This is a genomic window from Amycolatopsis heterodermiae (genome assembly GCF_034929455.1).
Lineage (GTDB): Bacteria > Actinomycetota > Actinomycetes > Mycobacteriales > Pseudonocardiaceae > Amycolatopsis > Amycolatopsis heterodermiae.
The window spans coordinates 1-115,343 of sequence record NZ_JAYFSI010000019.1 but is presented as its reverse complement, the minus strand read 5'-3'; the positions used below and the strand labels follow the sequence as shown (position 1 = coordinate 115,343).

Annotated in this window: 91 protein-coding genes and 1 pseudogene (1 of these 92 running past the window's edge); 40 read left to right on the top strand and 52 right to left on the bottom strand. The window is 72.1% G+C overall.

Annotation, left to right across the window (positions count from 1 at the left end):
• Together VA596_RS46680 and VA596_RS46675 are read right to left on the bottom strand one after the other, a co-directional pair.
• Nucleotides 1-1,138 carry the 5' portion of an FAD-dependent oxidoreductase gene (locus VA596_RS46680; RefSeq protein ID WP_323336791.1) on the bottom strand. Its footprint begins 68 nt before the window's first position, so 1,138 of the gene's 1,206 nt are visible here — the first part of the coding sequence; its start codon is at nt 1,136-1,138; its stop codon lies beyond the left edge, outside the window.
• Nucleotides 1,135-1,578 carry a nitroreductase/quinone reductase family protein gene (locus tag VA596_RS46675; protein ID WP_323336790.1) on the bottom strand — a complete coding sequence of 148 codons (444 nt, stop codon included), beginning with the start codon at nt 1,576-1,578 and terminating at the stop codon, nt 1,135-1,137. The genes VA596_RS46680 and VA596_RS46675 overlap by 4 nt, the downstream gene beginning before the upstream one ends.
• 77 nt (nt 1,579-1,655) lie before the next feature.
• On the opposite strand from VA596_RS46675, the gene VA596_RS46670 reads away from it, so the two are divergent.
• The 3 genes from VA596_RS46670 (at nt 1,656) to VA596_RS46660 (ending at nt 4,828) form a co-directional block, all read left to right on the top strand.
• Nucleotides 1,656-2,123 (top strand): MarR family winged helix-turn-helix transcriptional regulator, encoded by a 468-nt coding sequence (locus VA596_RS46670; protein ID WP_323336788.1) that lies wholly within the window; start codon nt 1,656-1,658, stop codon nt 2,121-2,123.
• Between the two features lie 9 nt (nt 2,124-2,132).
• Complete coding sequence (locus VA596_RS46665) at nt 2,133-3,629, top strand: cryptochrome/photolyase family protein (protein WP_323336786.1); 1,497 nt, start codon at nt 2,133-2,135, stop codon at nt 3,627-3,629.
• A gap of 83 nt (nt 3,630-3,712) precedes the next feature.
• Entirely contained in the window at nt 3,713-4,828 is a 1,116-nt protein-coding gene (locus tag VA596_RS46660) for a DICT sensory domain-containing protein (protein WP_323336784.1), read from the top strand.
• Between the two features lie 67 nt (nt 4,829-4,895).
• Here VA596_RS46660 and VA596_RS46655 read toward each other — a convergent pair whose 3' ends face one another.
• From VA596_RS46655 to VA596_RS46640, 4 genes are read right to left on the bottom strand one after another with little or no spacing between them, the layout of a single operon-like run.
• The gene (locus tag VA596_RS46655; RefSeq protein ID WP_323336782.1) at nt 4,896-6,341 is read right to left on the bottom strand and encodes an MFS transporter; all 1,446 of its coding nucleotides are present in this window, start codon (nt 6,339-6,341) and stop codon (nt 4,896-4,898) included.
• Nucleotides 6,332-11,065, bottom strand: a complete 4,734-nt coding sequence (locus VA596_RS46650) for a polyketide synthase (protein WP_323336780.1) — start codon at nt 11,063-11,065, stop codon at nt 6,332-6,334. Before VA596_RS46650 ends, VA596_RS46655 begins: the two co-directional genes overlap by 10 nt.
• Nucleotides 11,062-12,750 (bottom strand): fatty acyl-AMP ligase, encoded by a 1,689-nt coding sequence (locus tag VA596_RS46645; protein WP_323336778.1) that lies wholly within the window; start codon nt 12,748-12,750, stop codon nt 11,062-11,064. The genes VA596_RS46650 and VA596_RS46645 overlap by 4 nt, the downstream gene beginning before the upstream one ends.
• Nucleotides 12,751-12,764: 14 nt before the next feature.
• Entirely contained in the window at nt 12,765-13,451 is a 687-nt protein-coding gene (locus VA596_RS46640) for a DUF5642 family protein (protein ID WP_323336777.1), read from the bottom strand.
• 451 nt (nt 13,452-13,902) lie between these two features.
• Here VA596_RS46640 and VA596_RS46635 point away from each other — a divergent pair, with 451 nt between their 5' ends.
• Genes VA596_RS46635 through VA596_RS46625 form a run of 3 tightly spaced genes read left to right on the top strand, consistent with a single transcriptional unit; the run spans nt 13,903 to nt 16,951 of the window.
• Nucleotides 13,903-14,910 (top strand): alpha/beta hydrolase, encoded by a 1,008-nt coding sequence (locus VA596_RS46635; protein WP_323336775.1) that lies wholly within the window; start codon nt 13,903-13,905, stop codon nt 14,908-14,910.
• A complete protein-coding gene (locus VA596_RS46630; protein ID WP_323336773.1) occupies nt 14,907-15,740 on the top strand; it encodes an SDR family NAD(P)-dependent oxidoreductase in 834 nt (277 codons plus the stop codon). The genes VA596_RS46635 and VA596_RS46630 overlap by 4 nt, the downstream gene beginning before the upstream one ends.
• Entirely contained in the window at nt 15,737-16,951 is a 1,215-nt protein-coding gene (locus tag VA596_RS46625) for a glycosyltransferase (RefSeq protein ID WP_323336772.1), read from the top strand. The genes VA596_RS46630 and VA596_RS46625 overlap by 4 nt, the downstream gene beginning before the upstream one ends.
• 54 nt (nt 16,952-17,005) lie before the next feature.
• Here the strand turns inward: VA596_RS46625 and VA596_RS46620 are convergent, their stop codons facing one another.
• Together VA596_RS46620 and VA596_RS46615 are read right to left on the bottom strand one after the other, a co-directional pair.
• Entirely contained in the window at nt 17,006-17,329 is a 324-nt protein-coding gene (locus VA596_RS46620; protein ID WP_323336771.1) for a transcriptional regulator, read from the bottom strand.
• The gene (locus tag VA596_RS46615) at nt 17,326-18,108 is read right to left on the bottom strand and encodes a hypothetical protein (protein WP_323336769.1); all 783 of its coding nucleotides are present in this window, start codon (nt 18,106-18,108) and stop codon (nt 17,326-17,328) included. Before VA596_RS46615 ends, VA596_RS46620 begins: the two co-directional genes overlap by 4 nt.
• 69 nt (nt 18,109-18,177) lie before the next feature.
• On the opposite strand from VA596_RS46615, the gene VA596_RS46610 reads away from it, so the two are divergent.
• Nucleotides 18,178-18,591 carry a RidA family protein gene (locus VA596_RS46610; RefSeq protein ID WP_323336766.1) on the top strand — a complete coding sequence of 138 codons (414 nt, stop codon included), beginning with the start codon at nt 18,178-18,180 and terminating at the stop codon, nt 18,589-18,591.
• Nucleotides 18,592-19,081: 490 nt separating this feature from the next.
• On the opposite strand, the gene VA596_RS46605 is transcribed toward VA596_RS46610, so the two are convergent.
• The 3 genes from VA596_RS46605 to VA596_RS46595 all read right to left on the bottom strand — a co-directional run bounded on the left by VA596_RS46605 (nt 19,082) and on the right by VA596_RS46595 (nt 22,134).
• On the bottom strand, nt 19,082-20,074 hold the full coding sequence (locus VA596_RS46605) for a YdcF family protein (protein WP_323336765.1): 993 nt from the start codon (nt 20,072-20,074) through the stop codon (nt 19,082-19,084).
• A 102-nt stretch (nt 20,075-20,176) separates the two neighbouring features.
• Complete coding sequence (locus tag VA596_RS46600) at nt 20,177-21,736, bottom strand: catalase (RefSeq protein WP_323336838.1); 1,560 nt, start codon at nt 21,734-21,736, stop codon at nt 20,177-20,179.
• Nucleotides 21,697-22,134, bottom strand: coding sequence for a Fur family transcriptional regulator (locus VA596_RS46595; protein ID WP_323336764.1), 438 nt, complete (start codon nt 22,132-22,134; stop codon nt 21,697-21,699). The genes VA596_RS46600 and VA596_RS46595 overlap by 40 nt, the downstream gene beginning before the upstream one ends.
• 107 nt (nt 22,135-22,241) lie before the next feature.
• Here VA596_RS46595 and VA596_RS46590 point away from each other — a divergent pair, with 107 nt between their 5' ends.
• The gene (locus tag VA596_RS46590; RefSeq protein WP_323336762.1) at nt 22,242-22,595 is read left to right on the top strand and encodes a DNA polymerase ligase N-terminal domain-containing protein; all 354 of its coding nucleotides are present in this window, start codon (nt 22,242-22,244) and stop codon (nt 22,593-22,595) included.
• On the opposite strand, the gene VA596_RS46585 is transcribed toward VA596_RS46590, so the two are convergent.
• The 8 genes from VA596_RS46585 to VA596_RS46550 form a co-directional block, all read right to left on the bottom strand.
• Nucleotides 22,592-23,200 carry a TetR/AcrR family transcriptional regulator gene (locus tag VA596_RS46585; RefSeq protein ID WP_323336760.1) on the bottom strand — a complete coding sequence of 203 codons (609 nt, stop codon included), beginning with the start codon at nt 23,198-23,200 and terminating at the stop codon, nt 22,592-22,594. The two genes, VA596_RS46590 and VA596_RS46585, sit on opposite strands and share 4 nt — an antisense overlap.
• Before the next feature lie 35 nt (nt 23,201-23,235).
• Nucleotides 23,236-24,645: an MDR family MFS transporter gene (locus VA596_RS46580; protein ID WP_323336758.1), complete on the bottom strand. Its 1,410-nt coding sequence runs from the start codon at nt 24,643-24,645 to the stop codon at nt 23,236-23,238.
• A 68-nt stretch (nt 24,646-24,713) separates the two neighbouring features.
• The gene (locus VA596_RS46575; RefSeq protein ID WP_323336756.1) at nt 24,714-25,418 is read right to left on the bottom strand and encodes a DUF998 domain-containing protein; all 705 of its coding nucleotides are present in this window, start codon (nt 25,416-25,418) and stop codon (nt 24,714-24,716) included.
• A gap of 130 nt (nt 25,419-25,548) precedes the next feature.
• On the bottom strand, nt 25,549-26,415 hold the full coding sequence (locus VA596_RS46570; RefSeq protein ID WP_323336755.1) for an NAD(+)/NADH kinase: 867 nt from the start codon (nt 26,413-26,415) through the stop codon (nt 25,549-25,551).
• Between the two features lie 28 nt (nt 26,416-26,443).
• Nucleotides 26,444-27,919, bottom strand: coding sequence for a flavin-containing monooxygenase (locus VA596_RS46565; RefSeq protein WP_323336754.1), 1,476 nt, complete (start codon nt 27,917-27,919; stop codon nt 26,444-26,446).
• Entirely contained in the window at nt 27,916-28,767 is an 852-nt protein-coding gene (locus VA596_RS46560; RefSeq protein WP_323336753.1) for an SDR family NAD(P)-dependent oxidoreductase, read from the bottom strand. The genes VA596_RS46565 and VA596_RS46560 overlap by 4 nt, the downstream gene beginning before the upstream one ends.
• A complete protein-coding gene (locus tag VA596_RS46555; protein ID WP_323336751.1) occupies nt 28,751-29,641 on the bottom strand; it encodes an alpha/beta fold hydrolase in 891 nt (296 codons plus the stop codon). Before VA596_RS46555 ends, VA596_RS46560 begins: the two co-directional genes overlap by 17 nt.
• Nucleotides 29,638-30,933, bottom strand: a complete 1,296-nt coding sequence (locus VA596_RS46550) for a cytochrome P450 (protein WP_323336749.1) — start codon at nt 30,931-30,933, stop codon at nt 29,638-29,640. The genes VA596_RS46555 and VA596_RS46550 overlap by 4 nt, the downstream gene beginning before the upstream one ends.
• Nucleotides 30,934-31,030: 97 nt before the next feature.
• Here VA596_RS46550 and VA596_RS46545 point away from each other — a divergent pair, with 97 nt between their 5' ends.
• Nucleotides 31,031-31,618 (top strand): TetR/AcrR family transcriptional regulator, encoded by a 588-nt coding sequence (locus VA596_RS46545; RefSeq protein ID WP_323336748.1) that lies wholly within the window; start codon nt 31,031-31,033, stop codon nt 31,616-31,618.
• On the opposite strand, the gene VA596_RS46540 is transcribed toward VA596_RS46545, so the two are convergent.
• Nucleotides 31,596-32,660, bottom strand: a complete 1,065-nt coding sequence (locus VA596_RS46540; RefSeq protein ID WP_323336747.1) for an amidohydrolase family protein — start codon at nt 32,658-32,660, stop codon at nt 31,596-31,598. The two genes, VA596_RS46545 and VA596_RS46540, sit on opposite strands and share 23 nt — an antisense overlap.
• Nucleotides 32,661-32,719: 59 nt before the next feature.
• Between VA596_RS46540 and VA596_RS46535 the strand changes: the two genes are divergently transcribed.
• The 4 genes and pseudogenes from VA596_RS46535 (at nt 32,720) to VA596_RS46520 (ending at nt 35,810) form a co-directional block, all read left to right on the top strand.
• Nucleotides 32,720-33,262 (top strand): TetR-like C-terminal domain-containing protein, encoded by a 543-nt coding sequence (locus VA596_RS46535; RefSeq protein ID WP_323336746.1) that lies wholly within the window; start codon nt 32,720-32,722, stop codon nt 33,260-33,262.
• 36 nt (nt 33,263-33,298) lie between these two features.
• Complete coding sequence (locus VA596_RS46530) at nt 33,299-33,694, top strand: cupin domain-containing protein (RefSeq protein WP_323336745.1); 396 nt, start codon at nt 33,299-33,301, stop codon at nt 33,692-33,694.
• 148 nt (nt 33,695-33,842) lie between these two features.
• Nucleotides 33,843-34,665 (top strand): annotated as a pseudogene (locus tag VA596_RS46525) (acyl-CoA dehydrogenase family protein); the annotation flags it as partial.
• 101 nt (nt 34,666-34,766) lie between these two features.
• Nucleotides 34,767-35,810 carry an alcohol dehydrogenase catalytic domain-containing protein gene (locus VA596_RS46520; protein ID WP_323336837.1) on the top strand — a complete coding sequence of 348 codons (1,044 nt, stop codon included), beginning with the start codon at nt 34,767-34,769 and terminating at the stop codon, nt 35,808-35,810.
• Nucleotides 35,811-35,832: 22 nt separating this feature from the next.
• On the opposite strand, the gene VA596_RS46515 is transcribed toward VA596_RS46520, so the two are convergent.
• On the bottom strand, nt 35,833-36,807 hold the full coding sequence (locus VA596_RS46515) for an SEFIR domain-containing protein (RefSeq protein WP_323336744.1): 975 nt from the start codon (nt 36,805-36,807) through the stop codon (nt 35,833-35,835).
• Nucleotides 36,808-37,027: 220 nt separating this feature from the next.
• On the opposite strand from VA596_RS46515, the gene VA596_RS46510 reads away from it, so the two are divergent.
• Genes VA596_RS46510 through VA596_RS46495 form a run of 4 tightly spaced genes read left to right on the top strand, consistent with a single transcriptional unit; the run spans nt 37,028 to nt 43,052 of the window.
• Complete coding sequence (locus tag VA596_RS46510; RefSeq protein ID WP_323336743.1) at nt 37,028-37,645, top strand: TIR domain-containing protein; 618 nt, start codon at nt 37,028-37,030, stop codon at nt 37,643-37,645.
• A gap of 3 nt (nt 37,646-37,648) precedes the next feature.
• Nucleotides 37,649-39,277, top strand: a complete 1,629-nt coding sequence (locus VA596_RS46505) for a CATRA system-associated protein (RefSeq protein WP_323336741.1) — start codon at nt 37,649-37,651, stop codon at nt 39,275-39,277.
• Complete coding sequence (locus VA596_RS46500) at nt 39,274-39,924, top strand: hypothetical protein (RefSeq protein ID WP_323336740.1); 651 nt, start codon at nt 39,274-39,276, stop codon at nt 39,922-39,924. The genes VA596_RS46505 and VA596_RS46500 overlap by 4 nt, the downstream gene beginning before the upstream one ends.
• Nucleotides 39,924-43,052 (top strand): ATP-binding protein, encoded by a 3,129-nt coding sequence (locus tag VA596_RS46495; RefSeq protein WP_323336739.1) that lies wholly within the window; start codon nt 39,924-39,926, stop codon nt 43,050-43,052. The genes VA596_RS46500 and VA596_RS46495 overlap by 1 nt, the downstream gene beginning before the upstream one ends.
• Nucleotides 43,053-43,214: 162 nt before the next feature.
• Here VA596_RS46495 and VA596_RS46490 read toward each other — a convergent pair whose 3' ends face one another.
• The 6 genes from VA596_RS46490 to VA596_RS46465 form a co-directional block, all read right to left on the bottom strand.
• A complete protein-coding gene (locus tag VA596_RS46490; protein WP_323336737.1) occupies nt 43,215-44,036 on the bottom strand; it encodes an Asp23/Gls24 family envelope stress response protein in 822 nt (273 codons plus the stop codon).
• A 159-nt stretch (nt 44,037-44,195) separates the two neighbouring features.
• On the bottom strand, nt 44,196-45,176 hold the full coding sequence (locus VA596_RS46485; RefSeq protein WP_323336735.1) for a 3-oxoacyl-ACP synthase III family protein: 981 nt from the start codon (nt 45,174-45,176) through the stop codon (nt 44,196-44,198).
• Nucleotides 45,173-47,029 (bottom strand): ThiF family adenylyltransferase, encoded by a 1,857-nt coding sequence (locus tag VA596_RS46480; RefSeq protein ID WP_323336733.1) that lies wholly within the window; start codon nt 47,027-47,029, stop codon nt 45,173-45,175. Before VA596_RS46480 ends, VA596_RS46485 begins: the two co-directional genes overlap by 4 nt.
• Before the next feature lie 340 nt (nt 47,030-47,369).
• Nucleotides 47,370-48,587, bottom strand: coding sequence for an SGNH/GDSL hydrolase family protein (locus tag VA596_RS46475; RefSeq protein ID WP_323336731.1), 1,218 nt, complete (start codon nt 48,585-48,587; stop codon nt 47,370-47,372).
• Nucleotides 48,584-50,917: a beta-xylosidase/alpha-l-arabinosidase gene (locus VA596_RS46470; protein WP_410171992.1), complete on the bottom strand. Its 2,334-nt coding sequence runs from the start codon at nt 50,915-50,917 to the stop codon at nt 48,584-48,586. Before VA596_RS46470 ends, VA596_RS46475 begins: the two co-directional genes overlap by 4 nt.
• A gap of 29 nt (nt 50,918-50,946) precedes the next feature.
• Nucleotides 50,947-51,957, bottom strand: a complete 1,011-nt coding sequence (locus VA596_RS46465; RefSeq protein ID WP_323336729.1) for a LacI family DNA-binding transcriptional regulator — start codon at nt 51,955-51,957, stop codon at nt 50,947-50,949.
• Between the two features lie 133 nt (nt 51,958-52,090).
• Here VA596_RS46465 and VA596_RS46460 point away from each other — a divergent pair, with 133 nt between their 5' ends.
• Genes VA596_RS46460 through VA596_RS46445 form a run of 4 tightly spaced genes read left to right on the top strand, consistent with a single transcriptional unit; the run spans nt 52,091 to nt 58,205 of the window.
• Entirely contained in the window at nt 52,091-53,386 is a 1,296-nt protein-coding gene (locus VA596_RS46460; RefSeq protein ID WP_323336727.1) for an extracellular solute-binding protein, read from the top strand.
• Nucleotides 53,383-54,351 carry a carbohydrate ABC transporter permease gene (locus VA596_RS46455; RefSeq protein ID WP_323336725.1) on the top strand — a complete coding sequence of 323 codons (969 nt, stop codon included), beginning with the start codon at nt 53,383-53,385 and terminating at the stop codon, nt 54,349-54,351. The genes VA596_RS46460 and VA596_RS46455 overlap by 4 nt, the downstream gene beginning before the upstream one ends.
• Entirely contained in the window at nt 54,351-55,175 is an 825-nt protein-coding gene (locus tag VA596_RS46450; RefSeq protein WP_323336723.1) for a carbohydrate ABC transporter permease, read from the top strand. The genes VA596_RS46455 and VA596_RS46450 overlap by 1 nt, the downstream gene beginning before the upstream one ends.
• A gap of 15 nt (nt 55,176-55,190) precedes the next feature.
• Nucleotides 55,191-58,205: a glycosyl hydrolase 115 family protein gene (locus VA596_RS46445; protein ID WP_323336721.1), complete on the top strand. Its 3,015-nt coding sequence runs from the start codon at nt 55,191-55,193 to the stop codon at nt 58,203-58,205.
• A gap of 805 nt (nt 58,206-59,010) precedes the next feature.
• On the opposite strand, the gene VA596_RS46440 is transcribed toward VA596_RS46445, so the two are convergent.
• Nucleotides 59,011-60,069: a LacI family DNA-binding transcriptional regulator gene (locus VA596_RS46440; protein ID WP_323336719.1), complete on the bottom strand. Its 1,059-nt coding sequence runs from the start codon at nt 60,067-60,069 to the stop codon at nt 59,011-59,013.
• Nucleotides 60,070-60,206: 137 nt separating this feature from the next.
• Between VA596_RS46440 and VA596_RS46435 the strand changes: the two genes are divergently transcribed.
• Nucleotides 60,207-61,223, top strand: coding sequence for an endo-1,4-beta-xylanase (locus VA596_RS46435; protein WP_323336717.1), 1,017 nt, complete (start codon nt 60,207-60,209; stop codon nt 61,221-61,223).
• Here the strand turns inward: VA596_RS46435 and VA596_RS46430 are convergent.
• The 5 genes from VA596_RS46430 to VA596_RS46410 form a co-directional block, all read right to left on the bottom strand.
• Nucleotides 61,213-61,758 carry a polysaccharide deacetylase family protein gene (locus VA596_RS46430; protein ID WP_323336715.1) on the bottom strand — a complete coding sequence of 182 codons (546 nt, stop codon included), beginning with the start codon at nt 61,756-61,758 and terminating at the stop codon, nt 61,213-61,215. The two genes, VA596_RS46435 and VA596_RS46430, sit on opposite strands and share 11 nt — an antisense overlap.
• 52 nt (nt 61,759-61,810) lie before the next feature.
• Nucleotides 61,811-62,746, bottom strand: coding sequence for an acyl-CoA desaturase (locus VA596_RS46425; protein WP_323336714.1), 936 nt, complete (start codon nt 62,744-62,746; stop codon nt 61,811-61,813).
• A gap of 505 nt (nt 62,747-63,251) precedes the next feature.
• Entirely contained in the window at nt 63,252-63,455 is a 204-nt protein-coding gene (locus tag VA596_RS46420; RefSeq protein WP_086680104.1) for a cold-shock protein, read from the bottom strand.
• A gap of 99 nt (nt 63,456-63,554) precedes the next feature.
• Entirely contained in the window at nt 63,555-64,820 is a 1,266-nt protein-coding gene (locus VA596_RS46415; RefSeq protein WP_323336711.1) for a cyclopropane-fatty-acyl-phospholipid synthase family protein, read from the bottom strand.
• 20 nt (nt 64,821-64,840) lie between these two features.
• Entirely contained in the window at nt 64,841-66,247 is a 1,407-nt protein-coding gene (locus VA596_RS46410; RefSeq protein ID WP_323336710.1) for an FAD-binding oxidoreductase, read from the bottom strand.
• Nucleotides 66,248-66,411: 164 nt separating this feature from the next.
• Between VA596_RS46410 and VA596_RS46405 the strand changes: the two genes are divergently transcribed.
• Entirely contained in the window at nt 66,412-66,831 is a 420-nt protein-coding gene (locus VA596_RS46405) for a DUF6292 family protein (protein ID WP_323336707.1), read from the top strand.
• Between the two features lie 74 nt (nt 66,832-66,905).
• On the opposite strand, the gene VA596_RS46400 is transcribed toward VA596_RS46405, so the two are convergent.
• Complete coding sequence (locus VA596_RS46400) at nt 66,906-67,346, bottom strand: ATP-binding protein (protein ID WP_323336706.1); 441 nt, start codon at nt 67,344-67,346, stop codon at nt 66,906-66,908.
• Nucleotides 67,347-67,424: 78 nt separating this feature from the next.
• On the opposite strand from VA596_RS46400, the gene VA596_RS46395 reads away from it, so the two are divergent.
• Nucleotides 67,425-69,224, top strand: a complete 1,800-nt coding sequence (locus VA596_RS46395) for a S9 family peptidase (RefSeq protein ID WP_323336704.1) — start codon at nt 67,425-67,427, stop codon at nt 69,222-69,224.
• Here the strand turns inward: VA596_RS46395 and hpaD are convergent.
• From hpaD to VA596_RS46375, 4 genes are read right to left on the bottom strand one after another with little or no spacing between them, the layout of a single operon-like run.
• Complete coding sequence (gene hpaD / locus VA596_RS46390; RefSeq protein WP_323336702.1) at nt 69,202-70,245, bottom strand: 3,4-dihydroxyphenylacetate 2,3-dioxygenase; 1,044 nt, start codon at nt 70,243-70,245, stop codon at nt 69,202-69,204. The two genes, VA596_RS46395 and hpaD, sit on opposite strands and share 23 nt — an antisense overlap.
• On the bottom strand, nt 70,242-71,750 hold the full coding sequence (gene hpaE / locus VA596_RS46385; RefSeq protein ID WP_323336700.1) for a 5-carboxymethyl-2-hydroxymuconate semialdehyde dehydrogenase: 1,509 nt from the start codon (nt 71,748-71,750) through the stop codon (nt 70,242-70,244). Before hpaE ends, hpaD begins: the two co-directional genes overlap by 4 nt.
• On the bottom strand, nt 71,747-72,694 hold the full coding sequence (dapA, locus tag VA596_RS46380) for a 4-hydroxy-tetrahydrodipicolinate synthase (RefSeq protein WP_323336698.1): 948 nt from the start codon (nt 72,692-72,694) through the stop codon (nt 71,747-71,749). Before dapA ends, hpaE begins: the two co-directional genes overlap by 4 nt.
• Before the next feature lie 15 nt (nt 72,695-72,709).
• A complete protein-coding gene (locus VA596_RS46375; protein ID WP_323336697.1) occupies nt 72,710-74,134 on the bottom strand; it encodes a fumarylacetoacetate hydrolase family protein in 1,425 nt (474 codons plus the stop codon).
• A 223-nt stretch (nt 74,135-74,357) separates the two neighbouring features.
• On the opposite strand from VA596_RS46375, the gene VA596_RS46370 reads away from it, so the two are divergent.
• From VA596_RS46370 to VA596_RS46360, 3 genes are all read left to right on the top strand, one after another.
• Nucleotides 74,358-76,592 (top strand): helix-turn-helix domain-containing protein, encoded by a 2,235-nt coding sequence (locus tag VA596_RS46370; RefSeq protein WP_323336695.1) that lies wholly within the window; start codon nt 74,358-74,360, stop codon nt 76,590-76,592.
• A 670-nt stretch (nt 76,593-77,262) separates the two neighbouring features.
• Complete coding sequence (locus tag VA596_RS46365; protein WP_323336833.1) at nt 77,263-81,810, top strand: HAMP domain-containing protein; 4,548 nt, start codon at nt 77,263-77,265, stop codon at nt 81,808-81,810.
• Nucleotides 81,811-81,823: 13 nt separating this feature from the next.
• Complete coding sequence (locus VA596_RS46360; RefSeq protein ID WP_323336694.1) at nt 81,824-84,187, top strand: SpoIIE family protein phosphatase; 2,364 nt, start codon at nt 81,824-81,826, stop codon at nt 84,185-84,187.
• Here VA596_RS46360 and VA596_RS46355 read toward each other — a convergent pair.
• From VA596_RS46355 to VA596_RS46330, 6 genes are all read right to left on the bottom strand, one after another.
• Nucleotides 84,177-85,034, bottom strand: coding sequence for a cobalamin-binding protein (locus tag VA596_RS46355; RefSeq protein ID WP_323336693.1), 858 nt, complete (start codon nt 85,032-85,034; stop codon nt 84,177-84,179). The two genes, VA596_RS46360 and VA596_RS46355, sit on opposite strands and share 11 nt — an antisense overlap.
• Nucleotides 85,034-86,128 (bottom strand): calcium:cation antiporter, encoded by a 1,095-nt coding sequence (locus VA596_RS46350; RefSeq protein ID WP_323336692.1) that lies wholly within the window; start codon nt 86,126-86,128, stop codon nt 85,034-85,036. The genes VA596_RS46355 and VA596_RS46350 overlap by 1 nt, the downstream gene beginning before the upstream one ends.
• Nucleotides 86,129-86,263: 135 nt before the next feature.
• A complete protein-coding gene (locus VA596_RS46345; RefSeq protein WP_323336690.1) occupies nt 86,264-87,376 on the bottom strand; it encodes an NDMA-dependent alcohol dehydrogenase in 1,113 nt (370 codons plus the stop codon).
• Nucleotides 87,377-87,470: 94 nt separating this feature from the next.
• On the bottom strand, nt 87,471-89,063 hold the full coding sequence (locus tag VA596_RS46340; protein ID WP_323336689.1) for a sigma-54-dependent Fis family transcriptional regulator: 1,593 nt from the start codon (nt 89,061-89,063) through the stop codon (nt 87,471-87,473).
• A 104-nt stretch (nt 89,064-89,167) separates the two neighbouring features.
• Nucleotides 89,168-89,650, bottom strand: coding sequence for an NUDIX hydrolase (locus tag VA596_RS46335; protein ID WP_323336687.1), 483 nt, complete (start codon nt 89,648-89,650; stop codon nt 89,168-89,170).
• A gap of 9 nt (nt 89,651-89,659) precedes the next feature.
• Entirely contained in the window at nt 89,660-90,505 is an 846-nt protein-coding gene (locus VA596_RS46330; protein WP_323336685.1) for an urea carboxylase-associated family protein, read from the bottom strand.
• 1,431 nt (nt 90,506-91,936) lie between these two features.
• On the opposite strand from VA596_RS46330, the gene VA596_RS46325 reads away from it, so the two are divergent.
• Both VA596_RS46325 and VA596_RS46320 read left to right on the top strand, forming a co-directional pair.
• Nucleotides 91,937-92,431 carry a hypothetical protein gene (locus tag VA596_RS46325; RefSeq protein WP_323336683.1) on the top strand — a complete coding sequence of 165 codons (495 nt, stop codon included), beginning with the start codon at nt 91,937-91,939 and terminating at the stop codon, nt 92,429-92,431.
• A 92-nt stretch (nt 92,432-92,523) separates the two neighbouring features.
• Nucleotides 92,524-93,207, top strand: a complete 684-nt coding sequence (locus VA596_RS46320) for an HNH endonuclease family protein (RefSeq protein ID WP_323336682.1) — start codon at nt 92,524-92,526, stop codon at nt 93,205-93,207.
• Here the strand turns inward: VA596_RS46320 and VA596_RS46315 are convergent.
• Nucleotides 93,204-93,965, bottom strand: a complete 762-nt coding sequence (locus VA596_RS46315) for a fructosamine kinase family protein (RefSeq protein ID WP_323336681.1) — start codon at nt 93,963-93,965, stop codon at nt 93,204-93,206. The two genes, VA596_RS46320 and VA596_RS46315, sit on opposite strands and share 4 nt — an antisense overlap.
• Nucleotides 93,966-93,999: 34 nt before the next feature.
• Between VA596_RS46315 and VA596_RS46310 the strand changes: the two genes are divergently transcribed.
• Entirely contained in the window at nt 94,000-94,344 is a 345-nt protein-coding gene (locus tag VA596_RS46310; RefSeq protein WP_410171991.1) for an MmcQ/YjbR family DNA-binding protein, read from the top strand.
• Here the strand turns inward: VA596_RS46310 and VA596_RS46305 are convergent.
• From VA596_RS46305 to VA596_RS46285, 5 genes are all read right to left on the bottom strand, one after another.
• Complete coding sequence (locus tag VA596_RS46305; protein ID WP_323336679.1) at nt 94,269-95,126, bottom strand: GNAT family N-acetyltransferase; 858 nt, start codon at nt 95,124-95,126, stop codon at nt 94,269-94,271. The genes VA596_RS46310 and VA596_RS46305 overlap by 76 nt on opposite strands.
• A 41-nt stretch (nt 95,127-95,167) precedes the next feature.
• Nucleotides 95,168-97,243, bottom strand: coding sequence for a putative Ig domain-containing protein (locus VA596_RS46300; RefSeq protein WP_323336831.1), 2,076 nt, complete (start codon nt 97,241-97,243; stop codon nt 95,168-95,170).
• A 107-nt stretch (nt 97,244-97,350) separates the two neighbouring features.
• The gene (locus tag VA596_RS46295; RefSeq protein ID WP_323336678.1) at nt 97,351-97,572 is read right to left on the bottom strand and encodes a hypothetical protein; all 222 of its coding nucleotides are present in this window, start codon (nt 97,570-97,572) and stop codon (nt 97,351-97,353) included.
• 213 nt (nt 97,573-97,785) lie between these two features.
• Complete coding sequence (locus VA596_RS46290; protein ID WP_323336676.1) at nt 97,786-99,360, bottom strand: acyl-CoA synthetase; 1,575 nt, start codon at nt 99,358-99,360, stop codon at nt 97,786-97,788.
• A gap of 43 nt (nt 99,361-99,403) precedes the next feature.
• Complete coding sequence (locus VA596_RS46285; protein WP_323336675.1) at nt 99,404-99,994, bottom strand: hypothetical protein; 591 nt, start codon at nt 99,992-99,994, stop codon at nt 99,404-99,406.
• Between the two features lie 56 nt (nt 99,995-100,050).
• On the opposite strand from VA596_RS46285, the gene VA596_RS46280 reads away from it, so the two are divergent.
• The gene (locus tag VA596_RS46280; protein ID WP_323336672.1) at nt 100,051-100,410 is read left to right on the top strand and encodes a DUF488 domain-containing protein; all 360 of its coding nucleotides are present in this window, start codon (nt 100,051-100,053) and stop codon (nt 100,408-100,410) included.
• A 14-nt stretch (nt 100,411-100,424) separates the two neighbouring features.
• Here VA596_RS46280 and VA596_RS46275 read toward each other — a convergent pair whose 3' ends face one another.
• Complete coding sequence (locus VA596_RS46275; protein WP_323336670.1) at nt 100,425-102,815, bottom strand: glycoside hydrolase family 2 protein; 2,391 nt, start codon at nt 102,813-102,815, stop codon at nt 100,425-100,427.
• Between the two features lie 258 nt (nt 102,816-103,073).
• Nucleotides 103,074-104,111 (bottom strand): LacI family DNA-binding transcriptional regulator, encoded by a 1,038-nt coding sequence (locus VA596_RS46270; protein WP_323336668.1) that lies wholly within the window; start codon nt 104,109-104,111, stop codon nt 103,074-103,076.
• A 170-nt stretch (nt 104,112-104,281) separates the two neighbouring features.
• On the opposite strand from VA596_RS46270, the gene VA596_RS46265 reads away from it, so the two are divergent.
• From VA596_RS46265 to VA596_RS46225, 9 genes are all read left to right on the top strand, one after another.
• Nucleotides 104,282-105,799 (top strand): sugar ABC transporter ATP-binding protein, encoded by a 1,518-nt coding sequence (locus VA596_RS46265; protein WP_323336667.1) that lies wholly within the window; start codon nt 104,282-104,284, stop codon nt 105,797-105,799.
• Nucleotides 105,796-106,833, top strand: a complete 1,038-nt coding sequence (locus VA596_RS46260; RefSeq protein WP_323336665.1) for an ABC transporter permease — start codon at nt 105,796-105,798, stop codon at nt 106,831-106,833. Before VA596_RS46265 ends, VA596_RS46260 begins: the two co-directional genes overlap by 4 nt.
• Entirely contained in the window at nt 106,826-107,833 is a 1,008-nt protein-coding gene (locus VA596_RS46255; protein ID WP_323336663.1) for an ABC transporter permease, read from the top strand. Before VA596_RS46260 ends, VA596_RS46255 begins: the two co-directional genes overlap by 8 nt.
• Before the next feature lie 5 nt (nt 107,834-107,838).
• Nucleotides 107,839-108,900 carry a rhamnose ABC transporter substrate-binding protein gene (rhaS, locus tag VA596_RS46250; RefSeq protein WP_323336662.1) on the top strand — a complete coding sequence of 354 codons (1,062 nt, stop codon included), beginning with the start codon at nt 107,839-107,841 and terminating at the stop codon, nt 108,898-108,900.
• A 65-nt stretch (nt 108,901-108,965) separates the two neighbouring features.
• Complete coding sequence (locus VA596_RS46245) at nt 108,966-109,310, top strand: L-rhamnose mutarotase (RefSeq protein ID WP_323336660.1); 345 nt, start codon at nt 108,966-108,968, stop codon at nt 109,308-109,310.
• 14 nt (nt 109,311-109,324) lie between these two features.
• Nucleotides 109,325-110,482: an L-rhamnose isomerase gene (rhaI, locus tag VA596_RS46240; RefSeq protein ID WP_410171993.1), complete on the top strand. Its 1,158-nt coding sequence runs from the start codon at nt 109,325-109,327 to the stop codon at nt 110,480-110,482.
• On the top strand, nt 110,479-112,512 hold the full coding sequence (locus tag VA596_RS46235) for a bifunctional aldolase/short-chain dehydrogenase (protein WP_410171990.1): 2,034 nt from the start codon (nt 110,479-110,481) through the stop codon (nt 112,510-112,512). The genes rhaI and VA596_RS46235 overlap by 4 nt, the downstream gene beginning before the upstream one ends.
• 8 nt (nt 112,513-112,520) lie before the next feature.
• The gene (locus VA596_RS46230) at nt 112,521-113,942 is read left to right on the top strand and encodes an L-fucose/L-arabinose isomerase family protein (RefSeq protein WP_323336656.1); all 1,422 of its coding nucleotides are present in this window, start codon (nt 112,521-112,523) and stop codon (nt 113,940-113,942) included.
• 44 nt (nt 113,943-113,986) lie between these two features.
• On the top strand, nt 113,987-115,342 hold the full coding sequence (locus VA596_RS46225) for a rhamnulokinase (RefSeq protein WP_323336829.1): 1,356 nt from the start codon (nt 113,987-113,989) through the stop codon (nt 115,340-115,342).
• Nucleotide 115,343 lies beyond the last annotated feature (1 nt).

Sequence of the window (115,343 nt, the reverse complement as noted above, 5' to 3'; positions counted from 1 at the left end):
TCCGCGCGCCGCGGGTCCGCAGCGCCGGGATCGCGAAGAGCGTCCGGAGGAAGCCCGGCGGGGCCGCGCTCCGGCCGCGGGCCCGGGCCGCGGCGGATCGCCGTTCGACGCGGACCTGGTCGGCCTGCACCCGCTCGATCGCCCGGATCCGGTCGCCCTGGATCGCGGCGAGGTCCGGCTCTTCGCCTCGCCGCAGGGCCGGGACCAGGTGATTTGCCGCCGCGACGGCGTCCTGGACCGCCATCAGGATTCCGTTGCCGCCGACCGGGGAGATCACGTGCGCGGCGTCGCCGAGCAGCAGCAGGCCCGGCCGGTGCCACCGCTCGACGCGGGAGATGTCCACCGAGAGCAACGTTGTCTGGCTGAAGTCGGTCAACAAGTGGGCCCGGTCGGCGAGCCACGGCACACGCTCGCGCAGGAACGCGCGGATCGGTTCGACGCCCTGGTCACGGAGAGTGGCGTACGAGCCCTTCTCGATGCTGTACCCGACCTGCCAGTCGTGGACCCCGCCGAGCACGCCGACGTAAGCGTCGCGCCCGAAGTACAGGTCGAGGTCGGCGTCGCCCGGGTCGGCGGGGGAGCGCGGCAGCCGGAACCAGAGCAGGTCCGTGGTGGCGCCGAGCGGCTTCGCCGTCAGCCCGGCCAGGCGGCGGACGGTCGAGAACCGGCCGTCCGCGCCGACGACGAGGGACGCCGTCAGCTCGCCGCCCCGGTACCGGACGCCGGTGACGGTCCCGCCGTCGTCCTCCAGCAGGCCGGTGACCTTGGCGCTCGTGCGCAGGGTGAACGTCGGCAGCGCGCACGCGCGTTCGGCGAGGAAGTCCAGGAACCGGACCTGCGGCATCAGGGCGATGTAGCCGAACGGCGTCGGGAGGCGGTCGTAGTCGGCGCAGCTGTACGTCCCGGACGGGGTGTGGAAGCGGAACGAGCGCGCCTTGAAGTGGTCGAGTTCGAGGAGGTCACCGGCCAGGCCTAGGCGGTCCAGCAGCTCGAGGGTGTAGGGGTGCAGGGAGTCGCCGCGGAAGTCGCGGTCGAAGTCGGCGTGGGACTCCAGCACGGTGACCTCGACGCCGGCGCGGGCGAGCAGGTAGCCGAGCAGCAGCCCGCCGGGACCGCCGCCGGCGATGGCGACGCTCATCGCCCGTCCTTGTCGGTCAACCGGAACACTGCCATGCCCGGCAGGTGCTCGAGGATCTGCGCCGGCGTCGCGTCCTGCGCGACGGGGAATGCCTTGATCGCCCACGGCACCGACATCGCCGCCAGGTAGGTCGCGACGACCTCGGCCGCCTCCGCGCCGCCGACCTCCTCGGCGTGGCAGTCCTGACGTCCGGCCGCCGAGAGCAGCGCGCACTCCGGCGTCCGCACGAGGTTGGCGACCCAGTCGCGGTCGCGGACGGGGGAGACGAGGTAGTGCCGGTCCGAGCGGGCGACCACGGCGAGGGGGACCTGGCGCGGCGAGCCGGTGCTGCGGCCGCGCGTCTCGACCACGCGCAGCGCGTACCCACCTTCGGGTGGCGTCTCGGCGGGGGCGTCACTCAGCTTCGCCGCCATTTCGGCGTTCATCGCACGGATGTCCACGGACCTGCCTCTCGTCGGGGTCGCTAGACAATCTAGCAAAATTAGCTAGATTTTCTAGCGACCTCTAGGATGGCCGGGTGGAAGACAGCTCCGTCGCGCTGCGGGTGAACCTCGCCCTGCGGGAACTCCTGGCGCTCGCGCACGACGTGCAGCAGGCGCTGGCCCGGCGGCTCGGGCTCGGCCCGACCGACGTGCAGGCCCTGCAGCACCTGGCGGGCGGCGGGCCGATGGGCACCGTCGACCTCGCGCACGCGCTGAAGATCCGCTCGGCGTCGGCCACCGTGCTCGTCGACCGGCTCGAAGCGGCCGGGCACGTCCGCCGCGGCGCGCACCCGAGCGACCGGCGCCGGATCACGCTCACCGTCACCGAGCCGGCCCGCGCCGAGGTCCGGGCCGCGCTGGCCCCGCTCGTCGACGCGATCACCCGGCTCACCGAAGGCCTCGAGCCGGACCACGCCGAGAGCGTCGCGCGTTTTCTGGGCGCCACCACGGAAATCCTGCGGAGCTACGCGGCCGGACCTGCGGAACCGGCGGGTCCGCGTTAGGTTCGCCGCATGTCAGGACCAACGGCCCTGTGGCTGTTCGCCGACCAGCTCGGCCCGCACTTCCACGGCACGCCGGAGCACCGCGACCGGGACGTGCTGCTGATCCGCTCGGCCGCGGCGTTCGCCGGGAAGCCGTTCCACCGGCAGAAGCTGCACCTGGTGCAGGCCGCGCTGTACCGGCTGGCCGAGGACCTCGGCGACCGCGTGACCCTGCTCGACGCCCCGGACTACCGGACCGGGTTGCGCCGCTTCGGCCGCCCGGTGGTGGTGCACGAGCCGAACTCCCACGCCGCGGACGCGTTCGTCCGGCGGCTGCGCGAGGAAGGCGTCGTCGAAGAGATCCTGCCGACACCGGGTTTCGTACGGTCCAAAGAGGACTTCGCGGAGTGGGCGTCCGGGCGGACGCGGTTCGTGATGGAGGACTTCTACCGCGACCAGCGCAGCCGGTTCGAGGTCCTCCTGGAACCGGACGGCTCACCCGCGGGCGGGCACTGGAACTACGACCGCGACAACCGCGAACCGCCGCCGAAGACCACCCGCCTCGACGTCCCTGCGCCGTGGCACCCGCGGGAGAACCCGATCGACGAACGCGTCCGCGCCGAGCTGGACCAGGCGGAACGCGACGGCGTGCTCCACCCGGTCGGCGTCGACGGCCCGCGCCGGTTCGCGGTGGGCCGCGACGAGGCCCAGCGGGCGCTGCACCGGTTCCTCGACCACCGCCTGTCCGCGTTCGGGCCGCACCAGGACGCGATGCTGACCCACGACTGGGCGATGGCGCACGCTCTGTTGTCCGTTCCGCTGAACCTCGGGCTCCTGGACCCCCTGGACGTCGTGCGCCAGGCCGAACAGCGATGGCGGGACGGGACGGCCGCGCTCGAGAGCGTCGAAGGTTTCGTCCGGCAGGTGCTCGGCTGGCGTGAGTGGGTGTGGCACCTGTACTGGCACCTGGGCCCGGACTACCTGCGCCGCAACGCGTTGCAGGCGCGGCGGAAGCTGCCGGACTGGTGGTGGGAGCTCGACGCGGACGCCGTCGAAGCCGCCTGCCTGCGGACCGCGCTGGCCGGCGTCCGGGACCGCGGATACGCCCACCACATCGAACGGCTGATGGTGCTGGGCAACCACGCGCTCCAGCGCGGGTACGACCCGGCCGAGCTGAACGCGTGGTTCGCGACGGCGTTCGTCGACGGCTTCCCGTGGGTGATGCCCGCCAACGTGATCGGCATGAGCCAGTACGCCGACGGCGGGATCGTCGGGACCAAGCCGTACGCGGCCGGCGGGGCGTACGTCAACCGGATGAGCGACCACTGCGGCGGCTGCGTCTACGACCCGAAGCGGCGGACCGGCCCGCGCGCGTGCCCGTTCACCGCGGGCTACTGGGCTTTTCTCGACCGCAACGAGGAGCGGCTGCGCGGGAACCACCGGATGCGGCAGCCGCTCCAGGGCCTGCGCCGATTACGGGATCTCGACGAGGTCGTCGCCCAGGAGGCTGACCGGGACCACTTCTGAGTTCACTCCATTGTGTAGCTAGCCCGTCACGGCCGGTTCTTCTACGGTGGTTGTCTCCCTTCCCCCGGCGAGAGCGATCTCCGATGCCCGACGTGTCCTCGGCCCGCGCCGGCGTGCTGTCCAAGCGCGCCCTGGTGACCGCGTCCCACGCGGTGGAGCGCGCCGCGCTCGCCGAAGGCACCGGCGCGGACACGGTGGTGTTCGCGCTTTTCCAGCGGCTGCCCTACTTCGAGCGCGAACGCGAGGTGTACGCGCGGATCGCGCGGACGGCCGCGGTGACCGTGGTCGGCATGGTCGACTCGGGGCGCCCGGACCTGCCGCACGGCGTCACCCCGGTGCTGCTGCGCCCCGACGAGAGCATGGCGCGCGAGTGGTCGGTCGCGGTGCTGTCGCCGACGTTCGGCGCGTCCGTGGTGGCGCAGGACCTCGACGACGTCGACCCGCAGGCCGCGACGGTCGAGTCGGCGCGGCTGTTCCGCGGCCGCTGGGGACTGCGCCGCGACGAGGCGTACGCGGAGGTCGTCCGGCTGCGGGACGCGCTGGGCGACCGGCTGCCGCCCGCGGTGCGGCGCAAGGTCGGCGAGGTGCTGGCGTCGGTGGAGGCGCCGGCCGCGGTCGACGTCGAAAGCCGTGCGGAGGCCGCGCTGCGGCACGTGGCGTCGCGCTTGGAGGCGCTGTCACCGCCTGTCGCGGGGCCGGTCGACCCGGAGACCGGGCTGGCGACGCTGGCGGGCATCACGCCGTGGCTCGGCGACGCGACGGACACGGTGCCGCTCGGGCTGATCCTGGTGACGGTCGACGACCTGACCGCGGTGGAACGCCGTCACGGCAACCGGATCCGGATGCACACCGAGCAGAACATCGCCGACCTCCTGCGCGACGGCCTGCGCCCGCTGGACCGCGCGGTGCGCCTCGGCCCGGGCGAGTTCCTGGTGGCGCAGCCGGTGGTCGGCCCGGACGAGCTGACCGACCGCAGCCTCCGCCTGGAACGCCGGCTGGCGGCGCTGCACGCGACGTACCCGTTCGTCGACCTCCACCCCCGCACCACGACGATGCTGACCCGCCGCCGCCCGCTCCCGCTGCACACGCTGCGAAGCCGCCTGCGTCACGTCCCGGCGTCGACACTGTGGCCCCCAAGCCAGGGATCGCTGCCGCTCGAGCCCCGCACCCCGGCCGCCCGCGGCGGCTGGTTCCGCTGAGGAACCCCAGACCAACCGACGGCGCGGGGTCGTGAGTGGGAAACAGTGTTAGAACACTGTTTCCCACTCACGACCGGTTCCCGCGGCGGAACGTGGCGGCGATCGCGGCGAGTGCGAAGGCGCCGCATGCGACTCCCGCCGAGACCTGCAGCCCGGCCGTGCAGGCTTCGCGGGCCGACGCGAGCAGCGCCGACGCCATCGGCTCCGGTAGTCCCGTCGCCGCTACCTCGGCCTGGGCCGGACCGGCTGAAGCCAGTTGGCGTGCCGCTGGGGGGAGACCGGGTGGCACGGACAGGTGTGCCGCGTACACCACCGCCGCCAGGGAACCGAACAGGGTGGTTCCGATGCCCGCGCCCAGTTCGTAACCCGTTTTCTCCACCGCCGCCGCTCCTCCGGCCTGCGCGGCCGGGGTGGCCGACAGGAGCGTGTCCGTGCTCGACGTCAACGCCAGTGCCATCCCGAAACCCAAGCCCGCCAACGCGAAACCCAGCAGACCGACCGCGTCGAGAGCGGGAACCAGCAGGGACACGGCCGTCACCGCGAAGCCCGCCGTGCGGACGCGGGTGTTGCCGAACCGCTCCAGCAGCGCCGGGGCCACCACGCTGCCCGCCGCCGACGCCCCGAGCACCAGCAGCAGCCGCATCGCCGCCGCCGTCGGGGACAGGCCGAGCACCAGCTGCAGGTACTGCGCGAACAGCAGCCCGAGCCCGACGAGCGTGCTCATCACCAGCAGCACCCCGCCGACCGCGCCCGGCACGCCCGGCCGACGGAACAGCGCCAGGTCCAGCAACGGCGCGTCCGACCGGCGCTGACGCCACACGAACAGTCCGATGAGGACACACCCGGCCAGTACCGCCGGCACGCGGCCGAACGCGATCCCGAAGACCCCGCCTGCCGCGAGCAGCGCGCTGACGCCGTCCCACGGCCGCTGCCCCGGCGGCGTCCGCGGCAGCCACCGCAGCGCGAGCACGACGGCGGCCAGGATCACCGGCGGGTTCACCAGGAACGTCGCGCGCCAGCCCCACGCCTCGACCAGCACCGCGCCGAGGATCGGCCCGAACACCGAACCGGTGCCGGCGATCCCGCTGCACACCGCGATCGCCCTGCGACGGTCCCGTTGCTCCGGGAACAGCTCCCGCAGCAGCGACATCGTCGCCGGCATGATCATCGCCCCGCCGCAGCCGAGCACGGCGCGGGCCGCGAGCAGCGCCGGGACGTTCGGCGCGAACGCGCAGGCCAGCGACGCGACCCCGAACACCGCGTACCCGGTCACGAGCACCCGGCGCCGGCCGTAGCGGTCGCCGAGCGTGCCGAAGGGCAGCAGCAGCGGGGCGGCCGTGAGCGGGTAGATCGCCACGATCCACACCTGCGCCGACGCGCTCGGCCGCAGCTGCCGGACCAGGTCGGGCAGCGCGACGTGCAGGACCGTGGCGTCCACCGCGACCAGGAACAGCCCGGCGCCGAGCACCGCGAGCAGCGGCCACGCGCGGACCCCGTCCCGGGTCAGGGGCACAGCAGGCCGGCCAGGTGCCGCGCAACGACGTCGACGTGCGGCGGGTCGACGACCGACAGGTGGTGCGCCGCCACCGGCACGATCTCGAGGTTCGGCGCCAGCTCCGCCCAGCCCGCCGCGAGGTCGGTGCGAGAGTAGCGCGGCTCCATGGCCAGCCCGGCGGCGTACGGCTCGGTCGCCCGGTAGAGCACGACCCGGCCGTCGTAACGCGGCGGCACCGCGCGTTCCGCGGCGAGCGTGTCCAAAAAGGACTGACGCTGGTGGCGCAGCACGCCGGGGCTGAGCAGCCCGGCTTCGGCGACCCGGCGCATGGTCAGCTCGATCTGTTCCTCCTCGGGCAGCGGCGCGAGCTCGTCGTGGCCGAGGCGGACGGCCCGGCCGTAGGTGCCTTCGACGTACCCGGTGAACCGCACGAACCGCCGCGCCGACGACGCCCGCGGGTCGAGGTCCGGCTCCGGCAGCGGCAGCATGGTGTCGATGAGCGCGACGAGTTCGACATCGAGGCCCTCTTCGGCGAGCTTCGCGGCGACGCCGTAGGCCAGCGCCCCGCCGAACGACCAGCCCGCCAGCCGGTACGGCGGCCGGGTCGCGCGCACCAGCGGCAGCAGCCGTTCGACGCGCTCCTCCACGCTGGCCCCGGGCACGCGTTCGAACCCGAGGCACGGCACCGTCCCGGGCAGCCGGTCGAGCAGCGGCCGGTAGACGGTGCACGTGCTGCCGCCGGGGTGGAACAGCAGCAGCGGCTTGGCGTCTCCTGACTTGAGGACGTGGACCGGCCCGCGTTCCTCCCGGGTGTCGAGCACGGCCCGGGCAACGTCGGCGATGGCGGCCAGGGAGTCGTGCCGCAGCAGGTCGGCCACGCGGACCGGAGTGTCCAGCTCGGCCGTGAGCCCATCGGCGAGGAGCGCGGCCAGTGCTTCGGGCCGGCCGGTGCCGGACAGCCGCACGTGCGTACCGCCCGGCTCGGAGCCGGTGTGCTCGGTCCACAGCCGCAGCACGAGCCGATCGGCGGCATCCCAAGCCCGCCCGCGCGCCGGCCGCGGCGACTCGCCGGCCCGGAGCGCAAGATCCCGGTTGAGATCGGCGAGAGTGGCCCCCCGCAACACGGCCGCGGCATCGGGTTCGGCGCCCAGCTCCCGTCGCACGGTCTCCCGGATCCGGTTGGCCATCAGCGAGTCCAGCCCGAGTTCGACAAGCGGAACGTCGGCATCCAGCCGGTCCGGCCGCAGCCCCATGACGGCGGCGACGATCTCGGTGAGCCGCCCGCCCTCCCCGCTGGGTGCGGGGCTGAGCGGGATCGGCGGCGGATCTGCGGTCGCGTTCGCAGATTCCGCGCGGGGTGCGGGTCCGAGTGGGCCCGGCGTGGCTGCGGATCCCGTGTGGGTCGGAGGCTGGAGAGGGTCTGGTGCCGCGACGGTTGAAGTCTCCGCCTGGGGCGTGGGGCCGAGCGGAACCGGTGGCGAGTCTGCGGTCACGCTCGCAGACTCCGCGCGGGGTGCGGGGCCGAGCGGAACCGGTGGTCGGTCTGCTGTCACGCTCGCGGACCCTGCGCGGGGCATGGGATCGAGCAGGTCTGGCTGTGGTTCGGCGGCCGCGGACCCGGTGCGGGGCACTGGACCAAGCGAGCCGGGTCGCGGGTCACCTGCGGATTCCGTGCGGTGCACGGGATCGAGCGGGCTCGGTGGCAGGCCCGCAGACCCCGCGCGGGGCGTGGGCCCGAGGGGGCCTGGCGGTGGTTCGGCGGCCGCGGACTCTGTGCGCGCCGCAGGACCGGGCGGACCTGGTGCCGCAACGGATGAAGTCTCCTCGCGCGCCACGGCACCGGGTGGAACCAGTGGCGGCACGGCGGCTACTGCTCCGGACCCCGATCCGAAGCCGTGGTTCAGCTCGGCAGGCCCCCCGGCCGTCGAGGTGAACCAGTGCCGCTCGTGCCGCCACCGCATTGTGGGGACGTCCGCCAGCCGCGCCCCGTCGTAGGAGTCTCCTGGGGTGATCCGCGTTCCCGCGCAGTACAGCGCCGCCGCTGCCGCGCCGAATGCCCGCACCTCGTCTTGGCCGCGGCGCAAGGTCCCCGTGACCACCGCGTCGGTGATGCCTGCCGCCGCGAGGGTGCGAGCCACCGAACCCCGCAGGATCGGGTGTGGTGCGATCTCGACGAACGTGCGGTGCCCGTCCTCGGCCGCGGCCGTCACCGCCTGGCGGAACCGGACCGGGCGGCGCAGGTGCGCGGCCCAGTAGCCGGCGTCGAAGTCCGGCAGCTCGCGCGGGTCGGCCAGCACCGTGTCGTACCAGGGCACGGACGGGCGGCGGCCGCCCAGCTCCACCAGGGCCTCCCGCAGCGCGTCCACCACCGGGACGACGGCCGCCGAATGCCCCGCGACCTCCACCGGCAGCCGACGTGCGGTGCGCCCGGCCGACGAAAGCTCCGCGACCAGCCGGTCCAGCACCGCAGCGGACCCCGCCACGGTCAGCTGCCGCGGCGCGGAGTCGACGGCCAGCTCCACCCCGGGGTACGCCGCCAGCTCCTCCGGCGACAGCTCGACCGCCGCCATCCCGCCGGCCGGAACCGCGCCCAGCAACCGAGCCCGCGTCGCCACCAGGTGGACGGCCTCGTCGACGTCCAGCGCCCCGCTCACCACCGCGGCCGCCGCGGACCCGAGCGAGTGCCCGATGACCGCCGCGGGACGGACGCCGAGCGCCTCCCACTGCGCGGCCAGCGCGACCTGCGTGCCGAAGATCGCCGCCTGCGTCTGAGGCAGCGGCAGCGGATCGGACGTCGTCAGCAGCGCCCGCAGCGACTGCCCGGTGTGCTCGGTGAACCGGTCGCCGAGCTTGTCGACCTGCGCGGTGAACGCCGGTTCGACATCCAGCAGTCCCCGGCCCATCCCCGGCCACTGCGAACCGTGGCCGGAGAAGACGAACACGGGGCCGTCGGAGTCCCGCGCGGTCCCGATCGCCGCCCCCGCGGGCAGCGGGTCGGTCTCGACGGCACGCAGCAGCGACGCCAGCTCGGCGGTGTCCCCGGCGACGAACGCGGCCCGGTGCCGAGCGCCGTTGTCGCGCCTGAACAGCGTGTGCGTCACGTCGGCGAGCGAAGCGGACGACGTCTCCAGCCAGCGAGCCAGCTGCTCGGTCCGTTCGGTGAGCCGGTCGCGAGAACGCGCCGACACCAGCGCGATCCGGACGCCGCCACTCGGCGTAGGCGGAACAGGCGCGGCCTCTTCCAGCACCACGTGCGCGTTCGTCCCGCCGAACCCGAACGCCGACACCCCGGCGGTGGCACGCCCGGCGTGCCGCGGCCACGGCGTCGCCTCGGTGACGACCCGCAGCCGCAGCTCGTCGAACGGGATGTGCGGGTTGGGCGCGTCGAAGTGCAGCTGCGGCGGCAGCTCGTCGTGGGTGATCGCCAGCACGACCTTGATCAGCCCGGCGATCCCGGCCGCGGCCTCCGCGTGCGCAATGTTCGTCTTCACCGAGCCGATCAACAAGGGACGCGAAGAAGCTCGGCCCGCACCCAGTACCGCGCCCAAAGAGCGAGCCTCGATCGGGTCGCCGAGCAGGGTGCCGGTCCCGTGCGCCTCGACGTAGTCCACAGTGGACGGATCGAGCCCGGCGGCGCGGTAGGCGTCATGCAGCATCGCCTGCTGGGCCACGGGGTTGGGCGCGGCGAGACCGTTGGACCGGCCGTCCGAGTTGACCGCCGAGGAGCGGATCACCGCCAGCACCCGATCGCCGTCGACCTCGGCGTCGGCCAGCCGCTTGAGCACGACGACACCGCACCCTTCGGCGCGCGCGATGCCGTCGGCGGCGGCCGCGAACGTCTTGCAGCGGCCGTCCCCGGCGAGCAGCCCGGCGGCGGCGAAAGCCGCAGTCGGCCCGGGCAGCAGCATCAGGTTGACGCCGGCGGCCAGCGCCAGGTCGGCCTCCCCGTCGCGCAGCGCGCGCACGGCGTGGTGCACCGCGACCAGCGAGGACGAGCAGGCGGTGTCCACGGCCATGCTCGGCCCGCGCAGGTCGTACACGTAGGACAGCCGGTTGGCCGCGATGCTGCCCGCCGCACCGGTGGCCGTCCACAGGTCGACGCCGTCACCGCCCATGGTGAGGTGCCCGTAGTCGTGGGTGGCGATGCCGGTGAACACGCCCGTGCGGCTGCCGCGCAGCGACGCCGGGGCGATGCCCGCGTGTTCCAGCGCCGCCCAGGTCACCTCCAGGAGCATCCGCTGCTGCGGGTCCATCGTCGCGGCTTCGCGCGGGGTGATGCCGAAGTGCTCGGCGTCGAACCCGGCGACATCGTCGAGGAACCCGCCGACGACCGGCGCGGCGTCGGGACTCCAGCGCCCCGGCGGGGCGGTCCGGACGGCGTCCCGCCCGCTCCACAACAGGTCCCAGTACTCGTCGAGGCCGTCGGCGCCGGGCCAGCGGCAGCCGAGGCCGACGACGGCGATCGGGTCGGTGCGCCGCCGGTCCGTCGAGGGCGCGACGCCGGGCTCGTCACCGCCGGTGAGGGTGCGGACGAGGTGGTCGATGGTCGGGCTTTCCCACAGCAGGGTCGACGGCAGCCGGGTGCCGAGCAGGTCTTCGAGGTCCGCGGCGATGCCGACGGCCTGACGGGACGACAGGCCGTGGTCACCGAGCGGGCGGTCGGCTTCGATCCGGGCGCCGGTGTGCTCGGCGACGGTGTCGAGCAGCCAGCGGCGCAGCGCGTCGGGCGACGGGTTTCTCATCGCGCCAGGGCCTTTCCGTACTCGTGGGCGAGGTAGCGGTCGCGGCAGGCGCTCCGGGCGATCTTTCCGCTGGACGTCCGGGGCACGTGGCCCTGCGGCACGAGGACGACGTCCCGCAGCGCCAGGCCGTGCGCGTCGGCGACGAGCCGGCGGATCGTCGCGGCCAGGTCCCGTTCGGACTGTTCGGTCAGCTGACCGCGGTGCTCGGCGACGACGACCGCGCCCTCGGTGTCGTCGCCGAAGATCGCGAACAGCGCCACGCTGCCCGGGCGGATCCCCTGGTCGACCCCGGCGACGGTCGCCTCGACGTCCTGCGGGTAGTGGTTGCGGCCGTCGACGATGACGAGGTCCTTGATCCGGCCCGCGATGTAGAGCTGACCGTCGTAGCGGACGCCGAGGTCGCCGGTGCGCAGCCACGGCCCGTCCGGCAGCCCGCCGTGGTCGCCGGTGAGCCGGGCGCCGAAGGTTTCCGTGCTGTCGAGGGGTTTCTGCCAGTACCCGTCGCCGACGTTCGGCCCGTGGACCCAGATCTCGCCGACCGACCCGTCCGGGAGGGCGACGGCGGTCTCCGGGTCGACGAGCGCCACGTGCTGGCCCGCCGGCGCACCGCAGGCGACGAGCCGGACGCCGTCACCCGCCTCCCGCGCGAGCCCGTCACCGAGGGCGTCGCGGTCGAACGTCGTGACCTGCGGGGCAGCGTCCGGGACGGTGGTCACGAACACGGTCGCCTCGGCCAGGCCGTAGGACGGGCGGGTCTTTTCCGGCTGGTAGCCGGCCGCGGCGAACGCCGTGTGGAAGCGGTCGAGAACGTCCGGGTTGATCGGCTCGGCGCCGTTGATGATCCCGGCGACGCGGCCGAGGCGCAGGCGGGCGCGGTCGGCGTCGCGCACACGGCTCGCGCAGTAGTGGAACGCGAAGTTCGGCGCCGCGCTCCACGCGCCGGGCCGGTCGCCGAGCAGCTCCAGCCAGCGGACCGGGCGCTCGATGAAGGCCAGCGGGTCCATCAGCACCGAGCGCAGGCCCAGGACCAGCGGGGTGATCAGGCCGAGGACCAGGCCCATGTCGTGGAACAGCGGCAGCCACGAGACCGTCGTGGCCTCCCGCGGGTCGAGGCCGAGCCCCCGCACGGCCTGCCGGACGTTGGCGATCACGTTCGCGTGGGTCAGCACGACACCGGCCGGGGAGCGGGTCGAGCCGGAGGTGTACTGCAAGTACGCGACATCGTCGGGCTTCGCTTCCGGGGCGGGCCACGTCAGGGTCGCGTCGGTGCGGTCGACCGCCACGATCTCGACGCTGCCGCCGAGGAACTCCTCGACGGCGGGACGTGCGGCGGACGTCGTGACGACGGCCGCGGGCGCGCAGTCGGCGAGCACCGCGGTGAGCCGTCCGGCGTGCCCGGGGAGGCCGGGGTCGAACAGGGGGACCGCGATCGCGCCCGCGGTCAGCGCGGCGAGGAACCCGACGACGTAGTCGACGCCCTGCGGGCAGAGCACGGCCACGCGGTCGCCGGGGGAGACCGGCAGCGCGCCCGCGGCGGCGTCGACGCGCTCGGCCAGCTGCTGCCAGGTCAGGGTCTGCCGCCGCCCGTCGCGCTCGGTGCTGTAGTCGGCGAAGGTCAGCGCGGGCTCGTCGGCCTTGACGGTCGCCCAGTGTCGCAGGCACGCGGGCAAAGTGGTCGGGGACATGGGGTTCTCCTTCGCTATCGGCCCAGCCGCGGGGCCGCGTGCTGCCACGCGGCGACGGCCAGGGTGTCGAGGTCGAGGTCGGTGGCTCCGGCGTCGCGGAGCACGACCAGTACGTCGTCGGCGGCGATGGCGACGGTGCGCAGGCGCAGCCCCGGCAGCTCGGCCGGCTGGCCGGGCAGGGTCAGGACCTGTTCGTACGACAGGGTTTCCGCGTCCGGGACGGCAGGTCCCGGCCGCACGGTGATGCTCGAGACGGCGGTGCCCTGCGGGTCGTCGACGGTGATCCGGCCGCACTGGCGGGCCCGCTCCGCCCAGGCCGGGAGGTCGACCGGGCGGACGGTGCGGGCGACCAGCTCGGAGACCTGGCCGCCGGCCGCCGCCGACTGGAAGCCCTGCCCGGCGGCGGCGTCGCCGGGACGTAGCAGCCGTCCGTGGGTGACGTCGGCGCAGCCGGTCCCGTCCTCGGATCGGTCCGCAGTGGACAGTGCGGTGGCGACGTCGAAGGTGTCGCGCGGCGCGTCCGGCACCGCCGGGGGCGGCAGCAGGACGGCGGGGGAAACGGCGAGCGGGAAAGAAACCGGAGGGGACGTTTCCGGTTTTTCCGCCGTGCCGGAAATGGTGACCGCCGCGGCGGCGCTCACCAGAAGGGCGGCGGCGCGCACCGGCGGAAAACGGGACGGTCGGCGAATTCGGGCAGTCATGAACAGGCCCTTTCCGGTGGGGGTCGAACGGTTCGCGGTCCCCGCGGTGGGACGGCTTCGCCGGGGCGGGTGGCGGACGCCGGCCCGGGCGGCACAGGGCGAAGGCTACGGCAGGTAATCGGTTACCGGAAGAGTGTCAAGAAAACGTAAACGACCTTGGTCTACAGGGCGTGAGCTGCGGAATCGTCGGAATAGCACCGGTGAACTGGGGTGTTACTCGCGAGTACGCCCACCATGATCACGATGGGTGACCGGCGGCTCACCCGCGCGGGGGAGGGTGGCGATTTTTTGTTCGTCCGCCATTCACATTGTCCGGTCCGATCGGCGGCGAGACAATTGCCGATCGGGCCCGGGGTCCTCTAGCTTGTGCGCACAACCGGACCGTTTTCCGGGTGATCGCCGTCACTTTTCGGATTCGATCGATCGACCGGTGAAAGGAATACGTATGCGCATGAAACGTTTGGCGCTGCTGACCGCGCTGAGCTGTCTCCTGTCGGGCGTTGTCGCGGCACCGGCCCGGGCGGACGTGCCCGACGCGCGCGCCGACGACGGGTCCCACGTCGTCGCCGAGACCACCGTCGGCGGCGATCCGCGGACGGTGGACCTGACCGTGCGCTCCACCGGCGTCGGCGGCTACGCCATGGTCCGGCTGATCCTGCCGACGGACTGGGCCGCGCACCCGGACCGGACGTGGCCGGCCGTCTACCTGCTGGCGGGGGAGACGCGGCTGCAGGACTACCGCGGCTGGAGCGCCAACACCGACATCCGGCAGCTCTCCGACGACGCCGGTGTGCTGGTCGTCATGCCCGGCGCCGGGCCGGCCGGCTTCTTCAGCGACTGGTGGAACTACGGCAAGGACATCGCCCTCAACCAGTGGGAGACGTTCACCGCGGTCGAGCTGCCGCAGCTGATCGACCGGGGTTACCGCGGGGACGGCCGTCGCGCGGCGGCCGGGCTCTCCCTCGGCGGGTACGGCGCGATCGAACTCGCCGCGCGCCGGCCCGGGCTGTTCCGCTACGCCGCGTCCTACAGCGGGAACCTGAACCCCACCGGTCCCACCGGCGAGCTGCTCACCGACGCCATCGTGACGTCGGCCAAGCTCGACCCCGAGGCGCTGTGGGGCGACCGTCGCCGGGAGTCCGCGCGCTGGGAGGCGCACGACCCGCTGGTGAACGCCGGCCGCCTGCGCGGCACCGAGCTGTACCTCTCGGCGGGCAACGGGCTGCCGGGCCCGCTGGACGGCAAGCTCCCGATCGACGTCCTGCCCGGCGCGATGCTCCTGGAGTTCCTGTGCGGCGGCCAGACCACCGCGATGGCCGGGCGGCTGCGTGCCCTCGGCGTCCCGGCGACGGTCGACCTCTACGGCCCGGGCACGCACCAGTGGGCGTACTGGCAGGAGCAGCTGCACAAGACGTGGCCCCGCATGCTGCAGGTGCTCGCGGCGGGGGTGGTGTCGTGACCCGGCCGTCCTACGTGGTCACCGGCGCGTCCTCCGGCATCGGCGCGGCCTGCGTGGCCGAGCTGGTGCGGCGGGGCGCGCACGTGTGGGCGAGCGTGCGCACCGACGTCGACGAAGAGGAACTCGTGTGCGCCTACGGCGACGCCGTGACGGTGCTGCGGATGGACCTGCGCGACGCCGCCTCGATCGCCGAGTGCGGGGCGCGGGTCGTCGCCGGCGGGCCGCTGCGGGGGCTGGTGAACAACGCGGGCCTCGCCCGCCCCGGTCCGCTCGAATACGTTCCCCTGGACGCCTTCCGCGAACAGCTCGACGTGAACGTCACCGGTCAGCTCGCCGTCACCCGGGTGATGCTGCCCGCGCTGCGCGTCGCGGAGACGCCGCGGGTGGTGACGGTCGGCTCGATCGGCGGGCGGGTCGCCGGGCCGATGATCGGGCCCTACCACACGTCGAAGTTCGCCCTGGTCGGCTTGACCGACAGTCTCCGCGCCGAGCTCGCGCCCGAAGGCATCGACGTCGTGCTGGTCGAACCCGGGGCGGTCGCCACCGCGATCTGGCCGCGGGCCCGCGAGGCGGCCGAGGAGGTGCGCGCGGCGTTGCCCGAAGCGGGCCTCGTGCGCTACGCGGCCCAGCTGGCGTCGGCGGAACGCAGTGCGGCGCGGTCGGCCCGCGCCGGGGTGCCGCCGCGGCGGGCCGCGCAGGTCGTCGTCCGCGCGCTCACCGCCCGGCGGCCGGCGCCGCGTTACCTGGTCGGCACCGATGCCCGGGTGGCGGCGGTGCTGGCGAGCCTGCCGTTCCGGCTGCGTTACCGCCTGACCGCGGCGAAACGATGAGCCGCCTGGTGGTCGTGATCGCGCCCGGCTCGCGCGGTGACGTCCAGCCGTGCGTCGCCCTCGGCCGGGGTCTCACCGCGGACGGCGATCGCGTGCGCGTGCTCGCCGCGCCCGCCTTTCGCGCGCTGGTGGAGGAGCACGGCCTCGAGTTCGCGCCGCTGTCGGCGGATCCCGGTGAGATCCTCGGCTCGGCCGCCGGGCAGGCGTGGACCGCCGGCGGGCCGCTCACGTTCGTCGTCCGGTTGCGCGAAGTGCTGCGGCCGGTGCTGGACCGGCTGCTGGCCGACGTCCACAGTGGAGCGTCCGGGGCGGACCTGGTGCTGGCTCCGACGCTCGGCTTCCTCGGCGCGCACCTCGACGTCCCGGACGTCGAGCTGCACTACCAGCCGAGCGTGCCGACCCGGGCGTTCCCGCACCCGCTGCTGCCGTGGGCCGGGCGGCTGGGGCCGTGGGGCCGCCGGCTGAGCTTCGGCGCGGTCGACACGCTCGCCTGGCAGCTGCTGAGGTCCACTGTGGACCAATGGCGCGTCGAGCGGCTCGGCCGGCGTCCGGCCGGGGTCCGCGGGCCCCGGCGGGCATCCCCGGTGCTGTGCGGTTTTTCCGACGCCGTCGTGCCCCGGCCGCCGGACTGGCCGCCGCGGGTGCACGTCACCGGCTACTGGTTCCTCGACGCGCCCGCCGGCTGGCGCCCGGACCCGCGGCTGCGGGACTTCCTCGCCGCCGGTCCACCGCCGGTGTACGTCGGTTTCGGCAGCATGCGCCCGGCGGAGGCCGAGCGGACGTTCACCGCGGTCCGCACGGCCCTGCGGCGGGCGGGCCTGCGCGGCCTGCTCGGCACGGACACCCCCGTCGACCCGGCCGACGACCTGCTCCCGGTCCGCGACGTCCCGCACGCGTGGCTGTTCCCCCGCACCGCGGCGGCGGTCCACCACGGCGGCGCGGGCACGACGGCGGCGGCGCTGCGGGCGGGCGTCCCGGCCCTGGTCTGCCCGGTGTTCTCCGACCAGCCCTACTGGGGCGACCGGGTGTCCCGCCTGAGCGCGGGCCCCCGCCCGCTCCCGCTGCGCGACCTCACCGCGGACACCCTGACGGCGAGGCTGGAGGAACTGACCGGCAACCCGCTGTTCCGCCGGGGAGCCCAGTACGTCGGAGCGCGGCTGCGAGCCGAGGACGGCGTGGCCCGGGCGTGCTCGGTGCTGCGGGAGATCTAGGTCCGCGGCGGAACCTCGTCGACAGGATCCCCTTGCCGGCGCTTCAATGCGACATTAGACGGTCCGCCGCCGGGCGCCCTCGACCGCGGCCACCAGTGCCCGTAGTGCGGCCAGTTCCGCGGCGAGTGCCTTGCGGCCCGCCGGGCTGATGGAGATCCACGTGCGGGGTCGCTTGCCCTCGTAGCCCTTCTCGACGTTGATCAAGCCCGCCTCGTCAAGGATCGTGACGTGGCGGGAGAGGTTGCCCGCTGTCATGTCCAGCGTCCGGCGCAGATACCCGAAGTCGACCTGCCCGGCCTCGGCGGCGATGGTGAGGATGCCGAGCCGGTGGCGCTGGTGCACGGTCTCGTCGAGCCTCGCGGCGGGGTGGTCGCTCACGCGCGAGCTCCCCGCTCGTGGAACCACGCCACGGCAGCGCCGACGAGCAGCACGAGCCCCGGTACCACCGTGTTCGTGAACACGTTCTGCACGGTGTGAAGATTGGCCAGCACAGCGGCGGTGGCGAAGACACCGCTGAGCACGCCCAGCACCCGGCTCCGCTCCAGCCACGCCAGCCCGATCAGGCCGAGCGCGATGGTGACCAGTGGGGCATAGGGCCGCACCGGCGCGAACCGGAGGTCGAGCGCGCCCAGCGCAACCAGGCTGGCCAGCACCGCGGCGGCCGTGGTGGCGGCGCGCGCGGCCCGGCTCTCGAAGGTGGATCGCAGCCACAGGACTCCGACGAGCACCGCGGTGGCGATGACCATGACGGGCACCGCGAAGGACGGCTCGGCGTACGGCGAGCGCTCGACTCGGTAGGCGAAGGACTCCACCACCGGCAAGCCGAACGAGATCGCGACGACGCCGACGAAGCCGATGGCGAGGTAGCCCCGGATCGGCGTCCGCACGCCGTGGCGCGTGCCGCGGTAGAGGTACCAGCACGCCGTGGCGAGGAACCCGCCGACCACCGCGACCAGCCAGTACCGCTCGAGGGGAGTGCCGAACCAGACGATGCCGGCACCGAATCGGGCCGGGCCGGCGGATGGCCACAACGGGGCGAGCAGCACGAGCACGCCGAACAGGAGCAGCGGCGGCACGTACGCGTGCCGGTCCGCCCGGGTCCGCGTCTTGAGCCGGGCCATCTCGTCCAGCAGGACGGCCGGTGGCAGGTCGGTCATGCACCCCCCGTAACTAGTTTATTTAGCAAACCAGATCCGGCGGTGAACCTATCATGCGATCATGGCCCTATGAAGCCACGCCGCTGGAATCCCGAGGACGTCGCGCCGCCGTTGGGGCGTTACAGCCATCTGGCCGAGGTGCCGCCCGGGCACCGGCTGGTGTTCGTGTCGGGGCAGCTCGGCGTCCTTCCGGACGGGAGCCTCGCCGGAGCGGACGCCGAGACGCAGGCGCGGCAGATCTTCGCCAACCTCGAGGCCCTGCTCGCCGCGCAGGGCGCCGGGCCGGAGCACCTGGTGAAGCTGCTGACGCTCGTCGCGGGCACCGAGCATCTGCCCGGCTACCGCGCGGCGCAGGCGGAGGCCTTCGCGAAGTGGTTCCCCGACGGCGACTTCCCGGCCCAGTCGCTCGCCGTGGTGGCGGCGCTGGCCGGGCCGGACTACACGGCCGAGGTGGAAGCCGTCGCGGCGGTGCCGGCGCCGTGACGCCCGCGGACCTGCTCGCCGAGCGCGACCACGTGCTGGTGGCGTTCGACGGGCCGGTGGCCGAACTGCCGTCACCGGCGCCGCTCGCGGACCGGCTGCGGGTACTGGTGTCCGAGGGATGGCGCCGCACACTGGCGATCCCTCGCGTACGCGGGGGAGGGCGGCGCACGCTCTGCCGAGTCTGTCCGAGATCGAACTGGCCGCCACGTCACGGCCGGCCCCCCGGAGTGACGGCAATGGCCAGGTGCGGGCACCTGCGTCACGCTGTGGGCAGCCAGGCCGTCGCGGCGATTCGGTGGTTCTTGGTCCTGCACGAGCGGGCCGACCGGGTGCGGACCATCGCGGTATGCACCGGCCCGGCTCCCATCGGCGCCTGACTTGGTCACCGCTGCGGTGGGAGAACAGGCCGTGCCGGTGAAGTAGTACCTGATCACCGGCCACGCGCGGCGCTACCTCGCCCGGGCGCGAGTTCGTGGCTCGAAGGACTCGGCTAGACGATCGCCAGCGTGACGCCCGCGCCGGTGATCAGCACGCACGCCGCGATCGTCGTGCGGCGGTAGTGCAGGATCAGCGCCGCGAACTCGCGCAGCAGCGCGCTCGGCAGGAAGTACCGCGCGGTGGGGGAGCCGGTCGCGTGGATCGGCAGGCCGAGGCGGCGGCATTCCACGGCCGTGCGGAAGACGTGGTAGTTGCTGGTCACGGCCAGCACGCGGCCCGTCCGGCCGGCCTGGGGGAGCAGCGCGGCCGACAGCCGGAGGTTCTCCTCGGTCGTCGTCGCCTCGTTCTCCAAGCGGATCCGGTCCTCCGGGACGCCGCGCTCGCGCAGGTAGCCGTGCATCGCCTCGGCCTCGGTGACGCTCTCGCCCGGGCCCTTCCCGCCGGAGACGACCAGCAGCGGGCGCGCGGGTTCCCGTTCGTAGAGCCGGATCGCGCGGTCCAGCCGCCCGGCCAGCAGCGGCGGCACGCGGTCGCCGGCGAGCCCGCAGCCGAGGACGATGATCGCCTCGACGTCGCGGTGGCGCCCGACCCGGCTGTACAGCACGGAGTAGACCAGCAGCGACACGAACAGGAACCCGAAATAGCCGGTGAGCACGATGGCGATCGCCACGAGCGCCGTGCCCCACCGGCCGAGCGGGGCGAAGAAGAGCACTTCGAGTGTGATCAGGCCGAGGCCGAGGGCCAGCGAAAGCAGGTTTCCCTTGCTGCGGCCTTCCTTCCGCCACATCTGCGCGCCGTTGAAGAGCAGCGCGGCAGGCAGCACCAGCGCGACGACCACCGCGATCGCCGCCAGCAGCACGGCGACGATCGGGGTCAGCCACTCCAGGTGCAGGGCCTCACGCAGCAGCCAGGCGCCGGTGAGCAGCAACGCGACCCCGAGCCAGACGGCGTTCCCGAGCCTGCGCGGTTCGCGGGCGAGCCGGATCAGGAAGACGAGCAGCGCGACACCGGCGGCCAAGGGCAGCGCGGCTCCGGCGAAGTTCACCCGGCCTCCCCTGACTGTTCCCCGAGGAAGCCAACGTAGCCGAGGGACATCGGGGCCGCGAACCGGGGCGAGTCACCTGAGAGAGTGACTCGCCCCGGGGCGTCAGGCCTTCTTCTGCATGCTGGACCGCGCCGGGTTCGCCTGCTTGGCCGCCTTCGGGTCCTTTTCGTCGGCCTTCGCGCGGACGCCCGACTCGATCCGGTCGCCGATGTCCTTGTCCACGTTGCGCCAGTAGTCGAAGGCGCGCTGCAGCACCGGCTCGGTGACGCCGTTGAGCAGGTGGCCCACGACGTTGTCGACGAACCGCTCACGGCCCGCGTCGTCGAAGACCTCGCGGATCATGGTGCCCGCCTGGCCCCAGTCGTCGTCCTCCGCGCGCAGCGTGTACGCCGTGCGGACCATGTCGCCGTCGGTGTGCCAGCCCGCCGGCTGGCCGTACTTCGCGACGTCGGCGTGCGGGCCGCCCTTCGAGTTCGGCGCGTACACCGGGTCGGCGACCTTGGTGTAGCGCATCGCGCCGTCCTTGCTGTAGCTGTGGACGGGGGACACGGGCGCGTTGACCGGCAGCTGCTTGTAGTTCGCGCCGATCCGGTAGCGGTGCGCGTCCGGGTAGGAGAACAGCCGGCCCAGCAGCATCTTGTCCGGGCTCGCGCCGATCCCCGGCACCAGGTTGCTCGGCTCGAACGCGGCCTGCTCGATCTCGGTGTGGTGGTCGGTCGGGTTCCGGTCGAGCGTCATCCGGCCGACGTCGATCAGCGGGTAGTCGGCGTGCGGCCACACCTTCGTGAGGTCGAACGGGTTGAACCGGTAGGTCTTGGCGTCCTCGAACGGCATGACCTGGACCTTGAGCGACCAGGAGGGGTGGTCGCCGGCCTCGATCGACTCGTACAGGTCACGCGTGTGGTAATCGGTGTCGGCGGCGGCCATCTGGTCGGCCTCGTCCTGGGTGAACGTCTCGACGCCCTGGTCGGTCTTGAAGTGGTACTTCACCCAGAAGCGTTCCCCGCCGGCGTTGACCCACATGTAGGTGTGCGAGCTGTAGCCGTTCATGTGACGCCAGGTCCGCGGGATGCCGCGGTCGCCCATCAGCCACGTCACCTGGTGCGCCGACTCCGGCGACAGCGTCCAGAAGTCCCACTGCATGTCGTGGTCGCGCAGGTTGTTGTCGGCGCGGCGCTTCTGCGAGCGGATGAAGTGCTGGAACTTCAGCGGGTCGCGCAGGAAGAACACCGGGGTGTTGTTCCCGACCATGTCGTAGTTGCCTTCGCTGGTGTAGAACTTGATCGCGAAGCCGCGCGGGTCGCGCCACGTGTCGGGGCTGCCCCGCTCGCCGGCGACGGTGGAGAACCGGATCAGCAGGTCGGTCTTCGTGCCGGGCTGGAACACCGCGGCCTTCGTGTACGCGCTGACGTCGCCGGTCACCTCGAACCGCCCGAAGGCGCCACTGCCCTTGGCGTGCGGCTGCCGCTCGGGGACGCGCTCGCGGTTGAACTGCGCCATCTGCTCGATGAGGTAGTTGTCGTGCAGCAGGATCGGGCCGTCCGCCCCGACGGTGAGCGAGTGTTCGTCGCTTTCGACCGGGATGCCGGCATCGGTGGTGGTCGGTTCGGGTTGGGTCTGCGTCACTGCGGTCCTCTTCCTTCGTGGTGGTTCGCGGCACATCCGGGGCACAGGCCCCAGTACACGACTTCCGCCTCGTCGACGGCGAAGCCGTGGGCGGCCTCCGGGGTGAGGCACGGCGCGGCGCCGACCGCGCAGTCGACGTCCTCGGTCCGGCCGCACCCCCGGCACACGACGTGGTGGTGGTTGTCCCCGGCTCGCCGTTCGAACCGGGCGGGGTGGCCCGGCAGTTCGATCCGCCGGATCAGGCCGGCCTCCGTGCACGCGCCCAGTACGTCGTAGAGCGCCTGGGTGGACACGGAGTCCAGCAGGGTGCGGACGCCCGTGCCGATGGCGTCCACAGTGGAGTGAGGGTGCTCCGCCAGCCACGTCAGCACCGCCCGCCGGGGCGCGGTTACCCGCAGACCCGCCGCTCGTAACATGCCGGCCGCATCGCTCATGACTCCCCACCGTGCGCCTCTTTCTGGATCCGGTCAAGTCCACGGAAGGACGGTTTCGAAGGGGTGAAAACGGGTATGCGCTTCGAAGTTCTGGCATCGTTGGAGGAGTGAACGAGCAGCGTCCGGCGTTCGTGCTGCACGAGCACTGGCGGCCCCGGCACCACTTCGACCTGCGCTTGGAGGAGAACGGCGTGCTGCGGTCGTGGGCCGTCCCGCGTGGCCTCCCGCCGTCATCGGGCACCAACCGGCTCGCGGTCGCCGTGCCCGACCACGCGATGGACCACCTCGGCTACGAGGACGAGCACAAGTCGATCGCCGACACGGGCTGGTGGGAGGAACACGACCGCACGGACAAGCGAATGCTCTTCACATTGCACGGCCGCGAAGGAGACGTCCGTTACGCGCTGATCAATACCGGCCGCGACTGGCTGCTGCACCGGACCAAGGAACAGCCCGCCTAGCCCGGCAGTCCCTTTTCGATGAGCGTGAAGCAGGCGTCGATCCAGGTCGCGGCGCCGTCGTCGGGGATGTGGCCGCGGACGTCGGAGCTGGTCAGCACGCGGAACGGTGTGATCAGCAGCGCCGCCGCCGCGCGTGTGGCCGGGTCGGACGGTGAGCTGCCGGTCTCCGCCGCGAGCGTGGCCGCGAGGCGCTGCTCGTAGCGTTCCCACATCAGCTGCAGGCGGCTGTGCAGGGCCGGGTTCTCGCCGATCAGCCGGGCGAACGCGACGATGCCCCCGTCGTCGTCGCCGGGCACCGTCCCGTCGATCAGGTCGTGGGCCAGCAGGCGGATCGCTTCGGCGGGCGAGGTGCCCGCCGGACGGTCCGCCAGCCGCTGCTCGATCTGGCCGAGCAGGGAGAACTCGTCGGCGAAGACGAGGTCCTCCTTGCTGTCGAAGTAGACGAACAGCGTCTTCACCGACACGTCGGACGCCCCGGCGACCTCCGCGACGGTCACCTGGTCGAAGCCGCGCTCCCGGAACATCCGCTGGGCGTTGGCGGCCAGCGTCTCCCGGGTCAGGCGCTTCTTGCGCTCCCGCAGTCCTTCGCGCGGCTCCTCGGTCATGCCCTCACCATTTCACAGGCGGCGAAGCGAGACGATCAGTACTCGGGCGCGTCGGTCCTGCCCTCGGCGATCTCGAGCATCTCCTCCGACAGCGGCTTCTCGCGCATGACCAGCGCGAGCACGAGCATCACCGCCGCGATCGGGACGGTGCTGAGGAAGACGACCGAGAAGCCGTGCGCGGTGGCCGCGCCGGCCGCGGTGAGGACCGCGCCGAACACCGCCGCGCCGAACCCGCCGCCGACGCTCTTGAAGAAGTTCAGCGCACCGGTGGCGACACCCAGGTCGCGGTGCTCGACGGCGTTCTGCCCGGCCAGCAGCGAAACCTGGACGAAGAAACCGATCCCAGCGCCGGCCGGCACCAGCGCCACGATCAGCCACAACGAGGACGGCGCCGCGGCGAGCCACGCCATCGACGGGCCGACCAGCAGGGCCCCGATCACGGGGTACAGCTTGTACCGCCCGGTCTTCGCGATCACCGGCCCCGCCACCGCGGTCGCCGCGACGAGCCCGGCCAGCAGCGGGATCACGTACAGCCCCGCGGTGAACGCCGAGGAGTGCCGCACGGTCTGCAGGAACAGCGGGACGTAGAGCATCGCGACGAACAACACCAGCGTCGAGAGGAAGAACTGGACGGCCGAGATCACGAAGACGCCGTTGCGGAACATCGGCAGCGGGGTGATCGGCTCCGCGGCCCGGCGTTCGGCGAGGACGTAGCCGGTGAGCGACAGCACGCCGACGGCGATCAGCGCGAGCACCGGCGTGGTCGTCCAGCCCCGGTCCGGCCCGAGCGTGGCGACCAGCAGGACGGCCGTGGTCGCCACGGTGACCAGGACGCCGCCGAGGACGTCGGCCCGGCCGCGGCCGGCGGGCTTCGGCAGGTTCAGCCGCGCGGCGATGACGACGATCGCGACGACCCCGACCGGGATGTTGACGTAGAAGATCCAGCGCCACGACAGCGCGTCGGAGAACAGTCCGCCGAGGAACGGGCCGGCGATCAGGGCGAGCGTCGCGACGACGCCGAGCAGTGACTGGTAGCGGCCGCGTTCCCGGGCCGGCACGACGTCCCCGATGATGGCCATGACCAGCGAGTTCAGCCCGCCACCGCCGATGCCCTGCAGGGCACGGAAGGCGATCAGCAGGCCGAGCGAGTTCGCGGCGCCGGCGAGCACCGACCCGGCCAGGAAGATCACGACCGACAGCAGGAAGACCGGTTTGCGGCCGTGGAGGTCGCCGAGCTTGCCGAACAGCAGGGTTGTGACGGCGCTGGTCAGCAGGTAGGCGGTGGCGATCCACGACGCGCCACCGACGTCGCCCAGGTCGCGGGCGATGCTCGGCAGGGCGGTGGCGACGATCGTCTGGTCGAGGTTGGAGATGAACAGCACGAGCATCAGCGGGACGAGCAGCACCCCGACGCGGGTGCTCCTCCTGGTCGCGAGGTCGGGCACGGCGGGCTCCTTCGGCATCGAACTTCAGCGATGCTCAAAGGTAACTCACTTACACTTTGTGGCGGCGACTAGTGTGATGCAGGCAATAACGAAAGTGACTTACGTTTTGTCGGCGTGGTCGCCGCCCGGTGCGCCCAGACGCCGAGGACGGCCAGCAAGGCGATCTCCAGGACCATCATCAGCCGTTCGACCAGGCCGGTGGCCACGGTCGGGAGGTGACCGCCGAGCACGACGTTCACCGCGAACGGGACGATGAACGGCAGGTAGAACGGGATCGCGGCCAGCGCCAGCCGCCGTGACCAGGTGGCGAAGCGGCGCCAGCGCGGGTCGTCGCGGTGGCGCCGGCCGAGCGCCCAGCCGACGACCGGGAGGCTCAGGCACGTCACCGCCGAGGCGTAGAGGTGGATCTTGCCGGTGGTGGTGATCGCCCCGCCCTGTGGGTCCTTCGCGAAGATCGCCACCGTCAGCAGGCTGACGCACCAGAGCGCCTTCGCCGCGACCAGCGCCGGGTTGGCCAGCAGGCCGCGGCGGTACAGCGCGACCAGCAGCAACGCCGAGCCGGTGCTGGTGAGGATCAGCGCGCCGTCCCACATCCAGCGGCCGGGGACCAGGGCGTAGTCGCTGAGCATCGCAGTGACCGGGTCGAGCGGCGCCAGGCTCCGGTCGAGGTGCAGCACGGCGAGCAGGACGACGGCCGCGGCGAACGCGGCCTGCGCGCCGGGCACGAGCAGCCGGGCGCGCAGGGAGGGACGGATCGGTGCGGGGGACAGCATGCGTGGGAACACTCCGGGGGCGCTCAACAGGTTCAGGCGAAGTCGGCGACGCTACCCGTGACCATTCCGTGACCATCGCAGACACACCCGCGCTGTGACGCACCCCACTCGCGACCGGCTGTCGGCGGTCCTAGTGGTCGCCGTCCTGGGGGATCTCCGCCGAGTCCGTCAGGCGCAGCTTGCGCCGTGCGCGCTGGTAGAACGTCGTCATCCCGAGGCGGACCACCCGGGCGGCGCTCGGGCGGCCGCGCAGGTCCAGGCGGTCGCCGGGGGAGACGTAGCCCGCGACCTGGCCGTCGACCTCCACCGCGAGGCGGCCGCTCGTCGGCAGGACCTCCAGCGCCACAGTGTCGTGCACCGACAGCACCACGCCCCGGCTGTAGGCCGAGTGCGGCGCCGCGGGCGTCACCAGCAGCGCCTCCACCGACGGGCTCGTGATCGGGCCGCCCGCCGAGAAGCTGTACGCCGTCGAGCCGGTCGGCGTCGCGACGATCACCGCGTCCGCCGAGTAGCTCACGAACGGCTGGCCGCCGACGCGGACCGCGACGACCGCGCTCCCGTCGCCCGGCACGCGCACCACGGCGATGTCGTTGAACGCCGTGATCCGCTTCCCGTCGAGCACGGCGTCCACGGCGAGCCGCGGCTCCACGGTGAACTCCTGGCCGTCGATCGCCGAAAGCGCGCCCGGCAGGTCCGGCACGTCGACCTCGGCCAGGAACCCGAGCTTGCCCAGGTTCACGCCCAGCACCGGCGCGCGCTGCCCGTCGGCCAGCCGCATGGCGCGCAGCATCGTGCCGTCGCCGCCCAGGCTGACCAGCAGGTCCGAGCGCCGGCCGAGCTCCTCCGACGTCACCCCGATGGCGGCGCAGTTCAGCCGCACGATTTCGTCGGCGATGCCGAGGATCTCGATGCCGCGGTTCCCGGCCCAGCCGAGCACCGCCTCGACGGCGGCCGCGGAGTCACGGCGGGGGTGCAGGACCAGGCCGGCGCTGTGCATCAGCGGGCCAGGGAGCGCGAAGGCGGCGTCATGCGCCCAGTCTGCCCGCTCGGGCGGGCCGCCGCGAGAACCGGAGCGCGCCGTCGTCGATCCGGCCGTGCCGCAGCTTGACGACGTCGTGGGCGTAGCTCATGCCGAGTGTCCACGGCGCCCGCGAACCGGCCTTCGGGAACTCCTCGATGGACCGCAGGACGTACCCGGCGTCGAAGTCCAGCAGCGGCCGCTCGGTGACGGCCGGGTCGTCGTTCACCGGGACGGCCTGGTCGTTGCCGGTCCGGTCGAGGTGGCGCAGCAGCCGGACGACGTACTCGCCGACGAGGTCGGCCTTCAGCGTCCACGACGCGTTCGTGTAGCCGATCGTGAACACGAAGTTCGGCACGCCGCTGAGCATCATCCCCTTGTACGCCATGGTTTCCGGCAGTTTGACGACGTGGCCGTCGACGGCCAGCTCGATGCCGCCGAAGGCCAGCAGCCGCAGCCCGGTGGCGGAGACGACGACGTCCGCTTCCAACTCGCCGCCGGACTCCAGCCGGATCCCGGTCTTCGTGAAGCCGGCGATCCGGTCGGTGACGATCGAGGCGTCCCCGTGCTTGATCGAGCGGAACAGGTCGCCGTCCGGCACCAGGCACAGCCGCTGGTCCCACGGCTGGTACTTCGGCTTGAAGTGCGTGTCCACGGCGTAGCCGGGCGGCAGCTGCTTCATCGCGGCCTTGCGGATCATCGCCTTGACGACGCCGGGACGGCGGCGGCTGAGCTGGTAGATCAGCGTGCTGACGGCGACGTTCTTCCAGCGCGCGATCGGGTACGCCAGCTTCGGGCCGAGCAGGCTCCGCAGCCGGTTGGCCAGCGCGTCCTCCGAGGGCAGCGAGAGGATGTAGGTGGGGGAGCGCTGCAGCATGGTGACGTGCTCGGCGCGGTCGGTCATCGCCGGGACGAGCGTCACCGCCGTCGCGCCGCTGCCGATCACGACGACCTTCTTGCCGGTGTAGTCGAGGTCCTCGGGCCAATGCTGCGGGTGCACGACGGTGCCGCCGAACTCCTCGACGCCCGGGAACTCCGGGGTGTGGCCGCCCTCGTAGTCGTAGTAACCGCTGCACAGGTAGAGGAACTTCGCCGTGAACCGCACGGGTTCGCCGCCGTGCGTGGCCTCGACCGTCCACAGTGCGTCCTCTGTGGACCATTCCGCGCGGACCACCTTGTGCCCGAAGCGGATGTGCCGGTCGATGCCGGCCTCGGTCGCGGTGTCCCGGACGTACTGCAGGATCGACGGCCCGTCGGCGATGGCCTTCTCACTGGTCCACGGCCGGAACCGGTACCCGAGGGTCTGCATGTCCGAATCGGACCGCACGCCGGGGTAGCGGAACAGGTCCCACGTGCCGCCGATGGCTTCGCGCGCCTCGAGGATCGTGTACGTCTTGCGCGGGAACGCGGAATGGAGGTGGTGGGCGGCACCGACACCGGACAGGCCGGCCCCCACGATCAGTACGTCGACGTGCTCGGTCATTTCACGGCCTCCGTCTGCCGGGCACGCATGCGGTTCTGCAGGCGCGAGAGCACGGCGTGGTAGTGGGTGGGGGTGACGCGGGTGAGCGCGTCGAACAGGTGGGCGTCCGGCCCGACCAGGATACGGGCCTTGCCGCGGTCGACGCCCGTGTGGATGATCTCCGCGGCCCGTTCGGGGGACGTCATGGTCATCGCCTCGAACTGCGCAGCCATCTCGTCCTTCGTGCGCCCTCGGCCTTCGGGGTCGCGCCGCATCCGGGCATTGCGCGCGATGTTCGTGGTGATCCCGCCCGGGTGCACGGTGATCGCGCGGACGCCGGTACCGCGCAGCTCGTGGCGCAGCGACTCGGTGAAGCCGCGGACGGCGAACTTCGCCGCGCAGTAGGCGCTCTGGTACGGCATCCCGGCCAGGCCGAACACGCTGGACGTGTTCACGATCGCGCCCTCGCCCTGCTCGGCGAGGATCGGCAGGAACGCCCGCGTCCCGTGCACGACCCCGCGGAAGTTGATGTCGTGCAGCCAGTCGTCGTCCTCGGGGACCGCGTCGAGCACGGTCGACGTCACCGCGACGCCGGCGTTGTTGAACACCGCGGCCAGCGGCGCCGGGAGCCATGCGCGGACCTCGCCGGCGAACCGGAGCTGGTCGGCGGCGTCGCGGACGTCGAGGACCCGGGTCAGCACCGGCCCACGCAGCCCGGACGCGGTGGCCTTCAGCCCGGCTTCGTCGACGTCGGCCAGCGCGACGGGGGAGCCGAGCGCGGACAGGCGCGTGGCCAGGGCCCGGCCGATGCCGGACGCCGCGCCGGTGATCACCACCGGCCGGCCGGTGAGGCTACGGGGCCGTGACATCGCTGCTCCTCGCGTGGCCGTCGATGAGGTCGAGCAGGTGCGGCCAGGCGCCTTCGGGCAGGTCGTGCCCCATGCCGGGGACGGTTTCGAGGCGGGCGCCGGGAATCGCGCGGGCGGTGGCGGCGCCGCCGGTGGGGTGCACCATCCGGTCGCGGTCGCCGTGGATCACCAGAGTGGGCGCGGTGATCTTACGCAGCCACGCCGTCCGGTTGCCGGACTTGAGGATCGCGCCGAGCTGGCGGCCCACGCCGCCCGCCGTCGGGTCGCGGTCCCAGCCCGTCCCGGCCCGTTCGCGCACGTGGGCCTCGTCGAACGGGAAGCCGTGCGAGCCGATGTGCCGGAACATCTTGACGGCGCTTTCGACGGCCTCCTCACGCGACTTCGGTGGCTTCCCGCCCATCAGCCGCAAGGTCGAGAACGCCGGGCGGCCGAGCAGGCGCGACCCGGTCGTCGACATGATCGACGTCAGGGTCCGGACCCGCGCCGGGTGCAGCGCCGCGACCGACTGGGAGATCATGCCGCCCATCGACACGCCCGCGAGGTGCACGCGGTCCAGGCCGAGCGCGTCGAGCAGGCCGACGGTGTCGGCGGCCATGTCCTTCAGGTCGTACTGCTCCGGCGGGAAACGCCCGGCGAACATCGCGGGCAGGCTCGACGGCCGGAACCGCGGGTGCGTCGAGCGTCCCGCGTCGCGGTTGTCGAAGCGGACGACCTGGAACCCGCGCCCGGCCAGTTCGGCGCAGAACGCGTCGGGCCAGCTGTGCAGCTGCTGGCCCAGCCCGGCGACCAGCACCAGCGGCTCGGCACCGGTGTCCCCGATGCGTTCGTACGCCAGGGAAATCCCCCGGCCGACGTCGGCGATCTGCTCGTTCACGCGATCCCTCCCCGGCGGCGCACGACCGCGCGCCCGCCTTTGGCCGGAGCGTAGGCGACGCCCCGGGAATGCCAGCGCTCGTCCGCCTCGGTGGTCGGCTCGAGCGTGAAGTCCCGCAGCAGGGTACGCAGGACGACGGTCATCTCCATGGTCGCGAACGCGGCGCCGAGGCAGCGGCGCGTGCCGCCACCGAACGGGATCCACTGGTAGAGATCCGGTCGGGCGCCCTCGAAGCGGTGCGGGTCGAACGTCGCGGCGTGCGGGAAGAGCGCGTCGTCGTCGTGGATCAGCGCGATGCTGACGAGCACGACGTACCCCTTCGGTAGCGTCCACCGGCCCAGCTGGAAGCCGTCCTGCTTCACCTGCCGGGCGGTGAGGTCGATGACCGGGCGGGTGCGCTGCACCTCGAGGATCGTCGCGTCGAGCAGCTTGCCGTCGTCTTCGGCCAGTTCTTCCAGCAGCGCCGGGTGACGGCGGAGGCGCTCGACGGCCCAGGCCAGCGTCGTCGCCGTCGTTTCGTGCCCGGCGGTGAGCAGCGTGAGCAGCTGGTCGGCGATCTCTTCGCGGCTCAGCCCGGAGCCGTCGTCGTAGCGGGTCTGCAGCATCATGGACAGGACGTCGTCGCCGTCCGGGCGGGCCTTGGCGATCAGGCGGTCGACGATCGCGTCGTACTCGCGCCGCATCCGCTCGAAGCGGCGCCACGGGTTCCAGCGGCCCTTCTTGGTGATCGGCAGCACGGCCAGCCGCGAGCCGAGCGTCACGAACGGCGGGAGCAGGGCGCGCAGCTCGGCGAACTCGGCCCCTTCGGCGCCGAACACCGCGCGGAGGATGGCGTTGAGCGTGATCCGCATCATCGACGGCAGCGTCGCGAACGCGCGGCCTTCCGGCCAGGTCGCCAGCTCCCGGACGGTCTCCTCCTCGACGATCTTCTCGTACGCGGCGAGGCGGCGGCCGTGGAACGGCGGCACCAGGAGCTTGCGCTGCCGCCGGTGCTCCTCGCCGGAGAGGGCGAACAGCGACCGCGGGCCGAGCACCCGCCCGAGGTTGACCTCCTGGTTGTCGACCAGCTCGGCCCCGGCGGTGAACAGCTGCTTGACCTCGGCCGCGCCGCTGATCACGACGGCGTGGCCGAAGATCGGCACGTTCACCGTGAAGGCGTCCCCGTACTTCTCCCGCAGGCGGCGCATTCCCCGCAGCGGGCTGGCCAGCGCGTAGGCACCCTGAACGGCGCGGGGCACCGTCGGCCCCGGTGGCAGCGTCGCGGGGCCTGGTGGTCGTGTCACGGTCGTCATCGACTCTCCCGACTGGTGGTACGCGAGCGTACCGTCGGTACGGTACGCCGGGGTACCATCCGGTTTCAAGAGGATCTCGCGTCCGAGGAGGTATAGCGTGACCACGGTGACGACGGTGGACACCGGCCAGTTCCGGCAGCGGCTGCTCGACGGCCTGGCCGCCTCGATCACCGAGACCGGGTTCCGCGAGACCACGGTCGCCGACGTCGTCCGCCGCGCCCGCACGTCCCGCCGGACGTTCTACGAACACTTCTCCGGCAAGGAGGAGTGCTTCATCGCGCTGCTGGCCGACGCGAACCGGGACATGATCCGGCAGATCTCCGAGGCCGTGGACCCCGGCGCGCCCTGGGCCGAGCAGGTGCGGCAGGCGATCGAGGCGTGGATCGCCTGCGCGGAGGCCGAACCCGCGATCACGCTCAGCTGGATCCGCGACGTCCCCGCGCTCGGCGCCACGTCGCGTGGTCTGCAGCGCGAGGCGATGGAGGGGTTCATCGCGATGACGCAGCGGCTGACCGACACCGCCGAGATGCGGGCGGCGGGGATCAAGCCGCCGTCCCGGCAGCTCGCGATCATGCTCCTCGGCGGGTTGCGCGAGCTGATCGCGACGACCGTCGAAGACGGCGGCCGGGCCGGCGACGTCACCGAACTCGCGGTGCGCGCGTCTATCGCCCTGCTGGGTCCTTGACCTCGGTTCCGGCGCACCAGACGCGGGTGATCGCGCGGGTGGCCCGGATGTCCGCGAGCGGGTCGCCGTCGACCAGGACCAGGTCCGCGCGCAGGCCCGGCTGAATCGCGCCGCGGTCGCCGAGCCCGAAGTGCTTCGCGGGCAGGACGGTCGCCGCACGCAGGGCGTCCACTGTGGACAGGCCGGCGTCAACGAGCAGTTCGAGTTCGTCGTGCAGGCTCGCGCCGTGGGCGACCTTGGCCGGCACGCCCGGCTCGTTGTTGGCGTCGGTCCCGGCGAGGACGGGCACCCCCGCGCGGTACAACGCGGTCACCGAGGCCTTGGCGCCTTCGTAAAGCTGGGGTCGCCCGGCGGTCGCGGACACGCCCTTCATCATGATCAGGGTCGGCGCGACGATCCCGGCTCGGGCGACGTCGTCCGCCGTGATCGGGGCGCCCAGCGGGGCGTGCGTGAGGACGTCGACGCCCGCGTCCAAGGCCATCGTGTAGGCGCCGGCGGAGGTCGCGTGTGCGACGACCAGCAGCCCGGCCTCGTGCGCGGCCTCGGTGAGCGCGCGGGCGGCGGGCAGCTCCGGGCCGCCGCCACCCGGTACCTCCAGGACGATCTTCAGGTAGTCGGACCCCGCCGCGACCCGGGCGGCGACGAAGTCCTTGGCCTGCCCGGGGTCGGTGACGACGGCTTCGGCGGGCATGCCGGGGATCCGGGCGTGCATCCCGCCCGGCCCGATCGCCGGGACGCCGGCGCTGCGGATGTCGGTCAGCCCCGGCTGGTTCCGCAGGGAGGCGAGCAGGTCGGCCGAGAAGGTGGCCATGTCGAGGCCGGTCGTGACGCCGTGGCGCGCCAGCTGTTCGAGGCTGTCGCGGCCGTGCAGGTGGATGTGGGCGTCGATGAGACCGGGCAGCAGGACACCGCCGCCGCCGTCGATCTCCCGGGCGCCGGCCGGGTCGTCCCCGATGGTGGCGCCGTCGATCACGACGGTGCGCGGCTCGGTGAGCCCGGAGCCGTCGAAGACCCGGACGTTCGTGACGGCTGTCCTGCTCATGTGACACTCCCCGATAAGGAACGGTATCGTTCACTAAGCACGGTACACGGAGGAGGGCGATGCCGGACACACGGCGGCGGGGCGACGACCTGGTGCGGGCGATCTACTCGTCGGCGCTGGCCGAGCTGGCGGAGTCGAGCTTCGAGGAGCTGAGCTTCGAGAAGATCGCCCTGCGCGCCCGCACCGGCAAGGCGGCGCTCTACCGGCGCTGGTCGACGACCGCGGACCTGGTGCTGGACGCCCTGACCGACCCGGCCGCCGGCTTCGGCGAGACCCGGCCGCCGCGCACCGGCAGCCTGCGCGGGGACCTGATGGTGCTGCTCGGCGGCTTCGCCTGGATCCTCGACGAGCCGCACGGCCGCGCGCTGGTCCAGCTGATCACCCAGCGGCAGCGGCACCCGGCGCTGTTCGAGCGAGTCCGCGAGCTCGTGTTCCGCCCGCGCCAAGAGCTGATCCAGGAACTGCTGGGCAAGGCCGGCACCGCCCGGCTCGCCGCGGTCGGCCCGCGCCTGGTCCTGGTAGCCCACATCGAGTCCGGCCCGGTATCGGAGGCAGAGGTCGAGGCGATCGTCGACGAGGTGCTGCTGCCCTTGGTCGGCTAGGTTCGGAAGCCATGGAGAGTGACAACATGCCAGAGCGTGTTCGACGTCTTCGCGGAAGCCGCGGCGCTGCCGGAGACGGCCGAGACGATGTTGGTGGACAAGTATTTCGTCGACAAGGCTTCGGCCAGCGCCCGGATCTTCCGGATCTACCGCGAAGTCCCACTGCACTACCACGAGGAGTGCGACGAGCACCTGTACCTGCTGAGCGGCCACGGCACGTTCCACCTCGACGGCGAGGAGTTCGAGGCCCGGCCGAGCATGTTCTTGGCCTTCGAGCGGCGCAAGATCCACGGCTTCCCTCGCGTCACGTCGGAGCCACTGGTGGTTTTGGCGATCGACGTGCCTCGCCGCCGGCCGGACGACATCGTGTTCGTGGACCCGGCGGCGGGTGACGCGAAGAGCTTCATGGCGCGCAACGCCGAGGGCGATTGACCGGGTTCCCCCGCGGACGTCCGTTGACTCCCACGGAGCGTCACGGTGTACTCGGGATCATGGACGGCAGCCCCTTCACCCGCTGTACCGCCTGACCCATCCCATTCCGAACACGGCGGTGGCGGCCAGACCTGGGAAACCGCCTACCTTCTTCTTCGGCGGCGCTGTCAACCCGCGCAACTCCGACCTCACCATCACCGAAGACGGCGACGACATCGTCTACAACGGACACAAGTCGTTCTCCACCGGCAGCAAGGTGTCCGACCTGACCGTGCTCGAAGGCATTCTCGAGGGGACCGAGGACCACGTCTTCGCGATCGTTCCGTCCAAACAGGACGGAATCGTCTTCCACGACGACTGGGACAACCTCGGCCAGCGGCTCACCGAGTCCGGCAGCGTCAGCATCACCGACGTCCGGGTGCCCTGGGCGAGCGCGGCCGGGTACGTCGACCGGAAGTTCCACCCGCTCACGTACAACACGCTCAACGTCCCGGCGATCCAGCTCGTGTTCACCAATTTCTACCTCGGCATCGCCCAGGGCGCCCTCGAAGCCGGGCTGACCTACACCCGCGAGCGGACGCGGCCGTGGCCGTACGGCGGTGACGACAAGGACGCCGCCACCGAGGAGTGGTACATCCTCGACGGCTACGGTGATCTCCAGGCGAAGCTGTGGGCGGCGGAAGCCCTCACCGACAAGGCGGGCGCGGCGATCTCCCGGGTGCTGCACGCGCCACGCGAGGAGCTGATGCCGGAGGCCCGCGGCGAGCTGGCCGTGCTGATCGCCGCGGCCAAGCAGCGCGTGATCGAAACCGGGCTGGAGATCGGGACCAGGATCTTCGAGCTGACCGGCGCCCGGGCGAGCGCGGCCAAGTACGGCCTGGACCGGTTCTGGCGCAACCTCCGCACCCACTCGCTGCACGGCCCGGTGGCCTGCAAACGGCGTGGTGCCCGAGCCGATCTGGTACACCTGAGCCGCAGTCTCATATTGCGACAGCCGGGCGGCCGCCACCGTCCTACGTTCGGTGGGCGGCCGTGCCCGGACGCGGGTGCCGGGCGGTCGCCGGAGGCGACGATGAAGGCGCTGGTCTACCACGGTCCGGGCGCGAAGGCCTGGGAAGACGTCCCGGACGCGGTCGTCCAGGAGCCGACCGACGTGGTCGTGCGCGTCGACACGACCACCATCTGCGGCACCGACCTGCACATCCTGCAGGGTGACGTCGCCGCGGTGACCGACGGCCGGATCCTCGGCCACGAAGCGGTCGGCACGGTGACGGCGGTCGGCGACGCGGTCCGCGCGTTCAAGACCGGCGACCGGGTGCTCGTCCCGGCGATCACCCAGTGCGGCCGTTGCGAGTACTGCGGCCGCGGGATGCCGTCGCACTGCCAGACGGTCGGCGGGATCGGCTGGATCTTCGGCCACCTCATCGACGGCACCCAGGCGGAGCTGGTCCGCGTGCCGTTCGCGGACACGTCGCTGTACGCGGTCCCGGACGACGTCACGAACGAGCAGGCGATCTTCCTGGCCGACTCGCTGCCGACGGGCTACGAGGTCGGCGTCCTTGCCGGCCGCGTCCGCCCGGGCGACACGGTGGCGGTCGTCGGCGCGGGCGCGGTCGGCCTGTCGGCGATCCTGACGACCGGCCTGTGGGGCGCGTCGAAGGTGATCGCGGTGGACTCCAACAAGTTCCGCCTGGAGAAGGCCCTCGACTTCGGCGCCACGGACGCGATCGAAGCCGGCCCGGACACCCGCGCCGACGTACTGGCCATGACGGACGGCCTCGGCGTCGACGTCTCGATCGAGGCGGTCGGCTACCCCCAGACCCTGCAGACGGCGGCGTCCCTGGTCCGCCCGGGCGGGCGCATCGCGAACATCGGCGTCCACGGTGTCCCGGTCGAGCTGCCGATGCAGGAGATGTGGATCCAGAACGTCACCCTGACCATGGGCCTGGTGGACACGGTCTCGATCCCGACGCTGCTGAAGATGGTCTCCTCGGGCCGCATCCCGGCGGAGAAGATGGGCACGCACACGTTCACCTTCGGCGAGCTGGACGAGGCCTACGAGGTCTTCGCCAACGCAGCGGCCAACTCGGCGCTGAAGGTCGTCATCACGCCCTGACGGCAGGCGGGGCGGTTCGGCGTCAGGTCATCGTCGGATCGCCCCAGGCCAGCTCCGGTGGCCGCCCCGCCCGGGGCCGCACCTGGACGGCCGCCCCGCCGAAGGGTGAGGCCGTGACGCCGGGACGGGCCATCTCCAGCCGCAGCCGCAACGCTCCCGTGACGTCGAGGTCGATCGTGGCCGGCTTTCCCCTCGCCACCTGGTGCTCGGACTTCGGGGCGCCGTCGAGGAACACCTGGAAGTGTCCGACCTGGAACGGGTCGGCGGCATCGTCGAGCACCCCGACGACCGCGGTCAGCCGCTGGTAGAGCCCGCCGAGGTCCATCTCGACGTACCCGCCCGGGCCGGTGGCGCGCGCGGTGGGCCGCAGCACGATGCTGTCCTCGTACCGGATCCCGTCGATCACCGCGCTGCCCCGGCGGATCCCGGCGCTGCTGGCGAGCCACGGCAGCTCCCCGGCGGGTACCTGCTTGGGTTCCTGCGAGCCGCCGAGCCACTCGCCCCGGCGGGGCATCGAGTACTGACCGTGGCCGGTGATCGCCGAGAGCAGGTCGGAGATCCCCTCTCTGGTGAACTCGTCGACGTGATACCGGGTCGTCGAGTAGCCGTTGAGGAAGCTCGGGATCTCCTCGACCGAGCGCCCCGGAAGGATCACCGGCAGCACGCGCTCGGTCTCCTTGCGCAGGTCCCGGGTCAGGTTGTTCCGGATGATCGCCGTCTCGAACTGCGCACCGCGCCCTTCGTCGGCTGCGGCCTCGCCGTCGGCCCGGCGCTTGTAGTCGGGCGAGGCGACGACCAGGATGAAGTCCGCCTCGTTCAGCTGCTCCACGGCCCACAGGGACCAATCGCGGCGCACGTTGTCGTACCAGGTGTCCACGTGCACATCGAGACCGATCACCCCGCGCAGGAACGTCGCGAACCGGCGTACCAGTTCCTTGTGTTCGGGGGTGTCGTGCGAGTAGGTGACGAACACCCGTGGCGCCTCGCGGTCGGTCATCGACGGTCCTCCAAGGGTACGGGTCGGTGATTCACCGTTCCGGCGATCGATCTCCCGGAAACATTTCCCCCACGCTCGAATCGAGTCGCAGGCCAGTCGTCTATCCATTTTCTGAAGATTTGTCAAGGCGCCGTTGGTGATCAATCGGATCGGTGGCCACTAATTGTCCACAATCTGTCAGGTTTCTCGTCTACTTCGCCGCTGTGGATCGACCTAGGCTGTGATCCGCCTGGTGGGGAGCGGTGAAGGAGCGGCGGCACGCGTGTACCAGTACGACGTCTTCATCAGCTACCAACGTACCGCCGGGGACATAACGGCGTGGGTCCGGAATCATTTTCACCCACGCCTGACGGAAGTGCTCGACAACAACCGCTACGAGGACGTCCGGATATTCTGTGACGACCAGGTCCGCACGGGATCGAGCTGGCCGGCGGAACTGCGTTCGGCGCTGCTGCACACCCGCCTCCTGGTGCCGGTCTTCTCCCCGAAGTACTTCCGGGACGAATGGTGCCTGGCGGAGTGGTATTCCATGGCGGAGCGGGAGCGGCTGACCGGCCGGCACGGCCCGCGAGGGTTGATCTACCCGGTGATCTTCTGCGATTCCCGCAGTTTTCCCGCGTGGGCCCACGAGCGGCGCATGCGTGACCTGCGGCAGTGGAACCACCCGTTCGAGCACTTCCAGACCGCGCCGGCCTACCTCGACTTCAACCAGCAGATCAAGCAGATCGCCGAGGAACTGGAGGATCTCATCGAGCGGGCGCCGGCGTGGCGGAACGACTGGCCGGTGCTCACCCCGGAACCGGAACCGCCCGCGCCGGCGCGGATGCCGAGGTTCTGACGGATGCCGGGCGCGGTGTTCACCTTCTACTCCTACAAGGGCGGGGTCGGCCGCAGCTTCACGCTGGCCAACATCGCCGTTCTGCTCGCCCGCTGGGGCCACCGGGTGCTCTGCCTGGACTGGGACCTCGAGGCCCCCGGCCTCGGCGACTACTTCCGGCCGCGACTGCCCGGCGTGCCCGGTGGTGGTGTCGTCGACCTCGTCGCGGACTTCCGCGCCGGCCGGTTCGCGCCGGAGAAGCACGTGCTGCGGCTGACCGACGCGGGCGTGCTCGACTTCCTGGCCGCGGGCCGCGAAGACGACGGCTACGTCGGCCAGGTCCAGGAGATCGACTGGGAGCGGCTGTACGACGAGGGCTTCGGCGAGTACCTCGAACGGTGCCGCGAGCGGTGGACCGCCGACTACGACTTCGTGCTCATCGACAGCCGCACCGGGATCTCCGACATCGGCGGGATCTGCACGGCACACCTGCCGGACCACCTCGTCGTGCTGTTCACCGCGAACCAGCAGAGCATCCGCGGGGCGATGGACCTCGCCCGCCGCGCCGACGCCGCGCGCAACCTGCTGCCGTTCGACCGATCCCGGCTGACCGTGATGCCGATCCTGTCCCGGTTCGACAACCGGGAGGAGTACGACCGGTCGGAGACGTGGCGGACGATCGTCACGGAAGAGACGGCCGAGCTGTACCGGCCGTGGCTCGACCAGGCCGTCGCCCCGGAGACCATGTCCCGGCACCTCACGCTGCCGTACGTGTCCTACTGGAGTTTCGGCGAACAGCTGCCCGTGCTGTCGGAGAAAACGCCGAGTGCGGACCAGATCGGGTTCGCACTCGAGACGGTCGCCGCCGTGATCGCGTGCCGGCTCGACCGGACCGATCTGCTGGCGGAGAACCGCGACGCCTACGTCGCGGCCGTGCGCGCGAGCCGGCAGGAATTCAAGCACGAGCTGCGGGTGAGCATCCCGCGCTCGTCCCGCCGCGCGGCCGACGAGCTGGTCGCGGAGTTGAAGAAACTGGACGTCCGGGTGGTGAAGTCCCTCTCGGGCGACCGGTCCCTGCTGGCGCGCGCCGCGGACGACGCGCGGCACCTGTGCCTGGTCGTCGACGGGCAGGTCAGCCGCTGGCAGTCGGCCGAGGTGGAGCTGTTCCTGCACCGCACCCTCGGCCAGGACCGGCGCGTGATCCCGGTGCTGACCGCCGGTACCGAGGCGGCGACGTTGCCGGGTTACGTCGGCAACCTGCGCTACCTGCGCCTCGCCGGAGTGCCCGGCGCGCCCCGGGCCGCGCGCGAACTGGTCGCCCAGCTGAAGGGCTTCACCCCGCTGGTGGACGCGGTCGACCTCGCCGAGGTGCTCGACCGGGCCCGCGGCGCGTGGCTGCGCCCGTCCCGGTGGGACCTCGTCGACGAGCTCGTCGACGGTTTGCGCGCCACGATCGGCGAGGGCGACGACGAGCGCGTGAACGACCTGGCCGCGGAACTGACGGTGGCGATCAAGCCCCGCTCCGCTCCCGGCAGCGGCCTCGAGCCGGCCCCACCGAACACCCGCAAGTCGATCGACTGGCTCCTGCGCCTCCTCGACGCGCGCGCACAGACCACCACGCAGCACCCGAACCACCGGAGGGATCTCGGATGACCGACCGCCTGGGGCACAAGCAGACCGCGGCGATGTTCACGTTGATGGTGCTGGGCCGGGAGGTGCCCAACCCGGAACTGCAGGAGCTGGTCGGCTTCACGCTGACCGGCAAGGACCGCACCCGGCTGAGCGACGACGGCTACATCACCAGCAAGAAGGACGGCCGCCGGTTCGTCCACCAGCTGACCGACCGGGGCTGGGCGTGGTGCGAAGACGAGCTGGCCGCGGAGATCCCGCCGCCGCCCCGGCCGCAGAGCGTGCTCTGTTCCTCGCTGTACGTCCTCCTCGGCGGGCTGCACGGTTACCTGCGGCGGCAGAACCTGAAGCTGGCCGACGTCTTCGGCGACACCACGGCGGTCAGCACACCGGCACCGGTTCCGGTGCCGGAGAACCTCGAAGAGCGGATCAAGATCGCCTACCGCGAGCTGGTCAAGGAACCCCGTGGCTGGGTCGGGCTCGTGGACCTGCGCCCCAAACTCGGGGCGCCCGCCGGCGAGGTCGACCGCGTGCTCAAGGAGCTGAGCCGCACCGGCCAGATCCACCTCGTGCCGGAGGACAACCGGAAGGCCCTCACCGCCGCCGACCACGAGGCGGCGATCCGCATCGGTGGTGAGGACAACCACCTGCTCTCGATCGAGGCGCTGTGATGGACGAGCTCAAGGCCCTGGCGACGCTGAGCTTCGACTGGGCGGACACCCCCGACCACGTCTGGCGGGACTCGCCGTACCACGTGGACGGCCTGCACGCCGACGCGCTCGCCGCACTCGACACGGGCATCCGCGACGCCGCGGCCAGCGACGGGCCGAGCCCGATCGGGCTCGTCCTGCGCGGGTTGAAGGGGGTCGGCAAGACCCACCTGCTGGGCCTCGTCCGGCGTCAGGTGCACCGCGCGCGGGGCTACTTCTTCCTCGACGACGTCACCGCGGCCGACGCGTTCTGGGAGAACACGGCCGAGGCCTTGCGCCGGGGGCTGGCTCGCCCGGACGATTCGGGCGAGTCGCAGCTGAAGAGCTTCCTGCTGCGCGTGTGCCTGCGCGCCCACGTCACCGCCGACGTCACCGCGACGATCCGCCGCGGCCGCGGGCTGACCCCGGCCGACGTCGAGGCCTTCGTGGACGGGGTGGCGTCCCTCGACGAAATGGTCGCGGACGAATGCGGGGACACCGCCCGCGCCCTCGTCCTGATCGCCAGCCGGGACCGCGGCGCCAAGTACATCGGCGAGGACTACCTCGACGGCGACGACGAGCTGACTTCCGAAGCACGGCAATGGAACATCTACTCGCGGCCGAAACCGTCCCGGGTCCTCGTCGAGGAGATCACCCGGCTGCTGTCACTGACCGGGCCGGTCGTGATCGCGGTGGACCAGCTCGACACCCTGCTCGCGCGATCCGTGCAGCGCACCCAGGAAATCGGGGACAGCACCGAGGAGAACGTCCTCGTGGCGCAGATCGCGGACGGGCTGATGGGCTTGCGCGAGATCACGCGGAAGACCCTCACCGTGCTGGCCTGCCTGCCAAGCACGTGGGACCAGATCAAGCGGAAGGGGACGGGGACCGTGCCCGACCGCTTCCGCGAGTCGGTCACGCTCGGCCGGATCGTCGACGCCGAAGTCGGCCGGGCGCTGGTGGCGAAGCGGCTCGGAGTGGCTTACCAGGCCATGGAGTTCACTCCGCCGCACCCGACCTGGCCCGTCGCGCCCGAGGCGTTCGCGGAACCGTGGGAGCAGTGGACCCCACGGCAGCTGCTGAAGCGCATCGGCGCGCACATCGAGCTGTGCCTGCGCGCCGGCCGGGTCCAGGAGCTCGCCTCCTTCGACGAAAAGGCCGCGGTGCCGGTCGCCCCGGCGCCGACCCCGGTCGAGAGCGACCGGTTCGCCGGCCTCGACGAGGAGTTCGAGAAGCTGCGGGCGGAAGCGGATCCCGGGAGACTGCTCGCCGAGAAGACCGTGGACAAGGTGATGCCCGATCTCCTTTCCGCGGCCCTGCGCTGCTGGGTCACCGAAGTCGGCGACGACGACCTGGAATGGTCGTGCGAGCGCCAGAACGGGCGCAGCGAGGTGCACGCCTGGCTCTCCCGGACCCTCGACGAGGCGGCGGACCTGCAGGAGCACTGGGCGTTCCGGGCGATCGCGGCGCGGGATCCCCGCGCCGCGCTGAGCCGGTTCCGGAAGGCCCGGTCCGCGGCGGGGCAGTTGCAGGGGGCGGACAACCGCCACCTCATCATCCTGCGGGAGGCCTGGCGGGGCGGGATCAAGACGAAACAGGAGGTCGAGAAGTTCACGCTCGCCGGCGGCCAGACGATCCGGCTCACCGAAGCGGATGCGAGGACCTTCTGGGCCTTGGCGAAGCTGCTGGACAACGGGGGCCGGGAGCTGCACGAGTGGCTGATCGACCGGCGGCCGGCCAGTCGTTCGGAACTGCTGTCCGTCGTGCTGCCGCAGCCGTCGGAAGAACGAGCCGCTGTGCCGCGGCTGCTGGACGCACAGCGCGAGGAGAAGCCGTCGGGGCAGTCGGCTGCCGAGGGGACGCATCCGCCGCCGGCGGACGGGGAGATCACCCTCGGCACCGTCGTCGGGTCGGGGGAGCCCGTGCGGATCGGGCTTTCGGCTCTGCGCAAGCACGCCGCCGTCTTCGCTGGGTCCGGGTCGGGGAAGACCGTGCTGCTGCGGCGGATCGTCGAGGAGTGCGCTCTGCTCGGGGTTTCCGCGATCGTCCTGGATCCGAACAACGATCTCTCCCGCCTCGGTGACGCCTGGCCCGAGCCGCCCGCCGGGTGGGGGCCGGATGATGCCCAGCTGGCGAAGCGCTATCTGGCGGAGACGGACGTCGTGGTCTGGACGCCCGGGCGCGCGACCGGGCGGCCGCTGGCTTTCCAGCCCCTGCCCGACTTCGCCGGGGTTCTGGACGATGCCGACGAGTTCACGGCGGCCGTCGAGGTCGCGGTGGCGACGCTCGCGCCGCAGGCGCGGCTGACCGGGACGACCGTCAAGGCGAACATCGGACTGGCCGTGCTGCGGCAGGCCGTGATCCACTACGCGAGGACGGGTTCGCGCAGTCTGCCGGAGCTGATCGAGCTGCTGTCCGACCTGCCCGAGGACGTCAGCAACCTCAACGACGCCAAGCGGATCGCGGCCGATCTGGCCGAGGTGCTGAAGGCGGCGATGGTCAACGACCCGCTGTTCGCCGGCGGCGGCGAGCCCGTGGATCCGGGCGTCCTGCTGACCCCGGCCGCGGGGCACCGGGCTCGGGTATCGGTGATCAGCTTCGTCGGGCTGCCGGCGGAGGAGCAGCGGCAGAACTTCGTCAACCAGCTGCAGATGGAGCTGTTCGCCTGGATCAAGCGCAACCCGGCGGGGGAGCGGCCGCTGGGGGCGTTGTTCGTGATGGACGAAGCCCAGACGCTGGCCGCGTCGGGGACGTTGACGGCGAGCACGCGCAGCACGATCGTGCTCGCGTCCCAGGCCCGCAAGTACGGACTGGGGCTGCTGTTCGCGACGCAGGCGCCGAAGGGGCTGCACAACCAGGTGGTCGGCAACGCGATGACGCAGTTCTTCGGCCGCCTCAACAGCCCGGCCCAGATCGCGGCGGCCAACGAGCTGGCCCGCGCGAAGGGCAGCCCGGTCGCGGACATCTCACGCCTGGAACGCGCGCAGTTCTACGTGGCGGGGGAAGCGTTTGGCTTCCGCCAGGTGGCGACGCCGCTGTGCCTGACCCACCACCCGTCGAGCCCGCTGCGCCTGGAGGAGGTGATCAGCCGGGCCCGGGAAGACGGCTGAGCCTGTCGATCCGGGCGCCGCTCGTCCGACGCACTCCTTGCTGCGCGCGGGTTTGCTCGACGAGATGAAGATTCACCTGGTCGCGGTGCCGGCCGCCGGCTGCCAGGGGCGTGACCCACCGTCGGCCCCGGGGCGCGCCCCGGGACCGAACCGTCGTGGAGGTCAGTCGGCGTCGGGGAAGTGGATGTCGGCGACGTGCACGTCGACGCCCTCGACGTCCAGGCCGAGGAACTGTTCGACGGCCTCGATCACGTCGGTGCGGATCTGCTCGCCGAGCGCCTTGACGGCGTGGCCGAACTCGATGACCAGCGAGATCGTGATGGTGGCGACGTCGCCGTCGACCGCGACCTCGACGCCGTCGGCGGCGATCTCGTGCACGCCCTCGGCCTTGCGGGCGACGCGGGCCACGATCTTCACGACGACGTCGTCGCCGATCGTGGTGGCGCCGCGGGTGCCGGCCGCGGGCCGGGCGGCGGCCGCGACCACGCGCTCCGCCTCGTCGACGACGTCCGCTTCCGCCGCGGCTTCGACCGGGTTCTCCTCGGTGGACGCCTCTTCCGCTACCTCGGAGGTGTCGTCGCTGTCGTCCTCGGAGTCGACGGTGTCGGTGTCCTCCGTGGCCTCGTCCTCGGCCTCGGCGGACTCGGCTTCCACCGCGTCGGAGTCCTCGTCGGTTTCCACCGAGTCCGCGTCTTCGTCGGACTCCTCCGTGACGGCTTCGTCCTCGAGGTCCTCGTCGGCTTCGGCTTCGTCGTCGGTGGTCTCGGCTTCGGCGGTCTCGGTGTCGTCGGTCTCGACGGCGTCCTCGGCCGGCTCGACGGTGTCGGCCGGGCTCTCCTCGATCGCCTCGGTGTCAACGATTTCGGGCGCGACGGCCGTGTCCACGGTCTCGGACCCGGTCTCGGCGTGAGGGGCGGCGTACCCGCCGGGAGTGGTGGTGCCGCTGTTGGCGCGGCCGAAGATGCTGTTGATGACGTCGGACATGAATTTCCCCTTTTCGGGAGCGACGACTGCGGGTGGGGACGAACAGACGGCGCCACTATAGGGCATGAGGGTGACCTCCATCACGTGCCCCGCCATCACGTTTTCCCTTGTGTCCAAGAGATGTCCAGTACCGCGCCGCCGCCCCCGCCGGGGCTCACCTCAGCCGTGGCGGAAGCAGAGAGTTCCCCACTGGAAGCCCGCCCCGATGGACGACACCACGTACGTGTCGCCCGGGCTCACCGCACCTTCGCCGAACGCCGAGTGCAACGCCGTGAACACGCCCGCCGAGCCGGTGTTGCCCAGGTGGTCCACCGTGATCGGCGCCCGGGAACGGGAGACGCCCAGCTTGTCCAGCGCCGCCGTGATGATGTTCAGGTTGGCTTGGTGGAGGAAGAAGTGCGTCACGTCCTCCATCGCCAGCCCGGCCTCGTCGACCGCGCGGAGGATGCTGTCCGGGAGGCAGCGGGTCGCGGTGTTCCAGACCGCGCGGCCGTCCATCTTCAGGTAGTGGTCCGGCGCCGACGCCGCGGACGCCGGGAGGCGCGATCCGCCGGCCGGGATCTCCACGTCGTACGACAGCTCCGTGCCGAAGTCCCAGCCCAGGAGCCCGGCACCGGCCGACGACGTACGGGTCAGGACCGCCGCGCCCGCCGCGTCGCCGAAGAACACGCGGGTCGTGCGGTCCGCCGGGGCGGTGACGCGGGACGCGCAGTCCGCCGCGATGACCAGCACCGTCGAAGCCGCCGACGTCTGGAGCAGGTGCGTGGCGAGGAACAGCGCCTGCACGCCGTTGGCGCACGCCGCCTGCGTGATGTCCAGCGTCAGCGCGCGGTCCGCGCCCAGCAGTTCCTTCACGATCAGCGCCGTCGACGGGAGGGGCTGGTCGTAGGTGTAGGTCCCGACGATGATCGCGTCGACGTCGCGGGCGGTGACGCCCGCCGCCGCCAGCGCCGGATGCGCTGCCGCCACGCACATGTCCGACGTCGCGCGGTCCGGGGCGAGCCGCCGGCGGACGCGGATGCCCGTGCGGCTGACGATCCACTCGTCGGAGGTGTCCAGGGTCGAGGCGAGCTCGGCGTTGGTGACCACCTCGGGCGGGAGGTGGACGCCGGTGCCCGCGACGGTCACGGGGAGGTTCATACCGCACCGCCGGCGAAGACGTTGCGGGACGGGCTGACCTGCTGGGAAAGATCGGTGTAGAACCGGCCGGACGCGCAGGGCCGGCCGAGCAGGACGCGGCGGGCCGCCTCGCCGCACAGCGCGCCGCCGAGCGCGACCCCGGACGCCAGCTGCGGCCAGCTGCTCAGCGTGTGCCCGAGCTCACCGAACGACGCGGCCAGCTCCGGGCTGATCCGGTCGGCGTCCACCATCGCCAGGATCAGGTCGACCTTCTGCTGGTGCCCGAGTTCGGCCAGGTCGACGGACTTCACGTCCCCGAGCAGCCCGTGCAGCAGCGGGCGGTCCGGCTCGAGGTCGAAGCGCTCGACGTCCAGCATCCCGCGGTCGTTGCAGTCCATCACCACCGGGATGCCGAGGTCGCGCGCGTACTCGCGGGCCGCGATCTTCACCCACGGGGTGTCGCACTCCTCGACCAGCAGGTCCAGACCGCCGTCGAAGAAGTCCTCGATGGTCTCCGGCGTCAGGCCGTCCCGCTCGATCTCGATGTCGAGGTACGGGTCGATCTCGAACATCTGGCGCGCGGTCAGCACGGCCTTGTTGACGCCGAGGTGGTGCACGCCGGCGCGCAGCCGGTTCAGGTTGGACAGGCCGAACTCGTCGAAGTCGGCCAGCTTGTACGCGCCGCCGATGCCCTCGAGCGCGAACGTCAAGGCCGCACTGTTTCCGACGGACAGGCCGATGATCCCGATCCGCTTCGTGAGCAGCTCGCGCTGCTCGGGCCGTTCGATCCGGCCGCGGTTGCGGTCGGTGCGGACGAGCCGGAACTCCTCGCGCGGCAGCACGTGCACCAGCCGTCCCGACCACGGGTACCACACCCAGGTGCCGTACTCCCACGCCGCGACGCCGGCCAGCTGCTCGGTCTTCTTGCGCGCGATCTCGGCGGCGTCGCGGCACCCCGGTTCGCGGCTGCGGACCAGTTCGGCGAGCTGCTCGTCGAGGGTGTCGTGGACTTCGCGGACCTCGCCGGAGGCGAGCAGCCGGTCGAGCGCCTGGTGGTGGACGGCGGTGAACAGCACCGGGCGCCAGACTTCGCGGTCGGGCGGGGCGGCTTCGGTCAGCGCGAGCGGTGCCACGCGGGGCGTCCGCGGCCGGGGCAGCAGCGGTGCCGGGCCGCTTCCCGCGATGAGCGGGAACTCGTCCCGCAGCCGGGTCACGAGCTCGTGCTGCCGGCCCGCGCCGTCGAGGACGCGGTGGAACATGATCACGACGTCTTCGGTGTACTGCGGGACGTAGCGCCGGGTGCCGGGCACCGGCCGGAAGCCGAACCGCTCGTGGAACCGGTCCTGGCCGTCCTTCGTGCCGGACGTCCCGATCATCGCCCGGGCGCCGAGGTGGTGGGCCGCGCCGATGGCCAGCGCGTTGAGGTACTGCCCGAGCCCCAGCTTGCGGGCCCGGTGCTCGACGACGAGCCGGCTGTGCTCGAACACCTCGGACACGGGGATGTCTTCGGCCGCCAGGAATGCTTCGTAGTCCGCGTCGCCGAGGTAGGCGCGGGACTGGAACCGGTCGCCGGAGTCCGGTGTGGACAGCCGGATGTAGCCGAGCGGCTCGCCGCCGGGGCTGCGGCGGGCGACGAAGTGCCACGCGCCGAAGTCGAGGTCCTGGTCGTCGGCGTGGGAGCCGTCCGAGCGGAGGAACGCCGGGCGGCGGCCGTGGTCGAACAGGATCCGGGCGCGCAGCTCGCGGACCGCGTCGATCAGGGTGGGGTCGCCGACGCCGGGCCGCGGCCCGAGGAACGCGGTGACGTGCCAGTCCGGCGAGCCGGGCTGCGGGGACCACGATTCACGCGGGCCGGGGTGGTTCAGGTGGGTCAAGTTCGGTCTTTTCTCAAGGAGTTCCGGGGGACCGGTCCGGCCGCGGCGAGCGTGGTCCGGACCAGGGCGGGTGCGAACACTAACAGCGGCCCGGCGGCCCGGCCCGGCGGTGCGCCGGGGGTTCTCTTCCCGCTCGGCCCAGCCGGGAAATCCTTTACTCCCAAGATGATCGACGGTGCGTCACGCGTAAAGCCCTCGATTGATGAAGATCAACAACAAGATCCACACGATGGGGTGGTCGTGTTGTTCGCGGCGCGACGGAGAGACGAGGAAGCCGGCCACGATCCACAGAGGATTGTGGCCGGCTTCACAAGCGGGTCTTCACCCCCGCGGGGGAGCGTCAGCGGTGGTCGAACAGTCCAAAAGGGACACTCGACGCGAGCGCCCGGTACCCGGCGGGGTTGAGGTGCAGGTGGTCGCCGACGTCGTAGGCGGGCAGGAGCCGGGCGGGCACCGCCGGATCGCGGGCCACGCGGTCGAAGTCGAGCACCGCGTCGAAGTGGCCGCGGATCCACGCGTTGACCCGCTGGCGGGCCGCTTCGCGCTCCGGAGTGTCGTACGGGGAGTTTCCGCCGAAGGGGGTCAGCGTCGCGCCGTAGACACGGATGTCCCGTGCGTGGGCGCGCGTGATGATCTGGTCGTAGGCGTCGATCAGGTCGTCCGCGGTCTGCGCGGCGGCTTCGGGCGCCGCGGTGCCGATGTCGTTCACGCCCTCGAACACGATCGCCTGCTCGACGCCGCTCTGGGCCAGCAGGTCGCGGTCCAGCCGGGCCAGGACGTTCGGGGCCAGGCCGTCCTGCAGCACGCGGTTGCCGCCAGCCGCCTCGTTGACCACGGCCGACGACGTGCGCGCGGCCAGGACGTCCGGCCAGCGGTCGTTGCCGTTGGTCGTCGAACCCCGGCCGTCGCTCAGGGAGTCGCCGATCACCGCCACCGCCGACGCGGGGGAGAGCACCTCGACGCCGCTGAGGAAGTACCAGTGGTCCACCGGGGTCGCGCCCGGCAGGTCCGGCGCGCCGACCTGGTCGCCGGCCACCAGGTACGACGTCGTGCGCGAGCCCGGGTGGGAGGTGATCGACGTCGACGCCTGGCCGTGCGCGAGGTAGGCCGTCACGGTGATGTTCTCCGCCGCCCGCACCGGGAACGGCAGCGGATCGGACACGACCTGCGCGCCCATCGGGATCGTCGTCGACGGCTTTCCGCGGAACGTGACCGGCACCGAGCTACCCGGGACCAAGCCCGAAACCCCGGCGTGCCCGCCGACCGGCCGGGCCGCCGACACGGCCGTCAGCGGCAGGGGAGCGCCGCCGAAGGCGTTCGAGAACCGCAGCCGGATGCGCGGGCCGCCGGCGGAGACGTGGACGGTCTGGCGCAGCGTCGTGTTGTCGAGGACCCGGTCCGCACCGGTGAACGGCGCCGGTGGCAGGTTTCCCGGCTCCGTCAGCTGCGGCATCGACGTCCAGGTCACCACCCACCGCGACGACGGCGGCCGGCCGGACGCGCCGGCGAACAGGGCCGTCAGCACCACCAGCACGGCGATCACCAGCGGCCGTCTCACGACGAGAACTCCGGCGCCATCACGCGCTCGAACCCGACCTCCCGGCGGGGCCCGGACAGCGTGCAGTGCAACGTCGAGACGATCTGCTCGCTCGACGTCCCGACGCGCAGTTCGACGTCGCCCGGCTCGACCAGGCGGCGGCCCGCGCGGCCGGTGTAGGACGTCAGGTCCGCGTGCAGCCCGATGTCCAGGACCCGCGTCTCGCCGGGCGCGAGGTCGACCCGGCGCGCGGCGATCAGCTGCCGTTCCGGGCGGGCCACCTCGGCGACCGGGTCGTGCAGGTACACCTGGACGACTTCGGACGTCGGCCGGTCGTGGTCGTTGCGCAGCGTCACCCGGACCCGGCAGGTGCCGTCGGTCGGCCACAGCGAACCCGTCGCGCTGACGTCCTGCCAGGTCGCCGGGGCGTAGGAAAGCCCGTGGCCGAAGGGGAACAGCGCGGTCGGGTCGACCGTGCTCACCTCGCTGCGGCGGGCCAGCGGCGCCGCCAGGTACGTCGAGGGCTGGCTCGCCCCGGCCGCCGGGAAGCCGACCGGGAGGCGTCCCGACGGGTTGATCCGTCCACTGAGGACACCGGCGAGCGCGGGCCCGCCCTCTTCGCCGGGGTAGAAGCCGCAGACGATCGCCGCCAGCCGGCCGGCCTGCCGCGACAGCTCGTAAGGCCGGCCGGAGAGCAGGATCAGGATCACCGGCTTTCCGGTCGCCAGCAAGGCTTCGAGGAGTTCCTCCTGACGGCCGGGCAGCCGGAGGTCGGGTGCGTCGCAGCCTTCGCCGGACGTCCCGCCGCCGAACAGCCCGGCCCGGTCGCCCAGCACCGCGACGCAGACGTCCGCGGCGGCCACCGCCGAAACCGCCTCCGCGATCCCCTCGTCGTCCCCGCCGGTCACCGGGCAGCCCAGGGCGTAGGTGACGTCGTGGTCGGCCCGCAGGGCCTCGGCGACCGTCGGCACCTCGACGCCGAACGGGACGTCGGGGTGGTGGACGCCCACGTGCAGCGGGAACGAGTAGCAGCCCATCATCGCGCCGGCCGCGTCCGCGCGCGGGCCGACGACGGCGACCCTGCGCCCGGGGGCCAGGGGGAGCGTGCCGTCGTTCTGCAGCAGCACGATCGAGCGTTCGGCGACCTCCCGGGCCAGCCCGCGGGATTCGTCGTCGTCGAGGTCGACCTCCTCGGGGACGTCCGGCGCCCAGTCCGCGTCGAGCAGTCCCAGCTCGCACTTCTGGCGCAGCACGCGTTCGAGGGCCCGGTCGACGACGGCGGCGTCGACCGAGCCCTCTTCCACCGCGGCGAGCAGCGGCTCGCCGTAGCAGTCCATGGTCGGCAGTTCGACGTCGATGCCCGCGGCCAGCGCCTGGCCGGCGGCGTCACCGCGCCCGGCGGCGACGCCGTGCAGCCGGTGCAGGAACGCCACGGAGAAGTAGTCGGCGACGACGGTGCCGGTGAACCCGTAGGTGCCGCGCAGCAGGTCCGTGAGCAGGGCCGGGTCGGCGGCGGCCGGGACGCCGTCGATGTCGTTGTAGGCGTTCATCACCGACCGCGCGCCGGCGCGCAGCGCCAGCTCGAACGGCGGGAGCAGGACGTCCGCGATTTCGCGCGGGCCGGCCGAAACCGGCGCCAGGTTACGCCCCGCGCGCGAAGCGGAATACCCGATGAAATGCTTCAGCGTGGCGATGACGCCCGCCGACTCCAGGCCGGCGACGTAGGCGGCGCCGATGGTGCCGACCAGGTACGGGTCCTCGCCGATGGTCTCTTCGACGCGGCCCCAGCGCAGGTCGCGGGCGACGTCGAGGACCGGGGCGAGGCCCTGGTGCACGCCGAGGCGGCGCATCGTCTGCCCGATCCGCTCACCCATGCGGCGCACCAGGTCCGGGTCGAAGCTCGCGCCCCAGGACAGCGGCGCCGGGTAGACGGTGGCCTGCCACGCGGCGAGCCCGGTCAGGCATTCCTCGTGCACCACCGCGGGAATCCCGAACCGGCTGCTCGTGGTGATCTGCCGCTGGGTGCGCGCGAGGCTGCGGGCCCCGATCGCCGGGTCGACGGGGCGGGTGCCGAACGCCCGGGTCAGCTGGCCGATCCCGTGCCGGGCCAGGTCGTCGAGGTCGATCTCGGCGTCGACGAAGTCGTGCTGGTGCGGCGCCATCTCGCCGCCCGCGTCGATGCCGACCCACACGCCGTAGAGCTGGGCGAGCTTCTCGCGCACGGTCATCCGCGCCATGAGGGTGCGGACGCGCTCGGCCGGGTCGGCGGCGGGGTCGCGCCACGGCTCCGAAGGCGCGGTGGCCTCCAAGGCCTCCAGGGCCTCGGAGGACTCGGTGGGCTGCGTGGTCAAGGCGGTCCGCCCTTCGTCGGGGAGAAAGCTCACGGGAGGGCGCGGGTCGAGCTGCGCACCACGAGACCCGTGTCCAGGGTCAGGTGGGTGCGCTCGACCTCGTCGCCGTTGATCAGCGCGATGAGCATGCTGATCGCGCGGTGGCCCATCTCGCGGATCGGCTGGTCCACTGTGGTCAGTGGCGGGCTGCAGAGCGCCGACTCGGGCACGTTGTCGAAGCCCACCACGGAAAGGTCCTCGGGCACCGAAAGGCCCAGCTCGCGCGCGGCGCCGACGGTCGCGATGGCCGAGAGGTCGTTCGCGGCGAACACCGCGGTCGGCCGCTCGGGCCCGGTCAGCAGCTCGTGCGCCGAGGCGGCGGAGATCTCCGGGTCGTAGGCGCCGTCCCGGATCAGGCTCTCGTCGAACGGGACCCCGGCCGCGGTCAGCGCCCGCAGGTAGCCGGTCTTGCGCAGCTGGGCGGACTGCAGGTCGGGCCGTCCGGCCAGGAAGGCGATCCGCCGGTGGCCCAGCGCCAGGAGGTGCTCGGTGGCCAGCTGCGCGCCGCGCAGGTTGTCGGAGTCGATGGTGGGCAGGTGCGACGGCCCGGTGTGCGGGTCGACGGCCACCACCGGCGTGCCGGGCACGGCTTCCAGGGACACGGCGGGCGTGACCAGCACGGCGCCGTCGACGAGGGTGCCGCTCAGCCGGGAGAGATAGCGCTTCTCCCAGCCCTTCGGGTCGCCGGTGCGCCCGCCCGCCGAGTAGACGACGAGCTCGAAACCGCTGCCGCGGATGGCGTCCGCGGCCCCCTTGAGCAGCTCGGTGGAGAACGGTTCGAGGTCGGCGACCAGGATCCCGATCACGTTGGTCCGGTGGTTGCGCAGGCTCTGCGCGACGAGGCTCGCTTCGTAGCCGAGTTCTTCGATCACCGCCCGGACCTTCGCGAGCGTGGCGGCGGAGACGCCGTAGCGCTCGTTGATCACTTTGGAGACCGTGGCCACCGAGACGCCGGCGCGGGCCGCGACGTCACGGATGGTCACCCTCGAACTGGGCTGCATCGGCTCAGACTAGCCATGTAAAACGTTATCGACAACGATTGACATCCGTTTTTCGCTGGCGCAGACTCTTCGCCAACCCGGGCGTTGTCACGCCCCGTCCAACTCGGCCGAAGTCGTCAGGAGTGGACCAGAGATGTTTGCCAAACGCAGAATCCCCGTAGTCGCCGCGCTCGCGGCCGTCGTCCCGCTCGCCCTCGCGGCGTGCAGCGGCGGGGGGAGCGACACGGCCGCGCAGCCGAGCGGACCGGTCACCCTCACCTGGTGGCACAACGGCACCACCGACCCGCTGAAGGGGATCTGGGAGCAGGTGGTCGCGGACTACCACCAGGCGCACCCGGACGTCACCATCAAGGCCCAGCCGCTGCAGAATGAGGAGTTCCCGACCAAGATCCCCCTCGCTCTCCAGTCGAACGACCCGCCGGACGTCTACCAGGCGTGGGGCGGCGGCGAGATGGCCTCGCAGGTCACCTCGGGCAAGGTCGCCGACATCTCCGACGCCACGAAGCCGTGGATCTCCGCGGCGGGCAAGCTCGCCACGGACTGGCAGGCCGACGGCAAGCAGTACGGCGTGCCGTTCGAGCAGCACGTCGTCGGCTTCTGGTACCGCAAGGACCTGTTCACCACCGCCGGGATCACGTCGCCGCCGTCCACATTGGACGAGCTGAATGCCGCGGTCGGCAAGCTCAAGGCCGCCGGCCTCGCGCCGATCGCGGTCGGGGGCAAGGACCGCTGGCCGGACGCCTTCTACTACAACTACTTCGCCATCCGCGAGTGCTCCAACGACGTGCTCAAGAAGTCGGTGAAGGCCGTCAAGCTCGAGGACCCGTGCTGGACGAAGGCCGGGCAGGACCTCAAGACCTTCCTGGCCACCCAGCCGTTCCAGACCGGGTTCGCCGGCACCCCCGCCCAGCAGGGCGCGGGCAGCTCCGCGGGGCTCGTCGCCAACGGCAAGGCCGCCATGGAACTGCAGGGCGACTGGGAGCCGGGCACTATGTCGTCGCTGACCGACGACAAGCAGCTCGACTCGAAGGTCGGCTGGTTCCCGTTCCCGGCGGTGGCCGGCGGCGCGGGCGACCCGGCCGCCGCGCTCGCCGGTGGTGACGGCTTCTCCTGCACGAACCGCGCGTCCAAGGCGTGCGCCGACTTCCTGCAGTACCTGACCAGCGAACCGGTGCAGACGAAGATCGCCGCGGCCGGTGCCGGGCTGCCCGTCAACATCGCGGCCGCGAAGTCGCTCAAGACGGACACGCTGAAGACCGTCTTCGACTACGGCCAGAAGGCGCCGTACCTGCAGCTGTACTTCGACAAGGCGTTCCCGACCGCGGTCGGCGCCGCACTGAACGACGCGGTGGCCAACATGTTCGCCGGCCAGGGCACCCCCGAAGGCATCGTGGCGGCCGTCAACCAGGCCGCGGCGGGCAACAAGTGACCACGGCCACCAGTCCGGTGCGGGCGGCGCGACCGCCCGCACCGGCGGTGCCGGTCCGGAAGCGGCGTCCGAGCCTGCGCAAGCGGCTCGAGCTGGCGCTGCTGCTCGGCCCGGCGCTGCTGCTGTTCGCCGGGTTCGTCCTGGTGCCGATCGGGATCGCCGCGTTCTACAGCCTGTTCAACTGGAACGGGTTCGGCGCGCTGGACGACTTCGTCGGCTTCGACAACTACGCCGACGCCTTCACCGGCTCGGTGTTCCAGGGCGCGATCGGGCACAACCTGATCATCGCCGGGCTGTCGATCGTGGTGCAGCTGCCGCTGTCGATCGGCCTGGCGCTGCTGCTCAACCGGAAGCTGCGCGGCCGGGCGGTGCTGCGGGCCCTGGTGTTCGCGCCGTACGTCCTGTCCGAGGCGATCACCGCGGTCATCTGGCTGCTCATGCTGCAGCCCGGTGGCTTCATGGACCAGGTCCTCAAGGCGGTCGGCCTCGGCGGCCTGGTCCACCAGTGGGTGGCCGACCCGAGCCTCGTGCTCTACACGCTCTTCGCCGTGGTCACCTGGAAGTACATCGGCTTCGGCATCATCCTGCTGCTCGCCGGGCTGCAGGGTGTGCCGGCCGAACTGCGGGAGGCCGCGGCCCTCGACGGCGCGTCGGCCTGGCAGACCACCTGGCACATCGTGCTGCCGCTGCTCGGGCCGACCATCCGGATCTGGGTCTTCCTCTCGGTGATCGGCTCGCTGCAGCTGTTCGACCTGGTGTGGATCATGACGCTGGGCGGGCCGGCCAACGCGTCGACGACCATGGCGACCTACCTGATCGACCACGGGTTCAAGCGCTACGAGTTCGGGTTCGGCTCGGCCGTGGCGGTGATCCTCTTCGTCATCTGTTTCGTGTTCGCCCTGCTGTACCAGCGGTTCGCGCTCCGCCGTGACACCGCGGGCGCCCTGACGAGGATGGTGGGCTGATGCGCAGCGGCCGGTTCGGCCTGTCGATGGGCTACCTGGCGGCGATCGTGGTGCTCGGCGTGACCGTCGTACCGCTGCTGTTCGTCCTGCTCGGCGGGTTCCGCACCAACGGGCAGATCAACCGCGACCCGGCCGGGCTGCCCGGCCCGTGGGTGTGGGACAACTACGCCACGGTCCTCGGCTCCGGTGCCTTCTGGACGTTCCTCGGCAACAGCGCGCTGATCGCGGTGATCGCGACGCTGCTCGCGGTCGGCCTCGGCTCGATGGCCGGGTTCGCCCTTTCGCGCTACCACTTCAAGGGCCGCGAGGCGTTCTACACGCTGTTCACGCTCGGCCTGCTGTTCCCGCTCGGCGTCGCGACGCTGCCGCTGTACCTGTGGCTGCGCCAGCTCGGGATGCTGGAGAGCTTCTGGGGCGTCGCGATCCCGGAGGCGGCGTTCTCGCTGCCCGTGACGATCGTGATCCTCCGCCCGTTCATGCACGCCATCCCCGGCGAGCTCGAGGACGCCGCGGTGCTCGACGGCGCGAGCAGGCTCGGGTTCTTCTGGCGGATCCTGCTGCCGCTGTCGGCGCCCGCGCTGACCACGGTCGCCGTGCTCGCCTTCGTCACCAGCTGGAACGCCTACCTGCTGCCCCTGCTGGTGTTCAACGACTCCGCGCACTTCACGCTCCCGCTCGGCGTCGCCACGTTCCAGTCCCAGTACTCACAGGACACCGCCCGGGTGCTCGCGTTCACCGCGTTGTCGATGATCCCCGCGCTCGCGTTCTTCGTGCTCGCCGAACGGCGCATCGTCGGCGGGCTGACCGGATCCGTGAAGGGCTGACCCAGGAGGCCTGCCGTGACGTCCGAGGTACACCGCCGTACCTTCCTGCACCTGATGGCTCTTGCCGGGGCCGGCACCGCCGCACTGCCGGGGACCGCCGAAGCCGGCACGGGATTCCCCCTGGTGTCGCGCGGGAAGGCCGCGACGATCGTGGTGGGCTCGGGGGACTTCCCCGGGGTCCGCCGGGTCGTCGGCGACCTGGCCGCCGACGTCGAACGCGTCACCGGCGTGCGGCCGGCGGTGTCGGTCGACGTCGTCCCCGCGCACGGGCCGGTGGTGGTGGTCGGGACGCTCGGCCACAGCCCGCTGGTCGACTCGCTCGTCGCGGCCGGTCGCCTGGATGTGCGTGGGGTCGCCGGGAAGTGGGAGACGTCGCTGAGCCAGGTCGTCGACGGGACGCTGGTGCTCACCGGCAGCGACCAGCGCGGGGTGATCTACGGCGTCTACGAGGTCTCGCGGCGCATCGGCGTCTCGCCGTGGTACTGGTGGGCCGACGTCCCGCCGCGGCGCAGCGCGGAGCTGCACCTGCCGGGGGAGCGGTTCAGCCTGGGCACGCCCCGCGTCAAGTACCGCGGGTTCTTCATCAACGACGAGAACCCGGCGCTCGGCACCTGGGCGCCGGCGTACTTCGGGCCCGGCAAGGCGCCGGGCTATCCGGGCGGCTTCACCCACGAGTTCTTCGCGAAGGTCTTCGAGACCCTGCTGCGGTTGCGCGGGAACTACCTGTGGCCCGCGGTCTGGGGACGCGCGTTCGCCGAGGACGACCCGCTCAACCACGCGACGGCCAAGGAGTACGGCGTCGTCATGGGCACCTCGCACGAGGCCCCGATGATGCGCGGGATCGAGGAGTGGAACCGGCACGCGGTCGCCGCGGTCCGCGACGCGGCCGGGACCATCGTCACGCCCGGCCACGACCCGTACGGCGGCACGGGGGAGTGGAGCTTCCGCCGCAACGGCGAGGCGATCAAGGCCTACTGGGCCGACGGGATCCGCCGGATGGCCCGGGAGGACTTCGAGGGCGTCGTCACGCTCGGCATGCGCGGCAACGGCGACGTCAGCCTGCCCGACGGCGACGGCATCGAGCTGATGCGCGAGATCCTGGCCACCGAACGGGAGATCCTCGCGCGCGAGCTGAGCACGGACGTCCCGCAGGTGTGGACGCTCTACAAGGAGGTCCAGCGCTACTGGGCCCAGGGCCTGCGCCCGCCCGACGACGTCATCGTCGTGTTCACCGACGACAACTGGGGCAACATCCGCAAGCACCCGGACCTGTCCCTGCCGCCGCATCCCGGCGGGTACGGGCTCTACTACCACTTCGACTACGTCGGCGGCGGCCGCAACTACAAGTGGGTCGACACGGCCCTGATCGCGAACACGTGGGAGCAGCTGAACCAGGCCGTCTCCTACGGCAACGACCGGCTGTGGGTCGCGAACGTCGGGGACATGAAGGGCAACGAGCTGCCGCTGCAGTTCTTCCTCGACTACGCCTGGAACCCCGCGGCGCTGCCCGCTTCGCGACTGTCCACATGGGAACGTGAGTTCGCGGCGGCGAACTTCGGTGCGGCGGTGGCGTCGGACATCGCCTCGGTGCTGCACGACTACGGGCGGCTGCAGTCGCGCCGGAAGCCGGAGCTGCTGAACCGGAAGATCACGCTGCAGCCGGACGGCACGATAGTGTACGACGACCAGGCGACGCCGTTCAGCCTGGTGAACTACCGCGAGCTGGACACGGTCACCGACGAGTGGCAGGCCCTGGCCGGGCGCGCGTCGAAGATCTCCTCGCGACTGCCTGCGGCCTATCGTGATGCCTACTTCGAGCTGGTGCTGTACGAGGTCCAAGCGTCGGCGAACCTTTACGCGTTGCGGCGCGCGGAGTTCACGAACTTGCTGTACGCGGCTCAGGGCCGTGCTTCGGCGAACGGTCTCGCCGCCGTCACCGAGGCCCGGTTCGCCGACGACCTCGCGCTGGCTCAGAAGTACAACACGGGGATCGCGGGCGGCAAGTGGAAGGGCTTCCAGACCCAGCCGCACATCGACTACGGCGACGTCGCGCGGTACGGGCCGAACGCGCCGTGGCAGCAGCCGGAGAAGGACAACGTCGCGCTGCTGGACGTCATCTTCCCGGCGGTGCAACGGGTTTCCGTTCCTGAGGCCGCCGAGATGGGTGTCGCCGTCGACGGCTCGGAGCTGTGGTGGCCCGCGGCGCCGGGACGTCCGGTGCTGCCGGAGTTCAGCCCGTTCCAGACTGCGCCGGCGCAGTACGTCGACGTGTTCAACCGGGGGCGGACGCCGTTCCGCTGCACCGTCACGGCCGGGGCGCCGTGGGTACGGGTCGAGCCGCGCGGCGGCCGGGTGGACGAGGAGCTGCGGATGACGGTGCGGATCGACTGGGCCCAGGCGCCGAAGGGCACCACGACCGTCCCGATCACCATCGCGGGCGCGGGCCGGTCGGTGGTGGTGGACGCGGTCGTGCGTTCCGTGGACCTGCCGCCTTTCTGGCGGCGCGGGTTCGTCGAAGCCGGGGGCTACGTCTCGATGGAGGCCGAGCACGGCGACGCCGTACCCGCGGCGGGCGTGTCGTGGCGGCCGGTCCCGGACCTCGGCATGACCCCGTTCCCGGTGACGGCCGCGAGCCGGGTCGCGGGAACGGGCCCGCGCCTGGAGTACCGGATGACCCTGTTCACGGCCGGCCCGGTGACGGTCTGGGCGTACCTGTCCCCGCGCAGCAACGTCCTGCAGGGCGACGGCCTGCGCTACGCGATCTCACTGGACGACGCTTCTCCGCAGGTAGTCAACATCACCCGAGCGACCGGCGCGGACGACATGACCATGAACCGCCAGTGGGAGCGGACGACATCGGACAACGTGAACCTGACCTCGACGCGCCACGTGGTCGCCTCGGCGGGCCCGCACGTGCTGAAGGTCTGGATGATCGACCCGGCGGTGGTGGTCCAGAAGCTGGTGGTCGACACCGGTGGGCTGCGGCCGAGTTACCTGGGACCGCCGGAGAGCAAGCGGCTGTCGTCGTGAGCATCCGCCGGTCCGGAGTCGTGAGTGTTGGGGCGGGTTTTAACCCGTCTAGACACTCACGACCTGGGCACGCGCGTCGTCTGGTGGTCGCCCCTGTCGGGATGGGTGATCGCGGTGGCCGGGATTCGCGGGGCGGCCGGCGAATCCGGGAGGGCGGGCTGCTGGAAGGCGTGTCGTGGACGCGGTGTCTGGTGAATCGGGGTGGTGGGCCGCCGGAAGGCGTGTCGCGGGCGGGGTGCCGGACGAATCCGGGTGGTGGGTCGCTGGAAGGCGTGTTGCGTGCGGGGTGCCTGGTGAATCCGCGTGGTGGGCTGCTGGAAGGCGTGTCGCGCAGGGGCCCGGTGCATCTGGGCGGCGGGTCGTTGGAAGGCGTGTCGCGGGCAGGTGCCTGGCGGATTCGGGTGGTGGGCTGCGGGAACGCGTGTCGCGCGTGGGGTGTCTGGCGAGCCTGGGTGGCGGGTCGCCGGAAGGCGTGTCGTGCGCGGGGTGCCCGGTGCATCTGGGTGGTGGCTCGCTGGAATGCGTGTCGCGTGCGGGGTGTCCGGCGAGTCCGGGTGGTGGGTTGCCGCAAGGCGTGTCGCGTGCGGGGTGTCTGGCGAATCCGGGTGGCGGGCTGCGGGAAAGGGTGTCGTGCGCAGGGTGCCCGGTGAATCCGGGTGGCGGGTCGCCGGAATGGGTGTTTGGTGCGGGGTGTCTGGTGAGTCCGGGTGGCGGGTTGCCGGAAGACGTGTCGTGCGTGGGGTGCCTGGCGGACCCAGGCGGCGGGCCGAAAGGCCTGTCGCGCGGGGCGATGGCCACCGAGGCGCTACCTCGGTGCCGGGATCACGCTGTCCGCCGGAGCCGCTGTGCTGTGGCGGACCACCAGGCTCGTCGCCAGTTCCAGTCGCCGGGCGTCCGGGGCCAGTCCCCGGGCCAGCGCAATCGCCAACCGAGCCCCGGCCGCCGCCATCTCCTGCAGGGGCTGGCGGATCGTCGTCAGCTCGGGCGTCAGCCAACGAGCCACCGGCAGGTCGTCGAAGCCGACCACGCTCAGGTCGCCCGGGATCTTCAGGCCTGCGTCGCGGGCTGCCTCGTACACGCCCAGGGCCTGCAGGTCGCTGCCGGCGAAGACGGCCGTCGGGCGGTCGGGGAGGGTGAGCAGTGATGCCAGCTCGCGGTAGCCCGAGCGGACGTGGAAGTCGCCGCGGCGGACCAGGGCCGGGTCGAACGCCAGGCCCGCCGTCTCCAGCGCCGTGCGGTAGCCGTCGATGCGGGCCCGGCTGCACAGCACGCCGTCCGGGCCGCCGATCATCGCGATCCGCCGGTGGCCCAGCTCCACCAGGTGGCGGGTGGCCGTCAGCCCGCCCTGCCAGTTCGTGGCCCCGATCGAGGGCGTCTCCGGGCCGGGCGCGCCGGCGGGGTCGACGATCACCAGCGGGATGTCCCGCGCGCGCAGCTTCGCCAGCTGCCCGCTCGTGAAGTCGGAACACACCGAAACGATGCCGACCGGCCGCCGGGCGAGCACGCTTTCCAGCCAGCTCTGCCCCGGCGTGTGCCGCCCCGACGATTCCGCCAGCACGACCGCCATTCCGTTTTCGCGGGCGACGTACTCGACCCCGCGGATGATTTCCAGTGCCCAGGTGCTTTCGAGTTCGTGGAACATCAGTTCCAGGAGCCGGGAACGGCGGGAGCGTTCGTCCGCGCGGCGCCGGTAACCGTATTTCCCGATGACCGCTTCGACGCGGGCACGGGTGCTTTCGGCGACGTCCGGACGCCCGTTCAGCACCTTCGAAACGGTCGGCACGGAAACGCCGGTCTCGGCGGCGATCCGGGCGATGGTGACCCGCGACGCTGCGGGTTCGAGATCGTCGGATTTCACTGGCATGACCGGGATTCTAGGTCATCCGGCGCGGAATGGACACGTTCGAAACTTTCGATCATTGCTCCGACAGGTACCTTGACCGCCGTCGACGGCGGCTTCTATCGTCGAAAACCGTCCCCCATTCCCCGAGGAGTCACGAGATGGTGCACGCAATTCCGGTCAAACGCGCCCTGGTCGCGATGGTGGCGCTCGCGGGCGTCGCCGTCTGGCAGGCTCCCGCGGCTTCCGCGTCGGTTCCGTTGAAGGACATCACGCACCGCTACGTCGGCAGTGCGGTGGCCGCGTCGTATCTCGCTTCCGAGCCCGATTATCGCGCGGTGCTCACCCGGGAATTCGACAACGTGACGCCGGAGAACGAGATGAAATGGGGCACGATCGAGGCGGTGCGCGGGCAGTACGACTGGTCCGGCGCGGACGCGATCGTGCGGTACGCGCAGGCACACCACAAGACCGTCCGCGGCCACACGCTCGTGTGGCACTCGCAGCTCCCGGACTGGGTCGCCGCCCTGCCGGCCGGCGAACTGCGCCGCGTCCTGCGCGACCACATCACCACGGAGGTCAAGCGGTACAAGGGAAAGATCCGCGCCTGGGACGTCGTCAACGAGATCTTCAACGAGGACGGCACGCGCCGGGACACCGTCTTCCAGCAGAAGCTCGGCGACGGCTTCGTCGCCGACGTCTTCCGCTGGGCGCACGCGGCCGACCCGTCCGCGACGCTCTACATCAACGACTACAACATCGAAGGCAAGAACCCGAAGAGCGACGCCGTCTACGACCTCGTGAAGACGCTCCGGCGGCAGGGCGTCCCGATCGGCGGCGTCGGCGTCCAGGCGCACCTGTCGATCCAGTACGGCTTCCCGGAGGGCTACCAGGCCAACCTCAAGCGGCTCACGTCGCTCGGCGTCGACGTCGCGGTCACCGAGGCCGACGTCCGGATCCCGACCCCGCCCGACGCGGCGAAGCTCGACACCCAGGCGAGCTACTTCGACCAGCTGTGGGACGGCTGCCAGGCGGTCCGCAAGTGCGTCGAGTTCACGGCGTGGGGCTTCACCGACCGGCACTCGTGGGTCCCGGACGTCTTCCCGGGCGAGGGCGCGGCCTGCCTGTTCGACGCCGATCTGAAGCCCAAGCCGGCCTACACCCGGATCAACCCGTGACGGCGGCCGCGCGCAGGCCGCGGGCGGCGAGCGCGGCCAGGATGCGGGGGACGGCGGCGACGGTCGACGCGTAACCGCCGTCGTGCATCAGGATCACCCCGCCCGGCTCGACGACGGCCGAGGCTTCGACGATCTCGCCGGTCGAAGCCCCGGCCCAGTCGCGGGTGTCGACCGTCCAGAGGATCTCGGCGAGCCCGTGCCCGGCGATCGTCGCCGCCACCGCGGCGTCGGTGTCGCCGTACGGCGGGCGGAACAGCGCAGGCCGGGTTCCCGTGATCCCGGTCAGCAGGTCCTGCGTGCGCGCCACCTCGAGCTCCCGCTCCGGGGGAGACAGCGCGGGCAGCCGCGGGTGCGTCCAGCTGTGGTTGCCGATGGTGTGCCCGGCCGCGGCGATGGCGCGGACGAGGTCCGGGTGGTCGGCGGCATTCGACCCCTGGAGGAAGAACGTCGCGGGCGCGTCGCCGAGGGCGGCGAGCAGCGCCGGCGTCGTCTCCGGGTGGGGGCCGTCGTCGAAGGTCAGGGCAACCGGGTCCATCCGTCCACGGTCACCCCGACCGCGACGGACGGCAAGGAGTTTCGGCGGGCTTTCAGCGCGCCATGGCGGCGAGGCGCTTGGCCGTCGGCCAGCGGACCTGCCAGGCCCAGCCGAGCTTCTCGAACGCCCAGATCACCCGGGCGGAGATGTCGATCTGGCCGCGCTGCACGCCGTGGCGGGCCGACGTCGGGTCCGCGTGGTGGGAGTTGTGCCAGGACTCGCCCATCGAGAGGATCGCCAGCGGCCAGAAGTTGGCCGAGCGGTCGCGGCTCGCGAAGGGCCGCTCGCCGATCATGTGGCAGATCGAGTTCACCGACCACGTCACGTGGTGTTGGAAGGAGATCCGGGCCAGCCCGGCCCACAGGAACGCGGTCAGCGCGCCCCACCACGACAGCGTGATCAGGCCGCCGAGCAGCGCCGGGAGCAGCAGGCTCGTCACCACCCACACCGGGAACAGCCGGTCGACCAGGGTGATGTCGCGGTCGGCGGCCAGGTCGGGGGCGAACCGGGCGACGTTGGTCTTGTCGCGGCCGAAGAGCCAGCCCATGTGCGCGTGCCAGAAGCCGCGGGCCAGCGCCACCGGGGACGTGCCGAACAGCCACGGGGAGTGCGGGTCGCCCTCGCGGTCGGAGAACGCGTGGTGACGGCGGTGGTCGGCGACCCAGGTGAGCACCGGGCCCTGGGCGGCGAGGCCGCCGGCGATGGCGAGCGCGATGCGCAGTGCCCGCTTCGCCCGGAACGCGCCGTGGGTGAAGTACCGGTGGTAGCCGACCGTGATCCCGAGCGTCGAGACGACGAAGAAGCCGCCGCCGATGGTCAGGTCCAGCCAGCTGACGCCCCAGCCCCAGAACACCGGGATCGCCGCGGCGAGCGCGAGGAAGGGGACCAGCAGGAACGTGCGGATCGTGATCAGTTCGGGGATGGTCTGCTTGCCGGAGAGGACGGGCTTCGGCGCAGGCCGGGATTTCACCGAGGTGGGTGAGGTCATGCACTACTCGTTTCGAGGTCGCCACGCGCGGAGGGGTGCCTGCGCGGGAAGCCGGGGACGCGGAACACCCGGCTCGATCTGCTGACTGCGCGCGACCCGCCGCACGGTCGCCGCTCCTGCCGGCGCCCGGCCGTCTAGGGCCGCGGGACGGGAGTGCGTCCGGCACTGCGCCGGCGTACGAGGTGCTCCCGTGTTGTCGAGGCTACCCGAGCCGCGTGTGAACCCGCTGTGTGGCGAACGAGCGCCCGCCAGCTATCGCACGCGACCCAGGCCTGCTGGTCGTGAGTGTTTAGAAGGGTTAGAACCCTTCTAAACACTCACGACCAGCCGCGGCAGAAGGCCCAGGTCCAACCGGACGACCGAAGGAGACACCGCGGTCCTGACAGGCGTACTGCGACGAGCGCGGCACGCCCGGCCGCCGCTTCCCGACGTCCAACCGCTGAAGACCCCAGAAAAGGGGAATGCCCCCGCCCCGAGGGGGCGAGGGCATTCCATGTCGCGTGGTTCAGATGACGCTGACCCGCTGGGCCTGGGGGCCCTTCTGGCCCTGGCCGATTTCGAACTCCACACGCTGGCCCTCGTCGAGCGACTTGAAGCCGGTGCCCTGGATCTCGGAGTAGTGGACGAACACGTCCGGACCCCCGCCGTCCTGAGCGATGAAGCCGAAGCCCTTTTCACCGTTGAACCACTTGACACTGCCCTGAGCCATACCCATACCTACTCTTCATAGTGAGCCTGGCCGCCCCGTTCGGACGCCCGGTCTCGGTGACTATCCTCGCAGAACCTCGCGCAAGAGGCACGCCCGGTCTCAAACACCCCAGTCGGGCCGCAGCGGCATGCCCATTCCACCCTGGTTGTCGGTGCGGACCCCGAGGATCTGGTGCAGTTCGATCTCCCGCCGTTCGAAGGCCAGCCGGCAGGCTGCGAGGTAGAGCGCCCAGACCCGGCTGCGCCCCGCGCCGGCCTCGCCGACGGCCTCGTCCCAGTGCTCGTCGAGGTTGGCGCACCAGCCGGCCAGGGTGGTCGCGTAGTGCTCGCGGAGGTTCTCCGAGTGCCGGACCTCGAGGCCGGCGTCGTGCATGGCCGTCATCAGCTCACCGGGGGCCTCCAGCTCGCCGTCCGGGAAGACGTACCGGTCGATGAACCCGCGGGAGCGGTGCGCGACGCTCGAGTCCGGGTTGGTGATGCAGTGGTTGAGCAGCCGCCCGTGCGGCTTGAGCTTGGCCGCCAGGAAGCGGAAGTACCCCGGCACGTTGCGGGCGCCGATGTGCTCGGTCAGCCCGATCGACGAGATCGCGTCGAAGTCCGTTTCGGTGACGTCCCGGTAGTCGAGGTGCCGGATCTCGGCGCGGTCGGCCAGGCCGAGGGCGACGATGTTCTTCTGCGCCCACTGCGCCTGTTCACGCGAAAGTGTGACGCCGAGGGCCTCGACGCCGTAGTGGCGGACGGCGTGCGCGACCATCCCGCCCCAGCCGCAGCCGACGTCGAGCAGCCGCATCCCCGGCTTGAGGCCGAGCTTGCGGCAGACCAGGTCGAACTTGTGCTCCTGGGCCTGCTCGAGGGTGGCGCCGTCGTCGGGGAACACGGCGCAGGTGTAGGCCATCGACGGGCCGAGGACCAGCTCGTAGAACCGGTTGGACACGTCGTAGTGGTTCGAGATGGCGCTGCTGTCGCGCTCCTTGGAGTGCCGGAGGCCGGACAGGCTCCGCTTGAACCGGTTCGGCAGCTCTTCGGCGGGCGGCTGGACGCGGCGCAGGTGGGCGGGCCCGAGCTTGCGCAGCATCCAGACGCGGTCGGCCGGGGTCAGCTGGTCGACCTGGGCGGCGAGCGCGTGCAACGCCGTGTAGAGGTCGCCGGTGACCTCGATCGCCCCGGCGACGTAGGCGCGGGCCAGGCCGAGGTCGCCCGGGGACGACATCAGGTAGTCCAGCGCGAGCGGCGACCGGACCTCGATGGCGACCGGCGCGTCGGCCGGGCCGGTGCCGCTGCCGTCGTAGGCGGTGATGGAGACGGTGGAGCTCGGGCCGAGCAGGCGCTCGAAGACTTCGCCGACCGGGATGCTTGCCTTGGTCACTTTTGTTCCTTTCACGGCGTTCACCGGCGCCGGACGCACTTTTCGTAGAGGCCGAGCAGCCGGGCGGCCGGGTCGTAGGCCCGCTTGAGCTCCCCGTAGGCGTCACCGTTGTAGAGGCGCCAGAACTCGTCCTCGGAGTAGAAGCTGTCCGAGTAGAGCGATTTGTGCCCGCCGAGGCGGGTGACCTCGGCTTCGATCATCCGGTTGTGGACGCCGTCGCGTTCACCGGGGTCCAGCGGCACCGCCGACCAGAACCCGAAGTTGACGTACAGCTCGTCAGGGTCCAGTTCGTACAGCGGCCAGCGCACCCCGCCGGGCCGCTGGCGCAGCGGGCAGATCCACACCGGGCTGATCGGGATCTCGCGCTCGAAGAACTCGAGGAACTCCGCGGCCCGGGCCAGCGGCACCTCGATGTCCTGCACGATCGTCTCCTCGGGCGGCATCCGCCGGAGCTTGAGGAGCTTGGCGGCGATCCCGAAGCGGCGGTCGAGCGCGACGAGCTTCCAGTACACCGAGGACCGCAGGAGCCGGCGGCCCATCAGCAGCCGCGGCAGCCGCGACTGGACGCCGAAGGCGCGCGAGCACCAGAACCAGTCGGTGTCCCAGCGCCACAGGTAGTCGCGGACGGTGAGGTGGTCGGTCTCGCGGCGCTGGATCGAGCGGTAGTAGATGTCCAGCCAGGTGTAGTCGCTGGTTTCGGGAGCGCTGTCGGTGAAGGTGCCCAGCGTCACGTACAGCTCGTCCGGGCCGAACACCGTGCCGTCGACGAAGTCCACCGCTTCGCCCTCGTACACCCGATTGGTACAGACCTCGCCGAGGGCCGCGAAGTACGTCTCGCGGTCGTGGTGGCGGACGTGGCGCAGCTTCACGAACGGCTTCACCGGTTCCAGCTGGATCCGCAGCCGCAGCGCGTACCCGAGGGTGCCGTAGGAGTTGGGGAAGCCGTGGAAGAGGTCGCGGTGCTCGTTGTCCGGCGTGGCGACGACGATGCCGCCGTCACCGGTCATGATCTCCAGCTCCAGCACCGACTCGTGCGGCATGCCGCTGCGGAAGGAGCTCGACTCGATGCCGAGGCCGGTCACCGCGCCGCCCAGCGTGATGGTCTTGAGCTGCGGCACCACCAGGGGCATCAGCCCGTGCGGCAGCGTGGCGTCGACCAGCTGCTCGTAGGTGACCATCCCTTCGACGTCGGCGGTCAGCGTCTCCGGGTCGACGCGCAGCACGTGGGTGAAACCCGAGACGTCCAGACCAGGGTGCTGGGCCGAGGCCCGGGACCGGAAGAGGTTCGACGTCCGCTTCGCCAGCCGGACCGTGGCTTCACCGGCCACCGCGGCCAGCTGGCGCCGGAGGTCGTCGACGCGGGTTTCGTGTTCGGGGAAGGCCGGGCCCGGGCGGGCCTGGGGCGCACCGGCCTGATCGATCGTCACCCCCCGATCCTGCCTCACGGGGGAAGGGGGCGCACCGTGCCTGTCTCATCGCTGTCCCGTCGGCCGGAACCGGTGCCTCATCGCGCGGTTGATCCATCCGGGCGCGGGGTATCCGCGATCGGGCGGCGGAAGATCCCGCGGCCGATGGGGAAAGCGAGGCGGCGTTGAGCATTCAGATCGATTTCGGGCGCGACACGGAGTTCTCGTTCGAGCGGCGACTGCGCGGATACCTGGGTGCGGTCGCCCGGGCCGTGGGGGTCGGGCCGGAGTCCTGCACGATCGACCTCGACACCCCGGTGTCGGCCTACGTGGCTTTGGACTGGCGCCTGGGCCGGTTCCCCGGCCACGATCTCGCCCTCGTCTGGGACGAGGCGCACGGCTGGGCGGCGGCGCTGGAGGACACCGGCCGGGAAGCCGTCGTCCTCGCCTACCTCGGGGGAGAGGTGCTCCCGGAACCGCGTGCGGTGGTGCGGTTCCTCGCCGCGGTCCGCGCCGGCGACCCGGAAGCCGGGACGCTCGAAGCGCCCGTGCTGCGCGAAGCAGGTCGTCACGAGGAACTGCTCGGCGCGCTCTCGGCCGGCTGACTTCGCCGACCACCCGATGTGCGCCGTGACCTGCACGGACGGCATGCGCGTCGCCGGGGAACGAGCCTAAGCCGTCAGTGCTCGCGGAACAGCTGGGCCGGGACGAGAGCCCACACGGTCTTGCCCGGCTCGGTCGCGCGCACGCCCCAGCCCAGGGACAGCTGGTCGACCAGCTTCAGGCCGTGACCACCGCCCGCCGCGACGCGCTCGACCGACGGCTCTTCGTCGGACACCTCGACCAAGAGTCCGCGCAGCTCGCGCGTCACCTTGAGCCGTGCCGGGTGCGCGGTGTGGTCGTAGGCGTTGCCCACCAGTTCGTCCACGACGAGCAGCACCGCGCCGAGCGGCTCCTCCTTGGTGCGGCCGAAGCCGAGGCAGCCGGCGACGGTCGACCGGATGCGGCGCAGCGACGGCCGCGTCGTCAGGTCGACGGTCAGCTCGGCGGCCGTGGCGACCCGCAGGCTGAGCCGCTCCACGACCAGGTCCCAGCCCGGGGGAAGTGTCTCGCCGTTCATCGCTCGCTCCCTCGCACCGGACGCACCCACGAGGGGTTCGGCGCCGCCCGCCGCGCGGATGGCTGGAAGACTGCGTTCGTGGGGAACTTGAGCGCCGAAGCGATCGTCGACCGGATCCTGCCCCGCGAGCCGCGGGTTTCCCCCGACGGCCGCTGGGTCGCCTACCTGGCCACGACCCGGGGCCACGCGGCCGGTGAGCTGTGGCTCGTCCCCGCCCACGGCAGCGGGCCACCGCGCAAGCTCGCCGGCACCGCCGAAGCACCGCGATGGGCGCCGGACTCCGGCTCGGTCTTCTTCCTCGCGGACGCCCGGCCGCACCGGATCGCGCTCACCGGTGACGCCGAACGCCTGGCGGACCGGGCCGTCACCGCCTGCGTCCCGCTGCCCGGCGACCTCGCCGTCCTGATCGGGCCCGGCGAAGAGCCGCCCGGGGACCCGTACCTGCGCGCGCCGGAACCGCCCGACCGGCTGTGGCTGCTCGACCTGACCACCGGCGAGGTCCGTCCGCACGGCGACCTCGGTGACCGGCACGTCGTCGAGGCCGCCGCCCACCCCGGCGCCGGCCCGCTCGCCGTCCTGACCTGGCCGGTCGCCGACCCGTGTCCTGGCATGCTCGAACCGCGGCTCCACCTGGTCGGCGGCCGCGACCTCCCCGCCCCGGCCGTCGAGGCGTCCGCGCTCACCTGGTGGGGTGACCGCCTCCTCTACCGCGGCCGGACCCCGCCCGGACTCGTCGGCGGCGACGCGATCTTCGACGCCGAGGACGGCACCAACCTCACCGAGGGGATGAGCGTCTGCCCGGTGGACCTCGTCCAGGTCGACGACGGGCCGCCGCTCGCGTTGTTCGCCGAAGGTCTCGACACCACGATCCGGCGGCTCGACCCGGCCACCCGCCGGTTCACCGAGATCGCCCGCGCGCCGGGTTCCCTCGAGTTCCTGAGCCACGGCGGCGGTGTCGTGGCCGTGGTCGCGAGCACCGCGACCGAGCCCGACGACGTCCACACCGGACCTCCGGGCGGCCCGCTGACCCGGCTCACCGACGTCAGCCCGGAGCTGCGCGCCCGGACCTGGGGCCCGCAGGAGCGCCTGTCCCACCGCGCCGCCGACGGCCTGGAGCTGGACGGCCTCCTCGTCCTCCCGCCCGGCACCACCCGCCAGGACGGCCCGTTTCCGCTGGTCACGCTCGTGCACGGTGGCCCCTACGACCGCTGGTCCGACCGCTTCGTCGTCGGCTGGCACCGGCAGGCGCGGTGGCTGGCCGAAGACGGGTTCGCCGTCTTCCTGCCCAACCCGCGCGGCAGCCAGGGCCACGGCCACGCGTTCGCCGTATCCGTCGCCGGAGAGGTCGGCGGTGCCGAGTGGACGGACATCCTCACCGGCATCGACCTGCTGATCGACGCCGGTGTCGCCGATCCGGACCGGCTCGGCATCGGCGGCGGCAGCCACGGCGGGTTCCTCGCCGCCTGGGCGGCCGCGCGCAGTGACCGCTTCGCCGCGGCGTACGTCAACGCGGGCATCAGCGACTGGGGCATGCTGGCCGCCACCGGCGAGCAAGGCCCGCCGTTCGAGGCGGCGCTGGGCGGCAGCATCGGCTGGGAGGGCCCGGGCCCGCACCGCCACGACCGGAACAGCCCGATCTCCTACGCCGCCGACATCCGGACGCCGATCCTGCTGGTGCACGGCGAGGACGACACGAACGTGCCGCTCTCGCAGGCCGAGTTCCTCCACCGCGCGCTGCGCCACTTCGGCGTCGAGCACGAGTTCGCCGTCTACCCCGGGGAGAACCACTCGCTGCGCGGCCGCGAGCACCAGCTCGATTTCCTGCACCGCACCCGCGAGTGGTACACCCGGTGGCTCAAACCTGCTCGCCCAGCTTGAACTCCGTGTCGTCCGAGGCGTACGAGAAGCCGTCGGCGCCGATGGTGACGTCGGCTTCGCGAGCCTCGGCCCGGGCGGTCAGCGGCTGCGGCTTCCCGTCGAGGTCCAGCACCGCGGACGCGTCGGCGTACCAGCTCGGCACCACCGGGTTGCCCCACCAGTCGCGGCGCTGGTTGTCGTGCACGTCCCAGGTGATCACCGGGTTGTCCGGGTCGCCGGTGTAGTAGTCGTGGGTGTAGATCTCGATCCGGTGCCCGTCGGGGTCGCGGAGGTAGAGGTAGAACGCGTTCGAGACGCCGTGGCGGCCCGGCCCGCGTTCGATCGTGCCGGATTTCCGCAGCGCGCCCAGGTGGTCGCAGAGGTGCAGGATCTGCGTGCGCTCGTGGCTCGCGAACGCGATGTGGTGCAGCCGCGGGCCGTCGCCGCCGGTGAGGGCGACGTCGTGCACCGTCGGCTTGCGGAACATCCAGGCCGCGTAGACCGTGCCCTCGTCGTCCTGGATGTCCTCCGACACGCGGAAACCCAGGCCCTCGTAGTACTTCCGGGCGGCCGGGACGTCCGGGGTGTCGAGGTTGAAGTGGTCCAGCCGCGAGAGCGCGCCGGCGCCGTGGACGTCGTAGCGCTGGGTGAACCGCTCGACGTGCTCGGCCTCGCAGAAGAACTCCACCGGGAAGCCGAGCGGGTCTTCGACGCGGACCGCCTCGCCGAGGCCGCGGGTCGCGCCCGCCGCGCGACGCTCGACCCGGCAGCCGAGGGTGCGGTAGTACGCCTCGGCGAGGTCGAGGTCGGCCGCGCTCCGGACGCGGTAGCCGAGCACGGCGAGGGCGGGTGCCGAACCCTTCCATAGCACCAGCGAGTGGTGCAGGTACTCCTCGAACGCCCGCAGGTACAGCGCGTCTTCGTCCTCATGGGACACCACGAGGCCGAGCACGCCGACGTAGAAGGCGCGGGACGCGGCCAGGTCCGTGACGACCAGTTCGGCGTACGCGCAGCGGAGGACGTCCGGCGGGGCGGCGGTCATGACTGGCCCTTCCGGACGCTGCCGAAGCGAGGCGGGTGCACAGGCCCGAGCGAGACGTGGATCGCCTGCTGGTGCGTGTAGAAGTCGAGGGAGCGGTGGCCGCCCTCCTGGCCGAGCCCGGACGCCTTGACCCCGCCGAACGGCGTGCGCAGGTCGCGGACGTTGTGCGAGTTCAGCCAGACCATCCCGGCCTCGACCGACTGCGCGAAGGTGTGCGCGCGCTCCAGGTTCGACGTCCACAGGTAGGCGGCGAGGCCGTACTTGACGCTGTTGGCCAGCGCCAGGGCTTCCGCTTCGGTGTCGAACGGCGTCAGCGCGACGACCGGGCCGAAGATCTCCTCCTGGAAGATCCGGGCGTCCGGCGCGACGTCGGCGAACACGGTCGGCGCGACGTAGTTGCCACCATCCACACCGGACGGACGCCCGCCGCCGGCGAGCAGGCGCCCTTCGGACTTGCCCAGCTCGACGTAGCGCATGACCTTGGCGTGGTGCTCGGGGTGCACCAGCGCGCCGACCTCGGTGGCCGGGTCGTGCGGGTCGCCGACGACGATCGTGCGCGCCCGCTCGGCGTACCGCTCGCAGAACTCGGCGTAGATCGGGCGCTCGACGAGGATCCGGCTGCCCGCGGTGCAGCGTTCGCCGTTGAGGGAGAACACCCCGAACAACGTCGAGTCGAGCGCGGCGTCCAGGTCGGCGTCGGCGAAGACGATCGCCGGGGACTTGCCGCCCAGCTCCATCGACATGCCCTTGAGCCCGGTGGCGCAGTTGCGGAAGATCGTCTGGCCGGTCGTCGACTCGCCGGTGAACGAGATCAGTGGGACGTCCGGGTGCTTGACGAGCGCGTCGCCCGCTTCCTCGCCGAAGCCGTTGACCAGGTTGAACACGCCTTCCGGCAAGCCCGCGCCGGCGAAGATCTCCGCCCAGAGGCTCGCCGACAGCGGCGTGAACTCGGCCGGCTTCAGCACCACCGTGCAGCCGGCCGCCAGCGCGGGCGCGAGCTTCCAGCTCTCCAGCATGAACGGCGTGTTCCACGGCGTGATGAGCCCGGCGACCCCGACGGGCTTGCGGTGCACGTAGTTCAGCTGCCGCCCCGGCACCTGGTAGGCGTCGTCGGCCTGCGCGACCACGAGGTCGGCGAAGAACCGGAAGTTCTCGGCCGCGCGCTGCGCCTGGCCCAGCGCCTGGGTGATCGGCAGGCCGGTGTCGAACGTCTCCAGCTCGGCCAGCCGCGCGTCCTGGGCCTCGACGGCGTCGGCGATCTGGTTCAGCACCCTGGCCCGCGCCCGCGGCACCAGCCGTGGCCAGGGGCCGTCGACGAACGCCTTCCGCGCCGCGGCGACGGCCCGGTCGACGTCCTCGGCTTGGCCCGCGGCCGCGGTCACGTACGGGGTGTTCGACACGGGATCGAGCACGTCGAAGGTCTTGCCCGAGACGCTGTCGACGAGCTGCCCGCCGACGTAGTGCTTCAGCGCGTCCGGCAGCCCTTCCGGGACATGGTGCGTCATGCTTTCCCCTCCATGGTGAAGCCTTCGGTCGGCGAGAGGTACTTCGCGCCTTCGGCCATGAAGTCCTTGATGCGGGCCAGCCCGGCTTCGGACGGCGGGAGCAGCGGCGGCCGGACGTGCCCGGACCCGATCAGCCCGCGGTGTTCGAGGACCCACTTGCCGGGCGCCGGGTTGGTCTCGACGAACAGCAGGTCGACCAGCGGGTGCAGGCCGTAGTGGAGCTCCCGCGCGCGTTCGTGGTCGCCGTCCTGCCAGGCCTCGTACATCTCGGCGCAGGCGGCGGGTGCGATGTTGGCCGTCGCGCTGACGAACCCCGCGCCGCCGAGTGCCAGCAGCGGCAGGCCGAGCAGCTCGATCCCGGACCAGACGACCAGCTCGCGCCCGCACAGGTGCAGCACCCGCGAAAAGTGCTCGAAGTCCTTGGTCGTCTCCTTGATCCCGACGAAGTTGTCACACGAGCGGAACAACCGCGCGACGGTCTCCGGCGCGAGGTCCACGGCGGTCCGGCTCGGCACGTTGTAGGCGACGATCGGCAGGTCGGGGACCTCGTTGGCGACCGTGCGGTACCAGACGAACAGCGCGTCCTGGGTCGGGCGCGCGTAGTAGGGCGTGATGACGAGCGCCGCGTCGATCCCGGCGTCGCGCGCGGCGACCGTCAGCTCCAGGGTCTCGTCCAGCTTCGCGGATCCGGTGCCCGGGACGAACGGGACACGGTCGTCGACGACGGCGGCGACCGTGCGGATCGCCTCGGCGCGTTCGGCGACCGTCTGGGAGCCGGGCTCGCCGGTGGAGCCGCCGACCGAGATGCCGTGGGTGCCGGACGCGAGCTGCCAGCGCACCAGGTTGGCGAGGCCGTCGTGGTCCACCGCGCCGTCGGCGGTGAAGGGCGTCATCAGCGGCGCGATCGACCCGCGGATCGCCTGGGGGTCGGAGCGGAATCGCATGGGGTTCCTTCCTGGTCAGGGGCGGCCTTGCGCGAGCCACGCGGCGTACTTCCCGCGCCAGTGCTCGTCCATCGGGTAGAGCCCTTCGACGCGCTCACCGGCGGCGACCTGCTCGGCGATGAACGTCTCCTGCCGCTCCTGCTCGATCGCCGCGTCGACGACCTCCTCGACCAGGTGCGGCGGGATGACGAGCACGCCGTCGCCGTCTCCCGCGATGACGTCGCCGGGGCAGACGGCCGCGCCACCGCAGGCGATCGCGACGTCGGCCTCCCACGGCACGTGCCGCCGTCCGAGCACCGCCGGATGCGGCCCGGCGTGGTAGGTGGGAATGTCCAAAGCGGACACCGCCGCCAGGTCCCGGACCCCGCCGTCGGTGACGATCCCGGCCGCGCCGTTGACCTGCGCGCGCAGCGCCAGGATGTCGCCGACGGTGCCGGTGCCGCGTTCCCCGCGGGCCTCCATGACCAGGACGTCGCCGGGGCCGAGGGCGTCGATCGCGCGTTTCTGCGCGTTGTAGCCGCCGCCGTGCGCGCGGAACAGGTCTTCGCGGTACGGCAGGTACCGCAGGGTCCGCGCGCGGCCGGTCAGCCGGGTGCCCGGGCGCGTCGACGTGAGGCCCTCGATGAAGACGTCGTGGTATCCGTGCTTGCGCAGCTGGACGGAAAGTGTTGCGGTGCCGACGGATTCGATCCGCTCCCGCAGTTCCGGGCTCAGCGTGAAGGCCGGTCCGGACGTCCCGTAGGCGTCCGCGCGCTGCTCCTCGCCGGTCCGGGGGAGCGCGCCGAACGGTCCGAAGGGGACGGTCCCTTCGGCGATCGGGGTGACCAGACGGCCGGTGCTGTGCCCGCCGGCACTGACTTCGACCTCGACGACGTCGCCGGGCCCGGCGACCGACGCGCCCGCGGGTGTCCCGGTGAGCAGGACGTCCCCGGGTTCGAGGGTGATCAGCTGCGAGAGGTCGGCGACCAGCCGCCCGAAGCCGAACAGCAGGCCGGCGGTGGTGTCGTCCTGGACGAGGGCGCCGTTGAGCCAGGTCCGCAGCCGCAGCGCGGCCGGGTCGACGTCCGCGGCGGGCAGGACGGCCGGGCCGAGCGGGGTGAAGCCGTCACCGCCCTTCGAGCGGAGGTTGCTGCCCTTGTCGGCGTAGCGCAGGTCGTAGACGCCGAAGTCGTTGGCCGCGGTGACGCCGGAGACGTACGACCAGCCGTCCTCGGGAGCGACGCGGCGGGCGAGCCGCCCGATGACCAGCGCGATCTCGCCTTCGAAGCCGAGCAGCTCGGTGCCCGACGGCCGCTCGAGGACGTCGCCGCTCGCCGCGACGGACGTCGGCGGCTTGAGGAAGTACGACGGCTGCTCGGGGACCCGCCCGCGCTGCGCGGCGCGGGAGCGGTAGTTGAGGTGCAGCGCGATGATCTTGCCGGGCCGCGCGATGCTGGTCATATCGCAAATAATATACGATCTTCGGGGCGGGGAAACCTCCGTTCAGGGGCCCGCGGACCGGCTACTGCACGTAGTGCTCGGGCAGCACCGACCAAACGTCGGGTCGGTCCCAATGCGCTACTCGTGATCGTTCGCCGCGTCCGTAACGAACGGGACCGACAATTCCGGCGGTAGCGCGCGACCCAGCCGCCATGTGATGCTCGATGCCGGAGGGGGAGGGGAGATGGACTCGTTCGGGGCGCGGTTGCGCCGTCTTCGGCGTGCCGCGGGGCTTACCCAGGAGGCGCTCGCCGAGAAGTCGGGCCTCAGCGGGCAGGCCGTCGGCGCGCTCGAACGCGGGGATCGGCGGTTTCCGCACCGCGCCACCCTCGACCGGCTCGCCGACGCCCTCGGCCTCGCCGGCGACGACCGGGACGCCTTCGCCACCGCCGCCGCGCGGCCCACGAGTCCCAAGCCCGAACCGGGGGTCGTGCCGCGGGAGCTGCCCGGGGAGGTCGCCGCGTTCACCGGGCGGGACGCCGAGATCGAACGGGTGCTGGCCTGCTTCGAAGCGCGGCCGGCCGCCGTGGTGGCCGTTGCCGGGATGGCCGGGATCGGGAAGACGGCGCTGGCGTTGCACGCCGGGCACCGGCTCGCCCGGCGGTTTCCCGACGGCTCGCTGCACCTGGACCTGCGCGGGCACGCCGCCGACCCGCCGGATCCGCTGGACCTGCTCGACCGGCTGATCCGGGAGCTCGGCGGGGAACCGCCGACCCCGCTGTCGCTCGAGACGGCGTCGGCGCGGTTCCGGTCGCTGCTCGCCGCGAAACGTGTGCTGCTCGTGCTCGACAACGCCCGCGACGCCGCGCACGTCGCGCCGTTGCTGCCCGGGGGCGGCGGCTCGGGCGCGATCGTCACCAGCCGCGCCGCGCTGCCCGATCTGCCGCAGGCGCACCAGGTCCTGCTCGACGTCCTGCCGGAGGCGGACGCCCTGCGGTTGCTGGCGGCGGAGATCGGGGCCGAGCGGGTCGCCGCCGAACCCGCGGCCGCCCGGTCGGTCGCCCGGCTCTGCGGGTACCTGCCGCTCGCCCTGCACCTGGCCGGGGCGCGGCTCGCGACCCGCCCGAACTGGCCGGTCGCCCACCTGGCCCACCGGCTCGACGACGAACGCCGCCGGCTCGACGAGACCGGCGTCCGGACCAGCTTCGAGCTCGCGTTCGGCCGCCTGGCGGCCGGGGATCCGGCCGCGGCCCGCGCGTACCCGCTGCTGTCCCTGCTCGACGTCTCCGAGCTGTCGGTCGCGGTGGCCGGCCGGCTGCTCGACGCGCCGGAACGCGAGACCGAGGAGCTGCTGGAACGCCTGACCGACGAGCACCTGCTGACCACACCGGCGCCCGGGTGGTACCGGCTGCACGACCTGCTCCGCCTCTACGCCCGGGAACACGCCGAGCGGCTGACCGCGGCCGAGCGGGCCGCCGCAATCACCCGGGTCGTCGAGCTGTGCGCGGCGATGGCGTGGCGGAGCATGGCGCTGGTCTCGGCGGCTTCGCACCGCCACGACTGGGCGGCCGGGCGCTGGGCCGGCGGGGAGGTCCCGGCCACCGTCGACGAGGTCTTCGGCTGGCTCGACGCGCACCAGCCGCACCTGGTCACCGTCGTGCGCCAGGCCGCCGCCACCCCGGGGGTGCCGCCCGAGGCGATCGCCGCCGTCGGGCTCGGGCTGTTCGAGTACCACCGGGCGCGGGCCCGCTGGCGCGACGCCATCCGCGTCGACGAACTGGCCCTCGACCTGGTCGACGGCGTCGACCGGGTGGCCGCGGCGACCCTGCGGGGCGACCTCGGGGTCGCCGAGGCCGAGCTGGTCCACGGCGGCGAGGCGCCCGACTTCGGGCGGTCGCACGCGCACCTGCGCCACAGCCTCGCTGACTGGGAGGCGATCGGGGACCCGCGCCAGCTCGCGGGCATCCTCAACAACCTCTGCTTCGTGTTCGGCCTCGGCGAGGACCTCGACGCGGCCATCGGGTTCGGCGAGCGCAGCCTCGCGCTCAACCGGTCGCTGGGCCTGCGTCACGTCGAGACGCTCAACCTCGTCAACCTCGGCGTGCTCTACGGCCGCCAGGGCGACCGGGAACGCGAGCTGAAGTACGCCACCGAGGCGGTGGCCGTCGCCGAGGACACCGGTGACCTGCGGGGCATGGCCTACGGCTGGATGCGGATCGGCCTGGTCCACCGCGACACCGGGCAGCACGCCGACGCCGCCGGGGAGCTGCGCCGCAGCGCCGGGCTGTGGCGCGAGGCCGGCGTCCGCCTGTACGAGGCGATGACGCTCGCCGAGCTGGGCCGCGCCCACCTCGGGGCCGGCGACCACGAGCGGGCCCGCGAGGTGCTCACCGAAGCCCTGGCGATGATGCGGGAGTACGGCGGTGAGGAGCGCGCCGCAGCGGTCCGAGCGGACCTGGAGCTGGTGCAGCGCCGATAGCGGCGGCCGGCACGGCGGTCAGGAACGGCCGCGGCCGGAGCACGGCGGCGCAGGTGACCAGGTGCGGGGTCCGCGGCGCGCACCGCACCTCGACCGTGACGCGGACGCGCTGCACGAGCAGCGGCCGCGGCGCCTCGTCCGCGCCCGCGGTCGGGGGCACGGCGGCGAGCGCGGCCGCGAGCAACGCGGCCGAAAGGAGCCTCCAGGCGGTCGTCACCGATGCCTTCCTCGTCCGGGACTGCGGCACCGCCGATCTTCGCGGCGGGCCGCCGGACGCGACAGCGACAACCTCTACGAACGACCTCTACAAATTGTCCGGGGGGCCACTTCCGGGCGTACGTCGGCGCGCCGGAGGCCGATCATCCACAGTGGATCCCACCGAAGTCCACAATGGACTGAAGACGGCGGGCACGACAACATCGGCGGCGCGGTCGTACGCGCGCCGCCCGCGTTCAGCCGAACGGGTCAACGGGGCCGGATGGCCTGCAGGGGAACGGAAAGGTTCGCGAGCACCGCCTCGACTGCGCGCACGGGTCCGGGCGCGGCTGGTTGCTCAACCGTTGCCCCTCAGCTTAAGGCACCTGCACTATGCTGGGCCATCCGGTGCGACTCCGGGCACGGCGCGCGGGGCGCCGACAACCGAGGAAACGGGTGGCGGATGGGTGGGGCAATGGTCGACGGCGTGCGCCCGGGTGCCAAAGGCGCAGTCGCAGGCGTGGGCGAGGCGGGGGAGCAGGAGCTGCGCCGGCTGCTGGCCGGCCTGACCGCGGTCCGCGACGGCGACTTCGGCATCCGGCTGCCGGGCGAGACCGACGGCCTGCTCGGCGAGATCGCCACCGTCTTCAACGGCATGGCCGACCAGCTGTCCCTGTTCACCTCCGAGGTCACCCGCGTCGCGCGCGAGGTCGGCAGCGAGGGCCAGCTCGGCGGCCAGGCGAAGGTCCCCGGCGTGTCCGGCACCTGGAAGGACCTCACCGACTCGGTCAACGCCATGGCCGGCAACCTCACCACCCAGGTCCGTGACATCGCGCAGGTCGCGACGGCCGTCGCGAAGGGCGACCTGTCGCAGAAGATCGACGTCGACGCGCGCGGCGAGATCCTGGAGCTGAAGGACACCGTCAACACGATGGTGGACCAGCTGTCGTCGTTCGCCGACGAGGTCACCCGCGTGGCGCGCGAGGTGGGCAGCGAGGGCCGGCTCGGCGGCCAGGCGCAGGTCCCCGGCGTCGGCGGCGTCTGGCGCGACCTCACCGACTCGGTGAACTTCATGGCCGGGAACCTGACCGACCAGGTCCGCAACGTCGCCCAGGTGACCACGGCGGTCGCGAAGGGCGACCTGTCGCAGAAGATCACGGTCGACGCCCGGGGCGAGATCCTCGAGCTCAAGAGCACGATCAACACGATGGTCGACCAGCTGTCGTCCTTCGCGGACGAGGTCACGCGCGTCGCCCGCGAGGTCGGTACCGAAGGCCGCCTGGGTGGTCAGGCAGACGTCAAGGGCGTCTCCGGCACCTGGCGCGACCTCACCGACTCGGTGAACTTCATGGCGGGCAACCTGACCGACCAGGTCCGCAACATCGCCCAGGTCGCGACGGCCGTCGCGAAGGGCGACCTGTCCCAGAAGATCAACGTGACCGCCCGCGGCGAGGTCCTGGAGCTCAAGGACACGCTGAACACGATGGTCGACCAGCTGTCCGCGTTCGCGGACGAGGTCACCCGCGTGGCGCGCGAGGTCGGTACCGAAGGCCGCCTCGGTGGTCAGGCGGACGTCAAGGGCGTCTCCGGCACCTGGAAGGACCTCACCGAGTCGGTCAACGTCATGGCCGACAACCTGACCGCGCAGGTCCGCTCGATCGCGCAGGTCACCACCGCGGTCGCCCGCGGTGACCTGTCCCAGAAGATCCGGGTCGACGCGCGCGGCGAGATCCTGGAGCTGAAGGACACCATCAACACGATGGTCGACCAGCTCTCGGCGTTCGCAGACGAGGTCACGCGCGTGGCGCGCGAGGTCGGCACCGAAGGCAACCTCGGCGGCCAGGCCACCGTCCGTGGCGTCTCGGGGACGTGGAAGAACCTCACCGACAACGTCAACGTGATGGCGTCCAACCTGACCGGTCAGGTGCGTTCGATCGCCCAGGTCGCGACGGCGGTCGCCCGCGGTGACCTGTCCCGCAAGATCACCGTCGAGGCCAAGGGCGAGGTCGCCGCGCTGGCCGACGTCATCAACACGATGGTCGACACGCTGTCGGCGTTCGCGGACGAGGTCACGCGTGTCGCCCGCGAGGTCGGCACCGAGGGGATGCTCGGCGGGCAGGCGCGGGTGCCGAACGTCGCGGGCACCTGGAAGGACCTCACCGACAACGTCAACTCGATGGCGAACAACCTCACCGGGCAGGTCCGCAACATCGCCCAGGTGACCACCGCCGTCGCGCAGGGCGACCTGACCCGCAAGATCGACGTCGACGCCCGCGGCGAGATCCTCGAGCTCAAGACCACGATCAACACGATGGTCGACCAGCTCTCGGCGTTCGCCGCGGAGGTCACGCGCGTCGCGCGCGAGGTCGGCAGTGAAGGCCGGCTCGGCGGGCAGGCCGAGGTCGAGGGCGTGTCGGGCACCTGGAAGCGGCTGACCGAGAACGTCAACGAGCTGGCCGGGAACCTGACCCGCCAGGTCCGCGCGATCGCCGAGGTGACCAGCGCGGTCGCCGAAGGCGACCTGACCCGCTCGATCACCGTCGACGCCTCCGGCGAGGTCGCCGAGCTGAAGGACAACATCAACTCGATGGTCGAGTCGCTGCGCGAGACCACGCGGGCGAACCAGGAGCAGGACTGGCTCAAGTCCAACCTGGCCACGATCACCGGGCTGATGCAGGGCCGCCGCGACCTCGCCGTCGTCGCGGCCGCGGTGATGGACGAGCTGGTCCCGCTGGTCAACGCCCAGTACGGCGCGTTCTACCTGGCCGACGACACCGCCGAGATCCCGGAGCTGCGCCTCGTCGGCGGGTACGGCCACCCGGACGACGGCGACGGCCCGGTGGTGCGGTTCCGGGTCGGGCAGTCCCTGGTCGGGCAGGCCGCGCGCAGCCGCCGCGCCATCGTGGTCGACGACGTCCCGCCCGGCTACGCCACGATCTCCTCCGGCCTCGGGCGCACCGCGCCGGCCAGCCTGATCGTGCTGCCGATCGTCGTCGAGGACCAGGTGCTCGGCGTGATCGAGCTGGCCTCGATGCACGGCTTCACCGCGGTGCACCGGGCCTTCCTCAACCTGCTGATGGACCAGATCGGCGTCAACGTCAACAGCATCGTCGCCAACGCCCGCACCGACGAGCTGCTCGGCGAGTCCCAGCGGCTGACCGGCGAACTGCAGGCCCGCTCGCAGGAACTGCAGGCGCGCCAGGAGGAGCTCCAGTCGTCCAACGCCGAGCTGGAGGAGAAGGCGGCGCTGCTGGTCACGCAGAACCGCGACATCGAGACGAAGAACCTGGAGATCGAGCAGGCCCGCCAGGAGCTGGAGGCCCGCGCCCAGCAGCTGACGCTCGCGTCGAAGTACAAGTCGGAGTTCCTGGCCAACATGAGCCACGAGCTGCGCACCCCGCTCAACAGCCTGCTGATCCTCGCGCAGCTGCTCGCGCAGAACCCGACCCGCAACCTCACCGCGAAGCAGGTCGAGTACGCGGGCATCATCCACTCCGCCGGGTCGGACCTGCTGCAGCTGATCAACGACATCCTCGACCTGTCCAAGGTCGAGGCCGGGAAGATGGACGTCACCCCGGAACGCGTGGCGCTGCGGCAGCTGCTGGACTACGTCGAGGCGACGTTCCGGCCGATGACCTCGCAGCGCAACCTGGACTTCCGGATCACGGTCGCGCCCGGCTCGCCCGCGGAGCTGCTCACCGACGACTCGCGGCTGCGGCAGGTGCTGCGCAACCTGCTGTCCAACGCGGTGAAGTTCACCGAGGTCGGCGTGATCGAGCTGCACATCGAGCCGGTGGAGCCCGACCGGCTGCCGCGGCCGCTGCGCGCGCACGGGCCCGCTGTGGCCTTCCGGGTCGCCGACTCCGGCATCGGCATCGCCGAGCACCAGCTGGAGTCGATCTTCGGCGCGTTCCAGCAGGCGGACGGCACGACCAGCCGCAAGTACGGCGGCACCGGGCTGGGCCTGTCGATCAGCCGCGAGATCGCCCAGCTGCTCGGCGGGTTCATCACCGCGGAGAGCACCCCCGGCGAGGGCAGCACGTTCACCTTCTCGCTGCCGGTCGCGCGCCCGGACTTCGAGACGCGCCCGGCGGACGACGCGCGGACGGCGGTGACGGCCGGGGACACCGGAGCCGGGCTGGTCGTGCCGGCCGCGCGCGCCCACCGGCGGCTGCTGGTGGTGGAGGAGCGCCAGCACGGCCTGCTGACGCTCGTCGCCGAGAGCGCCGCCGCGGACCTGGCCGACAGCCGGGACATCGGCATCTCGCCCGCCGAGGTCGAGGTCGTCACCGCCGTCGGCACCCAGGAGGCCGCGGCCGCGCTGGCCACCGACGCCTACCACTGCGTGGTGCTGGACCTGGACCTGCCGGAGCGGTCCGCGTTCGGCTTCCTCGACGCGATGCAGGGCGACGCCGCGCTGCGGCTGGTGCCGGTGCTCGCGCACAACAGCCGGCGCCTCGACGTCGAGCTGGAGCAGCTGCTGCAGTCCCGGGCGGACGTCCACTCGCTGGAGGTCCTGTCCGGCCTCGACGAGCTGCGGGAGCGGATCGCGCTGCACCTGTCGGCCGAGAAGCCGGGCGCGGTGCTGCCGCTGGTCCGCCCGGACGAGCAGGCCACCCCGGTGCGGGCGGCCGACGTCGACGCGACGCTGTCCGGGCGCACGGTGCTGATCGTCGACGACGACCCGCGCAACGTCTACGCGCTCACCGGGATCCTGGAGCTGCACGGGATGCAGGTGCTGCACGCCGAGGACGGCCGCAAGGGCGTCGAGACGGTCGCGACCCACCCCGGCATCGACCTGATCCTGATGGACGTGATGATGCCGGAGATGGACGGCTACACCGCGACCGCGAAGATCCGCGCGATGCCGGACCACGCCACGATCCCGATCGTGGCGGTGACGGCGAAGGCGATGCCGGGCGACCGGGAGAAGAGCCTCGCCTCGGGCGCCACCGACTATGTGACCAAGCCCGTGGACGCGGACGACCTGATCGCCCGCATCAAACGGCACGTGACGGCCTGATCGGGGAACCCGCTTGCCTTCCGAAGAACCGGGCGTGCCGGTGCTGGCGCCGCCCGCCGAGGTCTCGGCGAACCTCGCCCGGCTCGCCGACACCGTCGCCCGCCTGCGGGCCGAGGTCGACCACGCGCACGCCGTCGCCGACGGCCGCGCGCTGATCGAGCTGGCCAAGGGCGTGCTGATGGAACGCCTGCACTGCACGCCTTCCGACGCCGCGAAGCAGCTGGAGTCACTCGCCGAGCGGTCCAAGCTGACCCCGCTGGAGTTCGCCGCGGAGGTCGTCGGCGAGGCGGCCGAGGACCGCATCACCGACGTCGCGCAGGAGTTCCTGGCCAGCACGGAGGAGGACTCCGTCGCGGTCCGCCTACGCACCGCGGAAAGCGGGGTGCTGGCGGCGGGGGACACCCAGCGCGTCGCGGAGTCGATCCTGGAGCACGCGCTGCGCCCGCTCGGCGCGACCGCCGTCGCGGTGTGGCTCGCCGGGCCCGACGGGTCGCTGACCCTGGCCGGCTCGGCCGGGTTCTCGGCCGAGGAAGCCGCCCGCTGGCGCTACGTCCCGCCCGGCGTCGCGACGCCGGCGCGCAGCGCGCTGATCGACCGCGACACGCTGTGGTCGACCACGCTCGCGTCGTCCGGGCTGCCCTCGATCGGGCAGCACACCCTGGCCGGCGGTGGCCGGGTGGCGGTGCCGACCGGCACCGGCGGGCGGATCATCGGCGTCGTCGAGATGTGCTGGCCCGAGCCGCTGCCCGCCGAGCCCGGCCGCGAACGACGTCAACTGGAAGCGCTGGCCGAGCTCTGCGCGCACACCCTCGACACCTGGGACGGCGTCGTCGCGCCACTGGCCGCGGGCTCGGGGGACTTTCTCGGCGAGCTGGTGGACTTCGTCGACGGGCTGCACGACCCGGCCGTGCTGCTGTCCCCGTGCATCGAGGGCGGCGACCGGCTCAGCGACTTCCGGATCCACCACGCGAACGTCCGGTTCGCCGATCCGGGCGGGCGGCCGCGCAGCCTGCTCGTCGGGACCCGGCTGCTGGAGGCCTACCCGCTCGCCGCGGAGGAGAGCGGCCTGCTGGACAAGATCCAGCGCGTGTACGCCACCGGCGAGCCGTTCCGCGCCGACAGCATGGCCGTCACCACGCTGGTCGACCAGGTGCCGCTGACCGTGCTCACCGACGTCAGCATCACGCGCTTCGCCGGGAACGTGCTGCTCATCCTGCGGATCCAGGACGACGCCGCGAAGCTCGCCGTGCTGCTGCAGCACGCCCAGCGGCTCGGCCGGATCGGCGGCTTCGAGGAGAACGTCGTCACCGGCGCGATCACCTGGAACACCGAGCTGTTCGCGCTCTACGGCCTGCCGCCGAACGCCGCGCCGCTGTCGCTGAACCAGCTCACCGGGCACGCGCACGCCGACGACGCCCCGGCGATCGGCCGGTTCCTGCGCACGGTGCTGCACCACCAGCGGCCGGGGTCGACGGCGTTCCGGCTGGAGCGCTCCGACGGCGTCGCCCGGCACATCCGGGTCGTCGCCGAGCCGGTGGTCGACGGCCGCGGCGAGCTGGTCGCGGTGCGCGGGGCCTACCAGGACGTCTCGTCGCAGCACTGGACGGAGGTGGCGCTCGCGGCGACGCGCGACAGGTTGGCCGAGACCGAGCAAGAGGCGATCGAACGCAACCGGCTCACGCTGCAGCTGCAGCGCGCGATCATGCCGCCGGCCAAGGGCCCGATCGACATGCCGGGCCTGCGTGCCGCCGTCCGGTACCGGCCGGCGGAGAAGGAGCACCTCGTCGGCGGCGACTGGTACGACGCCGTCGCGCTGCCGACCGGCGAGGTCCTGCTGTGCGTGGGCGACGTCGCCGGGCACGGCATCGACGCCGCCACCGGCATGGTGAGCCTGCGCAACGCGCTGCGCGGCCTCGCGGCCACCGGCGCCGGGCCGGCGCAGCTGCTGACCTGGCTCAACCTGGTGGCCTACCACCTCACCGACCACGTCACGGCGACCGCCGTCGCGGCCGTGTTCGACCCGGCGAGCCGCAAGCTGCGCTGGGCGCGCGCCGGGCACCTGCCGCCGATCGTCCGCCACCACGACGGCACGGCGACGACCCTGCCGCTGATCCGCGGGTCGCTGCTTGGTGCGGTCCGAGACGTCGTCTACCAGGAGGAAACCGTCCAGCTCGACGACGGGGACATCCTGCTGATCTACACCGACGGCCTGATCGAGCGCCGCGACGCCCCGGTGCAGGACTCGGTGGCGCGGCTGGTCACGCTGGTGGAGGGCCACCAGGGCGGGCTGGAGCACCAGCTGGACCGGCTGCTGACCTACAGCACGGCCGACACCGACGACGACACGTGCGTGGTCGGCATCCAGGTCACCGCCTGAAGGCCTCCGCGAGGATCTCGGCGCCGTCGACCACCCGCGGCCCGGGACGGTTGAAGTAGGCCGGCCCGTCGAGAACGTGGACCCGGCCTGTTCGCACGGCGGGGATCTCGGCCCAGCCCGGTCTTTTCGCCAGCTGCGGGAGTTCCGTCCGGGTGCGTTCGGGCGTGAAGCCGCAGGGGAGCAGGAGCAGGACGTCCGGCTGCGCGTCGACGACGGCGTCCCACTCGACCGGCCGGGTGTGCTCGCCGGCCTTGGCCAGCAGCGGCTCGCCTCCGGCGAGGGCGATCTGTTCGGGCACCCAGTGCCCGGCCGGCCAGACCGGGTCCAGCCATTCCAGGGCGACCACGCGTGGTGTCTCGGGGGCCTTTCGGACGGCTTCAAGGCGCTTCCGCAGCTTCGCGATCTCGGCTTCGGCCCGTTCCGGGACGCCGAGAACGTCCCCGACGCGGCGGAGGCAGTCGAGGACACCGTCGATGGTCGCCGGTTCGAGGCTGACGACCAGCGGCCCGGTGTCCAGCGTCCGCACCGCCTCGGACACCCGCTGGTAGGAGACCGCGCAGACGTCACAGAGGTCCTGGGTGAGGATGACGTCCGGGTTCGCCGTGGCCAGCTGCTCGCTGTCGAGGGTGTAGAGCGCGGACCCGCTGTGCCGCGCACCGCCGACGGCCTCGGAGATCTCCCGGCTGGACAGCGCGTCCGGGTCGAACTCCGCCCGCGTCACGACGGGAACGTGCTCGACCTCGCCCGGCGGCCAGTCGCACTCGTGCGTCCGCCCGACCAGGCCGGGCAGCAGGCCGAGCGCCGCGACGATGTCGGTCGCGGCGGGCAGCAGGGAGACGATCCGCATCAGGGGTTCACGGCCAGCACCAGGAAGCCGGCCAGCAGGACCAGGTGGACGCCGCCCTGGAGGCGGGTCGCGCGACCCGGGACGACCGTCAGGACGCTGACCACCACCGTCAGCGCGAGCAGCACGATCTGCGTCGAACCCAGGCCGAGCAGGAGCTGGCCCGGCAGCCAGACCGACGCCAGCGCGATCGCCGGGATCGTCAGGCCGATGCTCGCGATCGCCGAGCCGTAGGCCAGGTTGAGGCTGATCTGCATCCGGTCGCGCTGGGCCGCGCGCGTGGCCGCCAGGGTCTCCGGGAGCAGCACCAGCAACGCGATCACGACGCCGACGAACGACTGCGGGAACCCGGCCGCGCGCACGCCCGCCTCGATCGCCGGGGACTCGACCTTGGCCAGGCCGACGACCGCGACCAGCGCCACCAGCAGCAACGCCAGGCTGCCGAGCGCGGCCTTGTTGGTCGGCGGGTCGGCGTGGTCGTCCTCCTTGATCTCGCCGTCGGCGGCCACCGGGAGGAAGAAGTCGCGGTGCCGGACGGTCTGGGTCAGCACGAACATCCCGTAGAGCACCAGCGACGCGAGCGCGGCGAACGTGAGCTGGGCCGACGAGAACGCCGGGCCGGGGGTGCTCGAGGTGAACGACGGCAGCACCAGGCTCAGCGTGGCCAGCGTCGCGACCGTGGCCATGGCCGCGCCGCTGCCCTCCGGGTTGAACAGCGTCGAGCCGTAGCGCCGGGCGCCGACGAGCAGCGAGATGCCGACGATGCCGTTGGTCGTGATCATCACCGCGGCGAACACGGTGTCGCGCGCCAGCGACGTCGCCTCCGGGCCACCCGAGACCATCATCGTGACGATCAGCGCGACCTCGATGACGGTGACCGCGACCGCCAGCACCAGCGACCCGAACGGCTCACCCACCCGGTGGGCGACGACCTCGGCGTGGTGCACGGCGGCGAGCACGGTCGCCCCGAGCGCGACCGCGACGATCGCCACGAACACCGGCCCGAGATCGCGGCCCCAGGCCACGGCCAGCACGAGCAGGCCGAGCACGGGGGTGACGGAGGTCCAGGACGTCAGGAAGGATCTCAGGGCGGCCATGGCTCCACAATGTCACACCATCGGTCACAATGCGTGGTCGTAAGGCCATTCTCACATTTCCGGCCCGAGTCCAGTGTGGACGGTTCCCGGCGCCCGGGAACCGTCCACAGTGGATCATTCAGCGGCGGCGGCGGTTCACTGCGCGTGCACGATCACGCCGCGGATGTTCTTGCCGTCGCGCAGGTCCTGGTAGCCCTCGTTCACCTGGTCGAGGGTGTACTTGCGGGTCACCAGCTCGTCGAGCTTGAGCTTGCCGGCGTCGTAGAGCCGCAGTAGCCGGACGATGTCGTACTGCGGGTTCGCCGAGCCGAAGAGCGTGCCCTTGATCGTCTTCTCGAACAGCGTCATCACGCCGCCGGAGACGTGCACGGTCAGCTTCTCGGGGTTGGCGAGTCCGGTGATGACGACGGTGCCGCCCTTGCCCACGACGTTGAACGCCTCGCTGACGACGTCCTCCTCGACGGTGCCGACGGTGATCAGCGCCTGGTCGGCCAGCTGGCCCCAGGTGAGCTCGTTGACCTTCTCCGCGGCTTCGGCGGCGGTGGCGAACGCGTGGGTGGCGCCGAACTTGAGCGCGGCCTCGCGCTTGAACTCCACCGGGTCGACGGCGACGACGTACTTCGCGCCGGCGTGCGCGGCGCCCTGCACGGCGTTGATGCCGATGCCGCCGATGCCGTAGACGACGGTGGTGTCCCCGGCCCGGACGCCGCCGGCGTAGTTGGCCGTGGCCCACCCGGTCGGGACACCGCAGCCGACGAGGACGGCGGTCTCCAGCGGCAGCCAGTCGTCGACCTTGACGACCGAGTGCTGCGAGATGGTGGCGCGCTCGGAGAACGTGCCGAGCATGCACATCGCGCCGAAGTCCTGGCCGCCGCCGTGGAAGCGGAAGGTGCCGTCCGGCATGTGGCCGTCGAGGATGGTGGCGCCCATGTCGCACAGGTTCTGGCGGCCGGTGGAGCAGTAGCGGCAGGTGCCGCAGTTGGGGATGAAGCTGCACACGACGTGGTCACCGGGCGCGACCTTGGTGACGCCGGGGCCGACGTCCTCGATGATCCCGGCGCCCTCGTGCCCGCCGATGATCGGGAACCGCGGCACGAGGTCGTTGTCGATCAGGTGCAGGTCGGAGTGGCACAACCCGGCGGCGGTGTACTTGATCAGCACCTCACCCGGCCCGGGCCCGTCGAGGTCGAGCTCCATGATCTCGAACGGTTTCCCGGCATCGAACAGTACGGCTGCCTTGGTCTTCACGGCCATCTCCTCCACGTGCGGCGTTGCACCCTACGCAGCCGATTGTGGGCAGCGGGGAGGGCCGTGAAGTGTCCGGATCCCGGACAGTGGCAGCTCACCGGACGTGCAGCGCGCGCATCCGGTTGTAGAGCGTGGAGCGGCTGATGCCCAGCTGTTTCGCCGCGTGGACCTTGTTGCCGTCGCATGCCCGCAGCGTCCGGACGATCACGTCGTACTCCGCCTGCTCCCAGCCGCTCAGCGCCGGGCGCTGAGCGGGTGACGCGCACGCCGGGGCGAGGTCGGCTGCGGTGAGGTCGCCGGCCGAGCGGTGGTCCGCCGCCGCCGACAGGACGCCGGCCAGCTCGCGCAGGTTGCCCGGCCACTGCTGGGCGTCCAGCAGCTCCAGCGCACCCGGGGTCAGGCGCAGGGACGCGCCCAGCTCGCGCAGCAGTGTCCGGGCGATCGCCGGGATCTCGTCGCGGCGCTCGCGCAGCGGCGGCAGCTCGATCCGCCGGTGCACCCGCGCGGCCAGGGTCGCCTGCTCGCCGTGCAGCTCCGAGACCGGGCCGCTGATCAGCGCGAACCACGTCGGCGTCGTGTCGAGCACGTGGGCCAGGCGCACCGCCTCGCGCGCCGGCAGGAGGTGGATGCCGTCGATCACCAGCAGGCCCGGCGCCCCGGCGGCCGCCTCGACCCGCTCACACCAGGTGGGGTCGGTGACCGGGCCGAACTCCCGCACCGGCGCCCCGTGGGCGACGACCCGGGCCGCCGTGGTGCGCCCGGCGCCGGGCTCGCCCGCGATCAGCACCCGGCGCCGGGTGCGGCCCGCGCTGCGGAGCCGGTCCTCGACCACGGCCGGGAACAGCTCGTGCGTGCTCCTCGGCCGCGTCACCGCCGGGCGCACCGGCGCCAGCTCGAACAGCAGCCCGGCGTTCGCCGACACGGCCTCGACCCGGACCTCGACCGGCGTGCCCGACGTGAGCCGGATCCGCCGCATCCCGCGGCGGGTGCGGCCCAGCTCCCGCAGCAGCCGGTGGTCGGCGGTGTCGACCAGCTCGGTCGCCGCGGTGTTGGCCAGCACGACGTCCTGCCCGAGCGCCAGCACCGCGCACGCCCGGTGCTGCACCGACTGGAACGCCGTCAGCAGCTGCTGCTCGGCGAGCTTCGCGCCGTCGAGCAGCCGCCGTTCGATGTCGGACACCGCGCGCCGCAGGAACGGCCCGAGCAGCGGGTTCGCGTCACCCGCGGGCCCGGTGATGTCGAGGACGCCCACCAGCCGGCGGGTCGCCGGGTGCGTCAGCGGGTGGCCGTAACAGGTGAACTGCTTCATCGCTTCGAGGAAGTGCTCGCCGCCGTCGACCGCGACGCCGCGGCGGGTCTCGAACGGCGTCGCGAGCGCGTTCGTCCCGGTGCGCTCCTCCAGGAACTGGCAGCCGGGCACCGCGCTGATGTCCTCCAGCGCCAGCTCCACCGACCGCTCGGTGAACCGCCGCGCGACGATCCGGCACTCGTGGTCGGCCAGCACGACGCAGAACCGCGTGCCGGCCAGCTGCCGGGCCAGCTCGTCGAGCACCGGCGAGGCCGCGCGCAGCAGCCGGCTGCGGCTGTCGACGTCGGCGACGTCCAGCCGGTCCACGGCCGAGCCGGGGGACAGCCCGGACAGCTCGGCCCGCCGCCACGACTGCGCGATCTCGGTCCGCAGGTCCACTTTCGCACTCCTCGCCGAGCCGATCGGGGTACCCGCCGCCCATCATCACACGGACCGTGCGCGGGGTGAACCGCTCAAACCGTTCCCGCTCAAGGGTTCGGTGATCATCGGACCGGATGGCCGTCCTCGCACAGCAGCAACTCGCCCGATCTGACGGCGGCCAGCGCGGCCGCCACCCTGCGGGCGAGGACCGGCTGGAGCCCGGGTACGGCGTCGGCGAGGGGGAGCAGCCGGGCCGAGACGATCTCGGCGTCGGTGAACGTCAAGCGGGCGACGTCGTCCTCGGTCACCAGGCCGCCGTCGAAGACGAAGTTGAGGCCTTCGGGCAGGCGGCCCGCCGGCTGGTGGTCGAGCACGAGGAGTCGTCCCGGTGGCCGGTCGAGCCCGAGTTCTTCCCGCAGTTCACGGACCGCGGTGCGCCACGGCGCCTCGCCGGCCTCACCGGCGCCGCCCGGGATCTCCCAGAACGGCTGGTACGACGGCCGGACGAACAGCACCCGATCCGCCGTGTCGCGCAGGAGCACGCCGGCCGCCGTCCGCTTGCGGTCGAGGGAGCGGACGTACTCGTCGAAGGGGAGCAGTTCCATCCGGGCAACCTAAACCGGTTCACCCCACTGCGGCTGCCGGACGCCGTGCAGTCCGCGATAGGCGGCCCTGGCCGGTGACGTCCAGCCGTCGAGGAGGTGCGGTGGCGGCTTGAAGACCTCGACGCCGATGGGGCGGCAGACGTCGATCGGGTCGCGGGCGTCCGGGCCCCACAGTGGCACCGACAGGTCGCCGCCCGGGCACGTCGAGAGCGCGCACAGCAGGTCGATCTCCGCGAAGAACTCGAAGTGGTCGCCCGGGCGCGCCGGGGAGGTCTTCATGAAGTAGCGGTCGTCGTCGTTGAGGCCGGTGCACTGGAAGACGTTCAGCACGTCGTGCACGTCGAACTCGGTCAGCCCGAACGGCGCCACCGCGCGGACCAGGTTCGAGTGGCAGTGGAAGTCGAAGTCCTCGCCGGTGAGCATCCGGTTGACGTACGGGTCGCAGCGCGTGCCGAGCAGGTCGTGCACGCGGCCGCCTTCGCCGTCGACACCGTGGTTCTCCAGCGTGTCGGACGTGATGGTGGCCAGCGGGCGCAGGAACGGCAGCGTCGACCACAGCCGGTCGAACGTGCTGACGTGCGCGCGCTGCAGCTGCCGGGTGCGCGCGGCCCAGAAGCGCTCGCGCGGGTCGTCGGCGTTCCACAGGTTCAGATCGCCGACTTGCGGGCCGTCGATCGTCCGCAGCCGGCACAGGTGCCCGCGCGGAACCCGCCACGCGCGCCCCGAACGGATCGGGACGTCGAAGCTCTCGACGAGCTCGCGCCCGGTTTCGCCGGCGAGCCGCTGGTAGAACGGCCGGTTGACGTCGAGCGCGCCACCCGCGGTGGCCTGGTAGGCGGCTGGAGGTGAACCCATCGGCGGTCTCCCTGGTCGGTGTCGGGTGCCCGGCCCAGCATGCCTCGCTACGGACGGTGCCCGGTTCGTCGCAATCGACCACTCGTTCGGCGCCTGGGGCTGCGGTGGTTCGCCTCTTACCGTCGAGGGACCGTTCGCCGTTCTCGTCATGGAGGTGTGACCGGCGTGCTCGTGGCGCAGCAGCGCGACCTGGCTCTGCCGGTCGCCGCCGAGCATCTCGTGGGGTTGCTGTATTCGTGGGGGCCGGACCAGCTGAAGGGCCTGGCCCTGGCGGGAATCAGCGTCCCGACCCGCACCGGCCCCTGTTTCGTGGACGCGCTGGTGTTCACGCGGTCGGGGGTGGTGGTGATCGCGGCCCACGAGCCGGGCGTGGCGCCTGGTGCCGAGCCGGGGCCACGGGTGGGAGCGGCGGTACGGGCGACGAAACGTGCGTTGGCGGCGCTTGGCGGTGGACAACACGTGACCGGGCTGGTGGTGGTCGTCCCGCCGAGGCGCGTGGATTCGGCTTGGGCCGCAAGCGATCCTGGATCGAAGTACCGGTTCTCCGAGGCGGCTAGTCCCCACTCGGGGGCGGCGAATACGGTCGCGTGGCCGGGCCCAGTTTCGGAGGTGGGTCCGCACCCAGCGGCAGGGGTTTTCGCGGCGGATCCGGTTTCGGCTGCGGTGCCGCAACCCGTGCGGCAGCCGGGTGTTGAGGCAGGTCTGGTTGTCGATCCGGTGGCGGGGGTTCTCGCTGCTGATGGAGTTTCGGTTGCGGTGCCGCGTCCCGTGCCAGGAGCGGGTGTTGAGTCGGGGCTGGCCGCCGGTGTGCGCCCGGCGGAAGGGATTCTTGCTGCGGCTGCGGGGCCGGGCTCTGCTTCGGAGGTGGGCCCGGTTGCGAGTTCGCATCCAGGGGTGGGGTTTGTCGCTGCGGGCGGGGTCTCGGCCGCGATTCCGCGACCCGTGCCGCGGCCAGGTGCCGAGACGGGGTCGGTTGCCGGTCCGCACTCGGCGGCAGGGGCTGCGTTGCCGGGTCCTGCTTCGGAGGTGGGATTGGTCGCAGGTCCGCATCCGGTGGCGGGGCCTGCCGCGGCGGCTGCGTTGCCGCGGCCTGCGCCGGGCGTGGTTGTCGAGGCGGGTCTGGTGGCGGGTTCGCATCCGGGAGTGGAGGTTCTGGCTGCGGTTGCGTTGCCGCGCGCTGCTTCGGAGGTGGGTCCGCACCCAGCAGTCGGGGTTCTCGCGGCGGATGCGGTGTCGCGACCCGTACCGCAGTCAGGTGTCGGGGCAGGTCTGGTTGCTGGTCCGCATTCGGCGGCGGGGGTTCTCTCGGCGGATGCGGTGCCGCATCCCGGTGCCGAGGCGGGGCTCGTTGGCGGTCCGCACCCGGCCGTGGGAGTCCTTGCGGCGGGTTCTGTGCCGCGACCCACGCCGGACCCAAGCTCCGAGGTGCTGGTGCGGCTGGCCGAAGTCGGGACCCCGCCGGCCGTCCGGCCCGACTGGCCGTTGCTGCCCTCGCGCGAACCCGAGCCGGGCGTGGCTACCGTGCTTGCGGATCCGCGGGGGTTGCGGCGGATCATCGCGCAGCACAACCGGTGGCGGACCGTCTGGACCGCCGACGACGTCCTCGAAGCCTGCTATGCCCTGTCGCTCGCGCACCTCGCTCCGCCGCGGTCCGCGTTGCTCGCCGAGGGGTTTCCGCTGCGCCTTCCCGTCGCGGCGCGGGTGCTACCGCCGGTGCCAGAGCCCCCGGAAGTGGCGCTGCCGGAGCCTGAGCCGGAGGTCACCCCGCCCGCGACGCCGCGGGTGCGGGGGCCGGTGTCCGCCGTTTTTCCCCGGCAGCGGCCGATCCGGCAGGTTCCCTGGGGGCTGGTCGTCGTGCTCACTCTGCTCGTCACCATCGGCGTCATCGCCGCCGTGTTCGTCTCGCAGGTCTTCCACGGAGGCTGACGCGATCAGTTCGCGCCAACTAGGCCATCTGCACCGTTTCCCCGGCGCTTCTCCTGGGCATCAACCGGAGGTAGACGTGAAAGGGGCTCACGATGTCGCGCACCAGAGCGCTCTCCTTGGCCGTGCTGGCCGCCGTGGCGGGTACCGCGCTGGCCGGGTGCAAGCCGGAGGACTTCGCCGCCGCCGGGGGACAGACCGGGGGACAGAGCAGTCAGCCGGGCGGGACGGCCGCCGCGGCGCCGGTCCCGCCTTCCGAGGCCAAGACGGAGCTGGCCGCGCTCAAGATCGCCGTCCGCGGCACCATGGACGGCTACTCCCGCGAGAAGTTCCCGCACTGGGACAAGGTCGACGGCAACTGCGACACCCGCGAGCAGGTGCTCAAGCGCGACGGCAAGAACGTCTCGGTGGACGCCCAGTGCGCCGCCAAGTCCGGGACCTGGGTCAGCGCTTACGACGGCGAGACCTGGACGAAGTCGTCCGATGTGGACATCGACCACATGGTGCCGCTCGGCCAGGCCTGGATCAGCGGGGCGAAGTCCTGGACGACCGAACGCCGTGAGCAGTTCGCGAACGACCTGGTCCGCCCGCAGCTGCACGCGGTGACCGACAACCTCAACGAGCAGAAGAGCGACAAGGCCCCGGACCAGTGGAAGCCGCCGCTCGTGTCCTACTGGTGCACCTACGCCACCGACTGGATCGTCGTGAAGGCCAACTACGGCCTCACGATCACCGTGCCGGAGAAGACCGCACTGGAGACCATGCTCGGCAAGTGCTAACCCAGTGACCGCGCCGCGGCCAGCGCCTGCCCGGCGTAGGACCGTCCGAACAGGACGGTGTGCACCAGCAGCGGGAACAGCTGGTGCATGCCGATCCGATCGCGCCAGCCCGAGGCGAGCGGCGCGGTCTCGTCGTACGCGGCCACGACCCGGTCCAGGTGCGGGCAGCCGAACAGGTGCAGCATCGCCAGGTCCGTCTCGCGGTGGCCGCCGTGCGCGGCCGGGTCGATCAGCCACGCATCCCGGCCGTCCCACAGGACGTTGCCGTTCCACAGGTCGCCGTGCAGCCGGGCGGGCGGCTCGTCCGGCGCGGCAAGCCGAGAACAGGCGCGTTCGAACGGCGCGGCCTCGAGCAGCCCGGCGTCCACGGCCGTCCGCACGTAGGGCAAGACCCGCTGCGACGCGTACCAGGACGGCCAGTCGTCGGCCTGGACGTTCGCCATCGGCGCCCGGCCGATCCACGCGTCCGCCGGCCCGTCCGGGGGAGCGGCGCCGAACGCCGGCGCCCCGGCGGCGTGCAGGCGCGCCAGCCCGCGGCCGAACCGGTCGGCGGCTGCCGCGGCCGGACGTCCGGCCGGGACGCGGTCCATGACGATCCGCTCGTCGTCCCAGCTGTGCACCTCCGGCACCGGGACCGCGGCCGCCGCGGCCAGCCAGCGCAGGCCCGCCGCTTCGGCGGCCGTCGCGCGCGGCCCGGCGCCGCGTTTGACCACGACGGCACGGCCGTCGTCCAGCTCGGCCTCGGTCAGGTCGGTCATGACCCGCACGGTACCGGCGCGCTACGGTGGTCGCGTGCAGGACTTCGAACGGGTGCTGAGCGCGCTGGCGGACGTCGAACGGTCCGAGGCCCGCGACTACTCGTCGTTCAGCGTGCGCGGCAAGCGGTTCGGCTACTACTGGCCGCGGACGCGGACCGTCGGCCTCAAGCAGACGATCTCCGAGCAGCTCGCCCTCGTCGCCGAGCGCCCGGACGTCTTCGAGGTCCAGTTCACCGCCGGCGGCTTCGGCTGGGTCGTCGTGTACCTGGACGGCATCGGCGCCGAGGAGCTGGCCGAGCTGATCTACGAGGCCTGGCGGCTCTCGGCGCCCGAAGAGCTGGTCGCCGAGGTGCCCTTCACCAAGATCGCCCGCGTGTAGAGCAGGTCGAACCCCTGGCGCTGCGCGTTCTGGTGCGACTTCGACCCCGGCTGCGTGGTGACGACGGCGACGTCGCACCCGGCTTCGGTCGCCGCGGCGAGCCGGGCCCGCAGCAACGCCGTCTGCACGCCCCGCCGCCGGTGCGCCGGCAGGGTGGCCGCGCCGGTGAACTGCGCGATCCCGTCCGTGGCGCGGAAACTGGCGCCCCCGGCGAACTCGCCGTCGCGCACCGCGACGTACCGCCGGACCCCGGCCATGTCCCGCAGCGCGCGGACCAGCGCCTCCCGCGGGAAGTCCTCGTGCGAGGGCAGCCCCTCGGTGTCGGCGACGGCGCTCGCGTCGGCGACCATGGCCAGCCACCGCTCCAGCTCGTCTTCGCGGCACAACCGGACGTCCTCGGGGACGTCCGTGTCCCCGAGCCGCCGCCCGAGCACGTTCTCGAACGACTCCAGCCGGTAGCCGCGCTCGGTGAAGAACGCGCCGATGGCGGAATCGGCCAGCTGGCACAGCTCGACCTGGACCGGCGCGCCGAGCTCGGCGAAGGCCTGCTCGACCTCGTCCAGCTCGGCGGCCGAAGGCAGGCCGTCGAACCCGAGCGCGGCGATCTTCGTGAACGGCGAGTCCGCCTCGGCGAGGCTCGCGACCCCGCCGGCCAGCGGGCGTGCGAACCCGGCGCCGCGCCGCACCCGCCCGGCTTCGTTGCACGCCACGATCAGCCGCGCTTCGGCGCGTTCGATCCGCGCAGCCAGCGCCGTGTCACAGAAAAGCCGGTCCCCGCCCATGCGTCCAGCCTGCCGGACGCACGAGCGGGGAACCAACCGATTTAGCCTTCCACCCGGTGCGACGCCCAGAACGACGTCAGGTCGGTCGACCCGGCCGCCGCCTGCGCCGCGGCCTTGAACTCGGCCGTCGTCGAGACGCCGTACCAGTGCGACTGCGCGTACGACTTCAGAAGGTTCGCCATCGCCGTGTCGCCGATGAGCCGCCGCAGGTCGTGCAGGGTGCACTTGCCGTAGTTGTAGACCACGGTGGAGTACCGCGACGAATGCGCGTCCCAGTACGCCATCGAGTTGGTCAGCTTCTCCGCGCTCGACTGCCACGTGATGCCGCAGCCGCTGCCGGTGATCCCGCGGTAGAGGTCGGTGGCGTAGTCGGTGAAGCTCTCGTCGAGCCACGGCGAGTTGTACTCGTCGTCACCGACGATCCCGTAGAACCACTGGTGCGCCAGCTCGTGCGGGAGCGCCGTGGTCGACACGAGGTCCATCACGAAGCCCGGGTACTCCATGCCGCCGAACCAGAAGTTGTTGTCCAGCACCACGTCCACCTCGCCGTACGGGTAGTCGCCGAAGCGGCCCGAGTGGACGTCGATGGAGTCGGCGGCAAGCGTCAGCATCTGGTTCGCGCTGCTCGTGGAGATCCCGGTGACCGAGTAGACGTTGACCCGCACGCCCTTGCCGGACGTCGTGCTGATCTTCGCGAACGGCCCGGCGCCCCACGCGAAGTCGCGCACCTTGTTGGCGACGGCGTGCGTGGTCGTCGTGCTGCCGCTGGTCGTCTCGGTCGACGTGCCGGTGGCCGGGGTCAGCACCGACGTCGGGTGCACGAGGGTGACGTCGAAGTCGCTGATCAGGCTGTAGAACGCCTCGCCGTTGTTGGTGTACGGGTCGAGGTGCCAGCCCGCGCCGTCGCGGACCGCCAGGATCGGCAGGGCGTTGCCGATCATGTTGAACGCGCCGTCGTGGCCGAACCGGTCGGCGCCGCTGGGCACGACGATCTTCAGGTCGAACCCGATCGACGCCGACTGGCCCTGCGCGAGCGGCGTGGGCAGCGTGATCTTCAGCGCGGTGCAGTTGACGCTCAGCGCCGACGGCGTGCCGCCGGTGACGTTGGTGACCGTGATCGGCGTCGTCGGGCAGGTGCCGTGGTAGTTGTCCCAGAGCCGCAGGTAGACCTCGGGCAGCGCGGTCGGCGAGCCGTTGGTGAAGCTGACGGACTGGTGCCCGTTCCAGGTGTCGCCGGCGGTGTTCGAGGTCAGGTTCACGGTGTAGGCGGGGTTGATCGGCGTGCGCGTCGAGTCGGCCGGGGCCGAGCCGATCGTCCAGGAGAACGTCGCGCTGCCGCTGTTGCCGCCGGGGTCCTTCGCCGTGACCGTCACCGACGAGGTGCCGGCCGTGGTCGGCGTGCCGGTGATCTTCCCGGTGCCCGCGCCGATGGCCAGCCCGGCGGGCAGGCCGGTCGCGGTCCAGGTCAGCGCGTCGTTCTGCGGGTCGGTGGCCTGGACCTGCAGCGACACGGCCTGGCCGACCGCGGTGGTCTGGCTGCCGGGCGAGGTGACGACCGGGGACTGCGGGTTGGACGTCCCGGTCGTGGTCAGCGAGAAGTCGTCGAGGAGGAAGTTCGTGGCCAGGCTCGAGTCCTCGGTGCCGGTGACCTTGAGGGTCACGGTCTGCCCGAGGTAGCGCGACACGTCCACGGTGCGCTGGACGTACCCGGTGTTCTTGTCGAGGTTCGAGTAGCTCGCGAGGGTGTCCGTCCCGGCCTGCACCACGAGCTTGTCGTAGGCGGTGGTCGTCGACGTCTCCTTGGTGTCGACGTGCGACCACCAGGTCAGGCTGGCCGACGCGCAGCCGGCCGGGAGCGTCAGGGCCTGGGACAGGGTGTCGGTGTGCGTGCTGCCGTAGCCGTCCAGCCAGGCGACCGTCGAGCCGCCGTGGGCCGGTTCCGCGGCGGTCGCCGCGGAGATGACACCACTGGTCTGGGTCCACGGCGTGGTGCCGCTCTCGAACCCGCCGTTGCCGACGATCTGGTCTCCGCAGACCGCGGCGGCGGCGTGGGCCGGCGCGGCGACGACGACCGTGCCCAGCAGGCCTGCGGCCACGCCGAGCACAGCGGAAAGCACCCTCGATCTCATGAGGTCGTCCTTTCGCGGCCCCGCCTCTCGGAGCCTTGGAAAGCGTCCTCTGCGGGTCCGGTGGCAACAACCCGCCATGAGTCGGGTTCGTGCGGTTACGCCTGCTGGAGCACGTTGAGCAGAATGACCAGGAGCGCGACGGCGCCGACCACGGCGATGGCGGCGCCGACCATGGTCCGGATCATCTCCCCGAAGCCCTTGGCGGTGCGGGCGCGGTAGGCGGAGTAGCTCGAGCGGGCCTCCTTCGCGGCGTGGACCCGGCCGCCCACGAGCAGCCCGGCCCCCAGCGCGAGCAGGACGGCGATGAAAATGGACACGATCTGTACCTCTTCCCTCGGATTCGGCCGCCGGAGAAACGACGACGGCCTCATTACTAGACCCGACGGACGGGCCGCGCCATGGCTTTGGGACTTTCCGTTCCCGGGCCGGTCGGCCCTGGTGTGCTCGTGGGCTGACGTTCCCGCCGAACCGAGCGGTCTTGTACAGCGTTATCCGTGGTTTTCCGTGCCGGGCAAGGTGAATTCGGTCGTTCAGTCCCGTGTGGCCAGTCCGGCGTGTCGCTCCCGCAGTTCCCGCTTGACGATCTTTCCGCTGGGGTTCTTGGGAAGCCGGTCCGCGAACACGACGTACTTGGGACATTTGTAACCGGCCAACTGCGCTCGGGCATGGTCGATGACCTGCGCCGCGGTCAGTTCGACGTCTTCGCGAAGCACGACCACCGCGGTGACCGCCTCGATCCAGTGTGGATGGCTGATCCCGAAGACGGCGACCTCGGCGACGCCGTCCAGCCGGTACAGGGCTTCTTCGACCTCGCGGCTGGCCACGTTCTCGCCGCCGGTCTTGATCATGTCCTTCTTGCGGTCCACGACGGACAGGTACCCGTCCTCGTCGACCACGCCCAGGTCGCCCGAGTGGAACCAGCCCGCGCGGAACGCGTCGGCCGTCTTCTCCTCGTCGCGGTAGTAGCCGAGGGTGGCGTGCGGGCTGCGGTGCACGATCTCGCCGACCACCCCCGGCGCCACCGGGTTGTCCTCGTCGTCGACGATGCGCGTCTCGACGTTGAGCGACGGCCGCCCGGCCGAGCCGGCCCGCGGCAGCTGCTCGTCGGGGCGCAGGATCGTGGCCAGCGGCGCCATTTCCGTCTGCCCGTAGAAGTTCCACAGCGCGACGTCCGGCAGCCGGCGGCGCAGCTCGCGCAGGACCTCGACCGGCATCGCCGACGCGCCGTAGTAGCCCTTGCGGAGGCTGGAGAGGTCGGTCCGGTCGAAGTTTTCGTGGCGCAGCAAGGAGATCCACACCGTCGGCGGCGCGAACAGCTTCGTTGCCTTCTCCCGTTCGACGGCCGCGAGCAGCGCCGCGGGGTCCGGGCCGGGCAGGATGACGCTGGTGGCGCCGAGGTAGACGTCGACGGAGAAGAAGCAGTCCAGCTGGGCGCAGTGGTAGAGCGGCAGCGAGTGCACCTCGACGTCGTCGGCGCTCATCCCGCCGTCGATCACGCACGAGACGTACTGCGCGATCAGCGACCGGCTCGACAGCAGCACGCCCTTCGGCCGCGACTCGGTGCCGGAGGTGTACATCAGCCGCAGCGGGTCGTCGTCGGCGACGAAGACGTCGGGTGCTTGATCGTCCCCTTCGGACAGCCAGGCTTCGACGTCCTCCCACTCGCCGCCGGGGCCGATGCGGCCGCGGACGACGTCGTCCAGTCCGGACAGTTCGAGGGCCTTGGCGGCGGTCTCCTCGAGGGCGTCCTCGGTGACGAACGCGGCGGCCTCGGCGTGGCGGAGGATGTAGGCGACCTCGTCGGCGCCGAGCATGAAGTTGACCGGGACCAGCAGCACGCCGAGTTTGGCGGTGGCGAAGGCCAGGACGCCGTACTGCCAGCAGTTGTGGCTCAGCAGCGCGAGCCGGTCGCCCTTGCGGAGGCCGCGCGCGGCGAGGGCGTGGGCGCAGCGGTTGGCGGCGGCCTCGAATTCGGCGAACGTGAGCCGCGTGTCCCCGGAGACGACGGCGAGCTTGCCCGGCAGCCGCAGCGCGGTGCGGCGCAGGAGATCGCCCAGCGCGTGCTGCCGGGCGTGGTCGACGAGGGCGGCGGTGACCTGGTCCATCCCGGCAGTCTCGATCGGGACAGCCCGGCTCGCAAGCCCCGGTTCAGCGCGCGCTGTCGTCGATCTGCACGGGGTAACCGGCGCGCAGCACGGCGATCGTGGCCGGGGGAGTGAGCACCGGGACGGTTCCGCCGGACGGGCGCGGCCGCCGGGTGCCGTACCCCGTGGTCGTCCACTCCGTGAGGTGGTCGCCGAGGACGAGTTCCGGACGGTCGCCGCGCCGGACGAACGCGCCGTCCGGCAGGCCGGTCCAGCTCAGCTCGTGCAGCCGACGGCGGTGGGTGCCGCGGTGGAGGCGTTCCCGGTGGAGCTGCCGGTTCATCTCCGTCGCGGACGGCTTGCCACCCCAGGCGTCGCGGTAGGCCGTGTAGTCGGCGTGGCGGCACTCGCCGCACGGCCGGTGCCCGGCGGCGAACGAGACGGCCTCGTCGTGGAAGTACAGGTGCGTGTAGCGGCCCGGCAGCCACTGCTCGCGCCAGCGGCCGCGGAACTCGAGCACGCAGGTGATCCACAGGTCGCCGCCGTGGAAGCGGACGATCTCGCGGCCCTCGTGCAGCACGCCCCGGTTGCCGGTCCACGCGCCGCGCAGGGGGACGTCGACGATGTCGCCGGCCGGCGTCACGCGGTTGCGCACGATGTTCTCCCTGGTCTCCGGTGGCGGTGGACGCGAGCGCACCGCAGAATGCGCGCATGCAGCCCACGCCGGTCCGCGTGGCGCGCCTGGCCGACCCGGCCGGGCCCGCCGACGGTACCCGCGTGCTCGTGGAACGGCTCTGGCCGCGCGGCGCGTCCCGGACGGTCGTGCTGGACGGCTGGTACCGCCAGCTCGCCCCCTCGGACGAGCTGCGCACCTGGTACGGCCACGACCCGGACCGCTTCGCGGAGTTCGCCGACCGCTACCGCGCGGAGCTGGGCGAGCCGGACCGGCTGGCGGCCCTGGCCAGGCTCCGCGACCTGGCGGCGGGCGGCCCCCTGACCTTGCTGACCGCGAGCGCCACGCTCCCGCTCAGCCAGGCGGCGGTGCTGGCCGGCGTACTCGCCGCCCCCTGACCTGAGGGCCAGGGTCACGGGCGGGTGGCGGAGGTGGGGGTGGCGCCGGGGGCGCGGGCCGTCACCGTGGACGTGGCGACGCCCAGGGAGTCGTGGCGGGCCGTCAGGGTCAGGGTGCCCGGCGGGCCCGCGAACGGGCGCAGCCACACCGCCGCCGCGCCGCCGGTCGCCGCGAGGTCCAGCGTCGTGTCGCCGACCAGCTCGCCCGGGCCGGTCAGGGTGAGCGACACCTTCCCGGACGCCGACGCGCGCAGCGTGCCGTAGCGGTCGATCACCGAGACGACCACGCGGGTCGCGTCGGCGCCGTCGGACCGCAGTTCCGTGTCGTCCGGGACGCAGCTCAGCACGTCGTGCGCCCGGTCGCCGCTGTAGCGCCGGGTCACCACCAGGCGGTCGCCCACGTAGCCGTCGACGCGCAGCTCGGCCCGGGCCGGCGGGAGGTCGACGGCGAACGGCGGGTACCGCAGGTGCGGGAACTCCGCCCGGCGGCTGCGGGCCGTGCCGACGTGCCGGTCGGCCAGGAACACCTCGAGCCGGTCGCAGTTCGACCAGATCGTCGCGCCCGGCGCCGGGAACCCGGCGCCGAAGTCCCACGCGAACCCGGTCTCCACCACCGCGCGCACCCGCGGGTCGCCCTGCGAGGCGTAGAACGCCGCGGCGGGCTTCGGGATCCGGAAGATGTCGGACACCCCGGCGAACTTCGAGCCGCCCATCGAGCGTTGCCAGCCCGACGGGTAGTCGAACGCGCACCAGGCGAGCAGCCCGCTGTAGCGGTCGTCGGCCGCGGCGAGGTCGTGGGCCTTCGCGTGCAGCTCGGCCTGCTGCTGGCGGGTGGCGTTCGGGTCGGTCCGCCGGTACGCGCGGGCGCCGGCGAGCGTGCCGATCGACTCCGTCACCAGGTACGGCACGCCCGGCCGCGGCGCCTTCAGCTGGAACGGCGCCCCGCGGCGCGCGGTGTAGTCGTTGTAGGCGAGCACCTGCTCGTCGGTCCCCGGCGGCAGGGCCAGCCGGGCACCGGTGGTGCTGGCCAGCGCCCCGCTGGTCGGGCGCGACGGGTCGAGCTGCTTCGCGAGCTTGCCGGTCTTCAGGTACATCTCGGTGGTGCCGGTGGCCTCGTTCACGCGGGTGCCCCACACGACGATGCTCGGGTGGTTGCGGTCCCGGACGACCATCGCCGACACGTCACGCAGGTTCTGCTGCTGCCAGGCGGCGTCCCCGACGCGACCCCAGCCCGGGATCTCCTCCCACACCAGCAGGCCCAGCTCGTCACAGGTGTCGAGGAACGCGGTCGACTGCGGGTAGTGGGAGCAGCGGACCATGGTGCAGTTCAGCTCGCGGCGCAGGATTTCGGCGTCGCGGCGCTGGACGCGGTCGGGCATCGCGCCGCCGGCGAACGGGTACCACTGGTGGCGGTTGAGGCCGAACAGCTTGAGCCGGCGGCCGTTGAGGAAGAAGCCGTCCGCGGTGAACCGGGCTTCGCGGAACCCGACGCGCACCACCCGCTGGTCGAGCCGCCGCGGCCCGGACCGCACGCTCACGGTGACGTCGCAGAGCGCCGGGTCCTCGACGTCCCAGAGCCGGACCGCGCCGAGCCCGCCCACCTCGAACGTGACGGTCTTCGTCCCGACCGGCATCGGCCCGACGGTCGCGGCGCCCTGGGCCAGCTCCCGGCCGGCCTGGCTCACCGACGCCGTGACCTGCAGCGGCTCGGCGATCGCGGTGGTCGTGTCCAGTTCGCAGGTCAGGCGCAGCGAGCGCGCGGGGGAGAGGACGTCCGCAGGGCAGGCGAAGACGTCGGTGAGCCGGGTGCGCGGCACCGTGCCGATCGTGGCCGGGCGGTAGATCCCGGCCGGCTGGTAGAAGTCGATCACCGACGGGCCGTCCATCCGCGGCAGGTTGGGCGGGACGTCGAGCTGCCAGCGCCCGTCGACCACCACGGCGAGGATGTTGTCGCCCGCGGTGACCTGCGGAAGCTCCACCTCGAACGGCAGGTAACCGCCGTTGTGGGAGGCGACGAGCGTGCCGTTGAGGTAGACGGCCGCGTTGGTCATCACGCCGTCGAACCGCGCCCGGACGCGTTCGGAGGCCATCGCCGGGGACACCGTGAAGTGCTTGCGGTAGATCCACCGGTCCTGCCAGGACGACGGCTGCCAGCCGGTCCACGACAACGGCGTCACGCAGTGGGGGAGCTGCACCGGCGAAAGGTCTTCCTCGTCGAAGTCGGCGTCCGCGCAGCCGTCCTCGTACCGCCCGAAAAGCCAGAAATCACCCAGTCGCACGGCATCCGGGTCCGGTTCGCCCATCCCGGCCGACCCGGCGACGGTGGTTCCCACGACGGCGGCGGCCAGCCCGGCCCCGCTCGCGGCGAGGAACCCGCGGCGCGAAAGCCGCCGTCCGTCCGCCATGCCGACCTCCGTGCTCGGGCGAGCACTCCGGCTCGACGCCTCCAGTGTGTCCCAAACGGACCCACTCAGGCATCGCACCAGGCCGGAGCGGCATTACGCGTGACTGGAGAGGCATCACGCGTGACTGGGCGGGCATCACGCGTGATTGGAGGGGCATCACGCCCGATGCCCGCCGGATCACGTGTGATGCCCCCTGGATCACGCGCGATGCCCGCCGGATCACGTGTGATGCCCGGCGGAACACGCGTGATGCCCGGTTCAGCGCAGGGTGGAGGTGCGAACCACCAGTTCCGGGGTGAACACGACCTGCCGATGCTCGTGGGAGGTTTCGGTCGTTTCGGCCAGCAGTAGCTCCGCCGCCGTGCGGCCGAGGCGGCGGCGGGGCTGGCGGACCGACGTGAGCGGGACCGCGGCGGCCGCGGCGAACTCGATGTCGTCGTACCCGACGATCGCCAGGTCCTCCGGGACGCGCATGCGCAGGGTGGCGCACGTCTGCAGCAGGCCCAGCGCCACCAGGTCGTTGGCGCAGAACGCGGCGGTCGGGCGGATCGCCGCGGGCAGGCCGGCCAGCCGTTCGCCGGCGCCGCGGCCGTCGGCGACGGTCAGCGCCGTCGTCGTGAGGTCGACGAGGTGGTCCGGGCCCAGGCCGGCGGCTTGCAGCGCGCGCAGCGCACCCTGGCGGCGGTCGCGCACCTGCCCGACCGTCGTGTGGTTGCCGATGAAGGCGATCCGGTCGTGGCCCTGCTCGATCAGGTGCCGCACGGCGATCTCGCCGCCGTAGACGTCGTCCACCGCGACGGAACAGTGCTCGGTGCCGTCCGGCGTGCGGTCCACGACCACCACCGGCGTCCCGCGCCGGGCGATCTCGCGCAGCAGCGGCGCGTCCGGGTCGACGGGTGTGATGAGGATGCCCTGCACCCGCTGCTGTTCGAGGCGGCCGAGGTAGGCCTCCTCCCGCGACGGCTGGTGGGCGCTGTTGCAGAGGAACAGCGAGAGGTCACCCTCGTCGGCCGCGTCCTCCATGCCGGCCGCGACGTCGGTGAAGAACGGGTTGCTGCCGTCGAGCATCACGTAGGCCAGCACGCGGCTGCGCCCGGCGCGCAGCTGCCGCGCGGACTCGTTGCGCACGAACCGGAGCTCGGCCATCGCGGCCTCGACCTTGGCGCGCGTGGCGGGGCTGACGCGGTCGGGGCGGTTGAGCACGTTGGACACCGTGCCGAGGGAGACGCCGGCGGCCGCGGCGACGTCCTTCATGCCCGCCGCTCTCGGCTCGGCGCCGGACTGCTGGACCGTCATCGGACCCCCTCTTACCACGCAGGTTGAAACGTAACATCGCCACGAACTACCCGCTCTTGAAGCCGTTTGGCCACGGTTCGGCCGATGCATTGACTTGGTCTTCGGCTGCATAGTAGCGTCACCGCGCCAGGTTTGTGAAACCTTTCAATCCCTTTGAACCGGAGGTCGCGATGACGCGGCAGGACCCGGGCCGGGCCCCTCTGCTGGAGGTGCGCGGCGTGACGAAGTCGTTCGGCGCCGTCGCGGCGGTCGCCGGGGTGTCCTTCCCCCTGTACGCCGGGGAGGCCCACGCCCTGGTCGGGGAGAACGGCGCCGGCAAGTCGACGATCGTCAAGATGCTCGCCGGGGTGCACAAGCCCGACGACGGCACGCTGCTGATGGACGGGGAACCGGTTTCGTTCGGCTCGCCCGCCGACGCTAAGGCCGCCGGCATCGCTGTGATCTACCAGGAACCCACGCTGTTCCCGGACCTTTCGGTCGCCGAGAACATCGTCATGGGCCGGCACCCGCGCAAAAGCCTCGGCCGCATCGACCGGGCCGCGATCCGCGCGGAAGCCGACCGGCTGTTCACCCGGCTCGGCGTCCGGATCGACCCGGCCCGCCCGGCGCGCGGGCTGTCGATCGCCGACCAGCAGATCGTCGAGATCGCCAAGGCGCTCAGCGCCGACGCCCGCGTGCTGATCATGGACGAGCCGACCGCCGCGTTGAGCCGCGTCGAGGTCGAGCGGCTGTTCACGGTCGCGCGGACGCTGCGCGAGGAAGGCGCGGCGATCATGTTCATCTCGCACCGCTTCGAGGAGATCACCGAGCTCTGCCAGCGCGTCACGATCATGCGCGACGGCAAGCACGTCTCCACGGACCTCGTCGCCGACGTCACGGTCGACGAGATGGTCCACCGCATGGTCGGGCGGGACCTCGACGCGCTGTTCCCCAAGCAGGACGTCGAACCCGGCGCCGTGGTCCTCGAAGTCGACGGCCTGGCCCGGGAAGGCGTCTTCCGCGACATCTCGTTCTCGGTGCGCGCGGGGGAGATCGTCGCGTTCGCCGGGCTCGTCGGGTCCGGCCGCTCCGAGGTCGTCCAGGCCGTGTTCGGAGTGGACGAACGCGACGCCGGAACCGTGCGGGTGAACGGGAAGAAGCTCAAGGCGCACTCGTCGCGGGCCGCGATGAACGCCGGGATGGCGCTCGTCCCCGAGGACCGGCGGCAGCAGGGCCTGATCATGGACCTGTCGATCGAGCGCAACGTGACGCTGCCGCGCTCCGGCGCGCTGGCGAAGCTCGGGTTCCTCTCCGGCGGGAGCGAACGGCAGGAGGCGGCGCGCTGGACCGAGCGGCTGCGCACCAAGTACCGCCGCCTCGGCGACCCCGTCGGCACGCTCTCCGGTGGCAACCAGCAGAAGGTCGTGCTGGCCAAGTGGCTCGCGATGGCGCCGAAGGTGCTGATCGTGGACGAACCGACCCGCGGCATCGACGTCGGCACGAAGGCCGAGGTGCACCGGCTGATGTCGTCGCTCGCGGCCGAAGGCGTCGCCGTCGTCATGGTGTCGTCCGAACTGCCGGAGGTACTGGGCATGGCCGACCGCGTGCTGGTGATGCGGGAGGGCCGGATCGTGGCCGAGCTGCCGCGCGCCGAAGCCACCGAAGACTCGGTCATGTTCGCCGCGATGGGACAGGGGGCCGCCGCGTGAACGCGACCAAGGTGGCCGCCCCGCCGCGGGAGTCCCTGAGTGACCGGTCGTCGTGGGCCGCCAACGTCTTCAAGGCCCGCGAGTCCGGCATCGTCCTCGCCCTGATCGTCCTGGTCGCGTTCACCGCGACGCAGAACTCCCGGTTCCTGTCCGGGCAGAGCATCCGCGACATCCTGCTCGGCACGGCGATCCTCGCGGTGCTGGCCGTCGGGCAGGCGGTCGTGATCATCACCCGCAACATCGACCTGTCGGTCGGGTCCGTGCTCGGCCTCTCGGCGTTCGCCGTCGGCTCGCTGATGCGCGACAACCCCGGCCTGCCGGTGATCGTGGCGCTGCTCGCCGGGATCGCCGTCGGCGCGGTCTGCGGCCTGCTCAACGGCGTGCTCGTCCGGTTCGGCCAGGTGCCGGCGCTGGTCGTCACGCTCGGCACGCTGTACGCCTTCCGCGGGGTCAGCTTCTTCTGGGCCGGCGGCCAGCAGATCAACGCCGACAAGCTGCCGGCGTCCTTCCTGGACTTCGGCACGGCGTCGGTCCTCGGGATCCCGTGGCTGGTGCTGATCGCGGTGGTCGTGCTGGTGATCGCCGGGATCGTGCTGCGCAGCTACCGCGCCGGCCGCGAGCTGTACGCGATGGGCTCCAGCCCGCAGGCCGCGAAGCTGGCCGGCATCAAGGTCGGCCGCAACACCAGCGCCGCGTTCCTGGTCAGCGGCGCGCTCGCCGGTCTGGCCGGGGTCCTGTTCGCGGCGCGGTTCGGCACGGTGGACGCGGCGGCCGGCACCGGCTACGAGCTGAACGTCGTCGCCGCGGCCGTCGTCGGTGGCGTCGCGGTGTTCGGAGGCAGCGGCTCGGTCTGGGGCGCGGGCCTTGGCGCGCTGCTGCTCACGGTCATCGGCAGCGCCCTGGCCGTGCTCGACATCAACCAGTTCTGGCAGCAGGCGATCGTCGGCGCGCTGATCCTGCTCGCCATCGGCGCCGACCGGCTGGTCGCCGTGCGGGTGGCCAAGGCACTGAAGAAGAGGGATTCCCATGTCTGACACCGGGAACCGGTTCGGCAGGCTGCTCAGCTGGGACGCCGCCGTCGTGCTCGTCACGGTCGTGGTCGTGCTGATCGCCTCCGGCGCCGTCGAGAACTTCGGCACCAGCCGCAACTTCACCTTTTTGCTGCTCGACCTGCTGCCGATCGCGCTGATCGCGCTGCCGATGACGTTCATCATCGTCACCGGCGAGATCGACCTCTCGGTGGCGAGCACGCTCGGGCTGACGTCCGCGGTGATGGGCTCGCTGTGGGACGCGGGCCTGTCGATCGAGACGATCATCCCGCTCTGCATCGTGCTCGGCGCGGTCCTCGGCGCGGTGAACGGCTTCTTCGTCACCGTCCTGAAACTGCCCGCCCTCGCCGTCACGATCGGCACGCTCGCGCTGTACCGCGGCCTGGCGTTCGTCGTGCTCGGCGACGGCGCGGTCGCCGACTTCCCGCGTGACTACACGAGCTGGGTCACCGGGACCATCGGCGACGGTCCGATCCCGAACGTCCTGATCCCGCTGATCGTGGTGGCGGCCCTGTTCGGGCTCGTGCTGCACGCGACGCCGGTCGGCCGCAGCGTCTTCGCGGCCGGTGCCGGCGAGCAGGCCGCGCGGTTCGCCGGGATCCGCACCGGGCGCCTGAAGTTCTGGCTCTACGTCGTGAGCGGCGCGGTCGCCGGGGTCGCGGGCGTGCTGTGGACGCTGCGCTACTCCAGCGCCCGCGCCGACAACGGCTTCGGCCTCGAACTGGCCGTCGTGGCCGCCGTGCTCCTCGGCGGCGTGTCCATCTTCGGCGGCAAGGGCACGCTGCCCGGCGTGCTCGCCGGGGTGGTCCTGCTGGCGTCCCTGCAGAACGCGCTGCGCCTGCAGGACGTCTCGAACGAAGCCCTCAACATCGTGACCGGCGTGCTCCTCATCGTGTCGGTCCTGCTGCCCAACATCGTCTCCTCGGCCCGGACGGCCTTGCGCCGCCGGAGCCGGGCGACTGCTCCGGTATCCCCAGAAAGGTGACGAAGATGTCCCGACGGTTCCTCACCGGCGCAGTGTCGGCCGGGCTGGTGCTCGTGCTGGCCGCCTGCGGCGGCACCACGAAGAACGACAGCACCGGTTCCGGTGCCCAGCAGTCCACGGCGGCGGCGAACCCCAACGCCGCGGCCAAGGAGGGCGTCAAGATGGCGTTCCTGCCCAAGCAGCTCAACAACCCCTACAGCGACATCGAGGTCAGCGGCGGCAAGACCGCGCTCGACGAGCTGAGGGGCGAGTACAAGCTGGTCGGGCCGAACGACGCGAGCGCGTCGTCGCAGGTCAGCTACATCAACACGCTGATCCAGCAGCAGCAGAACGTGATCGGCATCGCCGCGAACGACCCGAACGCGGTGTGCCCGTCGCTCAACCAGGCCCGCAGTGCCGGCATCAAGGTCGTCGCGTTCGACTCCGACGCCGCCAAGGACTGCCGCGACGTCTTCATCAACCAGGCCACCACCCAGGGCATCGGCGAGGCGCTGGCCAAGCAGGCCAAGGACCTCTCCGGCGGCTCCGGCGAGATCGCGGTCCTCTCCGCGACGCCGAACGCCACCAACCAGAACGCCTGGATCGACGTGCTCAAGAAGGAGCTCGCCAAGCCGGAGTACGCGAGCCTGAAGCTGGACAAGATCGCCTACGGCAACGACGACGACCAGAAGTCGTTCCAGGAGGCCCAGGGCCTGCTGCAGTCGTTCCCGAACCTCAAGGTGATCGTCTCGCCGACCACCGTGGGCATCGCGGCCGCCGCGCGCTACGTCAGCTCGTCGAGCTACAAGGGCAAGGTCGCGGTGACCGGCCTGGGCACGCCGAACCAGATGCGCGCGTTCGTCAAGGACGGCACCGTGAAGCAGTTCGCGCTGTGGAACCCGGCCGACATCGGCTACCTCGCCGCCTACGCCGGCGTCGCGCTGTCCTCGGGCCAGATCACCGGTAAGGAAGGCGAGAAGTTCAAGGCCGGCAAGCTCGGTGACTACACCATCGGCGCGAGCGGTGAGATCGTCCTCGGCCCGCCGACGACCTTCGACGCGAACAACATCGACAAGTTCAACTTCTGAGAAGCTCCCGCGGCCGGGCCGGATCGCCGCCCCGGCCCGGCCGCGGGGTCCACAAAGGACGAAGAATGCCCCGATACTGCTTCTGCCTCCAGGTGAAGCCCGGGCGTGCCGCCGAGTACGCCGAGCGGCACCGCGCGGTGTGGCCGGAGATGCGGCAGGCCCTGCGCGACAGCGGCTGGCACAACTACTCGCTCTTCCTGCGCGGAGACGGCCTGCTGATCGGTTACGTCGAGGCCGAAGACCTCGCCGCCGCGCAGGCCGCGATGGCCCGCACCGAGGTGAACACCCGCTGGCAGGCGGAGATGGCGGAGTTCTTCACCGGCCTGGACGGCGGTCCGCCCGACGAGGGCTTCCAGCTGCTCGACGAAGTCTTCCACCTCGAAACCACCTCCGTCCGGGAAGGACAGTGATCGTCTTGCGCGACATGACGGCCGTGAAACAGGCCCTGCGGGCGCAGCGCATCGAGACGCCGTCGTGGGCGTACGCCAACTCGGGCACCCGCTTCAAGGTGTTCCCGCAGCCCGGCGTCCCGCGCACGGCCGAGGAGAAGATCGCCGACGCCGCGACCGTGCACCGGTTCACCGGCATCGCGCCGAGCGTGGCGCTGCACATCCCGTGGGACCGCGTCGACGACTACGGCGCCCTCACCGCGTACGCGCGCGACCTCGGCGTCGAGATCGGCGCCATCAACACCAACGTCTTCCAGGACGAGGACTACAAGCTCGGCTCGGTGACCAACCCCGAGGCCGGGATCCGCCGCAAGGCGACCGACCACCTCCTCGAGGCGATCTCCATCATGGACGCCACCGGGTCCCGCGACCTGAAGCTGTGGTTCTCCGACGGCATCAACTACCCGGGCCAGGACGACATCCGCGACCGTCAGGACCGGCTCGCCGCGGCGCTGAAGGAGACGTACGACCGCCTCGGCGACAACCAGCGGATCCTGCTGGAGTACAAGCTCTTCGAGCCCGCCTTCTACGCCACCGACGTCCCCGACTGGGGCACGTCGTACGCGCACTGCATGGAGCTGGGCGAGAAGGCCACGGTCTGCATCGACACCGGCCACCACGCGCCCGGCACGAACATCGAGTTCATCGTGGCGTTCCTGCTGCGGGCCGGGAAGCTCGGCGCGTTCGACTTCAACTCGCGCTTCTACGCCGACGACGACCTGATGGCCGGCGCGGCCGACCCGTTCCAGCTGTTCCGGATCATGTACGAGATCGTCCGGGGCGACGCGCTCGACCCGTCCTACGGCATCGCGTTCATGCTCGACCAGTGCCACAACATCGAGGCGAAGATCCCGGCGATCATCCGCTCGGTGCTCAACGTCCAGGAGGCGACGGCCAAGGCGCTGCTGGTCGACCGTTCCGCGTTGCGCGTTGCTCAGCAGTCGGGTGACGTGCTCGGCGCGAACGCCGTGCTGATGGACGCCTACAACACCGACGTCCGGCCGCTGCTGGCCGAACTCCGCGAGGAAGCCGGACTCGACCCGGACCCCGTCGCGGCCTACCACCGCAGCGGATACCAGGAGAAGATCGTGGCCGAGCGCGCCGGCGGCACGCAGGCCGGATGGGGAGCATGACGATGACGGTCCCGTCCACGCCGGAGCAGCTCATCGCGCGCAGCAACGCGCTCGGAGCCGACCCGCGCAACACCAACTACGCCGGCGGCAACACCTCCGCCAAGGGCGACGTCACCGACCCGGTGACCGGCGCCCCGACGGAGGTGCTGTGGGTCAAGGGCTCCGGCGGCGACCTCGGCACGCTCAAGGAGTCCGGGCTCGCCGTGCTGCGGCTCGACCGGCTGCGCGCCCTCGTCGACGTCTACCCGGGTGTCGAGCGTGAGGACGAGATGGTCGCCGCGTTCGACTACTGCCTGCACGGGCGCGGCGGCGCGGCACCGTCGATCGACACCGCGATGCACGGGCTCGTCGAGGCCCCGCACGTCGACCACCTGCACCCGGACTCCGGCATCGCCCTGGCCACGGCGGCCGACGGCGCTGCGCTGACCAAGGAGTGCTTCGGCGACCGCGTCGCGTGGGTCGACTGGCGGCGTCCCGGCTTCCAGCTCGGCCTGGACATCGCCGCCGTGAAGGACGCCAACCCGCAGGCCATCGGCGTCATCCTCGGCGGCCACGGCATCACGGCGTGGGGCGCGACCTCGGAGGAGTGCCAGCGCAACTCACTGGAGATCATCCGCACGGCCGAGGAGTTCCTGGCTTCACGGGGTTCCGCGGAGCCGTTCGGACCGGTGGTACCCGGCTTCGAGGCGCTGCCCGACGCTGAACGCCGGGCTCGGGCCGCCGCGCTCGCGCCGGTGGTGCGTGGGCTCGCGTCGACCGACCAGCGCGTCGTCGGGCACTACACCGACAGCGACGTCGTACTCGAGTTCCTGGCCCGCGAGAAGCTCGCACCCCTCTCCGCGCTCGGGACGTCCTGCCCGGACCACTTCCTGCGCACCAAGGTCCGGCCGCTGGTCGTCGACCTGCCCAGCTCCGCGTCACTGGAAGACGTCGTCGCGCGGCTGAAGGAACTGCACGCCGAGTACCGCGACGAATACCGCGCCTACTACGACCGGCACGCGACCCCGGACTCGCCCGCGATGCGCGGCGCCGACCCGGCCATCGTGCTGGTGCCGGGTGTCGGGATGTTCTCGTTCGGCAAGGACAAGCAGACCGCGCGCGTGGCGGGGGAGTTCTACGTCAACGCGATCAACGTCATGCGTGGCGCGGAGTCGGTGTCCACCTACGCGCCGATCGACGAGAGCGAGAAGTTCCGGATCGAGTACTGGGCCCTCGAAGAGGCCAAGCTGCAGCGGATGCCCAAGCCCAAGCCATTGGCCGGGCGGATCGCGCTGGTGACCGGCGCGGGTTCGGGGATCGGTAAGGCCATCGCCCTGCGGCTCGCCGCCGAGGGTGCCTGCGTCACGATCGCCGACCTGAACACCGCCGCGGCCGAAGAGGTCGCCGCGGAGATCGGCGGGCTCGCGGTGACGGCCGACGTCACCGACTCGGACGCTGTCCAAGCGGCTGTGGACGCGACCGTGCTGGCCTTCGGCGGGATCGACCTGGTCGTCAACAACGCCGGGCTGTCCATCTCCAAGCCGCTGCTGGAGACCACCGAACGCGACTGGGACCTGCAGCACGACGTCATGGCCAAGGGCTCGTTCCTCGTCGCGCGCGCCGCGGCGAAGGCCATGATCGACCAGGGCAGCGGCGGCGACATCGTCTACATCTCGTCCAAGAACGCCGTGTTCGCGGGCCCGAACAACGTCGCCTACGGCGCGGCCAAGGCCGACCAGGCCCACCAGGTCCGGCTCCTGGCCGCCGAGCTGGGCGCGCACGGTATCCGCGTCAACGGCGTCAACCCGGACGGTGTCGTCCAGGGCTCCGGCATCTTCGCCGGCGGCTGGGGCGCCCAGCGCGCCGCCGTCTACGGCGTCGAGGAGTCCAAGCTCGGCGAGTTCTACGCCCAGCGCACCATCCTCAAGCGCGAGGTGCTGCCCGAGCACGTCGCGGCGGCGGTGTTCGCGCTGACCGGCGGCGACCTGACCCACACCACCGGCCTGCACGTGCCGGTCGACGCCGGGGTGGCCGCGGCGTTCCTGCGTTAAGGAGAGTCATGACCCTCGACCGCATCACGCCGCGCAAGACCCGTGTCGGGCTCGTCGCGGGCGGGCTCGGCGCGTACTGGCCGCAGTTCCCGAAGCTGCTGCCGCAGCTGCAGGCGTCGGCCCGGCGGGTGGCCGAGCGACTGTCCGGAATGGACTGCGAGGTCGTCGACGTCGGGTTCGTGTCGGACGCATCCGAGGGCGCGGCGGCCGCGGAGAAGCTGCGGGTCGCCGGCTGCGACCTGATCATCGGCTTCCTCACGACGTACCTGACGTCCAGCATGCTGGCGCCGGTCGCCCAGCGCTCGGGGGCGCCGGTGCTGCTGCTGAACCTGCAGCCCACCGAGGCGATGGACCACGAGTCCTTCGACACCGGCGCGTGGCTGGCCTACTGCGGGGCCTGCCCGCTGCCGGAGATGGCCAACGCGTTCCGCCGCCTCGGCGTCGAGTTCCGCTCGGTGTCCGGGTACCTGGAGGACGAGCGGGCCTGGACGCGCATCGGGCGCTGGATCAAGGCGGCCGGGGTGCGGGCGGCGTTCCGCACCGGCCGGCACGGCCTGCTCGGGCACCTCTACCCGGGCATGATGGACGTCTCGACCGACCCGACGCTGGTGTCCGGCCAGCTCGGCGGGCACGTCGAGATCCTGGAGATCGACGACCTGCGGGTGCGCGTCGAGAAGGTGACCGACAGCGAGACGGCCGACCGGGTCGCACTGGCCTGCGACGTGTTCACTGTGGACGAGTCCGTTGTGGACGAGGACTTCGCTTGGGGTGCCAAGGTTTCCGTGGCGCTGGACCGGCTCGTCGAGGACTTCTCGCTCGACTCGCTGGCCTACTACCACCGCGGGCTCGACGGCGAGACCCACGAACGGGTCGGCGCCGGGTTCATCCTCGGCGCGTCCCTGCTCACCGCCCGCGGCATCCCGGCGGTCGGCGAGTACGAGCTGCGGACGTCGCTGGCCATGCTGCTGATGGACCGGCTCGGCGCGGGCGGCTCGTTCACCGAGCTGCAGGCGCTGAACTTCCACGACAACGTGGTCGAGATGGGCCACGACGGCCCGGCGCACCTCGGCATCAGCGCCCGCAAGCCGCTGCTGCGCGGCCTCGGCGTCTACCACGGCAAGCGCGGCTGGGGCGTGTCGGTGGAGTTCGACGTCAAGCACGGGCCGGTGACGCTGTGCGGGCTGGCGCAGGCGCTCGACGGCACGTTTTCGCTGGTCGCGTCCGAGGGCACGGTCGTGCCCGGGCCGCTGCTGCGGATCGGCAACACGACGTCCCGCGTCGACTTCGGCTGTGACCCGGGGGAGTGGACCGACGCCTGGTCGGCCAGCGGCATCGCGCACCACTGGGCGCTGGGCACCGGCCACCGCGTCGCCGAGCTGACGGCGGTGGCGGACCTGCTCGGGCTGGAGCTGACCGTGGTGCGGGCGTGACGCGGGTCGCGGCCGTCGACCTCGGCGCGTCCAGCGGGCGCGTGATGGCCGGGACCGCGGGCCCGGGCCGCCTCGACGTCGAGGAGATCCGGCGGTTCCCCAACGGCGGCGTCCAGGCCGGGCCGGTGCTGTACTGGGACGTCCTGGGGCTGTACCGGGAGACCCTCGCCGGGATCCGCGACGCCGGGGCCCTGGACGGTATCGGCATCGACTCGTGGGCCGTCGACTACGGGCTCCTCGACGAGTCGGGCGCGCTGCTCGGCAACCCCGTGCACCACCGCGACTCCCGCACCGAGGGCGTGCCGGAGAAGGTGGCCGCGTCGGTGTCCGACCGGGAGCTGTACGACGTCACCGGGCTGCAGCAGCTGCCGTTCAACACGCTGTACCAGCTGGTGTCCGAACAGGACCGGCTGACCGTGGCGCGCACCATGCTGCTCGTGCCGGACCTGCTGAACTACTGGCTGACCGGCGAGATCGGGGCCGAGCGCACCAACGCGTCCACGACCCAGCTCTACGACGTCCGCGCGCGGACCTGGGCGTTTTCGCTGGCCTCGCGCGTGGGCATCCCGCCGCGGCTGCTGCCCCCGCTGCGCGACCCCGGCACGGTGGTAGGCGTGGCGCGGGAGCTGTCCGGCGTGCCGGTGATCGCCGTCGGCTCGCACGACACGGCCTCGGCCGTCGTCGCGGTCCCGGCTGAACCGGGCACGAACTTCGCGTACATCTCCTGCGGCACTTGGTCGCTGGCGGGCCTGGAGCTGCCCGAGCCGGAGCTGGGGGACGCGGCGCTGGCCGCGAACTTCACCAACGAAGGCGGCGTCGACGGCACGATCCGCTTCCTGCGCAACGTGATGGGCCTGTGGGTGCTGTCGGAGACCCTGCGGACGTGGTCCCGCGCGGACCTCCCGGACCTGCTGGCGGCGGCCGCTGCGGCCCCGGCGCTGGCCGCCGTCGTCGACATCGACGCGCCCGCGTTCCTGCCCCCGGGCGACATGCCCGCGCGCATCGCGGCGGCCTGCCGCGCCACCGGCCAGCGCCCGCCGTCGACGCCGGCCGAGGTGGTCCGGTGCATTGTGGACAGCCTGGCCCTGGCCCACCGCCGCACCCTCCGCACGGCGGTCGAGGTCTCCGGCCGCTCGTTCGACGTGGTCCACATCGTCGGCGGCGGCGCCCGCAACGAACTCCTGTGCCAGCTGACCGCCGACGCCTGCGGCGTCCCGGTCCTGGCCGGCCCGGTCGAAGCCGCCGCCCTGGGCAACGTCCTGGTCCAAGCCCGCGCCCTCGGCGAGGACCTCCCGGACCTGCCGTCAATGCGAGCCCTGGTCCGCGAAACTCAGGCCCTCCGCCGCTACACCCCGACCGGCCACGCCGACTGGGCCGCCGCCGAATCCCGGCTCCCGTAGT

What these genes read in the sequence shown, in the direction of transcription:
- VA596_RS46665 (WP_323336786.1), top strand. Translation starts at nt 2,133, where the DNA reads ATGTCAGGACCAACGGCCCTGTGGCTGTTCGCCGACCAGCTCGGCCCG.
- VA596_RS46660 (WP_323336784.1), top strand. Translation starts at nt 3,713, where the DNA reads ATGCCCGACGTGTCCTCGGCCCGCGCCGGCGTGCTGTCCAAGCGCGCC.
- VA596_RS46650 (WP_323336780.1), bottom strand. Translation starts at nt 11,065, where the DNA reads ATGAGAAACCCGTCGCCCGACGCGCTGCGCCGCTGGCTGCTCGACACC.
- VA596_RS46645 (WP_323336778.1), bottom strand. Translation starts at nt 12,750, where the DNA reads ATGTCCCCGACCACTTTGCCCGCGTGCCTGCGACACTGGGCGACCGTC.
- VA596_RS46640 (WP_323336777.1), bottom strand. Translation starts at nt 13,451, where the DNA reads ATGACTGCCCGAATTCGCCGACCGTCCCGTTTTCCGCCGGTGCGCGCC.
- VA596_RS46635 (WP_323336775.1), top strand. Translation starts at nt 13,903, where the DNA reads ATGAAACGTTTGGCGCTGCTGACCGCGCTGAGCTGTCTCCTGTCGGGC.
- VA596_RS46625 (WP_323336772.1), top strand. Translation starts at nt 15,737, where the DNA reads ATGAGCCGCCTGGTGGTCGTGATCGCGCCCGGCTCGCGCGGTGACGTC.
- VA596_RS46615 (WP_323336769.1), bottom strand. Translation starts at nt 18,108, where the DNA reads ATGACCGACCTGCCACCGGCCGTCCTGCTGGACGAGATGGCCCGGCTC.
- VA596_RS46610 (WP_323336766.1), top strand. Translation starts at nt 18,178, where the DNA reads ATGAAGCCACGCCGCTGGAATCCCGAGGACGTCGCGCCGCCGTTGGGG.
- VA596_RS46600 (WP_323336838.1), bottom strand. Translation starts at nt 21,736, where the DNA reads ATGTGCCGCGAACCACCACGAAGGAAGAGGACCGCAGTGACGCAGACC.
- VA596_RS46595 (WP_323336764.1), bottom strand. Translation starts at nt 22,134, where the DNA reads ATGAGCGATGCGGCCGGCATGTTACGAGCGGCGGGTCTGCGGGTAACC.
- VA596_RS46585 (WP_323336760.1), bottom strand. Translation starts at nt 23,200, where the DNA reads ATGACCGAGGAGCCGCGCGAAGGACTGCGGGAGCGCAAGAAGCGCCTG.
- VA596_RS46575 (WP_323336756.1), bottom strand. Translation starts at nt 25,418, where the DNA reads ATGCTGTCCCCCGCACCGATCCGTCCCTCCCTGCGCGCCCGGCTGCTC.
- VA596_RS46570 (WP_323336755.1), bottom strand. Translation starts at nt 26,415, where the DNA reads ATGCACAGCGCCGGCCTGGTCCTGCACCCCCGCCGTGACTCCGCGGCC.
- VA596_RS46565 (WP_323336754.1), bottom strand. Translation starts at nt 27,919, where the DNA reads ATGACCGAGCACGTCGACGTACTGATCGTGGGGGCCGGCCTGTCCGGT.
- VA596_RS46560 (WP_323336753.1), bottom strand. Translation starts at nt 28,767, where the DNA reads ATGTCACGGCCCCGTAGCCTCACCGGCCGGCCGGTGGTGATCACCGGC.
- VA596_RS46550 (WP_323336749.1), bottom strand. Translation starts at nt 30,933, where the DNA reads ATGACGACCGTGACACGACCACCAGGCCCCGCGACGCTGCCACCGGGG.
- VA596_RS46540 (WP_323336747.1), bottom strand. Translation starts at nt 32,660, where the DNA reads ATGAGCAGGACAGCCGTCACGAACGTCCGGGTCTTCGACGGCTCCGGG.
- VA596_RS46535 (WP_323336746.1), top strand. Translation starts at nt 32,720, where the DNA reads ATGCCGGACACACGGCGGCGGGGCGACGACCTGGTGCGGGCGATCTAC.
- VA596_RS46520 (WP_323336837.1), top strand. Translation starts at nt 34,767, where the DNA reads ATGAAGGCGCTGGTCTACCACGGTCCGGGCGCGAAGGCCTGGGAAGAC.
- VA596_RS46515 (WP_323336744.1), bottom strand. Translation starts at nt 36,807, where the DNA reads ATGACCGACCGCGAGGCGCCACGGGTGTTCGTCACCTACTCGCACGAC.
- VA596_RS46505 (WP_323336741.1), top strand. Translation starts at nt 37,649, where the DNA reads ATGCCGGGCGCGGTGTTCACCTTCTACTCCTACAAGGGCGGGGTCGGC.
- VA596_RS46500 (WP_323336740.1), top strand. Translation starts at nt 39,274, where the DNA reads ATGACCGACCGCCTGGGGCACAAGCAGACCGCGGCGATGTTCACGTTG.
- VA596_RS46495 (WP_323336739.1), top strand. Translation starts at nt 39,924, where the DNA reads ATGGACGAGCTCAAGGCCCTGGCGACGCTGAGCTTCGACTGGGCGGAC.
- VA596_RS46490 (WP_323336737.1), bottom strand. Translation starts at nt 44,036, where the DNA reads ATGTCCGACGTCATCAACAGCATCTTCGGCCGCGCCAACAGCGGCACC.
- VA596_RS46485 (WP_323336735.1), bottom strand. Translation starts at nt 45,176, where the DNA reads ATGAACCTCCCCGTGACCGTCGCGGGCACCGGCGTCCACCTCCCGCCC.
- VA596_RS46465 (WP_323336729.1), bottom strand. Translation starts at nt 51,957, where the DNA reads ATGCAGCCCAGTTCGAGGGTGACCATCCGTGACGTCGCGGCCCGCGCC.
- VA596_RS46460 (WP_323336727.1), top strand. Translation starts at nt 52,091, where the DNA reads ATGTTTGCCAAACGCAGAATCCCCGTAGTCGCCGCGCTCGCGGCCGTC.
- VA596_RS46450 (WP_323336723.1), top strand. Translation starts at nt 54,351, where the DNA reads ATGCGCAGCGGCCGGTTCGGCCTGTCGATGGGCTACCTGGCGGCGATC.
- VA596_RS46440 (WP_323336719.1), bottom strand. Translation starts at nt 60,069, where the DNA reads ATGCCAGTGAAATCCGACGATCTCGAACCCGCAGCGTCGCGGGTCACC.
- VA596_RS46435 (WP_323336717.1), top strand. Translation starts at nt 60,207, where the DNA reads ATGGTGCACGCAATTCCGGTCAAACGCGCCCTGGTCGCGATGGTGGCG.
- VA596_RS46430 (WP_323336715.1), bottom strand. Translation starts at nt 61,758, where the DNA reads ATGGACCCGGTTGCCCTGACCTTCGACGACGGCCCCCACCCGGAGACG.
- VA596_RS46425 (WP_323336714.1), bottom strand. Translation starts at nt 62,746, where the DNA reads ATGACCTCACCCACCTCGGTGAAATCCCGGCCTGCGCCGAAGCCCGTC.
- VA596_RS46420 (WP_086680104.1), bottom strand. Translation starts at nt 63,455, where the DNA reads ATGGCTCAGGGCAGTGTCAAGTGGTTCAACGGTGAAAAGGGCTTCGGC.
- VA596_RS46400 (WP_323336706.1), bottom strand. Translation starts at nt 67,346, where the DNA reads ATGAACGGCGAGACACTTCCCCCGGGCTGGGACCTGGTCGTGGAGCGG.
- hpaD (WP_323336702.1), bottom strand. Translation starts at nt 70,245, where the DNA reads ATGACCGCCGCCCCGCCGGACGTCCTCCGCTGCGCGTACGCCGAACTG.
- hpaE (WP_323336700.1), bottom strand. Translation starts at nt 71,750, where the DNA reads ATGACGCACCATGTCCCGGAAGGGCTGCCGGACGCGCTGAAGCACTAC.
- dapA (WP_323336698.1), bottom strand. Translation starts at nt 72,694, where the DNA reads ATGCGATTCCGCTCCGACCCCCAGGCGATCCGCGGGTCGATCGCGCCG.
- VA596_RS46375 (WP_323336697.1), bottom strand. Translation starts at nt 74,134, where the DNA reads ATGACCAGCATCGCGCGGCCCGGCAAGATCATCGCGCTGCACCTCAAC.
- VA596_RS46370 (WP_323336695.1), top strand. Translation starts at nt 74,358, where the DNA reads ATGGACTCGTTCGGGGCGCGGTTGCGCCGTCTTCGGCGTGCCGCGGGG.
- VA596_RS46365 (WP_323336833.1), top strand. Translation starts at nt 77,263, where the DNA reads ATGGTCGACGGCGTGCGCCCGGGTGCCAAAGGCGCAGTCGCAGGCGTG.
- VA596_RS46355 (WP_323336693.1), bottom strand. Translation starts at nt 85,034, where the DNA reads ATGCGGATCGTCTCCCTGCTGCCCGCCGCGACCGACATCGTCGCGGCG.
- VA596_RS46350 (WP_323336692.1), bottom strand. Translation starts at nt 86,128, where the DNA reads ATGGCCGCCCTGAGATCCTTCCTGACGTCCTGGACCTCCGTCACCCCC.
- VA596_RS46335 (WP_323336687.1), bottom strand. Translation starts at nt 89,650, where the DNA reads ATGGAACTGCTCCCCTTCGACGAGTACGTCCGCTCCCTCGACCGCAAG.
- VA596_RS46330 (WP_323336685.1), bottom strand. Translation starts at nt 90,505, where the DNA reads ATGGGTTCACCTCCAGCCGCCTACCAGGCCACCGCGGGTGGCGCGCTC.
- VA596_RS46320 (WP_323336682.1), top strand. Translation starts at nt 92,524, where the DNA reads ATGTCGCGCACCAGAGCGCTCTCCTTGGCCGTGCTGGCCGCCGTGGCG.
- VA596_RS46315 (WP_323336681.1), bottom strand. Translation starts at nt 93,965, where the DNA reads ATGACCGACCTGACCGAGGCCGAGCTGGACGACGGCCGTGCCGTCGTG.
- VA596_RS46305 (WP_323336679.1), bottom strand. Translation starts at nt 95,126, where the DNA reads ATGGGCGGGGACCGGCTTTTCTGTGACACGGCGCTGGCTGCGCGGATC.
- VA596_RS46290 (WP_323336676.1), bottom strand. Translation starts at nt 99,360, where the DNA reads ATGGACCAGGTCACCGCCGCCCTCGTCGACCACGCCCGGCAGCACGCG.
- VA596_RS46280 (WP_323336672.1), top strand. Translation starts at nt 100,051, where the DNA reads ATGCAGCCCACGCCGGTCCGCGTGGCGCGCCTGGCCGACCCGGCCGGG.
- VA596_RS46275 (WP_323336670.1), bottom strand. Translation starts at nt 102,815, where the DNA reads ATGGCGGACGGACGGCGGCTTTCGCGCCGCGGGTTCCTCGCCGCGAGC.
- VA596_RS46270 (WP_323336668.1), bottom strand. Translation starts at nt 104,111, where the DNA reads ATGACGGTCCAGCAGTCCGGCGCCGAGCCGAGAGCGGCGGGCATGAAG.
- VA596_RS46265 (WP_323336667.1), top strand. Translation starts at nt 104,282, where the DNA reads ATGACGCGGCAGGACCCGGGCCGGGCCCCTCTGCTGGAGGTGCGCGGC.
- VA596_RS46255 (WP_323336663.1), top strand. Translation starts at nt 106,826, where the DNA reads ATGTCTGACACCGGGAACCGGTTCGGCAGGCTGCTCAGCTGGGACGCC.
- rhaS (WP_323336662.1), top strand. Translation starts at nt 107,839, where the DNA reads ATGTCCCGACGGTTCCTCACCGGCGCAGTGTCGGCCGGGCTGGTGCTC.
- VA596_RS46245 (WP_323336660.1), top strand. Translation starts at nt 108,966, where the DNA reads ATGCCCCGATACTGCTTCTGCCTCCAGGTGAAGCCCGGGCGTGCCGCC.
- rhaI (WP_410171993.1), top strand. Translation starts at nt 109,325, where the DNA reads ATGACGGCCGTGAAACAGGCCCTGCGGGCGCAGCGCATCGAGACGCCG.
- VA596_RS46235 (WP_410171990.1), top strand. Translation starts at nt 110,479, where the DNA reads ATGACGATGACGGTCCCGTCCACGCCGGAGCAGCTCATCGCGCGCAGC.
- VA596_RS46230 (WP_323336656.1), top strand. Translation starts at nt 112,521, where the DNA reads ATGACCCTCGACCGCATCACGCCGCGCAAGACCCGTGTCGGGCTCGTC.
- VA596_RS46225 (WP_323336829.1), top strand. Translation starts at nt 113,987, where the DNA reads ATGGCCGGGACCGCGGGCCCGGGCCGCCTCGACGTCGAGGAGATCCGG.